Here is a 113,202-nt window from a genome sequence, read left to right as displayed (position 1 = left end):
GCCTACCGCACGCTCCTGACCGAACTGGCCGACCCCGACGCGGGCCCGCTGCTCTTCCACTGCACCGCGGGCAAGGACCGCACCGGCTGGGCCGCGACGGTCGTTCTGACGCTCCTCGGCGCGGACCAGGCGGCCCTGGAGACCGAGTACCTGTCGGTCAACCCGGCGGTACGGGAGGCCTTCGCGCCGCTCGTCGAGGGGTTCACCGCGCAGGGCGGCGACCCGGAGATCGCGCTCGCGCTGATCGGCGTACGGGCGTCGTACCTGCACGCCGCGCAGGACGAGGTGACGGTGCAGTACGGGGACTTCGAGACGTACGTGCGCGAGGGGCTCGAGGTGCCGGACGAGGCGGTGGAGCGGATCCGGAAGCGGTTGACGGCCGGGTGACGCGGGGGTGCGGAGGGCTCGGGGCGCGGGCGGCATGGGACCCCGGGGGCCCGTGGTCTCGGCGAAACCCCTGTGCCGCGTGGGCACATCCGTGCCAAGGTGACCCGATGAGCAGCGAAGACTGGGACGCACGCCTGACCGCGGCGTGGGCGAGCATCGACGACTACGACGAGTCCACCGCGGGCGACTTCCGCGCCGCCATCGACGACCTCGTCGCCGAGCTGCCGGACGGCAGCCCGGTCGGCCCGTTCGAGCGCGGCAGCGCCTTCGACTCGACCGGCCACTCGGACCGGGCCGTGCCGCTGTACCAGGAGGCCCTGAAGCTCGGCCTGTCCGGCTACCGGGGCCGCCGCGCCAAGATCCAGCTCTCCAGCTCCCTGCGCAACATCGGCCGACCCGAGGAAGGTGTGGCCCTTCTCACGCCCGAACTCGACGCGCCCTCCGACGAGTTGGACGACGCCGTGCGCGCCACGCTGGCGTTGTGCCTGTCCAGCCTGGGCCGGGACCGCGAGGGCCTGTCGCTGGCCCTCGGCGCGCTGGCGCCCCATCTGCCCCGATACCAGAGGTCGATGGCGAATTACGCCCGCCTGCTGGTCGAAGCGGAGCCGGAGCCGGTGTGACACCGTGAAGTGACCATCCGACGATTCGCTCGTTCAGCTGAACGTGCAGTCGAAGGTGCAGTCACAGGATGTCGTCCCCCGTCCCGGTCCGGTCGTCGACGTGGAGCAGGCCGAGGCCGCTCTCGTCGAGCACTACCCGCGGCTCGTCCGGCTCGCCTACCTGGTGCTCCCGCCCAGCCTCGGCCGCAACCGCCGGGTGCTCACGGCGCACTCCCTGACCCAGCGCGCCCTGCCGCGAGCCCGTGCCTCGGCCGACGCGGCGGCCGTCCCGGCGCCCCGCACCGCCGAGGGGCGCAACGGCGATCCGGGCTACGGCTTCGTACGGCTCCGGGTCCTGCGCACCGCGCTCGACGCCGGCCGCCCGCTGCGGCGCAGGGCCTGGCCCCGGCGCTCCCAACTGCCTCCGCTGCTTCCCCAGGTGTGGGGCCTGCGGCTCTTCCCGCGCTCGGGCGGGGCCGATGAACTGGCCCTGGACCAGGGGCTGTCCGCGCTCAGCGGCCCCGGCCGCGCCGCGTTCGTACTGCGCGGCCTCGAACGGCTCGACGACAGCGCCGTACGGAACATGCTGGGCGCGGCCGGTGCCGACGACCCGGACGCGGCGCTCGCCGAGGCGGACGGCGTGACCATGCCGGCAGGGAAGGACGCGCTCGCGCTCCTGGAGTCGACGGAGTTCGACCCGTGTTCGCTCCAGGCCAGGCCGCCGGACCTCATGCGGCGCAGGCAGCATGTGAAGGCCGTGATCGCGGCAGCCGCCGCGACGCTGGTGTGCGGGGCGCTGCTCGGCCTGCCGGGCGGCGGCTGGGGCCCCGAGGGGGCCGCGGCGCCCGCGTACGCACAGAACCCGGCGGGCCTGGCCGCCCTGGATCCCGGCAAGTTGACGAGGGTCCCGGCCACGGCGTGGCAGACGTCGGCCCGTACGGACTTCTCGGTGTGGCCCGCGCGTGGCTCCCTGACCGCCGACCGGCCGCTGCTGCTGCGCGCCCTCGCGGTCTGGGCGCGGCCAGGCGGCTCCGTCCAGGTCTCCGCGACACCGGGCACCCAGGCCGGCGCCCCGCCCGGACCCCCGCAGCTGCTGTACGCGGGCGAGGTCGACCAGGCCCGGATCGTGCTGTTCTACGACGGTCTTCGCATCGTGCGGTACGCGGAGCCGAAGGACGGCACGAGCGGCGCCGCGCTCGACTTCGCACGGGCGGACGGCGCCACGGGCCCGGAGGCCGGCGCCCTGGTCGTGGACCGGGCCGACGGCAACGTCCGCTATCTGACCGCGCCCTGGGTGCGGAGCGCCGCCGTGCGGAACCTGCTGAGTCCGTCGGCGGCGCCGATGCCGCTCGACCGCGCCCCCGACGGCGTGACGGCCCCCTTCGCCAGCCCCGCGCTCGCCCGCGACTGCACGTCGTGGAACGCGCTCGCCCTGCGGGACGACGCGGGCACCCGCCTCTCCACCGACCTCGGCGAGCTCGTGCCCGCGCATCTCACGGCGGGCCGTCCCGGCGCGCCGCGCGAGGCGGTCGCGGCCGACTGGCAGCACTCGGCGTGCTCCCTCACCTCCGTACGCTCGCACGGCGTGCGCACCGTCAACTCCTGGGCGTACGCGCGCCAGCGGCTCCCCGAGGGCAGCGGCGCGGCGGACTGGGCGTGCGCGCGGGCCGACACCTGGCGGGGCGGCGGAGCGCGGACGCTGGCCCTGTTCACGGCGCCCGGCGGGACGACGGCTGCGGTCGCAGCGAAGTCGGAGGGGACCCCGGCCTGCGGCAGCCGGGACCCGCTGGTCCTCGCGGGCGTGCTGTGGAAGTCGCGGGGCGGCACCTGGTACGTGGTGGCCGCCGCGAGCAGGCAGGTCACGTCGATCGCGTCGTCGGGCGGCGCCCGGGCCGCGGACAACGTCCTCGCCGCGCCCACCCGGCAGGGGGCCAGGACGAAGCTGACCGGCCGCACGGCGACGGGCCGCGAGGTGGGCGCCCTGCGCTGAACCCCCGGCGCCCCGGCGGACACCCCTTGCTGACACCTCCGTAAAGAAATCGGTGCACGAGGGGTGTACCCGCCCCCTACCCGTCAGTACATTGACGCCATGTCTAATACGCAGAGCCGGGCACCGCGGCCCGTCGCTGACGAGCGCGTCGCGCTCAAGGCACGCAGGGTCTCCTTCTCCTGGGACAGGACCCCGCTGCACTGGATCCCGGACGACCCGTTCACCACGCACACGATCAACGTGCTGCATCTCCTGCTGCCCGCCGGAGAGCGCTGGTTCGTGCACGTCTACAAGCAGGTCCTGCCGTACATCCGCGACGACCGGCTCCGCGAGGACGTGATCGGGTTCATCGGCCAGGAGGCCATGCACTCGCAGGCCCACGACGAGGTGCTGCCGCACCTCAAGGAGCAGGGGCTCGACCCGACCCCGTACACCGCGCAGGTCGACTGGTTCTTCGAGAAGCTGCTCGGCGACCGGACGCTGCCGCCGGGGCGGGCGCGCGAGTGGTGGCTGATGGAACGGGTCGCGCTCATCGCCGCGATCGAGCACTACACGGCGTTCCTCGGCGACTGGGTGCTCAACGCGGACGAGCTGGACCGCAAGGGCGCGGACCCCACGATGCTGGACCTGCTGCGCTGGCACGGCGCGGAGGAGGTCGAGCACCGCTCGGTCGCCTTCGAGCTGTTCGAGCACGTCGACGGCGGCTACCGGCGCCGGGTGCGGACCTGGGCGCTCGCGTTCTCGGCACTGATGTTCCTGTGGCAGCGCGGGGCGCGCTTCTTCATGGAGAACGACCCGACGGTGCTCGACGGCAAGGCGTCGTTCAAGGAGTTCTACCAGGGCGGTAAGCGGGGCGTCCTGCCCTCCACTGCCGCCATGGTGAAGTCCATCCCGCGCTATCTCAGCCGCTCCTACCACCCCTCCCAGGAGGGCAGCACCGCGCAGGCGGTCGCCTATCTGGCCACCTCCCCCGCCGCGACGGCGGCGGAAGCCCGGACCTCGAACGGAGCCGTCTGACCATGCCCCGCCTCCGCACCCCACGGCTGCGTACCGTCCTGCTCGTCACCGGCTCCGCCCTGCTCGCGCGCCGCGCCCTGCGCCGCCGCATCCAGGCGTCCCCGCTGTGGCCGATGCCCGCGCTCGACGAGCCGGTCTCGGGCCGTCCGCGCGCGCGTGCCCTGCGGCTCCTCGTCACGCGGCACGAGTCCGTCGCCGACGGTGTCGTCCAACTGCGCCTCGAGGGGCAGGACCTGCCCGCCTGGGAGCCGGGCGCGCATCTCGACCTCGTCCTGCCGTCGGGGCTGATCCGGCAGTACTCGCTGTGCGGCGACCCCGAGGACACCTCGTCGTACACGGTGGCGACGCGGCTCATCGAGGACGGCAGGGGCGGCTCGCGCGAGGTGCACGAGCAGCTGCAGGAGGGGTCGGAGGTCGAGGTGCGCGGCCCGCGCAACCGCTTCCCCCTCACCGCCGGCGCCCCGTCGTACGTGTTCGTCGCGGGCGGCATCGGCATCACGCCGGTCCTGCCGATGCTGCGGGCCCTCGAAGCCCGGGGCGCGGACTGGCGGCTGCTGTACGCGGGCCGCACGCGCGCGTCGATGCCGTTCCTGGAGGAGGCGGAGAAGCTCGGCGGCGAGCGGGGCAGGGTGCGCGTCGTCGCCGAGGACGAGGAGGGGCGCCCCGATCTGGCGGGCCTGCTCGCGGAGTCGGCACCGGACACCGCGGTCTACTGCTGCGGGCCGGAGGGGCTGATGGAGGCCGTGGCCGCGGCGCTTCCCGGCCACTGCGAGCTGCATCTCGAACGGTTCGCCCCGCACACGTCGGCCGACGGCAACGGGCCGTTCGAGGTCGAACTGCGGCGCACCGGCCGCACCGTCCCCGTACCGGCGGGCACTTCGGTGCTCGCGGCGGTGCGCGCCGAGGTGCCGAGTGTGTCGTACTCCTGCGAGCAGGGGTTCTGCGGGACGTGCCAACAGCGGGTCCTGGAGGGCGAGATCGACCACAGGGACGAGCTGCTCACGGACTCGGAGCGTGACGACTCGATGCTGATCTGTGTCTCCCGGGCGCGCGGGGAGCGGCTCGTGCTCGACCTGTGACCGGCTCGCGCGGACCGGCTCCGCACGGGGCCGGAATTGCTCGGTAGGGTGTTCGTATGACAACCGGGGTGCGCCGCAGGATGGGAGTCGAGGAGCGCCGGCAGCAGTTGATCGGGGTCGCACTCGAACTGTTCAGCCACCGCTCCCCCGACGACGTCTCCATCGACGAGATAGCCGCGGCCGCGGGCATTTCCCGGCCGCTGGTCTACCACTACTTCCCGGGCAAACTCAGCCTGTACGAGGCGGCGTTGACGCGCGCGGCGGAAGATCTCGGGCAGCGCTTCCTGGAGCCGCAGGAGGGTCCGCTCGGGGCCCGACTCGTCCGGGTCATGGGGCGGTTCTTCGACTTCGTGGACGAGCACGGGCCCGGCTTCTCGGCGCTGATGCGGGGCGGCCCCGCCGTCGGCTCGTCGACGACGAACGCGCTCATCGACTCGGTCCGGCAGGCCGCGTACGTCCAGATCCTCGCGCACCTCGGCGTCACCGACCCGCCGCCCCGCCTCGAGCTGGTGGTGCGCTCGTGGATCTCGCTCGCCGAGTCCACGGCGCTGATCTGGCTGGACGGGCGGTGCATCCCGCGCCGTGAGCTGGAGGCGCAGCTCGTGCACGACTTCGCGGCGCTCGCCGCGGTGAGCGCCGCGTACGACGAGGAGATGGCGGGGCTGCTGCGCCACATCCTGGCGGACGAGCCCGCCGACGGGACGTTCGGCGACCTCATCGCCCGGCTCGTCGCGCTCGCGCCCGCTCCCGCCCCTTCGGGATCCTGACTCCATGACGCCGCGGCTCACGTTCCGCAGGGCAGCCGACGGACCCGACGACCTCGCCGCGCTCGTCGCCCTGTACGACGGGGCGGCGCGCTGGATGGTGGAGCAGGGCATCGACCAGTGGCAGCCCGGCGAGAAGACCGAGGACCACTTCCGCCTCCGGATCAAGGAGGGCGAGGTCTGGTTCGCCGGCGACGCGCTTTCCGAAGGGGTCGGCGCGTACGAGCTGTGGTGGGACGACGAGCCCGCGTGGGGTGCCCGGCCGCCCGAGGCCGGCTATGTGCACCGCCTCATGGTGCGGCGCGGCGCTCCGCCCGGTACGGGCCGCGCGCTGCTCGCGCACGCCGAGGAGCGGGTCGCCGCCGCGGGCCGTGACCTGTGCCGCCTGGACTGTGTGTCGACGAACCCCCGGCTGCGGGCCTACTACGAGCGCGCGGGCTACGCGGTGGTGGGCGAGCAGCCGTTCAAGGCGGGTGCGGGCGGCAGCAAGTACGCGGTGACGCTCATGGAGAAGCGGGTCGGCTGACGCGGACGCCCGGCACGGCAGGGCTCGTCACCCTTGCCGTGCCGGGCGTCCGGCCTTCCTTCCGGTCAGCTCGTGAACACCGCCACCGTGCGTGCCGGAACCGTGAACGTTCCCGAACCGGCTTCGTACGAGGCCGACTTCACCGCGGAGTCGGCGCCCGCCGCCTGCACCGGATGCAGCCGGTACGAGGTGCCCGCCACCGCGCCGACGCGCTGCTCCTGCGTGCGCGGCGTGGCGTTGAAGACGACGACGAGGTCGCCGAGGCGCATGGTGATCACCCCGGGCGTCTCGTCCTTGCCGGAGAGCGGGAAGGACAGCTTCTCCTGCACCTGCCCGGCCGTGGCCAGGCCGAACGCCGGCTCCGTGGTGCGGATCTTCAGCAGGTCCCGGTACGCCGCCGATGTCCCTTCGATGTCCGCGCACTTCGCGGCGGGCACCGAGGTCAGCAGGGGTGTGGCGTAAGGCCACTTGTCCTTGTTGTCGGCGGCCGGGGGCAGTCCGCGCCCGAAGCCGTTGCCGTCGCGGCAGTCCCAGTGGACGGCGTTGAACCAGTCGCCGCTGTCGAAGGAGTTGCGGTCGAGGGACTTGGACCGCAGCAGGTCGGTGCCGGCCTGGGAGAGCGCGGGGCCCTGGGAGAGTGCGGCCGTCGCGAGGGCGAGGACCTGCATGCGCGAGCGGTCCGCCGGGGAGGTGGAGGCGGGCAGTTTGTAGGTGAGCGCGTCGTAGAGGGACTCGTTGTCGTGGGCGTCGGCGTAGGCGAGTGCGTCGCCCGGCGCGTCGGCGTATCCGGCGGGTGCGCCGTTGTAGTCGACGTCCGCGCCCTTGACCGTGCGGCCGTCGCTGCCGGTGAAGGTGTAGGCGGCGAGGTTCCCCGTGAGGCCGACCTTGATCAGGTCCTGGTAGTGCAGGAGGCGGGCCTTCTGCTCGGCCTCGGTGCCGTTCGCCTTCGAGGAGTTGGGGTCGGTGTAGAGGCCGGAGGCGAAGCCCTGGACGCCGGGGTCGGCGTCGAAGGGGCTGCCGCCGCGCACGGCGTCACGGGCGCGGTCGGAGAAGGTGGCGATGCCGGTGCCCGCCATGTTCTTCTGCGTGGCCTGTACGAAGCGGGCGTCGTCGGCGACCTCGCCGAAGTTCCAGCCCTCCCCGTAGAGGATGATCTTCTTGCCGTCGACGCCGTCCTTCTCGACGGTGAGCGCGTCGAGGGCCTTTCTGACGGCGAGGATGTTGGCCTTGGGATGGTGTCCCATCAGGTCGAAGCGGAAGCCGTCGACCTTGTACTCCTTGGCCCAGGTGACGATCGAGTCGACGACGAGCTTGCCCATCATCGCGTTCTCCGGGGCGGTGTTCGCGCAGCACGTGGAGGTGGCGACGGAGCCGTCGGCCAGCAGGCGCTGGTAGTAGCCGGGCACGATGCGGTCGAGCACCGACGTCTTCGCCTGGCCGCTCGCGGCGGTGTGGTTGTAGACGACGTCCATGACGACGCGCAGCCCGTCCACGTTCAGGGACTCGACCATCTGGCGGAACTCGACGGTGCGTGCGGTGCCGTCCGGGTCACTGGCGTAAGAGCCTTCGGGGACGGTGTAGTGGTACGGGTCGTAGCCCCAGTTGTAGGCGTCCTTGGCGGCGCCCTTGCCGACGCACTCCTGCTGCCGATCCGAGGCGGCACCGAAGGAGTTCAAGTCACAGTCCGGGGTGGCCTGTTCGGACTTCCTCTCGGGGATCGTGGCGATGTCGAACGCGGGCAGGAGATGCACGTACGAGGTGCCGGCCTTCGCCAGTACGCGCAGGTGCTCGCTGCCCTTGCTGTCCTTGTCGGTGAAGGCGAGGTAGGTGCCGGGGTGCTTCGCGGTGCGGTCCTCGACGGAGAAGTCGCGGATGTGGAGCTCCTGGATCTGCGCATCGCGCAGCGGCACGGCCTTCGGCTTCTTCAGGGCCGACCAGCCGGACGGGGCGAGGTTCCTCGCGTCCAGGTCGACGACGAGGCTGCGCTCCGAGTCGGCGGTGAGGGCGGTGGAGTACGGGTCGGTGACCTTGTTCGTGACGACCTTCTGGACGCTGGGCGCCCACACCTTCACGGCGTAGCGGTACTGCTTGCCCTGCCAGGAGCGCGGGCCCTTCACCGACCAGACGCCGGTCACGCCGTCGCGTCGCATGGCGACAGCGCGTCCGTCGAGGTCGAGGGCCACGGACTGGGCGGTGGGCGCCCAGACGGACAGGGTGACGCCGCTCTTGGTGAAGACGGGGCCGAGTGACGCCTTGCCGGCCTTCTGCGCGTACAGGTCGTCGAGCACTCCCGCTGTCTGTACGCCCGTCGCCGTGACGAGCGCGCCGTTGGCGATGCGCCGGGTGAGGATCAGCTGGCTCTTGAGGGCGTCGCCGACCCGGTCACGGTCGCGGGGGTCGACGGTGTAGGCGTCGTACTTCTTCAGCTGGGGGAAGCGGGCGAGCTGGGCGTCGGTGAGCCCGCCGGCGGCCTTGTTCAGCCGCAGCCACTGCCCCTCGCTGCTGAGCGCTCCGTCCTTGACGGTGATGCCGCCGTCGCGGTCGTACACGAGCTGGGCGGACAGGGCCGCCGTACCGTCAGCGGGCAGGGCGACCGTGTCGCGGTCGATCCACTGCGCCTCGGACTTCGCAAGGTCGAGGTCGGGCGCTCCGCCGGTCTGCGGCAGGACCGGACGGGGCTGTCCGGCGAGCAGCCACACCTCGTTGCCGTTGGCGGCGAGGTCGAGGGACTGGTCGGTGGGCAGGTCCTTCTCGTCTCCCTTGTGGAGGATGTAGCTCAGCGAGGTCGCGCCGTCGGCGAGCGGCACCTCGAAGGTGACGCCGTAGGCGTCCTTCTTCACGGGTTCGAGGGGCTTGGACCAGTCGGTGGGGTTCTTGGCGCCGGTCCAGGTGTGCAACCCCCAGCCGTCGTAGTCGCCGTCGGCACGCTGGTAGTGCAACACTGCCTTGGTCTTGTCCTGCGGCGGGTAGGTGCCGTCGGGGGCAGTCGTGGCCTGGCCGTCCTTGCCCTGCTCGACCCAGACCTCACCGGTCGCGCCGAGGTCGATGGTGCGCTGCGGCCCGTCGGCGGCGCCGCTCCTCTCGACGGTGTACGTGAGGCTGCCGGAGCCGGCGTCCTTGTCGAGCTTCACCCAGGCGAAGGCGCCGTAGGCGTCCCGGCCGGTGAAGTCCCCCGTTCCGGCGGGCGACTTGAGCTGCCAGCCGTCGTAGTCGCCGTCGGTCCGCTTGTAGTGGACGACGGCGTAGGCGCGGTCGACGGAGCTGGGCTTCGCGGGCGCGGGTGCCTGCCCCGCCGTCGACGCGGCGAGGTCACTGGCGGTGCGTCCGGCGCGGTCGACCACAACTGCCTTGTACCGCAGGGGTGTTCCGGCCGCCACCGTGTCAGGGATGTGCTGGGTGATCCGGTACGGCGCGTGGTCGACGGAGCCGAGGGTGTGCCAGGCGCCGTTGCCGGTCTGGGCGGCGAAGACCACGCGGTTCAGCTGCCCGCCATCGGTGTCTGCCTGGAGGTTCACGGTGCCGGTGGCCCCGGCGGCGGGCGCGTGGAGGGTGACCGCGGGCTTGGCGGCGGGGGCGGGCAGCGGCTTGGCGGCCTTGTAGACGACGGCGGAACCGGCGGGGACGGTGACGGTGACGTCCTTGCCGGAGCCGCTGGTCAGGGGCTTTTCGGCGCCGTAGATGCCGTCGAAGCGGGTGCCGGCCGAGCCGGTCGCGAAGGTGGCGTCCTGGGCCTCGGCGGCGTTGTTCAGGGCGACGACGTACTCGGTGCCGGTCTTCGGGTCCGTGCGCGAGAAGGCGTACACGGAGCCCTTGGCGTAGCGCTCGGTCTGGACGCCGTCGGCCAGGGCCGGGTTGTCCCTGCGGAGCTTTCCGAGGGCCGCGATCTCCTTGTAGAGCGGTGCGCTCGTGTCGTAGGAGTCCTCGGCGTGGGTGCGGTTCGTGCCCAGTTCGTCGTCGTCGAGGTAGTCGTCGACCTTGGAGGCGAACATGGTCTGCCGGGCGTCCTTGTCACCGCCGGAGCCGGTGAAGCCCTGCTCGTCGCCGTAGTAGACGACGGGGTTGCCGCGCGACAGGAACATCACGGCGTTGGCGAGCCGGTCGCGGCGCACGAGGTCGGCGTCGGACGCCTTCGGGTCGTCGGCCTTGAGGAAGGAACCGATGCGGCCCATGTCGTGGTTGCCGAGGAACGTGACCTGCTCGTACGCGTTCGCCCTGCCGGAGGCGTACTTGTAGTCGTCGGCGAAGACCTTGGCGAGCCGGTCGGCGGAGGCGCCCTGGGAGGCGTAGGCGCGGGCCGCGTCCTGGAAGGGGAAGTCGAGGGTCGCGTCGAGGCGGCCGCGGGTGACGTACGGGGACGTGACGTCGGTGTCGGCGGAGTACACCTCGCCGAACATGAAGAAGTCGGGCCTGCCCTGCTTCTTCGCGTACGCGTCGAGGGCGGTGGCCCACTGCGTCCAGAAGTCCAGGTCGACGTGTTTGACGGTGTCGATGCGGAACCCGTCGATGTCGAAGTCCCGCACCCACCGCTCGTAGATCTTCTCCATGCCGGAGACGACCTCGGGCCGCTCGGTCCACAGGTCGTCGAGCCCGCCGAAGTCGCCGTACTCGGCGCTCTCCCCGGCGAAGGTGGAGTCGCCCCGGTTGTGGTACATCGCCGGGTCGTTGAGCCACGCGGGCACCTTCTGCCCGGTGTTCTTCGGGGTGTACGGGAACGAGTCGGCGTCGACCTTGCGCACGCCGTCCCGGTCGTCGAAGGGGCGGCCCTGGGTGTCGAGGTAGGGGTAGGCGCCCTTGGGGCGGTAGCCGTACTCCTTCTCGGCGTAGTCGACGGTGTCGGCGGTGTGGTTGGTGATGACGTCGAAGAAGACCTTCATGCCCTTGGCGTGGGCGCGGGCGATCAGCTTCGTGAGGTCCGCGTTGGTGCCGAAGTGCGGGTCGACCTGCGTGAAGTCGGTGATCCAGTAGCCGTGGTACCCGGCGGAGGCGTCCTTGCCTTCGCCCTGGACGGGCCGGTTCTTGAAGATCGGGGCGAGCCAGATGGAGGTGGTGCCGAGGCCCTTGATGTAGTCGAGCCGCTCGGTCAGGCCCTTGAGGTCGCCGCCCTGGTAGAAGCCCTTGTCCGTGGGGTCGTAGCCGGTGGACGAGCGTGAACCGGTGAGCCCGCCGCGGTCGTTGGAGGTGTCGCCGTTCGCGAAGCGGTCCGGCATGACGAAGTAGAACTGCTCGCGGGTGAGGTCGTGCCGCGCGGGCGCGGCGGCGAGCCGGGCGTCGGACGGGGGCGCGGGCGCCCTCTCGGCGGCCGCCGCCAGGGGCAGGGCCGGGGCCAGGGCCGCGCACAGGGCGACGGCGAGGACGGCCGCTGTTCTTCGCGGCAGGGCGGGGCGTATCACGGGAACTCCTCGACGGGAGGGAGGCGGCGGGAGGGACACGGGGGACGCGCGGGTGCGCGGACAGGGCCGCCCGGCGCGAGCGGGGAGGACGCGCCGGGCAGCCGGAACGGGGGTTACGGGGAAAGGGGCGGGGTCGGGATCCGGGTCAGCAGCCGGACTTGCCGGCGTACAGGGCGAGAGCCGCGTTCGACCCGAGCGTCGCCGTGAACTGGCCCGAACTGTTCACGCTCACCGCCTTGTTGCTCTGCACATCGCAGTACGTGCCCGCGGCGAGCGACGTCTGGTAGGTGCGGGTGAGCGCGGCGGACTCGTGGTTGATCGCGACGTAGCCCTTGCCGCCGCGGCCGAAGGCGATGGCGTCGGCGCCGTTGTCCCACCAGTCGGTGACGGACTGGCCGCGGGTGGCGTTGCGGAAGGCGACCATGGACTGGATCTCGGGCCAGGCGTGCTGGCACTTCCAGCCGTCCTGCCAGCAGGCGTTCACCGTGCCGCCGTTGGGCGGCCCGGCGTCCTTGTCGGTCCATTCGTAGCCGGAGTTGATGTCCGGCGATCCGTAGGGCCAGGCCAGCATGAAGACGTTCGCCAGGGTGTAGTCGGCGCCGTCCTTGTAGTTGAGGGTGTCGCCGCCGCGCTCGGTGTCGTGGTTGTCGACGAAGACGGCGGACTGGCCGGAGGCCATATAGCCCCAGCCCTCGCCGTAGTTCTTCAGATAGGCGAGGTTCTCGTTCTGGAAGACGCGCTTGAGGTCGCGGGCGTACCGGAACTCCTGGACGTCGCCGGTGCCGGTGTACTCACTGGGCGAGACGGCTTCACCGGCGCCGTAGATCGCCTCCTGCTTCCAGTAGGCGTTCGGGTTGCTGAGCCGCGACTTGATGTTGGCGAGGTCGGCGGCGGCGATGTGCTTGGCGGCGTCGATCCGGAACCCGTCGACGCCGAGCGAGAGGAGGTCGTTCATGTACGCGGCGATGCGGCCGCGCACGTACTCCTCGCCGGTGTCGAGGTCGGCGAGGCCGACGAGCTCGCACTCCTGGACGTTGAAGCGGTCCTGGTAGTTACTGATCTGCGCGGTGCAGTTGTCCATGTCGGCGGCCGAGTAGGTGCCGGGGTAGTCGTACTTGGAGTACGCGGAGCCGCCGGTGCCGGTGCCCGATCCGGCCGCCATGTGGTTGATCACGGTGTCCGTGACGACCTTGACGCCGGCCGCGTGGCAGGTGTCGACCATGTTCTTGAAGGCAGTACGGTCCCCGAGCCTGCCCGCGATCTTGTAACTGACGGGCTGGTACGAGGTCCACCACTGGGAGCCCTGGATGTGCTCCTGGGGCGGCGAGACCTGGACGTATCCGTAGCCCGCGGGGCCGAGCCGGGCGGTGCACTCCTTCGCCACCGAGTCGAACCGCCACTCGAAGAGGACGGCGGTGACGTCCTTGGCGCCGGGCGGGGCCGCCTGGGCCGTCCCGGCGGATCCGGCGGCCCCTATGAGGGTGCCGGCCGCGAGGGCGAGAGCGGCCGCCCGCGATCTGATAGCCATGTTTCCTCCTGCACGTCGGTGTGCTGATGAGGTGTCCCTGCCAATTCGCAGGGGGCTGTGGGGGGATACTCTCCCCGGCCGCGCGGGGGCCGGGGAGAGCGGTTCAGAACGTCAGACCGTCCACCACACGGTCGTGTCGGCGGGGACCAGCGTGTGACCGTCACCGATCTCGATGTCGTCGTCGGCCGAGCTGGTGAGCAGGACCCGGCCCGACACGGTCATGCGCACCGCGGCGCCGGTCGTGTTCGCGACGCACACGAACGCCTCGCCGCCGTCGCCCGACTCCCGCCGGAAGGCGAGCACGCCCTCGGGCGCCTTCAGCCACTCGACGAAGTCACCCGCGCCGAGCGCCGGGTGCGCGCGCCGCACGGCCAGCGCCGAGCGGTACATCTCCAGGGTCGAGCCGGGCACCCCGGTCTGCGCCTCCACGCTCAGCGCGCCCCAGCCCGCGGGCTGCGGCAGCCATGAACCGCCCGCCCCGAAGCCGTACGAGGGCCCGTCGACGGTCCACGGGATCGGCACCCGGCATCCGTCGCGGAAGCCGTCCTGCCCGGCCGCACGGAAGAACGAGGGGTCCTGGCGCACCTCGTCCGGCAGGTCGACGACGTCGGGCAGGCCGAGCTCCTCGCCCTGGTAGACGTACGCGGAGCCGGGCAGCGCCAGCATCAGCAGGGTCGCGGCGCGGGCACGGCGCAGGCCGAGCGCCGGGTCCCCGGCGACGCGCTGCTGGGTACCGAGGCCGGGCGGGTTGGCGTAGCGCGTGGTGTGCCGGGTGACGTCGTGGTTGGACAGGACCCAGGTGGCGGGGGCGCCGACGGGCCGCATCGAGTCGAGGGAGCGGTCGATGATGTCGCGCAGCTCTGTCGCGTCCCAGTAGGAGGACAGGTACTGGAAATTGAAGGCCTGGTGCAGCTCGTCGGGGCGCACGTAGTTCGCGGTGCGCTCGACGGTCGGGGTCCACGCCTCGGCGACGAAGATGCGCTCGCCCGCGTACTCGTCGAGGATCAGGCGCCAGGCGCGGTAGACGTCGTGCACGCCGTCCTGGTCGAAGAACGGCATGACGTCGTTGCCGAGCAGCTTCAGTTGTTCGTGCGCGCCGAGGTCGGGCAGGCCCTCGGCCTTGACGAGGCCGTGCGCGACGTCGATGCGGAAGCCGTCGACGCCCATGTCGAGCCAGAACCGCAGGATGGAGCGGAACTCGTCGCCGACGGCGGGGTGTTCCCAGTTGAGGTCGGGCTGCTCGGGCGCGAAGAGGTGGAGGTACCACTCGCCGTCGGCGACGCGGGTCCAGGCGGGGCCGCCGAAGATGGACTCCCAGTCGTTGGGCGGCAGTTCACCGCTCGCGCCCTTGCCCGCCCGGAAGTGGTAGCGCTCGCGCAGCGGCGATCCTGGTCCTTCGGCGAGGGCCCGCTTGAACCACTCGTGCTGGTCGGACGAGTGGTTGGGCACCAGGTCGACGATGACGCGCAGGTCAAGGCCGTGCGCGTCGCGGATCACGGCGTCCGCGTCGAGGAGGGAGCCGAACATGGGGTCCACGGCACGGTAGTCGGCGACGTCGTAGCCGGCGTCCGCCTGCGGGGACGCGTAGAACGGGCTGAGCCACACCGCGTCCACGCCGAGGTCTCTGAGGTGCGGGAGCCGGGCGCGGATGCCTTCGAGGTCGCCCATGCCGTCGGCGTTGCTGTCGGCGAAGCTGCGCGGATAGACCTGGTAGATCACCGCGTCGCGCCACCAGCCGGTGGACGCCTGCGCGGGAACGGAGGTCGAGGCGGAGGCCGCGCCGGCCTGCGCCGTGTCGGCAGTGTGCTGACTCATGGTGTCCTTGCTGCGTCAGGGGTTTGCGTGCGGGCGGGCGGAGCGGCGGGGCTCAGCCCTTGGTGCCGCCCGCCGTGAGGCCGGTGACCAGGTTCCTCTGGACAAGGTAGAAGAACGCGGACACCGGAATGGCGATCAACACCGCAGTCGCCGCCATGTAGTTCCACTGCGCGTCGTGCTCGCTGACGAAGCTGCGCAGGCCCACGGCGAAGGTGTACTTCTCGTCGTCGAGCATGAACGTGGAGGCGAAGGCGACCTCGCCGAACGCGGTGATGAAGCTGTAGAACGCGGCGACCGCGAGGCCCGGCTTGGCCAGCGGGACGATCAGCCGGGCGAAGGTGCCGAACGGCGAGAGCCCGTCGATGCGGCCGGCCTCGTCGATCTCGTACGGGATGGTGTCGAAGTAGCCCTTGAGGAGCCACGCGCAGTACGGCACCGCGGTCGAGCAGTACACGAGGATGAGGCCGCCGTACGTGTCGATCAGGCCGAGGTCGCCGAGGATCTCGTACATCGGCACGATCAGGACGGCGATCGGGAACGCCTGCGTGAGCAGCAGGACCCACATCAGCTTGCGGTGGCCGGGGAAGCGCATGCGCGAGACGGCGTAGCCGGTGGTGGCGGCGAACAGGACGCCGACGACCGTCGTGCCCAGGGACACGATCAGCGTGGACTGGAGCCACTTGAAGAAGTTGGTGTGCTCCAGGACGAACGAGTAGTTCGAGAAGGTCGCCTTGTCGAGGATGCGTCCGGGGTGGAGGTAGTCGTCCTTGTCCGGGCCGAGCGACAGATAGACCAGCCAGGCGATCGGGAACAGGGCTGTCAGGCTCGCGACGCTCAGCACGCCGTGCGACAGGAACGTCGCGAGGCGGCTGCGCTCGCCGCGCCGGCGCACGCGGCGCGGGCGGACGGTGTCGGTGACCGGCTGCGCGCCGGTCGCCGGGGTGTCGACGGTCGTGGTGCTCATGGGGGCGGCTCCTGCGGCGTCAGGCGAGCTGCTCATTGCGGTTCAGCCAGCGGTAGTAGAAGGACGTGAAGACGGCGAGGAGCGACAGGAGCAGCACGCCGTACGCGGCGGACTGGGCGTAGTCGCGCGGCTGCTGGCCGAAGCCCAGGTAGTAGGCCCAGGTGACGAGGATCTGGGCGTCGGGCGCGGTGTTGCCGAACAGCAGGAAGATGACGTTGAACTGGTTGAACGTCCAGATGACGCCGAGCAGTACGACGGTGGAGCTGACCGACCGCAGGCCGGGCAGTGTGACGTTCCAGAAGCGCTGCCAGGGGCTCGCGCCGTCCATCTCCGCGGCCTCGTAGAGCACCGGGTCGATCGACTGGAGGCCGCCGAGCAGCGACACCATCATGAACGGCACGCCGCACCAGGTGTTGACCAGGATGGCGGCCGAGCGCTGGAAGAAGGTGTCCTCGAGCCACTGCGGCTGCGGCAGGTGCAGCGAGCCGAGCACGGAGTTGATGATCCCGGAGTCGGACAGCATGATCCGCCACGAGAACACGGTGACGAACGTCGGTACGGCCCACGGCAGGATGAGCAGCAGCCGGTAGAAGGTGCGCCCGCGCACCTTCTGGTTGAGCAGCATCGCGAGGCCGAGCCCGATGACGTAGTGCAGGGCGACGCAGAGCGCCGTCCACACGATCGTCCAGATGAAGTGCGACCAGAAGCGGTCGTAGGAGGTCGGGCCCCACAGGATGTCGGCGTAGTTGTCGAGCCCGATGAACTGGTACGTGGCGTCGATGTGGTTGACGCCGATCGTGCGCGCCGAGTTGAGGCTGTCGGCGTCGGTGAGCGTCAGGTAGAAGCCGCGTACCAGGGGATAGATCACGAGGACCCCGAGCACGACGACGACCGGCGCGATCATCGCGTACGCGTACCAGTGCTTCTGGTACGAGCGCCGCAGGCGCCCGAACGGGCCGGGGCGCGGCGCGCGGCCGCCGCGCGTCTTGGCGGCCGTGCTGTCGACGGCGACTGTCATGGTTCGGCACCTTCTGGGGATCGGCTGCTCAGTGCGTGCGGCGCGGCGCCGCCGGTTCCGCCCGCCCCCTCGCGGGCGGAACCGGCGGCAGCCGTCAAAGAGGGGTCACTTGCTGAAGTCGGGGACCAGCTTCACGTACGCGTTCTGCGCGTTGCCGATGCCCTTGTCCAGGGACTCCTTGCCTCCGGCGACCTTGGGCCACTCGGTGTCGAGCGGGGCCCACAGCGAGCTGTACTCGGGCAGTTCGGGGCGCGGCTGGGCGGTGGTGAGGACCTTCTGGAAGCCGGCGATGCCCGGGTCGGTGACGACCTTCGTGGTGTACGCGTCCTGGCGCGTGGGCAGCGTCGAGTTCTTGAGGGCGATCTGCTCCTGCGTGGCCGCGGAGGTCATCCACTTCACGAACTTGAGCGAGGCCTCCTGGTGGGCCTTGTCCGAGCCGGCGTAGACCGAGAGGTTGTGGCCGCCGGTGGGGGCGCCCGCCTTGCCGGTGGAGCCGGCCGGGACGGTCGCGATGCCCAGGTTCTCCTTGTCCTTGAACGCGGAGCCCTTGTAGAAGTTGGTGATCTCCCACGGGCCCTGGATGATCGCGGCGACCTTGCCGTTCACGAACGCGTCCTGGATGTGGGCGTACGCGTCGGCGGTGGCGTCGGCCTTGTGCAGGCCCTTGCCGTCGAAGAGGCCCTGCCAGGTGGTGAGGCCCTTCTTGGCCTCGGGCGAACCGATGGTGATCTTCTTCGCGGTGGCGTCGACGGTGTCGCTGCCCTCGCCGTACAGGAACGGCATCGAGTAGTAGCCCTGCGTGGAGCCCCAGTAGCCGTCGACGCCCGTCTTCGACTTGATCTTGGCCGCGTCGGCCTTCAGGTCGGCCCAGCTGGCGGGCGGCAGGTCGATGCCGGCCTTCTTGAAGAGGTCCTTGTTGTAGACGAGGGCCAGGGTGTCGGTGACCAGCGGCGTGCCGTAGGTCTTGCCGTCGAACTGGGCCTGCTTGATCAGGCTCGGCTGGAACTTGTCCTTCTCGGCGAGGGCCTCGGTGCCGTCGAGCGGCAGGAGGTAGCTCTTCTTCGCGAAGGCCGGCGTCCAGCCGACCTCGGCGCGCAGCACATCGGGGGCTCCCTTGGAGCCCGCGGCGGTGTCGAACTTGTTCTGCGCCTGGTCGAAGGGGACGTTGACGTAGTTGACCTTGATGCCGGAGTTCGCCTTCTCGAACTCTTTGACCAGGGCCTTGTACGTCGGCGCCTCGTTGGTGGCGTTGGACGTGTCCCACCACGTGATGGTGACGGGCCCAGAGGCCTTGTCACTGCCGCTGTCGCTTCCGCCGCAGGCCGTCGCCGCGAGGGCGAGGGACGCCACCAGCGCGGTGGCCGCTATGCCACGCCGCATGAGATCTCCTAGAGGGTGAAAGCCCGAAGTGGTGGGAGACGGTCCCGTCCGTACCCCTTGCCGACTCGCCGACCGCACCGTTGCCGCCGCCGGGCGACGTGAACGTAACAGCGTTGCAAGCACGGCGAAAGACCTTGCAGAAAAATATTGCAAGGAGATCCAGTCGGTTATCGGTCCGTGACCTGCACTCCGGTGCGTGCGGACACGTTGCCGGGCCTGACAGGCCATGGATGCCTTGTGCAAGAATCTGCAAGCTCTTGCTACACCGGGCCGGCGCGGGGATCATCGGAACCCCATGGGCCCCACGCGAGCCACATGCCAGTCACACGAGGGAGCGCCATGACGCAGCAGTCCGCAGCGGGCCGTTCAACTGCCCGCACGCGGCAACCGGTTGACGGTGGGCAGTCCGGCACGCGACCGGTACAGTCCCATCCCGTGACCGCGCGACTGGCCGACATCGCAGCGCAGGCGGGGGTCAGCGAGGCGACGGTCAGCCGGGTGCTCAACGGCAAGCCGGGGGTGGCCGCGGCCACCCGCCAGTCCGTGCTCGCCGCGCTCGACGTCCTCGGCTACGAGCGGCCCGTGCGGCTGCGCCAGCGCTCCGCGGGACTGGTCGGCCTGATCACGCCGGAGCTGGAGAACCCCATATTCCCGGCGCTCGCCCAGGTCATCGGCCAGGCCCTGACCCGCCAGGGCTACACGCCGGTCCTCGCCACACAGACCCCCGGCGGCTCCACCGAGGACGAGCTCACGGAAATGCTCGTCGACCGGGGCGTCTCCGGCATCATCTTCGTCTCCGGGCTGCACGCCGACACCTCGGCGGACATGCAGCGCTACGAGCAACTGCGCGCGCAGGGCGTGCCGTTCGTGCTGGTGGACGGCTTCTCGCCGAAAGTGCAGGCACCTTTCATCTCCCCGGACGACCGGGCCGCGATGAAGCTCGCCGTCACCCACCTCGTCTCGCTGGGTCATACGCGGATCGGGCTCGCCCTGGGCCCGAAGCGGTTCGTGCCGGTCCAGCGGAAGATCGAGGGCTTCGTACGCACGATGCAGGACCTCCTGCCCCTGTCCGCCGAGGAGATCGAGCGGGATCTGGTGCAGCATTCGCTGTACACGCTGGAGGGCGGGCAGGCGGCGGCCACGGCGCTCATCGACCGGGACTGCACGGCGGTCGTGTGCGCCAGCGACATGATGGCCCTCGGCGCCATAAGGGCGGCGCGGCAGCGAGGCCTCGACGTCCCGTCCGACGTCTCGGTGGTCGGCTTCGACGACTCCCCGCTGATCGCCTTCACGGACCCGCCCCTGACCACGGTGCGCAAGCCGGTACCGGCGATGGGCCAGGCCGCGGTCCGCACGCTCCTGGAGGAGATCGGCGGGACGCCGGCACCGCACAGCGAATTCGTCTTCATGCCCGAACTGGTGGTCCGCGGTTCAACCGCTTCGGCCCCTGGGGACCGTGTGCCGCGCCCCTAGGTAGCCACTCCTCCGCAGGGCGTAGAGCATGCGTGGACGACCCACCCGGGGGATGATCGAGCGGGGGGTCGGAATCTGGCAGACTCTGTCCCTATGGGTGAATCGACCGTGACGACACTGGAAGGCCGGCAGGGGCCCACCACATCACCCATGGCGGATGACCGCCGCGATGGGCGGGGACTCCTCGGCCGTATACGCGCACCGCGTCGCCCCAGGCTCTGGTTCGAGATCCTGCTGATCGCGGTGAGCTACTGGACGTACTCCCTGATCCGCAACGCCGTTCCGGAGCAGCGTTCGCAGGCTCTGAGCAACGCCGACTGGATCTGGCGGATGGAGCACCACCTCTCCATCGCCGTCGAGGAGAACGTCAACCACGCCGTGAATTCGGTGACATGGCTCATCGTCGGCATGAACTACTACTACGCGACACTGCACTTCATCGTCACGCTCGGTGTGCTCGTCTGGCTCTTCCGCTACCATCCCGGCCGCTATGCGGCGGCCCGGCTCGCGCTCTTCGCGACGACGGCGGTCGCCCTGGTCGGCTACTACCTCTACCCGCTCGCCCCGCCCCGCCTGATGAACGGCGGCCACTTCGTCGACACGGTCGCGGTCCACCACACCTGGGGCTCGATGGCGTCCGGCGACCTGAAACACATGTCGAACCAGTACGCGGCGATGCCGTCCATGCACATCGGCTGGTCCCTGTGGTGCGGCCTGACGATCTTCGCCCTGGCCTCGGCGCCGTGGGTGCGGATCCTCGGACTCCTGTACCCGGCACTGACCCTGGTCGTCATCGTCTCGACCGCGAACCACTTCTGGCTGGACGCGGTGGGCGGCATGGTGTGCCTCGCGTTCGGTTTCACGATGGCGCGGATCTGGTACGGGGCGCTCCCCCACACCATGCCGCGCCTCGTGCACGCGCCCGCCACGTCCGGGGTCACGCCCCCCGGTACGTGATGTGACCACCGACCGCCGTCAGGCGGACCGGCGCCTGCGCCACCTCGTCGGCCGGGGCCTCGACCGGGTCGAGGCCGAACGCCGTGAGGTCGGCCCGCAGACCGGGGGCGATACGCCCCGCGTCCTCACCGGCGGCGAGCGCCGCGTGTGACGTGCAGCCCTCCAGCGCCATGAGCCCTGTCAGCCCCTGCGCGGGCCCGGCGGCGCCCTCGGGGACGCGGGCCATGGACAGGACCCGGCGCACGTCGTAGTGCGCGATCGGCCAGTCCGAGCCCAGTGCGAGAACCGCGCCCGCGTCCCGCAGGTCCCGGATGCGCCAGGCGCGCGAGGCCCGGTCCGTACCGAGGCGCTTCGACCACTCGTCGCCGTGGTCGCCGCGGGTGTACGCGGTGTGCGGCGGCTGCATCGACGCGGCGACGCCGAGCGCGGCGAACCGCGGGATCGTGTCGTCGGGGACCGTCTCGATGTGCTCGATCCGGTGCACGCCCCGGCCGCTCCCGCCCAGGGACTCGACGGTGTCCAGGACGTGCCGCACGGCCGCGTCCCCGATCGCGTGGGTCGCGGTGCCGACGCCCGCCGCGTGCAGGTACCGCACCGCGTCCGCGTACGCCTTCGGGTCCGGCCAGAACGCGTCGGTGCCCTGGCCGTGACAGTCCGCGTGCTCCAGCCACGCGGTGCCGCCCTCGACGGTGCCGTCCATGAAGAACTTGACCCCGCCGACCCGCCAGTGCCGCCCGGCCTCGCGCTGGACGGCGATCAGCTCGTCCAGGCCGGCCTTGTCGACGCCCGGCATGCACCAGGGCGCGAGTCGCAGCCGCAGCGGCAGCACGGCCTCCTCCTCGACCGAGGCCAGCAGCTGCGGTACGTCGCCGTGGCCGAGGTCCATGACGTGGGCGCCGGTCAGGCCCGTGGCGGCCATGTCGGACAGCAGGGCGAGCAGCCCGGTGCGGCGCTCGGCGAACGAGGGCCTCGGCATGACGGCGAGCATCAGGTCCATCGCGGCGTGCTCGACGAGGTGCCCGGTCGGGCGGCCGTCCGCGTCGCAGACGATCTCCGCGCGCTGGACGAACTCGCGCGGCCCGGTGATCCCGGCCGCCTCGAGCGCGGCCCCGCTCGCCAGGGCGGAGTGCCCGTCGTAGAGGCGGACGAAGGCGGGAGCGCCGTCGAGTACGTCCTCGATCAGGGCGCGGTCGACGGGACGGCCGCCGAACGCGTTGTGGTCGAGCCCCCAGGCGACGACCCAGCCGTCGACGCGGGGCGCCGAGCGCAGGGCCGCCCGCAGGTCGTCCGGGTTCCGTACGCCGGACAGGTCGGTGCCGGTCGCCATCTCCAGGCCCCACACCGGGTGGCTGTGCGCGTCGACCAGGCCGGGCACGAGGGTCGCGCCGGTGAGGTCGACGCGTTCCGTGCCCGGTCCGCGCCAGTCGCGTACGACGTCCTCGGTGGCGCCGACGGCGGCGATGAGACCGTCGCGGACGGCCACGGCGGTCGCCTCGGGGTGCGCGGGGTCGAGGGTGCGGACGCGGGCGCCGGTGAGGAGGAGGTCGGCTGCGGGCATGGGGGTGAACTCCGTTCGGGGTGGGGCTGTGTTCCGTAGGGGCGGGCTCTGCGGCCTACGCGTCGGTGGACGGTTCCGCCGCGAAGCGCTCGTACACGTCCGGCTTGGTGCGGCGCAGGCGGCGGGCGAGGGCGACGCCGAGGACGAAGACGGCGGGGGCCACGGCCATGAGGACCATGTTGACGAGGGAGGACGCGCCCGTGAACAGGTCGAGGTGGGTGCAGACCAGCACGATCGCGATGCTGAGGAGCACCGTCGCCGCGATCGGCGCGACGACCGTGCGCAGCACGCCCTCCTCGTGGGTGATGCGGCGGAAGTAGAACGGCACGGCGATCGCGGCGAGCAGCTGGAGCGCCATCAGGCCGATCATGCCGGGGGTGTTCACCCACAGGAGCAGCTGCGCGTACGGGTCGGCGCCCGCGGCCCAGAAGGCGAGGACGACGGCCGCGCCGAGCACGGTCTGCGCGACGCCCGCGACGTACGGGGAACGGTGCTTGGCGTGGACCGTGCCGAAGGCCTTCGGCAGGACGCCCTCCTCGGCGAGCGCGAGCCCGTAGCGGTTGATCGCGTTGTGGAAGGCGAGGAGCGAGGCGAGGACGCTGGTGACGATGAGGATGTGCATCAGGTCGGCCGCCCAGCCGCCCACGAAGGTGGTGATGGCGGAGAAGAACAGGCCGGCCGGGTCGCTGCCTGCCGCCTCGACGACGTGGGCGTCGCCGAAGGCCTGGATGACGGTCCAGACGATGAACGCGTAGAACAGGCCGAGGAAGGCGACCGCGATGTAGGTGGCGCGGCGCACCGTGCGGCCGGGGTCGCGGGCCTCGCGGCGGTAGATGACGGTCGACTCGAAGCCGGTGAACGCGGCGAAGGCGAAGGCGAGTACGGCGGCGGTACCCGGGACGAGCACGTTGCCCGGCGCGAAGGACGCGGCGGACAGGCCGTGCGCGCCGCCCTTGAGGAGCACGCCGCCCGCGAGCAGGACGAGGATGCCGGTCTCGGCGCAGAGCAGGACGCCGAGGAGCTTGGCTCCGAAGTCGATGGACCGGAAGCCGCCGTACCAGATGAGCACGAGCCCCGCGAGGGACACGGGCAGCCAGGGGATGTCGATGCCGAAGAGGGCGTGCAGGGTGTCCTGCGTGGCGGTGCCCAGCAGGCCGTAGACGCCGATCTCCATGCCGTTGTAGCCGACCATGGCCAGCAGGGCGGCGCCGATGCCGACGGAGCGGCCGAGGCCGCGCGTGATGTACGCGTAGAAGGCGCCCGCGCTGCGGACGTGGCGGCTCATCGTGGTGAAGCCGACGGCGAAGACGGCGAGCGTCAGGCCGGCGAGGAGGTAGCCGACGGGGGCGCCGATGCCGCCGAGCGCGATGGCGAACGGGGCGACGCCTGCCATGACGGTGAGCGGGGCGGCGGCGGAGACGACGAAGAAGGCGATGTCGGCGGTGCCGAGGGTGCCGGCGCGCAGGGTGGGTTCCGCGGCGGTGGCGGTCGCGCTGTTCTGCGTCTGCGGTGAGGTTACGGGCATGGGGAAGGAAGCCCTTCTGGCGGCGGGGGACGGGGGTCCCGGAGGCGTCGCCCCGTGGCCGGGAAGCGAAACCTAAAGGCTTTCGGTTTCGGCAATGTAGCCTCCCTTTGGGCATTCGGGAAGACCTCAGATTCGGGGAGCGCACGATGGGACGGCCGAGCAAGCCGCTGCTGGACAGGGAGCGGATCACCACGACCGCGCTCGAACTCGTCGACGAGCAGGGCGACTTCAGCGTGCCGCGGATCGCCAAGCGGCTCGGGGTCCAGACGGGATCCGTGTATCACCATGTGGACGGCCGGGACGGGATCGTGGAGCTGCTGCGCGAGCGGGTCGCCGTCGCGATCGACCCGGCGACGCTCACCGGCGGCGAGCGGCCGTGGGCCGAGGCCCTCGCGGACTGGGCCCGCTCCTACCGGGCCGCCTTCGCCGCCCACCCCAAGGCGATCCCGCTGCTCACTACGTCACCCGTGCGGGCCCAGCGGGTCCTCGACCAGTACGAGCTCGCGGCCGGGCTCCTGCTCGACGCCGGGTTCGCCCTGCCGGACGTGATGCCGGTGATCATCGGCCTGGAGAACGTCGTACTGGGCTCCGCCCTGGACATGGCGGCGCCGGAGGCGATGTGGGAACTGGCCGACGAGACGGCGACGCCACGCCTGGCGGCGGCCCTGGCCGCGATGGGCGCGGGCCGCGCCGACGCGGCGTTCGAACTGGCCCTGACCGGGTTCCTCGCCCACGTGTCCGCGATGGCCGGGTGACTCTCCGGGCCTACGCCCCGTAGAAGCGCTCCTCCATCACCGCGCGCGCCCGGCGCGTCATGCGGCGGTAGTCCTCCAGCATGTCGCCGACGTGGCCGGGGTCGTAGCCCAAGTACCGTCCCACCGCCGCCAGTTCACGCCCGTCGGACGGGAACGTGTCGCCCGGGCGGCCGCGGACCAGCATGACCGCGCCGCGCACGCGGGACGCGAGGATCCACGCCTCGTCGAGGATCGCAGCCTCCTCGCCCGGGATCAGCTCCGCCGCGCATGCCGCGGCGAGCGCCTGCCGCGTACGGGTCGTGCGCAGTCCCGGCTCCGCCCACCCGTGCTGGAGCTGGAGGAGCTGGACGGTCCACTCGACGTCGGAGAGCCCGCCGCGGCCCAGCTTCGTGTGCAGCGTCGGATCGGCGCCGCGCGGCAGCCGCTCGGACTCCATGCGCGCCTTGAGCCGCCGGATCTCGCGCACGGCGTCCTCTCCGAGGCCCTCCGCGGGGAACCGCAGCGGGTCGATGAGATCGATGAAGCGCCGCCCCAGGTCCAGGTCGCCCGCGACCGGTTCGGCCCGCAGGAGTGCCTGCGACTCCCACACCAGGGACCAGCGGCGGTAGTACGCGTCATAGGACTTGAGGGTGCGCACGAGCGGCCCCGACTTGCCCTCGGGCCGCAGGTCCGCGTCGATGAGGAGCGGCGGATCCGCGCTCGGCAGGGCGAGCAGCCGCCGCATCTCGGACACGACGCGGTTCGCGGCCTTCGCCGCCTCCTGGTCGCCGACGCCCTCGCGCGGCTCGTGCACGAACAGCACGTCGGCGTCCGACCCGTAGCCGAGCTCGTGCCCGCCGAACCGCCCCATGGCGATGACGGCGAACCGGGTGGGCAGCTCGTCGCCCCACCCCTCGCGCACGACGGCCCGCAGTGTCCCGGCGAGGGTCGCGGCCGTGATGTCGGAGACCGCCCCGCCGACGCGGTCCACGAGCGCGCCCTGGTCGGCCTCGGCGGGCGTGTCCTCGGTGCCGTACGAGGCGATGATGTCGGCGGCCGACGTACGGAACAGCTCACGCCGCCGTACGCCACGGGCCGCGGCGACGGCCTGCTCGGCGCCGTCCGCGCGGCCGACCGCGGCGAGCACCTCCTGCTCCAACTGGGCGTGCCCGCGCGGTTCGAGGCCCTGCTGGTCGCCGAGCAGGGCGACGGCCTCCGGTGCGCGCATCAGCAGATCGGGGGCGAGCCGGCCGGCCGAGAGCACCCGGGCGAGGTTCTCCGCCGCCGCGCCCTCGTCCCGCAGCAGCCGCAGGTACCAGGGCGTCTTGCCGAGCGCGTCGGACACCTTGCGGAAGTTGAGCAGTCCGGCGTCCGGGTCGGCGGAGTCGGCGAACCAGCCGAGGAGCACCGGGAGCAGCGTCCGCTGGATCGCCGCCTTGCGGGTCACGCCGGAGGCCAGCGCCTCCAGATGGCGCAGCGCGGCGGTCGGGTCGTGGTAGCCGAGGGCCACGAGCCGTTCGCGCGCGGCCTCGGTGCTCAGCCTGGACTCGCCGGAGGCGAGTTGGGCCACGGCGTCGAGCAGCGGCCGGTAGAAGAGCTTCTCGTGCAGACGGCGCACAACCGAGGTGTGGCGGCGCCAGGCGCGGTGGAGTTCGGTGATCGGCTCGGTCCGCATGCCCATCGACCGACCGATGCGCCGCAGGTCCGCGTCGCCCTCGGGGACGAGGTGCGTGCGCCTCAGCTTGTAGAGCTGGATGCGGTGTTCGAGGGTGCGCAGGAAACGGTAGGCGTCGTCGAGCTGGACGGCGTCGACCCGTCCCACGTACCCGCCGTCGGCGAGTGCGGCCAGCGCGTCCAGGGTGGTGCCGCTGCGCAGCGAGAGGTCGGCCCTGCCGTGCACCAACTGCAGGAGCTGTACGGCGAATTCGACGTCCCTGAGCCCGCCGGGCCCCAGCTTCAGCTCCCGGTCGACCTCGCCGGCGGGGATGTTCTCGACGACGCGCTTGCGCATCTTCTGCACGTCGGGCACGAAGTTCTCGCGCTCGGCGGCCTGCCAGACGAGGGGCGAGAGCGTCCTGATGTACGCGTCGCCGAGTTCGAGGTCGCCGGCGACGGGCCGCGCCTTGAGCAGCGCCTGGAACTCCCAGGTCTTGGCCCACCGCTGGTAGTAGGCGAGATGCGAGGAGAGGGTCCGCACGAGGGGGCCGTTGCGTCCCTCGGGGCGCAGGTTGGCGTCGACGGGCCAGATCGTGCCCTCGACGGTCGTGTCGGAGCAGATCCGCATCATGTGCGAGGCGAGCCGGGTGGCGGCCTGGATCGCCTTGCCCTCGTCGGCGCCCTCGACGGCCTCGCCGACGAAGATGACGTCCACGTCGGACACGTAGTTGAGTTCGTGTCCGCCGCACTTGCCCATCGCGATGACGGCGAGCCTGCACAGCGCGGCGTCCCCGGGCGCGTCCGCCTCCGCCATGGCGAGGGCCGCGCGCAGGGTGGCCGTGGCCAGGTCGGCGAGTTCGGCCGCGGTCTGCGCGATGTCGGTCGTCCCGCACACGTCACGGGCGGCGATCGACAGGAGGCAGCGCCGGTAGCCGACCCGCAGGGCGTTCGGGTCGACAGCGTCCGCCAGACCCCGCTGGAACTCCACCACACCGGGGTGCAGGTCGGACGGCTCGTAGGTGACGAGGGCCTGCCAGTCCAGCGGATGCCGGGCCAGATGGTCGGCGAGCGCCTCGGACGCGCCGAGGACACCGAGGAGCCGGTCGCGCAGCGGCTTGGCCGTGATGAGCGTGTCGAGGAGCTCCCGGCGCTCGGGGTCACCGGCCTGCGCCTCGACGAGCCGGACCAGACCGAGGAGGGCCAGATCGGGGTCGGCGGTGGCGCCGAGGGCGTCGAGAAGCATCGGATCGGAGCGCACGGCCGACAGGCCCGGCACGTCCAGGAGCCGCTCGGCGGCGGAGGGATCCGTGAAACCGTGCCGCAGCAGCCGCGTGAACGTACTGCTCCTGCGCCCTTGCGGCACCGACATCGCACGGCCTCCTGTTCGATCACGCACTGGTCCAGAGCCTAAGGCTTCGCCGGTGAGTTCCGCCCGCGTGCGCGGTCTGCCCTTTGACGGGAGCATCGGGAGAGCGAGAGGCGGATCATGACGGACGCGGAGCCCCTGGCCGAGGTGGACAGCCGGTACAGCGACGCGTCGGCCACGACGCTCCCCTGGGCCGAGGCCGGGGAGAAGGTCGCCGCGGCCGAGCTGTTCCGGATCTCGACGGTACGGCCGGACGGGCGCCCCCCATGCCACACCGTTGCGCAGTCGCAGAACTCAGCCGGAAAGGGAGCACCCATGGACTGGACCCTCGAAGTGATCGTCGTGCCCGTCACGGACGTCGACCGGGCGAAGGACTTCTACGCGAAGCAACTCGGCTTCAAGGTCGACGTGGACCAGGTGGTCACGGAGGGCATCCGCATCGTGCAGCTGACGCCACCGGGCTCGCGCTGTTCGATCACCCTGACGCAGGGCCTGCCGGGCCCTCCGGGACAGCGGCCGATGGCTCCGGGGTCCCTCACGGGCCTGCAGATGTGCGTGACGGACATCGTCGCGGCGCGCGCCGAACTGGTCGAACGGGGCGTGGACGTGAGTCGGGTGCAGCACGCGGATGTCACCGGCTGGGAGGACGGGCCCGGCGAGCTGTGGAACTCGTTCATGTTCTTCACCGACCCGGACGGCAACGGATGGATCGTGCAAGAGGCGCCGGCTCCGCTCTCGGAGCGCTGAGGGTTCACCCGCCCTTCACATCTGCGTGGGGCGGGGGCATCTTGGCGTGTGCATGCTCTAGCCGCACCGCCGCCGTCTCCCCCCACCGGAGGTCTCACGTGCCTGGCAGATCATTGTTCCGACGCGGCCGCACCGCGGCGCTCGCTTCGGCCTTCGCCCTGACCGCCACCGCGGTCGCGCTCTGGTCCGGCGTGGGCGGCTCGTCCGCGCAGGCCGCGGCGGGCGTCCCCACCCCGGACCACACCGTGGTCGTGGTCTTCGAGAACCACGCCTACAACCAGGTGATCGGCTCCTCCAGCGCCCCGTACATCAACAGCCTGAAGACGAACGGCGCGAGCCTCTCGGCGTCGTACGCGCTGACGCACCCGAGCCAGCCGAACTACTTCGCGCTGTTCTCGGGCGCCACGCAGGGCATCACGGACGACAGCTGCTATACGCCGGGCTTCTCCTCGCAGCCCAACCTGGCCTCCGAGCTGATCGCCGCCGGCAAGACCTGGGGCAGCTACAACGAGGGCCTGCCGAGCCAGGGTTCGACCACCTGCTCGTCCGGCGACTACGCCCGCAAGCACAACCCGTGGTTCGGGTTCAGCAACGTTCCCACCTCCACGGCGAAGACGTTCGCGCAGTTCCCCTCGGACTACTCGACGCTCCCCCAGGTCTCCTTCGTGGTCCCCGACCTGTGCAGCGACATGCACGACTGCTCGGTGTCGACCGGTGACACCTGGCTGAAGAACAACCTGTCCGCCTACGCGAACTGGGCGAAGGCGCACAACAGCCTCCTCGTCGTCACCTTCGACGAGGACAACCGTCTGGCCGGCAACAAGATCCCGACGGTCCTCTACGGCCAGCAGGTCACCCCGGGTGCCACCTCGGCGACCACCTACAACCACTACGACGTCCTGCGCACCATCGAGGACATGCACGGCCTCCCGCACGCGGGCAACGCGGCGTCCGGCAAGGACATCACGGGCATCTGGGCGTCCTGACATGTACGTAGCGGACAGCCGCGCTGCGGCATCCGCGGAACCCGCCGCCCGGCCACCGGCCGGGCGGCGCGGCACCGCGGTCGCCCCCACGGTCCTGGCCCTCGGCTCGGTCAGCCTCATCACCGACGTCTCGTCCGAGATGGTCACGGCGGTCCTGCCGCTCTACCTCGTCGCGGGACTCGGCCTCTCGCCCCTCGGCTTCGGCCTCCTGGACGGCGTCTACAACGGCTTCTCGGCGCTGGTCCGTCTCGTCGGCGGCCACTTCGCGGACCGGGGAGGCGGCCGCCACAAGACGGTCGCCCTGTTCGGCTACGGACTCTCGGCGCTCTGCAAACCCCTGCTCCTGCTGGCCGCCACCCTCCCCACGATCGGCATGGTCCTGGCGGCCGACCGCACGGGCAAGGGCCTGCGCACGGCGCCGCGGGACGCCCTGATCTCCCTGAGCAGCACCCCGGCCACCCGCGGCAGAGCCTTCGGCGTGCACCGGGCGATGGACACGACGGGCGCCCTCCTCGGCCCCCTCGCGGCCTTCCTGATCCTGCGCGCGACGACGGACGGCTACGACGCGGTCTTCACCGTCAGCTTCTGCGTCGCGGCACTGGGCGTACTGGTCCTGCTCCTGTTCGTCCCCCGCCGGCACGAAGCCGCCCAGGAGACCGCCAACAAGACCGCCAAGGGCAGCCACCCCGCACCCCCGCGCCCCACCTTCCGGTCCGCGCTCGCGCTCCTGCGCCGCCGAGAGGTCCGGCGCACCACGGTCTGCGCCCTGCTCCTCGGCCTGGCCACGGTCAGCGACTCCTTCGTCTATCTGCTCCTCCAGCGCCGCCTGGGCGTCCCCGACCAGTGGTTCGCGCTGCTCCCCCTGGGCACGGCGGCCGCTTTCCTGCTCCTGGCCGCGCCCCTGGGCCGGCTCGCGGACCGCGTCGGCAGCTGGCGCGTGTTCCTCTGCGGCCACGCCGCGCTCCTCGCCGCGTACGGCCTGCTGCTCTCGCCGTGGCACGGCTCCGCCCTGCCGTACGCGGTCCTGGCGCTGCACGGCTGCTTCTACGCGGCGACGGACGGCGTCCTGATGGCCGCTGCCTCCACCGCCATCCCCCAGGAGCTGCGCTCGTCGGGGCTCGCCGTCGTCCAGACGGGCCAGGCGCTGGCGCGCTTCGTCTGCTCGATCGGCTTCGGCGCCGCCTGGACGGCGTGGGGCGACCGCACGGCTCTGGGCGCGGCCACGGTGGCGCTGTCGGCGGGCGCGGCGGTGGCGTACGCCTTCCGGCCCGAAGCCCCCACCCCCGCGGAGGTAGTACCCGCATGACGACACGTAACAGGCTGCTCGTCCTCGTCGCCGCGGTCGTCGCTCTGGCGGCCGTCGCGACGGCCTCCATCCTGCAGGCGGCGGCGCGCGCCGACCGCAGGAACGAGGCGCACGCGGGCGGCCCGAGGGTCACTGCGGGCCGGGTGACCCTGCCGACCGAGGCCACCGAGGCTCCCCGCCGTCTCGTCTTCCGCAACATGGCGTGGGGCCCCCACCGCGACGAGCTCACCACGGTCCCGGCGGGCCGCCCGGACGCGCCCCGCACCGCGTCGGGCGTCAAGTGCCTTCGTTTCTACGCCTCTTCGGGCACGGCCATCTGTCTGCGGGCCGAGCGGGGCGCGATGCAGGACACGTACACGGCGCGCGTCCTGGACTCGCGGCTCGAGGAGAAGGCCCGCTACGCGCTGCCGGGCATCCCGTCCCGCGCCCGCGTCTCGCCGAGCGGGCGGTACGCGGCGTGGACGGTGTTCGTGGGCGGCGACAGCTACGCGGGCACGAACTTCTCGACGCGGGCGGCGATCGTGGACACCCGCACGGGTCACCTCACGCCGACGCTCGAGGACTTCCGGGTCGTCAAGGACGGCCGGACCTACCGCGCGGCGGACATCAACTTCTGGGGCATCACGTTCGCGGCGGACGACCGCCACTTCTACGCGACGCTCGCGACGCACGGGAAGACCTACCTGGTACGGGGTGATCTGCGCACCCGCACGCTGACCACCGTCCACCAGAACGTCGAGTGCCCGTCCCTCTCCCCCGACGGCACCCGCATCGCGTACAAGAAGCGCGTGAAGGGCCTTTCGGCGGACGCCCCTTGGCGGCTGTACGTACTCGACCTGCGCACGCTCCGCGAGACGCCCCTGGCGGAGACCCGCAGCGTGGACGACCAGGCGGTCTGGAGCGACGCGCACACCCTGACGTACGCGCTGCCGGGCGACTACGGCGCGGACCTCTACACCGTCCCGGCGGACGGCACGGGAGCCCCGCACCGCCTCACCAAGGCGGCGGTGTCTCCGGCGTACCTGTGACGGGCCGCTGTCCGGAGCCGCGCACACGGGTGGCAGACGGGCCCGCGACCCTCGAGGCTGGGGCGATGGACATGACCCCAGGCGGAGGCTGGGCGGTCCAGGAATACTGCAGGCGCGCCACGCAGCCGCTGCACGAGGTGCTGCGCGAACAGCGCCAGGGCCGACCCGTCTCACGGCTCCGGGATCAGCCGCACCACCGTCACGACCAGGATCGACCCGGAGACGTAGTACCGGACGATGACGCCGCGCACGGTCGCCTCCCTGCGGTCCGCCCACCGGCCGATGGGGAGGGACCCGTGCCCGTACGGGTCGACGCCGAGGGTACGTTCCAGCTCCGCCCTGAACGGCACGGGTCCCGCCATTTTCGCGAGGGTGTCGTCGGCGGGCGGCGCGTACGAGATGCGGTGGCGGCGGCGATGACGGTGGCTCACGCGGCTCCGGCCCTCTCCGCTTCCTCGCGGGCGAGCCGGTCCATGATGGCGTCGGCGGCCGGGTCGGGCACGGACTCCAGCATCCAGTGCCGCATCACGGCGTGGATCTCGTGCACCCCGGCCGCGTTGATCTCCCGGTCGAACTCCTCGCGCCGGTGTTCCGGCAGGGCGTCGCGGATGGCGGGGATGCTGTTGGGCACCTCGACCTCGACCCCGTCGACGAGGGTCTTGAGCGGTTCGGCCATGATGCGCTCCCTTCTCGCTCACCGACCACGGTAGCGACCGGGAAGCGACGCAGGGGGCCGTACGGCAGAGGGGAGGGGACGCATCACGCGCCCCGCCCCCTCCCCGACCTCAGCCCAAGAGCAGCCTTCTCAAGTGCCTTAAGGGCACCTACGGATCTCCGTAGGTGCCCTTTGGCGTCCGACTCCGACCTTGAAGGGTCAGTGCTTCGCGGGCCGGAGCGACCTCCCTAGTGCCACCCCGGCGGGGGCGTTGCCAACGGGGATCGGGGAGCCCACGACCGCGTTGGTCCTGGTGTCGATCACCGACACGCTGTCCGAGCCGGAGTTGGCCACGTAGGCGCGACCGCGGAGGGCGTCGGTGGCCACCCAGGCGGGGCCGTAGCGGACGGGGATCGGGGAGCCGACGGCCGCCTTGGTCCTGGTGTTGATCAGCGACACGGTGTTCGAGTCGGAGTTGGTCACGTAGGCGCGGCCTCGGAGGCTGTCGACGGCCACACCGGCGGGGAGTCCGCCGACGGGGATCGGGGAGCCCACGACCGTGTTCGTGTGGGTGTCGATCACCGACACGGACTTCGAGATGCCGTTGGTCACGTAGGCGCGGCCGCGGACGCTGTCCATGGCCACCCCGAGGGGGTTGCCGACGGGGATCGAGGGCCCGACGACCTTGTTGGTCCTGGTGTTGATCACCGACACGGCGTACGAGTGGGCGTTGACCACGTAGGCGCGACCGCGGACGCCGTCGACGGCCACCCCGGCGGGGCCTTTGCCGACGTGGATCGGGGAGCCCACGACTTTTTTGGTCTTGGTGTCGATCACCGACACGCTGTCCGAGCCGGAGTTGGCCACGTAGGCGCGACCGCGGACGCCGTCGACGGCCACCCCGGCGGGGCCTTTGCCGACGTGGATCGGGGAGCCCACGACTTTTTTGGTCTTGGTGTCGATCACCGACACGGTGTCCGAGCCGGAGTTGGTCACGTAGGCGCGACCGCGGACGCCGTCGACGGCCACCCCGGCGGGGCGTTTGCCGACGTGGATCGGGGCGCCGACGACCGCGTTGGTCCTGGTGTCGATCACCGACACGGTGCCCGAGCCACCGTTGGCGACATAGAGGCGATCACTGCGCAGGTCTTTGTGCCGCGCTGCAAAGGCGTCAGGAGCCGTGGCGGACAGGAGGGCGATGGAGAATGCCGCCAGGATGACGCTCGACCGGTCGAGCCACTGGCGCCGTGCGCTACGGCGTGGGGATGCAAAAACGTCGCCTGGCAGAAGCTCAGGGAGAGTTCGGGACATTCTTCCTCCAGGCCGGTCGGCCCCTGGGGCCGTCATGATGAGTGCGACGGCTGAGCAGCAAAGAGCGTCCACGACCGTCACAGCACATCCTTTGGTCCGCCACGGTGCTCTGCCAGCCGGACTGCGCTGAACGTGGCCGCTTGCCGGGACTTCTCCCATGAGTTCAGGAACCGAGGCCGCGGCCGAAGGCAGCGGGCCGATCCCGGCCGAGCCCCTCGAAGCGTGGCAGCGAACAGTGCCGCAGGCCCGCGCGCCGCTCGGCGGTTTGGACGTCACGCAGTACGAGCAGGAGTCGTGCGACCTCTGCCACTCCGGCACCTCCCGATGCGCGTCCCTGGCCAAGCCCCGGAGCACACAGCTGAGGCCCTGGTCCGGTTACCGTCCGGTTGCCCCTGTGCCGCTCAAGTGATCCAGGAGGCCTGTCCGGTGGGCCGATCCGACGGCCCACGGCCCACAGACGGCCCAGTCCCCGACGCACGCGACGGGGCCGCCGGTCACAGACCGACGGCCCCGGATGCTCGACGCGGCGTGAAACCGCCCTGAGCTGCGCTTACAGCACCGGCAGGTTCTTCCGCAGCTCGAACGCGGTGACCTCGCTGCGGTACTCCTCCCACTCCTGCTTCTTGTTGCGGAGGAAGAAGTCGTACACGTGCTCGCCCAGCGTCTCGGCGACGAGTTCGCTGCGCTCCATGAGGGCGATCGCCTCGCCGAGGTTCTGCGGGAGCGGCTCGATGCCCATCGCGCGGCGCTCGGCGTCGGACAGGGCCCACACGTCGTCGTCGGCGCCCGGCGGGAGCTCGTAGCCCTCCTCGATGCCCTTGAGTCCGGCGGCGAGCAGCACGGCGTACGTCAGGTACGGGTTCGCGCCCGAGTCGATCGAGCGGACCTCGACGCGTGCGGAGCCGGTCTTGCCGGGCTTGTACATCGGGACGCGGATCAGGGCCGAGCGGTTGTTGTGGCCCCAGCAGATGTACGAGGGCGCCTCGCCGCCGGCGCCGGCGGTGCGGCCGCCGCCGCCCCAGATGCGCTTGTAGGAGTTGACCCACTGGTTGGTGACGGCGGAGATCTCGGCGGCGTGCTTGAGCAGGCCCGCGATGAAGGAGCGGCCGACCTTGGACAGCTGGTACTCGGAGCCGGACTCGTAGAACGCGTTGCGGTCGCCCTCGAAGAGGGACAGGTGCGTGTGCATGCCGGAGCCGGGGTGGTCGGAGAACGGCTTCGGCATGAAGGTCGCCTGCACGCCCTGCTCCAGCGCCACCTGCTTCATGACGAGGCGGAACGTCATGATGTTGTCGGCCGTGGACAGCGCGTCGGCGTACCGCAGGTCGATCTCCTGCTGGCCGGGGGCGCCCTCGTGGTGGCTGAACTCGACCGAGATGCCCATGGATTCGAGCATGGTGATCGCCTGGCGGCGGAAGTCCATGCCGACGTTCTGCGGGGTGTGGTCGAAGTAGCCGGAGTTGTCGGCCGGGGTGGGGCGGGACCCGTCGAGCGGCTTGTTCTTGAGGAGGAAGAACTCGATCTCGGGGTGCGTGTAGAAGGTGAAGCCCAGGTCCGAGGTCTTGGCCAGGGCCCGCTTCAGCACGTAGCGCGGGTCCGCGAACGACGGCGAGCCGTCGGGCATCAGGATGTCGCAGAACATCCGCGCGGTGCCCGGGGCCTCGGCGCGCCACGGCAGCACCTGGAAGGTCGACGGGTCGGGCTTGGCGATCATGTCGGACTCATACACGCGGGCGAAGCCCTCGATCGCGGAGCCGTCGAAGCCGATGCCCTCGTCGAAGGCCTGCTCCAGCTCCGCCGGGGCCACGGCCACCGACTTCAGGAAGCCGAGGACATCCGTGAACCACAGGCGGACGAACCGGATATCCCGCTCCTCGAGCGTCCGGAGCACGAATTCCTGCTGCTTGTCCATCTTCCGCTTCCACCCATCCTTGCTGGTCAGGCCGCCTGCGTCCGCGCCCTGCGGGACACCGTCGGCAGGCTCCTGAGCATCCCACCACATCACCGTTTCATGCGCGTTGCCGACCTTGATCGACTGGCCGACCCGGGCCCGAACATCGTGCGAACGGCAGATGTATACGACTCCGTGCCCATAGTGCCTGCTGGGGCCCCTAGTCCCATAGTCCCTGCCGTCCACAGCACCGGCTACACGGCATGGCAACGGCCCCCCGCTCCCCACTACGATCAGCGGACCCGTTCAGCCGTCCCGTCCCTTTCCCAGAAGGACTCACCATGGGTTCCGCCAAGAACACCGGCTCCGCGACGCGCAAGGCCCGAATAGAGGAGATGCGTCGCGCCGAGCGCTCCCGCGAGCGCCTGCGCCGCGTCCTCGTCGTCGTAGTGAGCGCCGTCGTGGTCGTGTGCCTCGCCGGATTCGGGGCGTGGGCCCTCATGAAGGGTGACGACTCGAAGGACACGGCGGACGCGAAGTCGTCGGCCGGGTCGTTCAAGACCGGCTCGGACGGCGTGAAGACCTGGACCGGGAAGCTGGACCGCAACCACGTCGCGAAGAAGGTGACGTACCCGATGACGCCGCCGGTGGGCGGGGACCACAACCAGGTCTGGATGAACTGCAACGGCGACGTCTACAAGAAGGCGATCCCGAACGAGAACGCGGTGCACGCCCTGGAGCACGGCGCGGTCTGGGTGACGTACACGGACAAGGCCGACCCGGGTGACGTGCAGAAGCTCGCGGCGAAGGTGCGCCAGACGCCGTACTCGCTGATGAGCCCGGACCAGGACCAGAAGGACCCGATCATGCTGAGCGCCTGGGGCCACCAGCGGACCGTGAAGAGCGCCACCGACCCGGACGTGGCCTCGTTCTTCTCGACGTTCGTCCAGGGCAAGCAGACCCCTGAGCCGGGTGCCGCCTGCACCAACGGCCTGTCCCAGTGAGGCGCGCGGCCTGGATCGCGCCGGCCGTGGCGGCGGTGCTCGTCGCGGGCGGGGCGGTCACGTACGCGGTCGCCGACGGGGACGACGGCGGTTCGTCGGCCGTGCGGGTGCCGGGCACCGAGTCGGCCGACGCCGGGTTCGCGCGGGACATGGCGGTCCACCATCAGCAGGCCGTCGAGATGTCGTACATCGTGCGCGACCGCACGAAGGACGAGGAGGTGCGCCGCCTCGCCTACGACATCGCGCAGACGCAGGCCAACCAGCGGGGCATGCTGCTCGGCTGGCTCGACCTGTGGGGGCTGCCGAAGGTGTCCGCGAAGCCGCCGATGTCCTGGATGGGCATGGGCGACATGCCGCCCGGGCAGGACGGCGCGCTGATGCCGGGCATGGCCACGAACTCGCAGCTCGACGAGCTCCGCAAGGCGAGTGGCAAGCGGGCCGAGGTGCTCTACCTCCAGCTGATGACCGCGCACCACAAGGGCGGCGTCCACATGGCCGAGGGGTGCGTCGAGCGCTGCGGGGTCGGGGTGGAGAAGCGGCTCGCGGCGGGCATGGTCGCCTCGCAGAAGTCGGAACTCGACCTGATGGCCGGGATGTTGAAGGACCGGTCGTAGGACAGGTCGCAGGAAGGGAAACCCCGGGAATACCTGAGGGAAACCCCCACCCCGATCACGTACCGCCCCAAATCGCCCTCGAATGGCGTTCCTTGGGCTCTTCTTGGCGCTTCCATTCCCCTTGCATGAACGGTTCGGCGCAACAGTGATCAGTTGCGTGCGCAGGTCGATCCGGTGCACGCGCATCACCGTCGCCACACGCGACGAACCACATCGCAGGGGGTTGTATGAGATCCACCCGTGCCGCGGCCCGCGCCGGGCTCAGCCTGGCAGCGACACTGCCACTGCTCGCCGGCGCGCTCGCCATCGCAGCACCCGTCGCCCAGGCCGACCCGAACCCGGGCGCCCGCGACGCACTGACCGGCACCAAGCCGCTGTGGGCCACGGCCAAGGCCGACCAGGGTGCCGCGTCGAACAGCTCCACCGTGCACGCCCGCGTCTACCTCGCGGGGCGCGACGCGGCGGGCCTCGCGGCGTACGCGAAAGCCGTGTCCGACCCGCAGTCGGCGTCGTACGGCAAGCACCTCAGCGCCAAGCAGGCCCAGGCCCGCTTCGGCGCGACCAAGGCCCAGATAGCCGAGGTCACGAAGTGGCTCGAGTCCTCGGGCCTCACCGTGACCGACGTCAGCAAGCACTACATCTCCGTCTCGGGCGAAGTCGCCGCCGCCGAGAAGGCGTTCGGCGCCCAGCTGCACAACTACGCCAAGGGCAAGCACACCTACCGCGCGCCCACGGCCGCCGCGACGGTGCCCGCGTCCCTGAACGGCGCGGTCCTCACCGTGACCGGCCTGGACAGCGCGCCGCACAAGGCGGACCACGACGAGACGCTGCCGCCGCCGGACGCCGTGTTCCACAACGCCGGCCCCTTCTCGTCGTACTACGGCTCGAAGACGGCGAGCACTCAGCCGTCCGCGTACGGCCAGAAGGCCCCGTACGCCGTGAAGGGCTACACCGGCAAGCAGCTCCGTGCCGCCTACGGCGCCGGCAAGAAGACCGGCAAGGGAGTCCGCGTCGCCATCACCGACGCGTACGCCTCGCCGACCATCGCGAAGGACGCCGCCACCTACGCCAAGCGCAACGGTGACGCGGCCTACCGCAGCGGCCAGCTGAAGCAGGTCCTGCCCGCGGACTACACCAAGACCGAGGAGTGCGGGGCGTCCGGCTGGTACGGCGAGGAGACCCTCGACGTCGAGGCCGTGCACGCCGTCGCTCCCGCGGCCGACATCACCTACGTCGGCGCCGCGTCCTGCTACGACGACGCGCTGCTCGACTCCCTCGGCAAGATCGTCGACGGTCACCTCGCCGACATCGTGTCGAACTCGTGGGGCGACATCGAGGCCAACCAGACCCCCGACCTCGCCGCCGCGTACGACCAGATCTTCCAGTACGGCGCGATCGAGGGCATCGGCTTCTACTTCTCGTCCGGCGACAACGGCGACGAGGTGGCGAACACCGGCACGAAGCAGGTCGACGTGCCCGCCAACTCGGCGTGGGTGACGTCCGTCGGCGGTACGTCGCTGGCCGTCGGCAAGGGCGACAAGTACCAGTTCGAGACCGGCTGGGGCACGCTCAAGGCCAACCTGTCGGCCGACGGCAAGAGCTGGGACGCCTTCCCCGGGGCGTACACCTCGGGTGCGGGCGGCGGCACCAGCAAGACGGTGAAGCAGCCGTTCTACCAGAGCGGTGTCGTCCCGAACTCGCTCGCACGCGCCAACGGCGGCTCGCAGAAGATGCGTACGGTGCCGGACATCTCCGCGGTGGCCGACCCGAACACCGGCTTCCTCGTCGGCCAGTCGCAGACGTTCCCCGACGGCTCGCTCAAGTACGACGAGTACCGCATCGGCGGCACGTCGCTGGCCGCGCCCGTCATCGCGGGTGTGCAGGCGCTGGTCCAGGAGGCCCGCGGCGGGCACGCGCTCGGCTTCGCCAACCCGGCGATCTACGACCGCTTCGGCTCGAAGATCTACCACGACGTGACGGACAAGCCGACCGGCCGTGACCTCGCGGTGGTCCGCGTCGACTACGCGAACGGGTTCGACTCGGCCGACGGCCTGCTGACCTCCCTGCGCAGCCTCGGCAAGGACAGCTCGCTCAAGGCGGTCCGCGGCTACGACGACGTGACGGGTGTCGGCTCGCCGGCGCCGGGCTATGTGACGTCCTTCGGCCGTCGCTGACCCACGAAAGAGCGGCGCCCGCCCCGGACATCACCGGGACGGGCGCCGCCCTCATTTCCCTTCCACGCGCTACTGCTTCACGACCCTCAGGTCGTCGCACCAGCCACTGCCCTTACCGGTGCGGGTGTAGCAGTAGAGGGTCGCCGAGGTATTGGTGGCGCCCGTGGTGAAGGTGATGCTGCCGGTGCGCCACCCGAACGCGCTGAAGGCGGGAATCCGGGTCTCGGCCCCGCCGAAGTTCTTCACTCCCACGGCGAGTTGGGTGTCGTACGCGTCGACCCGCCCCCAGCCGGAGAGCGTGTACGTGGTGTTCGGCGCGACGGTGATCTTCTGCTCGGCCGTGCTCGGGGTCCCCGAGACGCGCAGACTGGAGCCGCCCCCGTGCGGATTCGCGGTGTCGGCCGCGACGGCCCCCGAGGGCGCCCAGGGCGGGACACCCGTCTCGAACCCGGGGTTGGCGACCAGGTTGGTCCCGCCCGAACAGGCGGCGTCATCGAACGCAGAGACCTGGTGGGCGCCGATGTCGGGACGACAGGCGACGGGCGCGGGAGAGCCGAAGTAGTCCTTGCCGCCGGAGCCGGTGGTGACCTGCCCGGCGCCGCGCGCCGGGGATCCGGCCTTCAGCTTGTACCCCGCGGGATCGGCGGAGCCCGGGTCGACGAGGAGCGGGTCGGCGGTCACCTTGCCCGGGTCGGCGGGCTCGGACGCCGGGTGGTTGCCGTACATGACGTTGTTGCGCCAGGTGTGCTCGGCGGGCTTGCCGCCGTATCCGCCGGTGCCGAGGTTGTAGAAGATGTTGTTGCTCCACAAGGTGGTGGACGCCCCACCACTGCTCTCCACGACCGACGTGGTGGAACCGGCCCCCATGTAGAAGGTGTTGTTGAGGATCTGGGCGGCCGCGTCGCCGACGGCGTACAGGATGCGCGAGCCGTCGTTGACGGAGAGGTTGTAACGCGCGACGGTACCGGCCGTGTCGGCGCCGCTGCCGCAGGCCCCGCAGAGCAGCAGGAAGCCGCCCTCGTTGTCGTGGCTGTAGTTGTACTGGAAGACGGCGCCGCGGGTGCCGAAGTCGGCGTCGAAGGCCATGCCGTCGTTCATGCCCGCCGTGCGGCGCACATGGTGGACCTCGTTGTACTGGAAGACGGTCCCGTCACTGTTGATGGTCCACAGGCCCGCGTTGTTGCCGGCCGAGCGCATCCAGATGTCGTACGCCTCGTTGTGCTCGGCCAGCGCGTCCCGGGTCACGCGGACGACCATGCCGTCGCCGCCGATGTCGTGGATCTTGTTGCCGCGGAACACGACACGCGTACTCGCCGTCCACGCGGGACCGCTCGTGCACCCGTAGACGGCTCGGCAGGCCCAGCTGGACTGGGTGGTCAGGCCCTCGCGGTCGACCTTGTAGATCTCGCTGTTCTGGACGAGTACGTCATCGAAACGGGTCGGCGTCACGGTGCCGGAGACGCGGAACTGGATACCGTTGCTGCTCTTGGTGTCGCCGCCGTTGACGTCGTGGACGTAGACGTCGTCGAGGACGTAGTGGGTGCCGGTGCCGTGGTCGGCGAGCTCGACGAGGATGCCGTTGCGCTCGGCATCCGCGGCGCCCTTGTTGGTGACCTCCAGACCACGGATCTCCCACTGCTCGACGTTGAGCAGATGGACGGCGGCGTAGACGGTGCCACCGCCCTCGATCACGGGCCGAGCGCCGCCGGAACCGTAGGGGGCGACCCTGACGGGGGCGGCCGCGGAGCCCGATCCTGCGGGCTTGAGCTGACCGCGGCAGGTGGATCCGCGCTTGAAGTAGAGCCGGTCGCCGGGGCCGTAGGTGACGGCGTTGGCCGCGGCGAGGCTGTTGTAGGGGGCGGCGAGGCTGCCGTCGCCGTTCGCAGCGGCGGAACAGTCCACGTAGTGGGGGGTGCTCGCGGACTGGGAGGGGTGGGGCGGATGGCCGGGGTGCGCGGACCCGGCCGCCTGGGCGCCCGGCGGGGAGACGAGGGCGGAGGCGGCGAGCGCGAGACCGGCCGCGAGCGTGGTGCAGGCTCTTCGGAGCCCGGATGTAACCGGTGCCATTCTTGCTCCTGGGGATAGGAGAGGCGTTCGGCAAGTACCGTGCCCAGCAAGGCGGTTGAGGTCAATGCCCCTGACGGGAAACGGTTACATTCACAAGACGCACCCCCACCCCCCGGACACCCCCGCCCCACTGCCGACACCCCACTCCCGACACCCCGGCCGCCGCCCCTCAGGCGAGCCGCGAAAGATCCCCCCGCGAAAGCCGCCCGAGCAGCTCCTCACCGCGCGCGAACCGCTCGGCCTCCTCCACCGCGTACAACCCCAGCCGGCGCACCTCGCTGCCCTGCGCGCCCGCCATGTGCGGGGTGACCAGGACGTTGGGAAGGGTGAGCAACGGGTGCCCGGCAGGCAGCGGTTCGGGGTCGGTGACATCGAGAAATGCATCAAGCCGGCCCGAGGCGCACTCACGAGCGAGCGCCTCGGTGTCGACGAGCGACCCCCGAGCAGTGTTCACAACGACACCACCGTCAGCCACGAGTTTCAGCATCTCCTCCCCCAGCAACCCACGTGTCTCGGGCAGTTGAGGCGCGTGCACGCTCACGATGGAGCTGCGCCGGCAGAGCTCGGACAGCTCGACGAGCTCAACGCCGAGCGCGGCGGCATCGCCTTCACTGACGTACGGATCGGTGAGCAGGATCCGATACCCCGCATCCGAGGCGCGCAGCCCTGCCATCACGCGCCGGCCGATGCGGGAGGCGCCGATGATCCCGACGACGCGACCGTCGGCGCCCTCGCGCGCGGTGAAGCCGGGCCAGCCGCCGGAGTAGCGGGCGGCGACGGGCAGCGCCTTCTTCGCGGCGAAGGTGATCGCGGCGAGCGTGAAGGCGACGACGGGACCCGCGTTGGCGTCGGCGGCGGAGGACACGGTGATGCCGGGCCGCTCCCACAGGGCGTCCGAGACGACGGGCTTGACCGATCCGGCGGCGTGCACGACGGCGCGGAGCCGGGGCGCGTGCGCCAGAACGTCCGAGGTGAGCTGCGGGCAGCCCCAGCCGGTGATCAGCACCTCGACTCCGGAGAGGACCGCGCGGGCCTCGGGGGTGCCGAGCGGCCCGGTCAGCGGAACGGGCGCGAGGTCGGCGCACCGCCCGAGCCGTTGCCGCAGGTCCGACGGGATGACCCGGTCGAGCACCTCGGCGTCCATGGCCAGTGCCGCGATCGGTCGGTGTGCTGCCACGCGCTACCACCCTCCAGCTGCAGATCTCTAGTAACCGGTTACCTCAAGATGCCAGGAGGCTAGGCCCAACGCTGAGAGATGGTCAAGAGATCGGGGAGACAAGGGGGTTGACCCGGCGTAGTAACCGTTTTAGATTCCCGCTCACCTTGTTCCAACGACGGAGGGGTTTCCGTGCCCACGGTGGCGAAGGACAGGCCCGAGACCGAGGCGGTGAAGCCCCCCGGCACCTCGGGCAGCGGGTCAAATACGCGCAAACTCAGGCAGGACGGCTTCGGGAAACGGTTTCGGAGCAGCCGCACCTTCCTGCTGCTCATGGTCCCGGGCCTGGCCTACTTCCTGCTGTTCCACTACGGCGCCTTCGTCGGCAACGCCGTGGCGTTCAAGGAGTACGTCCCGTTCGACGGCCTCTGGGCGAGCCCTTGGGTGGGCTTCGAGAACTTCACCCGGATGTTCGGCGACGCCGACTTCTGGCACGCGACGTGGAACACCTTCTACATAGCGGTGCTCCAGCTGACGTTCTTCTTCCCCATCCCCCTGGCCATCGCCCTGCTCCTGCACAGCCTGACGTCGGACTTCCTGCGCCGCTTCGTGCAGTCGGTGGTCTATCTGCCGCACTTCCTGTCCTGGGTGATCGTGGTGGCGCTGTTCCAGCAAGTCCTGTCCGACACAGGCTTGTTGAACTCGTTCCTGGGCGACTCGGGGATCCACACGGTCGACATCATCGGCAACCCGGACGCGTACCGTCCGCTGGTGGTGGCCGAGGTGGTCTGGAAGGACGCCGGCTGGGGCACGATCATCTTCCTCGCGGCGCTGATGCAGGTCGACGAGCAGCAGTACGAGGCGGCGGCGATCGACGGCGCGGGCCCCTGGCGCCGCTTCTGGCACGTCACGCTGCCGTCCATCCGCCCGATCATCGTGCTGCTCCTGATCATGCGGCTCGGCGACATCCTGTCGGTCGGCTTCGAACAGATGCTGCTCCAGCGCCAGTCGGTGGGCCCGGAGGTGGGCGAGGTCCTGGACACCTTCGTGTTCTGGCAGGGAATCGTCGGCGGGGACACCGGATACGCGGCAGCGGCGGGCCTGTTCAAGGGCGTGGTGGGCGCGGTGCTCGTCTTCACGGCGAACCGGGTGGCGCACAAGCTGGGCGAACAGGGGATCTACAAATGACCACAACCACGCACCCCAAGACCCCCACGCGTCCGGCGTGGAAGGAAAACCCCAGACCCGCCACCCAGGCAGCCAAAGCGGTCGCGATATCAGTCGTCCTGGCCCTGGTCCTGATCCCGTTCCTGGTGATCATCTCCACGTCACTGGCCTCGAACAAAGAGGTAGTGGCCAACGGCGGCTGGGTCCTGTGGCCCACGGACCCAACCCTGCGGGCGTATCGCAACATCCTCAGCGGCGGGATAGTCACCAAGGCGCTGGGCGTAAGCATCGGCGTAACGCTGACAGGCACCCTGGCGTCCCTGGCATGCACATCATTCCTGGCCTACGCACTCAGCCGCCCAGGAGTCCTGGGAGGCAAACCGGTCCTCCTCGTCATCCTCTTCACGTTCCTCTTCCCCCCTGGCATGATCCCGGCGTTCCTCCTGGTCAAGGGCCTGGGCCTGCAGAACATGTACGCGGCCCTGATAGCCCCCGTCCTGATCAACGTCTTCAACCTGGTGGTCCTGCGGGGCTTCTTCCAGGGAATACCGGAGGAGCTGTACGAGGCGGCGCGCCTGGACGGGGCGGGCGACTGGACGGTGTTCTGGCGGATCGTGCTCCCGCTGTCCAAGGCGGCCCTCGCGGTGGTCGGCCTGTTCTACGCGGTGAGCTACTGGAACGCCTGGTTCAACGCCTCGATCTACCTGGAGTCCGACCACTGGCCGCTCTCCCAGGTCCTGCGCACCTATGTGATCGGCGGCGCGCAGATCAGCGACACGGGTCTCAGTGAGGCCGGCATGGTCTCGGCCCCGCAGACGACGCAGATGGCGGTCCTGGTGATCGCCACCGTCCCGATCCTCCTCGTCTACCCGTTCCTCCAGAAGTACTTCACCAAGGGCGTGCTCACCGGCGCCGTCAAAAGCTAGCCAGCTGCCCACCTTTCCCGAAGGGTCCACTCACGTGTCCGGTTCCTCGATGTCGCGTCGCACCCTGCTGCGTTCCATAGCCGTCGGCGGCGCCGCCCTGGCCGCCCCGTCCTTCCTCACCGCCTGTTCCACCGACTCGGGTGGCGGCGGCTCGGTCTCCAACGCGGGTAAGAAGGCGGCCGCGTGGCCGACGTACACCCCCGCCACCGGCGCGAAGCCGGACCTGGCGGCCACCGCGGAGGGCGTCCAGGCGGGCTACACCACCTACCCCGCGAAGCTGGTCAAGGCCGTCGCGGAGAAGCCCGGCACGGGCAAGGAGAAGATCAAGGTCCTCTCCATCACCTACGGCACACCCCCGAAGCCGGCGGCGCAGAACAAGCTGTGGGCGGCGATCAACGAAGCGCTGGGCGTGGACGTCGAGTTCACCGTGGTCCCGGACGCGGACTTCCGCACGAAGATGGCGACGCTGTTCGCGGGCGACGACCTGCCGGACATCATCAACATCGGCGGCGGCTACGTCCTGCCGCGCGAGGCGCAGTTCGTGAAGTCCCGCTGCGAGGACCTCACCGAGTACCTGTCGGGCGACGCGGTGAAGGACTACCCGAACCTGGCGGGCATCCCGACGTACGCCTGGCAGGGCATGGGCCGGATCTCGGGCCGGATCTTCGGAGTCCCGGTGGAGCGCCCGAAGCCGCAGGACACGATGTACTTCAACGGCCAGGCGTTCACGAAGGCGGGCTACAAGCCTGGCATGTCCGCCGACGACTTCACAGCAATGGCGAAGGAAGCAACAACAGCCAAGAAGTGGGCCCTGGGCGCCTCGTCAACCGCGTACTTCGGCTTCAAGACGCACGCCACGTGGCACGGGGCGCCGAACCAGTGGCGCATCAAGGACAACAAGGCGACGTTCTTCGCGAGCACGGACGAGTTCAAGACCACGCTCGAGTTCATGTCGAACCTGCGCAAGGCCGGCGTGTACTACCCGGAGGCGACATCCGTCTCGCAGGTGGACCTGAAGACGCAGTTCTGGAACGGCACGGTCCTCTCCATGACGGACGGCTTCCTCTCCTACCCCGGCTCGGCGCAAGGCATCAAGAACGCCTTCGACCTGGACGCACTGGTCCCCTACACCCCCAAAGACACCACACCGGGCTACCAGCAGTCGCAGGGCATCTTCGGCTACACGGTGATCAAGAAAGCATCGAAGGACCGCGTGAAGATGATGCTGCGGATCCTCGACTACCTGGCTTCGCCGTTCGGCACCGAGGAGTACGAGCTGGTCCACTTCGGCCTGGAGGGAACGCACTTCAAGCGGGACAAGGACAACAACCCGATCGCGACTCCCCTCGGCCTCGTCGAGTCGAAGGTGAACCTGCCGTTCGTGTACCTGAGCGACGCACCGCAGGTCCTGTACGCGCCGGGCTACGGGGACATCATCGAACGCCTCCACGCGTGGCAGCAGAAGGTGATCCCGATGATGGTGCCGAACGACCGCTGGGGTCTGCAGTCGGACACGTACAACAAGCAGGGCGCGACGCTCGACCAGATCATCAGCGACGGCGTGACGGCCACGGTCACCGGCCGCCGGAAGGTCTCCGACTGGGACGCCGTGTACAAGAAGTGGCTCAACCAGGGCGGACAGCAGGCGCTGGAGGAATTCGCCAAGGAGTACGAGGCGGCGCACTGAACGTATGGCATCGTCCATGATGGTCCGGGGCGGCATCGCCCGCCCCGGACAGGCGAGTTGAGGAGAGACAACAGTGGGTGAGCGGGTCACCATCCGTGATGTGGCCGCGCGCGCGGGCGTCTCGGTCGCGACTGTTTCGCGGGTCCTGGCGGGCAACTACCCGACGTCGGCGGCCTCGCGCGCCAAGGTCCAAAGAGCGGTCAAGGACCTGGACTACGTGGTCAACGCGCACGCCCGAGCCCTCGCCGGCGCCGGACGCAAGACGATCGCGGTCCTGATGTTCGACGTGGTCAGCTCGTTCTACGCGGCTGTGGCGCAGGGCGTGGAGATGGAAGCGGCCCAGCACAACAGACTCACCCTGGTCTGCTCGACGGGCGGCGACCCGGCCCGCGAACTGGCGCTGGTCCAGATGATGCGGGAACAGGCGGCGGAGGCCGTGGTCCTGGTGGGCGGGGTCATCGAGGACGACGAGTACCGCGAGCGAATGGCGCACTACGCGGAAGCACTCGCGGCGGCGGGCTCGCGCCTGGTCCTGTGCGGCAGACCGGCACCGGCACCCGACGTGCCCGCACTCGTGGTGGAGTACGACAACGGCGCGGGCGCACACGCGATAACGAGCCACCTCCTGGGCGCCGGCCACCGGAAGATCGCGATGATCGGATACCAGCCGGGCAACACCACGGGCGAGGCCCGGGTAACGGGCTACCTCAGAGCCCTGAACGACCACGGCGTCCCCCGCTCGGACGCGATCCTGCACGGCATCGGCTTCGGCCAGCACCACGGCTACGAGGCAATGCGCGACCTGCTGGACAAGTGCAACGGCAAGCCGGACTTCACGGCTGTCTTCGCGGGCGACGACCGCGTGGCAGCAGCGGCGATCCGCGCACTGGCGGAGGCGGGCCTACGGGTCCCCGAGGACATCTCGGTGGTCGGCTACAACGACGACCCGGTGGCAGCAGACATCACCCCCGGCCTCACCACGGTGCACATCCCGGCAGCGGAAATGGGCCGCACGGCCGTAAGACTGGCCCTGACAGGCACGTCCCGCCCGGGCCAGCAACGCCACCTCCTGGGCACGCACATAGTGATCAGAGACAGCGTCCGCCCCCACCGCCACTGAGCGCCGTACGAGACCTGACCGAAGACAGGTAGTCCCACCGGGCATTCGGCCGCGTACGAAACTTGGCCGGAGACAGCGAAGTCCCACCGGCCGTGAGACGCCGACGAAACGGGAGGGGACGTGGGGGCATGTGCGCGCGCAGCCACCAGCACCACGCACAGGCAATCAGCCGGCTGACGTGCACCCGTAGAACAGCGAGCACGTACATGCCCCCGCGGCCCCGCACCCAAAAACGCACCTGACGAGCCCACACCGAGCCCGCACCCAAAAACGCACCTGCCTAGCCCACACCCGAAATCGCACCGAGCCCGCACCCGACAACACAACGCCCGACGACAGCCGGCACCCGAGGACCGAGCGAGACCCACCCCCCTCCACTCCCCGGTCCGAGAGGACATCGCGTCAGTCAGACGATTAAACTGACCCCGTGCCTCAACTACGTCTCGCCCTGAATCAGATCGACTCGACCGTCGGAGATCTCGCCGGGAACGCCGAGGCGATCATCCGCTGGACCAAGCACTCCGCCGAACAGGGAGCGCACCTGGTCGCGTTCCCCGAGATGGTCCTGACCGGCTACCCGGTCGAGGACCTCGCCCTGCGCGAGTCCTTCGTCGAGGCATCCCGCCAGGGACTGACGGCCCTGGCCAGGCGCCTCGCCGACGAGGGCCACGGCGACCTCCCCGTGATCGTCGGCTATCTGGACCGCTCGGAGAAGGCCCAGCCCAAGTACGGCCAGCCCGCAGGCGCCCCCCAGAACGCCGCCGCGGTCCTGCACAACGGCCGGGTCGCCCTGACGTTCGCCAAGCACCACCTCCCGAACTACGGCGTCTTCGACGAGTTCCGCTACTTCGTGCCGGGCGACACGATGCCCGTGATCCGCGTACGCGGAATCGACGTGGCGCTCGCCATCTGCGAAGACCTCTGGCAGGACGGCGGCCGCGTCCCGGCCACCCGAAGCGCCGGCGCCGGCCTCCTGATCTCGATCAACGCGTCGCCGTACGAGCAGAACAAGGACGACACGCGCCTGGACCTGGTGCGCAAGCGCGCCCAGGAGGCGGGCTGCACGCTGGCGTACGTCGCCACCATCGGCGGCCAGGACGAGCTCGTCTTCGACGGCGACTCGATCGTGGTGGACGCCGCGGGCGAAGTGGTGGCCAGGGCACCCCAGTTCGCGGAGGGTTGCGTGGTCCTGGACCTGGACCTCCCGGCGGCGAAGCCGGAGGCTCCGACGGGGACGGTCGACGACGGCCTGCGCATCGACCACCTGACGATCTCCGAGGATCACGTCCCGGCGTACGAGCCGGAGCTGACGGGCGGCTACGCGGACCGCCTGGACGACGACGAGGAGGTCTACTCGGCGCTGGTCGTGGGCCTGCGCGCCTACGCCGCGAAGAACGGCTTCCGCTCGGTACTGATCGGCCTGTCGGGCGGCATCGACTCGGCGCTGACGGCGGCGATCGCGTGCGACGCGCTGGGCGCACAGAACGTGTACGGCATCGCGATGCCGTCGAAGTACTCCTCGGACCACTCGAAGGGCGACGCGGCGGAGCTGGCAGACCGAACGGGCCTCAACTTCCGTACGGTGCCGATCGAGCCGATGTTCGACGCATACATGGGGTCGCTGGGCCTGACGGGCCTCGCGGAGGAGAACCTCCAGTCGAGGCTGCGCGGCACGATGCTGATGGCGGTGTCCAACCAGGAGGGCCACATCGTGCTCGCGCCGGGCAACAAGTCCGAGCTGGCGGTGGGCTATTCGACGCTGTACGGCGACTCGGTCGGCGCGTACGGCCCGATCAAGGACGTGTACAAGACGTCGGTCTTCCGGCTGGCCGAGTGGCGCAACCGGGCGGCGGCGGAGCGCGGTCAGACTCCCCCGATCCCGGAGAACTCGATCACGAAGCCGCCGAGCGCGGAGCTGCGCCCGGACCAGGTGGACACGGACTCGCTGCCGGACTACCCGGTGCTGGACGCGATCCTGGAGCTGTACGTGGACCGGGACAGGGGCGCGGACGCGATCGTGGCGGCCGGGTTCGACGCGGACCTGGTGACAAGGACGCTGCGGATGGTGGACACGGCGGAGTACAAGAGGCGCCAGTACCCGCCGGGCACGAAGATCTCGGCAAAGGGGTTCGGCAAGGACCGCCGCCTGCCGATCACGAACAGGTGGCGGGAGTCGGCGTAGCAGTCACAGCCCCTGAACCCCAAGCCCAAGCCCAAGCCCCGGAGCCCACCCGTCACATCACCGACGACGAGTGGGCTCCCCCGCGTCCTGAGCCGGCGAAACGGCATCGGGCAGATGTGAGGCCACGAGGAGCCCGTGCCCCGTCGCGGCGGAAGGGGCAGCGCCCCGGGACCGACGCAGGTCGACCCCATAGGCAACCCCGGCCACCCCGATCCCGAGGACGGCGAGCGCGGCCCCGGCGACCGCAGGGGACGTAAGCCCGAACCCGGCGGCGAGGGCGAGCCCGCCGATCCAGGCGCCGCCGGCGTTGGCGAGGTTGAAGGCGGCCTGGTTGGCGGAGGAGGCGAGGGAGGGCGCGGCCGAGGCCTTCTCCATGACCATGAGCTGAAGCGGGGACCCGGTGGTGAAGGCAGCCATACCGAGCAGCACGACGGCGACCCCGGCACTCCACTCGGCCCGCATCAGCACAGGGAACAGCGCAAGCACCACAACGAGCGAGACGAGCCCTCCGAACAGAGTCCCGCGCAGGGAGCGATCGGCAAGCCGCCCACCGAGCAGATTCCCGGCGGTGGCGCCGACGCCGAACAGGGCGAGGAGCAGCGTGACGCTCGCCTCGGCGAACCCGGCGGTGCCGGTGAGCATCGGCGTGACATAGCTGTACGCGGCGAAGAGCGCGCCGAACCCGGCGACGGTGGTGCCGAGGGAGAGCCACACGGGCAGGGAGCCGAGCGCCTTGAGCTCACCGCGCAGCCCGCCGCTCTCGCCGTGGCCGTGGTCGGCGGGGACGAGGAGCAGGAGTGCGGTTATCGCGGCGAGCCCGATGGCGCTGACGGCGAGGAACGTGGCGCGCCAGCCGAGCTGCTGGCCCATGAGCGTGGCGATGGGGACGCCGATGACGTTGGCGACGGTGAGGCCGAGGAACATCAGGGACACCGAGCGGGCCTTGCGCTCGGGCGCGACGAGCGAGGTGGCCACGACGGCGCCGACGCCGAAGAAGGCGCCGTGCGGCAGCCCGCTGACGAAGCGCGCGGCCATGAGCAGGTGATAGTCGGGCGCGGCGGCGGACACGGCGTTGCCGGCGACGAAGAGCACCATGAGCCCGACGAGGACGCGTCGGCGGGGCATGCGCGCGGTGAGGGCGGCCAGGAGCGGGGCGCCGATGACGACGCCGAGGGCGTACGCGGAGACGAGGTGGCCGGCGGAGGGGATGGAGATGTGCAGATCGTCGGCGACGTTGGGCAGGAGGCCCATCATCACGAACTCGGTGGTGCCGATGCCGAAGGCGCCCACGGCGAGGGCGAGCAGGGCCAGGGGCATGAAAAGGGGACCTTCCACGGGAAGACGGGCGGGAGACGCGGGAATTCGTAAGTTTACGCGCGGAACAAACTCTCCCGTGCCAAGTATTCCGTGAGGTGAGGCCCCGGTTTCCACCGAGTCAACAACGGGTGTGGGGAGCGAACGCCGACGTCAGGACCGGGTGAGATCAACCTTCGCCGCGATCGGCAGGTGATCGCTGCCGGTCTCGGGCAGCGTCCACGATGTGACCGGCTCGACACCCTTGACCATGATCTGGTCGATACGGGCCATGGGGAACGAGGCCGGCCAGCTGAACCCGAACCCACTGCCGGCGGCACCCTGCGTGGACCGCATCTGGGACGTCACGCCGTTCAGCGCACGGTCGTTCATCGTGCCGTTGAGGTCGCCCAGCAGGATGACCTTGTCGAGCGTCTCGTCGGAGATGGCCTCGCCGAGCGCGTCGGCGGAGGTGTCGCGCTGGCTGGCGGTGAATCCGGCGTGCATCTTGACCCGGACCGACGGCAGGTGCGCGACGAACACGGCGACATCGCCCTGGGGCGTGGCGACGGTGGTGCGCATGGCGCGCGTCCAGCCGAGCTGGATGTCGACGGGCCGCGTCCCGCTCAGCGGGTACTTGCTCCACAGCCCGACGGTTCCGGCGACGGAGTGGTACGGATACGTCTTCGCGAGCGCCTTCCCGTAGACGGGAACGGCGTCGGCCGTCAGCTCCTCCAGGGCGACGACCTGCGCCCCGGAGGCGGCGATGGCGTCGGCGGTGCCGGTCGGGTCGGGGTTCTCCGCGTTGACGTTGTGCGTGGCGACGGTCAGGTCGCCGCCGCCGGCGGTCTTGTCGGTGAGGAGCCCGCCGAAGAGGTTGAGCCAGACGATGGCCGGGACCAGGACCGCGATCAGGGCCGTCGCGGATTTCCGTACGACGGCCAGGACGAGCAGGACGGGCACGAACACGCCGAGCCAGGGAAGGAAGGTCTCGGTGAGGGAGCCCAGGTTTCCGAGGGTGTTGGGGATCTGCGCGTGGAAGAGCATGACGAGCGCGACCAGAACGGCCAGTACCGCGAGGACCACCCCGCGGCGCCAGATCCCCCGGTCACCGCGCCAACCGCCGGTCAGGCGGCGCAGCGGGTCTCCGGAAGGCCGGTGCCCCGAGCCGCCGCCACCCGTTTCCGTCCTGAACCCCTGCGCCATACCGTCGTCGCCTCACTGCCCTGCCGTGCACACCGACCTCGCCCTGAAACCCTAGGGGATGATCGGCGCCCTCCTCGCCGTCCACGACGGCCGTACGGGCACGAGGACGAGCGCAGTGGCGCCCGGGGTTCCGGTTCGGCGGCACGCATGGGGCCTCTGTGACGAAACGCGCACATTCAGTCCGGTGGCCCCGCAGCTTCAGTCCTGTGGCCGCAGCCCGGCGAGTGCGCAGTCGACGATCTGCTCGGAGAGGTCGTCGGCGAGCGGCGCGTCGGGCCGGATGATCGTGCGCAGCAGCATCGGCCCGACGATGAAGTCGTTGATGAGCTCAATGTCGACGTCGGCGCGCAGCTCACCGTTCTCGACGCCGCGCCGCAGCACGTCGAACATGACGCGGCGGCGCGGCTCGATCACGGTGTCGTGGTACGCGTCCCAGAGCTTCGGCAGGCTCTTCATCTGCGCGAAGACGTTGTGCAGCAGGGCCGAGGAGCGCAGGGAGACGCCGCGCCTGCGCAGGTGCTCCAGGAGGCTGATCAGGTCGTCGCGCACCGAGGTGCCCGGCAGCTCGGGATCGGGCTCCTCCATGATGCGCAGGACCTCGACGAAGAGCTCCTCCTTGCCGGACCAGCGCCGGTAGATGGTCGCTTTGCCGACGCCGGCGGTGCGGGCGATCCGCTCGATGGACAGGTCGGTGAGCGGGACGCCGTCCTCGATCAGCTTGAGGACGCCCTCGACGATGGCCCGCTCGACGGCCTCGCTGCGCGGGCGCCCCCGCACCGCGCGCCCCGCATCCACGTCCACGACCACTCCGCCTCTCCGCCTTCCCGCAGCCTTGCGTACCGGCGATTGTCTCAGCCGGTCACTGGCCTGCCCCGACGGGTGCAGGTCAGCGACCCGCCCCGACGGTCTCCTCCGTGCTCTCCTCGGCCGGGGTCCGCGGCGGGCGCCCCGGCAGGAACAGGATGGTGACGACGGCGCTGACCAGCGCGATACCGGCCCCGCACATGGCGGTCACGTGCATGGCGTGCAGGAAGGAGTCGTTGGCCGCGCCGACCAGCGCGTCGCCGCGCGGGCCGAGCTTCGCCGCCACGCCGATGGTGGCCTCGATGGACTCGCCCGCCGTGTGCCGCAGCCCGGCGGGCAGCAGGCCGAGCTTGTCCTCGATGCCGCTGCGGTACGCGGTGGACAGCACGGAACCGAGTACGGCGATGCCCAGGGCGCCGCCGACCTGCCGGAACGTGTTGCTCAGCGCGGACGCGGAGCCCGCCTTCTCGCGCGGCAGGGCCTGCATGATGACGACGCTGGTGGGGGTCATGACGTGCGCCATGCCCATACCCATGAGGAAGAAGATGACTTCCAGGATCCAGATGGGAGTGTCCGCGTCGAGGATCGCGAACGCGGCGAGCATCGCGGCGAGAATCACCAGGCCGCCGGTCGTCGTGGCGCGCACTCCGAAGCGGTCGACGACGAGCCGGGCACGCGGCGCGAAGATCAGCTGGGCGGCGGCGAGCGGCAGCATCAGGAGGCCGGTCTGCAGCGGCGAGTAGCCGCGCACGCTCTGGGTGTAGAAGACCGAGAAGAAGGTGACGCCCATCAGCGCGAAGAAGACGAGCGCGATGGCGGCGATCGCCGCGGAGAACACCTTGTTCTTGAAGTACGTGATGTCGATCGACGGGTGGTCGCTGCGCTTCTCGTACAGGACGAAGCCGACGAGGACGACGAGTCCGGCCGCGATGGTCAGCAGGACCGCCGGGTCCGTGAAGTCGGCGAGCTGGCCGCCCTTGATGATGCCGTAGACGAGCAGGACGAGGCCGACGACGGAGAGGGCGACGCCCACCAGGTCGATACGGCCGGGCTTCGGGTCGCGGGAGTCCGGCACGAGAGCCAGCATCAGGACGACCGCGATGATCACGATCGGCACGTTGACCAGGAAGACCGAGCCCCACCAGAAGTGGTCGAGGAGCAGGCCGCCGGTGATGGGGCCGATCGCGATGGCGATGCCGACGCCGCCCGCCCAGATGCCGATGGCCTTGGGCTGCTCGTCCCGCTCGAAGACATTCATGAGGATGGCCAGCGTCGCCGGCATCACGAAGGCGGCGCCGATGCCCATGATCGCCCGGAAGATGATGAGCTGGACCGGCGAGCCGGACTCGGCGGCGAGGGCGGAGCCGAGACCGAAGACGACGAGGCCGAAGACCAGCACCTTCTTGCGCCCGAGCCGGTCACCGAGCAGACCCGCGGTGAAGAGAAGTCCGGCGAAGACCAGCGTGTAGGCGTTGATCGCCCACTCCAGCTCGCCCTGCGTGGCTCCGAGGCCCACGGGGGGCGGGGTCGAGATCGTCTTGATCGCGACGTTCAGGATGGAGTTGTCGAGCACGACTATCAGCAGGCTGAGCATCAGCACGCCGAGGATCGCCCATCGGCGGCGGTGCACAGCCTCCGGTATGCGCGGCGATTCGGGAACGGCAGGAGTGGTCATGGGACTCACCCTAGGACAGTTTCGATACGAGACCGTCTCGTATTGGAATCCTTAAGAAGACTTTACGAACCCGACGGCCGACCCGCTCACGGGGTGACCCGATCGGCGGGCACCCCCCTAGCCATTCCTCGGCACGCGGTGCCACCATGGAGGGGATCCGGGGACGCCGTAAGGGTGCCTCGAGACAACAGAAGGAGCCGTTGCGATGACGCAGCTTTCGGCTGCCCAGAACAACCCCGACAGCAGCAACAGCGGCAGCAAGGCGCTGTACGGGGGCAAGAGCAACCGGCGCATCACGGTGCGCGACATCACGCTCGCCAAGGAACGCGGCGAGAAGTGGCCCATGCTCACGGCCTACGACGCGATGACCGCGTCCGTCTTCGACGAGGCCGGCATCCCCGTCATGCTCGTCGGCGACTCCGCCGGCAACTGTCACCTCGGGTACGAGACCACCGTGCCCGTCACCCTCGACGAGATGACGATGCTCTCGGCCGCCGTCGTACGGGGCACCAAGCGCGCCCTCATCGTCGGTGACCTCCCCTTCGGCTCGTACCAGGAGGGCCCCGTACAGGCCCTGCGGTCCGCGACGCGCCTGGTCAAGGAGGCCGGGGTCGGCGCCGTGAAGCTGGAGGGCGGCGAGCGCTCGCTGGCCCAGACCGAGCTGCTCGTGCAGTCCGGCATCCCGGTCATGTCCCACCTGGGCCTCACCCCGCAGTCCGTGAACACCATGGGGTACCGCGTCCAGGGCCGCGGCGACGAGGACGCGCACCGACTGCTGCGTGACGCCAAGGCCGCCCAGGACGCCGGCGCCTTCGCCGTCGTCCTCGAACTGGTCCCGGCCGAACTGGCCGCCGAGGTCACCCGGTCCCTGAACATCCCGACCGTCGGCATCGGCGCGGGCGCCGAGTGCGACGCACAGGTCCTCGTGTGGACCGACATGCTCGGCCTCACCGGCGGCAAGATGCCGCGCTTCGTGAAGCAGTACGCGGATCTGCGCGGCGTCATGGGCGAGGCGGCGAAGGCGTTCGCACAGGACGTGGTCGGCGGAACGTTCCCCCAGGAGGAGCACTCGGTCCACTGACCCGGACCACCACCTGAACCAAAGTGGCACCACAGCGGCTCGCCGATCTTCCCCCGTCGGCGGGCTGCTGCCGTTCCGCCGCCCTTCCGTACCGCCCTACTGCCCGTCTGTCGCCGTTCTGTAGGTGCCATACACGGGGCTGTCGGCCGCCTGTCGGTGGATTGTCGGTGGCACCTGGCACCTTGTACGTCATGACGCGAATCGACAAGAAGACCTCACACAGTGACGTCGGCGGCCGGACGGCCTCCGTCACCGTGCGGGGGCTGGTCAAGCACTACGGCGAGACCAAGGCGCTGGACGGCGTGGACCTGGACGTGCACGAGGGCACGGTCATGGGCGTGCTCGGTCCGAACGGCGCCGGCAAGACCACGCTCGTCCGCTGCCTGTCCACCCTCATCACCCCCGACTCGGGCTCCGCCTTCGTCGCCGGGTACGACGTGGCGAAGCAGCCCCGGCAGCTGCGCCGCGTAATAGGCCTCACCGGCCAGTACGCCGCGGTCGACGAGAAGCTCTCCGGCCGCGAGAACCTGTACATGATCGGCCGCCTCCTCGACCTGTCCCGCAAGGAGTCCCGCTCCCGCGCCGACGCGCTCCTGGAGCGGTTCTCCCTCACCGAGGCCGCCACGCGCCCGGCGAAGACGTACTCCGGCGGCATGCGCCGCAGGCTCGACCTCGCCGCGTCGATGATCGGCAGCCCGGCCGTCCTCTACCTGGACGAGCCGACTACCGGCCTCGACCCCCGCACGCGCAACGAGGTGTGGGCCGAGGTCAGGCGCATGGTCAACGACGGCGTCACGGTGCTCCTCACCACCCAGTACATGGAGGAGGCCGAGCAGCTCGCCAACGAGCTGACGGTCATCGACCGCGGGAAGGTCATCGCGGGCGGCGCCATCGACGAGCTCAAGGCGAAGGTCGGCGGCCGCACCCTGCGCATCCGCCCGGCCGACCCGCTGGAGCTGCGCCCGCTGGCCGCCGCCCTCGACGACATGGGCCTCACGGGCCTCGCCACGTCGACCGTGGACACCGAGGCCGGCACCGTCCTGGTCCCGATCCTCAGCGACGAGCAGCTCACCGCCGTGGTCGGCGCGGTCACCGCGCGCGGCATCACGATCGGCTCGATCGCCACCGAACTGCCCAGTCTGGACGAGGTGTTCCTGTCCATCACCGGCCAGAAGGCCAGTGCCCCGCAGGACGACACCCGTACCTCCGAGCTCGAAGGGGCCGCCGTATGAGCGCCACCACGCTGACGCCTCCCCTGAATCTCGAGGCCGACTCGCGCATCTCCCTGCGCTCCCACATCCGTCACACCGGCGCGCTCGTCCGCCGCAATCTGCTGTGGATCCGCCAGGACCCGGAGTCGATGTTCGACGCGGTCCTGATGCCGATCGTCTTCACGCTCCTGTTCGTGTATGTCTTCGGCGGCTCCATCGGCCAGGCGCTCGGCGGCGGCCAGGACCAGTACGTGCAGTACGTGGTCCCGGGCATGATGGCGATGATGAGCATGAACATCGCCATGGCGGTGGGCACGGGGTTCAACCAGGACTTCCAGAACGGCATCATGGACCGGTTCCGGACCCTGCCGATCGGTCAGGGCTCGGTCCTCTTCGCCAAGATCGTGGTGGAGCTGATGCGGCTCCTCATCGCGACGACGATCATGATGATCGTCGGCCTTCTGGTGGGCTTCGACATCACGAACTGGCCCGGCCTGTTCGCCGCCGTGGGCCTCACCGCCCTCTTCGGCACGTCCATCATGTGGATCTTCCTCGTGCTCGGCGTCGTGATGAAGAGCGCCCAGGCCGTGCAGGGCATGGGCTTCCTGGTCCTGATGCCGCTGCAGTTCGGTTCGTCGATCTTCGCGCCGACGCAGTCGATGCCGGGCTGGCTCCAGGCCTTCACCGACTACAACCCGCTCTCCTCGCTCGCGGACTCCGCGCGCGGCCTGATGGTGGGCGGCCCGGTGGCGCACGACGTGTGGGTGACGGTGATCTGGTCCGCGGTCCTCACGCTCGTGATGGCTCCGATCGCGATCCACAAGTTCCGTACCAAGAACTGACGTTCACCCGGACAGGTAGTTCAACCGCGTTCGCGTCCCAGTAGGGCGGCGGCCTCGTCGAGAGACAGGTCGCCGCCTTCGGCGTACGCGGCCTCGTACGCACGGTCGCCGATGACCTCACGGATCGCGGCCTCGGCGGACGTGTGGGCGTCGCGCTCCAGGTAGGACCGCACGTGCCGGGACGGAAGCTGTCCGTCGGCGGCGCCCACGAGGCGGGCGGCGTCGCGGGCGGCGGCCGGGTCCCCGCTCAGGCTCAGGGCGCAGGCGCCGGTCACCAGATGCATGGCGGGCATGTGCGGGGCGATCACCAGGGCCAGCGGATCGGTCGCCAGCTCCAGGGCCTCGACGACGCCGGCGAGGGCTTCCTCCGCGAGGCCGTCCTCCGAGTCGAGCCAGGCCTTCATCCCGACGACGAAGCCCCGGAAGACGACGAAGCTCATCGCCTTGAACTCGTCCTGGAGGAGCCGCAGTTGCTCACGCGCCTCGGCCACACGGCCGGTGGCTCCGTACCGTCCGGCCAGGAACATGCGGGCGGCGGGCCAGGCCTCGTTCGCGTGGCGCTTGCCGGGGTCGAGGATGCCGCGCAGCAGTTCCTCGCCGCGCTCGCCGTCACCGACCTCGATGAGGGCCTGCCCGAGCCGCGCGTTCAGGATGGCCACCTGCGCCTGCGCGCCGAGGCGTTCGGCGCCCTCGATGGCGGCGGCGTAGTCCTCGGCCGCCGCGGCGTACGCGCCGCTGCGCTCATGGGCCTCGCCGCGCGCGGACAGCGCCTCGGCGACGCCCCACCGGTCGCCGAGCCGGGTGAACAGTTCGAGGGACTCGTCCGCGTCCCGGACCGCGTCGCCCGCCCAGTCGCTGCGGTTGGCGAGGATGTTGGCCCGCAGCTGGAGGGTGAGGGCGAGCTCCCAGGTGTAGCCGAGTTCGCGGCAGGTCCGCACCGTGACGTCGGCGAGGTCCCACAGCGCCTCCATGTCGCCGCTCATCATCACCGCGTAGAACCAGAGGTTGCCCGGCGGGCGGCAGGTCTGCGGGAGGCCCGGGCGGTACGCCTGCGCGATCGCGCGCAGCTTCGCGCCGCCCTCCTCGGTCTGCCAGGTCTCCATCTCCATGTCCATGTAGGCGAGACGGAGCAGGTGCACCCCGCGCCGCGCCTCCACGAGGAGTTCGGGGCCGAACGGCGGCGGGGCGTCGGTGCAGCGCTCGTAGAGCGGGGGCGCCGGGGCGGCGGGCGGGGCGAACGGGTCGGGGCCGAGCGCGGTGGCCTCGCGCGACCAGTTGCGGGCGTCGACACGCAGGTCGCGCATCTGCCAGAACCAGGCCAGCGAGAGCACCAGGGAGAGCGTCTCCTGCTCGTCCCGCGCGGCGACGGCGTGCCGCAGGGCGGTGCGCAGGTTCTCGTATTCGCGTTCCAGGCGGGCGACGGCGGCGCGCTGACCGTGACCGCGCAGCTGCGGGTCGGTGGTGCGGGCCAGTTCGCGGTAGTACGTGAGGTGCGCGCGCTCGGCGTCCGCCCGGTCACCGGCCTCGTCGAGCCGGTCACCCGCGTACTCGGCGACGGTCTCCAGGAGGCGGTAGCGCATGGCGCCGGCCTGGTCGCGGCCCTCGCCGTCGGCGCCGTCCCCGTAGTCCCCGCAATCTCCGTGGTCTCCGTGGTCTTCGTGGTCAGCCTCGCCGCCGCCCCAAGGGGCCGCCACGACAAGGGACTTGTCCACGAGCGAGCCGATCGCGTCGAGGGCGCCTGGGCCGCACACCGCCTCGGCGGCGGCGAGGTCGCAGCCGCCGCTGAAGACCGACAGCCGGCGCAGGACGGTCCGCTCCTCCTCGTCGAGGAGGTCCCAGGACCAGTCGACGACGGCCCGCAGCGTCTGCTGGCGGGGCAGGACGGTGCGGGCGCCCGAGGTGAGCAGGCGGAAGCGGTCGTCGAGGCGGTCGGCGATCTGGCGAGGCGTGAGCATGCGCAGCCGGGCGGCGGCGAGCTCGATGGCGAGGGGCAGCCCGTCGAGGCGCCGGCAGATCTCGGCCGCGGCCCGCTCGTCGTCCTCGACCCGGAACCCGGGCCGCACGGCGGCGCCCCGCTCGCCGAACAGACGCAGGGCGAAAGGCTCCGGCAGCGGCTCCACCGGGTGCAGCAACTCGCCCGGTACGCCCAGGGGTTCGCGGCTCGTGGCGAGAACCGTCACGCCGGGGCACTGGCTGAGCAGCTGCTCGGCGAGGCGGGCGGCGGCCTCGATCACGTGCTCGCAGTTGTCGAGGATCAGCAGCATGCGGCGGTGCGCGCAGTGCTCGGTGAGGCGTACGAGCGGGTCCTCGCCGTGCCGGTCGGACGCGACCCGCAGCTCCTCGGCGCCGGCGCCGCGCAGCACGGTCTCGCGGGCCCCGAGCGCCGTGACGACGGCCTCCGGGACGGCGTCCGGGTCCTCGATGGGCGCGAGCTCGGCCAGCCATACACCGTCCGGCAGATCCATGCTCTCGGCGGTCTCCTGGGACAGCCGGGTCTTTCCGGCGCCGCCAGGCCCCAGCAGCGTCACGAGCCGCACCCGCCCGAGGTCCTCACGAATCGCCCCGATGTCGCCGGCGCGCCCCACGAAGGAGGTGAGCCGGGCGCGGAGGTTGCCTGTGTGCGCGGGTGCCCTGACCGGGGTGGTGGGTCTTTCGGCGGAGGCGGTGGGCGCGGAGGCGCGCGGCGTCAGCAGGTCGGCGTGCAGTGCGCGCAGTTCCGGGCCCGGGTCCGTTCCCAGCCGCTCCGCGAGCTCGACCCGTACCCGCTCGTAGGCCGCCAGCGCCTCGGCGGTGCGGCCCGCGTCGCGCAGGGCGCGCAGCCGCAGCGCCTGGAGCGGCTCGTCGAGCGGATGCGCGTCGCACAGCGCGGTCAGTTCGGGCAGTACGGACTCGGCCCTGCCCAGCGCGAGCGAAGCGGAGAGCCGTGTGCGCCGGGATTCGAGGTGGAGCGCCTCCCAGCGGGCGGCGTCCGCCGAGCGGTCCGGCAGATCGGCCAGCGCGGGGCCGCGCCACAGGGAGAGCGCGTCGTCGAGGACGGCCACCGACTTGCCGGGGTCGCCATCGGCCAGCGCCTGTACGCCGTCCCTCACGAGCCGCTCGAAGCGGAACAGGTCGATGTCCTCGGAGGTGGCGGACAGCCGGTAGCCGCCGTCGAGCGAGTGCACCGCGTCGGCGCCGATCGCCCTGCGCAGCCGGCCCACGAGCGCCTGGAGCGCGCCGGACGCGTCCGCGGGCGGATCGGCGCCCCAGACCTCGTCGGTGAGCACCTGCGGAGGGACGGTACGGCCGGGGCGCAGCGCGAGCACGGTCAGCAGGGCACGCAGGCGCGCCCCGCCTACGGGGACGGCCGTGCCGTCGTCGCGGAGTGCCTGCGTGGAGCCGAGAATGCGGTAGCGCACCGGCCCATTGTCCCCAAACCGGCCGCCGGCCCGCGCCCGGGTTTCGGTGGGAGGGCGATCCGGGGTGTGGAGCAGATCTTTCGGCGGCGGGCAGACATCCGTCAGGGCGGGGGCAACGGGCGCGTTCTCGCCGGTGTCGCGGAACCCGCGGCCTGCCCCGGGACGTTCCCCCCACACCGCACCACCGATACGGTCAGCCCGTCGCCCCAGCACCGCACCAGGCCGCACGCACCCCGGGAGCCCTCCTCCATGACCACCGTCGCCACCCGTCGCAGCGATCGCAGGATCAGCCCCGTCTTCCTCGGTATCGCCGCCGTCACCGCCGTCGCCGGCTGGGCGGTGTGGACGGACTTCGCCGCGCAGCCCGGCATCGCCGTCTTCCTGTTCGTGACGGGCGCCTGGATCGTCTCGCTCTGTCTGCACGAGTACGCCCACGCGCGCACGGCCCTGCACAGCGGCGACATCTCCATCGGCGCGAAGGGCTATCTGACCCTGAACCCGCTCAAGTACACGCACGCCCTGCTCAGCATCGTGCTGCCCGTCATCTTCGTGATCATGGGCGGGATCGGTCTGCCCGGCGGCGCCGTCTTCATCGAGCGGGGCCGGATCCGGGGCCGCTGGCGGCACAGCCTCATCTCGGCGGCGGGCCCGCTGACCAACGTCCTGTTCGCCGTCGTGTGCACGGCGCCGTTCTGGCTGGACGCGCTGAACGGGGTGCCGGACACGTTCCGCTACGCACTCGGGTTCCTGGCCCTGCTCCAGGTGACCGCGGCGATCCTGAACTTCCTGCCGGTCCCGGGCCTGGACGGCTACGGCGTCATCGAGCCGTGGCTGTCCCAGAGCTTCCGGCGGCAGGTGGAGCCGTTCGCTCCGTTCGGGCTGCTCGCCGTGTTCGGCATCCTGTGGATCCCGGAGGTGAACCACGTGTTCTTCGACGCCATCGACGCGATTCTGCGCTCCCTCGGTGTCACCGAGTGGGACACCTACTGGGGTCAGGAGTTCTACCGCTTCTGGCAGGGCACCCCTGAGATCCCCATCGTCACGCAGTAGGCGCGACCGCCGCGTTCGCCTGCTTCTCGGCCTTGGCCCGGCGTGCGTAGTACCAGGCCATGTTCGAGGTGAGGCCCGCGAGCAGGACCCAGACGATGCCGAGCAGGCTGCCCTGCACGAAGGCGACCACGGCTGCGGCCGTCGAGAGGACGCAGACGACTAGGGCGTACAGAGCGAGGCGGGGCATGGGGGTCGGCTCCTGTCGGACGGAGAGTTGTACGCCGACCAGTGTCCCCCATGCCCTTCCGCGGCCGCACCGCGGTGACGCGCGCCGGTCAGACGTCGGTGACCCGCAGGCCCGCGTGTGCCTTGTAGCGGCGGTTCACCGAGATCAGGTTCGCGACCAGCGACTCCACCTGGTGCGCGTTGCGCAGCCGGCCCGCGAAGACTCCCCGCATGCCCGGAATGCGGCCCGCCAGCGCCTGGACGATCTCCGTGTCCGCCCGCTCCTCGCCCAGCACCATCACGTCCGTGTCGATCTCGACGATCGCCTCGTCCTGGAGGAGCACGGCCGACAGGTGGTGGAACGCCGCCGTCACCCTCGAATCCGGCAGCAGCGCCGCGGCCTGCTCCGCCGCGCTGCCCTCCTCCGGCTTCAGCGCGTACGCGCCCTTCTTGTCGAAGCCCAGCGGGTTGACGCAGTCGACCACGAGCTTGCCCGCGAGGTCCTCGCGCAGCGATTCCAGCGTCTTGCCGTGGCCCTCCCACGGCACCGCCACGATCACGATGTCGCAGCGGCGCGCACACTCCGCGTTGTCCGCGCCCTCGACGCCCAGGCCCAGCTCATCCGCTGCCGCCTGCGCGCGCTCCGCCGCGCGGGATCCGATGATCACCTTCTGGCCGGCCCTCGCCAGCCGGTAGGCGAGCCCGCGGCCCTGGTCGCCCGTGCCTCCCAGCACGCCTACCACCAGCCCCGATACGTCGGGGAGGTCCCAGGGGTCCTTCGCGGGGGCCTTCTGCACACTGTCCGTAGAGGTCATACGGTGACCTTACTCAGGCGTACGGCCCAGCAGCGCGGCGACCGGGATCCGCCTGAACGTGATCGTCTCGTACGCGCTGAAGTCTCCCGTCTCGTACAGCAACCCGACCGTCTCGGGGTCGGCCTGCACCAGGTCGGAGTAGGCCGCCGGCAGGCCGTCCACCGTGTGGACCACCCGCCATGTCACACCCTCGTCCTCGCTCGCCCGCACGCTCATCAGCGCCCTGAACCCGGGGTCCGCCGGGCCCGCGAACAGCAGCACCTCCCCCAGCCTCAGCAGACTCCCCTCCACCACCGGGCCCACCAGGCCCGCCTGCGGGCGGAATGCCTTGACCAGGCTCTCGCCGCCGTCCTCCGACGTCGCGTCCGCCCTCGTGCCCGGCGCGGGCGAGTCGTTGCGGGCGTTGAAGTACAGCCGCCCGTCCGGCAGTTCGACCGCGGTCGTCTCGTTCACATTCACATAGCCGTCCGGGTGGTCGTCCACGTAACCGAGCCGCCAGGTCCTGCCCCTGTCGTCGCTCAGCAGGCAGTGGCCTCCGTCGTACTTTCCCTCCGTGCCGGTGTCGCCTCCGGCGGGCGGGAGGGAGTGGTTGGCCGGTACCACCACTCGTCCGCTGTGTGTTTGGATCGCGTGGCCCGGGCCTGTGGCGTACCAGCGCCAATTCCCGTTCTTTGCCTGTGCTGTGATCTCCCTGGGCGACGACCAGGTCAGGCCCTCGTCGTCGCTGTGCTGCACCCAGACTCGGCGTCCGTCCTCGGGCGCGACCTCGCCCCGTCTGATCGCCGTTTCTGTTGCCCCTGCCGCGTTCCTCACGTGGACGATCAGGACCCGTCCCGTGTCCAGGACCACCGGCGCCGGGTTTCCCGCCAGGTCGTTGCCGTTCGCCGCCACCACCTGGAGCGGGTCCCAGGTCCGGCCGCCGTCCGTGGATCTCTTCAGGACCACGTCGATGTTCCCGTAGTCCACCCTCGATCCCACTCGTCCCTCGCAGAACGCGAGCAGCACGCCGGAGCGTGTCGTGACAGCTGCGGGGATCCGGAAGCTCGCGTATCCCTCGCGCCCCGCGCGGAAGGGAACAGACGTCTCAGTCAGCACCCCCCATCCCTCCCCACCCCGAGGGAATTCCCGGTGAACTCGGCCTGACGAGTTCACTGTTGAGGCAGTATGCGCAGGCATGGACGCCGTACGGGTCGCACTGCTGCGGGAAGTACTCGCCGGAACCGAGTGGCTGGGCGCCGCGCGCCGCTTCGCGGGTGCGCTGCGGGCCTCCGTCGTGCCGCACGGGGGCGGGCTGCTTCTCGTCGGCACGCCCGAGTACGAGCCGTGGCATCTCGCGGCGCATCTTGTGGACGAGGCGGCCTGGTCCGGGATGCCCGAGCTGTCGCCCACGCTCGTGCGGCACCGGGCGGGGGTCGGGGGTCCGGCCCATCTTGCGGTGGGGCTCGGGCGCATCGAGGCGGCCCGGCGGGGCGAGACTCTGCTCGTTGTGGCGCCTGGGGCGCCGGGTGAGGAGTTGCTGGAGCGGGTGCATGACGCTCGGCGGGCGGGGGCCACGGTTCTGGCCATCGACTCGGGCGACCGTGATCTGCATGCCATGGCCCACGAGGCGCTCACGCCCGGGCCCGATCTCGACCTCGATACGGCGCAGCACCTGGTCAGCGCGGCCGCGGGCGAGAATCCCGTCGGCGGCCCGGCCCGGGGGCCTCGTCGGCGCTTCCGTGATCGGCTGTCCCGTCTTGCGGACCATCTGACCTCGCCGCCGCCTGCGGGGTGGTAGGGGTGGGGGTTTGCGGTTGATGCTGGGTGGTGGGTGCTGGTGCGCCGGCGGGTGTCGGCTGTCTTCGGCCGGTGCGGGCTCGGTGGGGTTTCGGGTGCGGGCACGGTGCGGGCTCGGTGTGGGCTCGTCAGGTGCGTTTTTGGGTGCGGGGCCGCGGGGGCATGTACGTGCTCGCTGTTCTACGGGTGCACGTCAGCCGGCTGATTGCCTGTGCGTGGTGCTGGTGGCTGCGCGCGCACATGCCCCCACGTCCCCTCCCGTTTCGTCGGCGTCTCACGGCCGGTGGGACTTCGCTGTCTCCGGCCAAGTCTCGTACGCGGCCGAATGCCCGGTGGGACTACCTGTCTTCGGCCTGTCTCGTACGCGGCGACCGCCCGGTGGGACTACTTCTCCCCGTCTCCTACGCGGCGGGGGGCGTCAGGTCTTGTCGTCCTCGTCCTTGGCCGTGGCGTCGTGCCACTTGGGGTCCGTCTCCCATTCGAGGTTTCGTTCACGCGCCGTCTCCATCGCGTGTTCCGCCTCGGTGCGCGACGCGTACGGGCCGAAACGGTCCTTGTTGGGGCAGTCGGGCCCCTCCTCGACCTTCTGGTGCTCCAGGCAGTAGTACCACTCGCCGGGCTTCCCGACAGTCCGCCTCTTGAACAGGGCCATCTTCGGCTCCTCTCGCCATGACCATGGTCCCCCACAGCCGCTCGATACACTCGCTGGCATGTCTGGCCAGTCGCTGCTCGTACCAGGGGAGCTCTCTCCCACTCGTTCCGTACCCGGAAACATCCGGCGTCCCGAGTACGTGGGCAAGCCCGCGCCGACGCCGTACAAGGGGCCTGAGCTCCAGACCCCGGAGACGGTCGAGGCCATGCGCCTCGCCGGCCGGATCGCCGCGCGAGCCATGGAGGAGGCCGCCAAGGCCATCGCTCCCGGTGTGACCACGGACGAACTCGACCGCATCGCGCACGAGTACATGGTCGACCACGGCGCGTACCCGTCGACCCTCGGCTACCGCAACTTCCCGAAGTCGCTGTGCACCTCCGTCAACGAGGTCATCTGCCACGGGATCCCCGATTCCACCGTCCTGAAGGACGGCGACATCATCAACCTCGACGTGACCGCCTACATCGGCGGTGTTCACGGCGACAACAACGCCACCTACCTGGTCGGCGATGTCGACGAGGAGTCCCGGCTTCTTGTCGAGCGGACCCGTGAGTCCCTCAACCGCGCCATCAAGGCCGTCCGGCCCGGGCGTCAGATCAACATCATCGGCCGCGTCATCGAGTCGTACGCCAAGCGCTTCGGTTATGGCGTCGTGCGGGACTTCACCGGGCACGGGATCAACTCGTCGTTCCACTCCGGCCTGATCATTCCGCACTACGACAGCCCGCACGCCACCACCGTCATCCAGCCCGGGATGACCTTCACCATCGAGCCCATGCTCACGCTCGGCACCCATGAGTACGACATGTGGGACGACGGGTGGACCGTTGTGACCAAGGACCGCAAGCGGACCGCTCAGTTCGAGCACACCCTTGTCGTGACCGAAACCGGTGCGGAGATTCTTACTCTGCCCTGACGTCGTGGATTCGTCCGTAGGCCCGTTCCGTTGGTGGGGCGGGCCTTTTGCGTTGCCCTGGCGGCTGATCGGGGTAGCGTTTTTACCGACAGGACGTCGGGAACCTGGTAAGTTAGGCAAGCCTAAGTTTAGCGATCTGGAGGCCTCATGGATACGCCGTTCTCCACCCTGATCCGCACCGCCTCTCACGAGCAGCACACAGAGGCCGAGAGCACCACGTTCATGAGCGACCTTCTCGGCGGAGCCCTCGGCGTCGACGCCTACGCCCGGTACACCGAGCAACTGTGGTTCGTCTACCGGGCGTTGGAGGGGGCCGCGGGGCGACTGGAGGGGTCCGCCGTCGCCGGGCCTTTCATACAGGCCGAGCTGTTCCGGGTCTCTGCCATCGAGCGGGATCTGGCCCATCTGCGGGGGGACGGCTGGCGCGACGGCGTTTCCGCGCTGCCGGCCACTCAGGCATACGCCTCGCGCGTTGCCGAGTGCGCTCGGGAGTGGCCGGGGGGCTACGTCGCCCATCACTACACCCGGTACCTGGGGGATCTGTCCGGTGGACAGATCATCCGCGACAAGGCCGAGAAGAACTGGGGCTTCGCCCGCAAGGGTGATGGCGTGCGGTTCTATGTGTTTGAGCAGGTCCCGAACCCTGCCGCCTTCAAGCGTAGTTATCGCGCTCTGCTGGACGGTGTTCGCGTTGATGAGCTGGAGAAGCAGCGCATCGTGGCCGAGTGCAAGCGGGCGTTCGCGCTCAACACCGCCGTCTTCAAGGCCCTTGGCGAGGAATTCAGCAGCGCCGCTTGATCAGGTGAGGCGGACTCTGCCGCCTACCTCGATCAGGCCTTCCGGCTGGGGGGCCGTGAGGATCTGGGAGCCTTTGCCCTGCGTGATGTTCAGGGCTCTGTGCAGTTGCGCCGTGAGCAGTAGTGCCGCCGCCCCCGTCGCCTCGTCCTCGTCGATGCCGTCACCCCTTCCCGGGAACGCTCGGGCCCTCACCTTTCCTGCCGCCGTGTCCTCCCACGCCCAGGCGTAGACCCACTCGCCCGGCGGGGGGACTTGGAGTTCCTCCACCTCTGACGCCGAGGCGTACTCGCGCAGCGTCCGGGGCGGCGCCCACTCCGGTCGCGCCTCGATCCAGGTGAACTCGCCGTCCAGCCGCGTGCCCACCACGCCTGCGGGCGTGACCAGTTCGGGTACGTCCAGGAGCCAGGCGGTGCCGACGCAGGGATGTCCGGCGAAGGGGAGGCGCAGGGTCGGTGTGTAGATGTCGATGACGCCGCGCTCGGGGTCGTCCACGAACACCGTCTCGCTGAAGCCCAGCTTCGCCGCCAGGGCCTGTCGCTCGTGCTCGTCGGGGACGTCGCTTCCCTCTCGTACGACTCCCAGCTCGTTGCCGTGGTCGCCATGAGGGCCGCAGAAGACTCGGAGCACGTCGTAGTCCGTCACCGGGACAGTCAATCATTCGGTGGGGGGTAGCGGGTTTTTGCCTTTCGTTTGCCGTTTCACGGGTCGCCCATGGGTCGCTTGTATCCGGGGCGCGATCGGCGTCATTTCGTGAGAGCTGAATCACTGGACCCCTGGGTAGCACTGAGGTAAGCCTCGGTTAAGTTAGGTCCGCCTCACTCACTGTTCCTCACGTCTTGGAGCCCGCATGCGAGCCGTCCGACTCACTGTTGTCACCGCCGCCGCCACTGCGGCGACCCTGGCCGCCGTCACGGGCTGCACCCAGAAGAGCGACGCCAAGTCCGGTGGCGACCGCGTCGTCGAGGTCACCGCCACGGACGACAAGTGCGACGTCTCCAAGACCGAGTTCCCCGCCGGCCATGTCGAGCTCTCCATAGAGAACAAGGGCTCCAAGGTCACCGAGGTCTACGTCCTGTTCCCGGACGACCGGATCGTCAGCGAGCGCGAGAACATCGGCCCCGGAACCAAGCAGAAGCTCACCGCCGAGGTGAAGGCCGGCACGTACGAGATCGCCTGCAAGCCCGGCATGAAGGGCGACGGCATCCGGCAGAAGGTGACCGTCACCGGCGGCAAGGCCGTCAAGCGTGACGCCCGTCTGGACAAGGCCGTGGCCGCCTACCGGACCTACGCGCAGGAGCAGGCCGACGAGACGCTGCCCAAGGTCACAACGTTCACGGACGCCGTGCGCAAGGGTGACCTGAAGGCCGCGCAGGCCGCGTACGCCCCGTCCCGTATCGGCTGGGAGCGCACCGAGCCCGTCGCCGAGTCCTTCGGTGACATCGACCCGAAGGTCGACGTCCGCGCGGACGGCCTGGAGGAGGGGCAGGACCCGAAGACGGACTGGACCGGCTGGCACCGCCTGGAGAAGGCGCTGTGGCAGGACAAGAAGATCGGCTCCCGGGAGAAGGAGCTGGCGACGCAGCTCGACAAGGACCTCAAGGACTGGCAGACCCGCGTCGGCAAGGCGGACATCACGCCGACCTCCATGGCCAACGGCGCCAAGGAGCTCCTCGACGAGGTCGCCACCGGCAAGGTCACGGGCGAGGAGGAGCGCTACTCGCACACCGACCTGGTCGACTTCAAGGCCAACGTCGAGGGTGCCGAGAAGGCGTACGACCTGCTCAAGCCCGTCGCCGCGGAGAACGACGCCGCGCTGACGAAGGAGCTCGACAAGCAGTTCGCCGCCCTGGACACGCTGCTCGACAAGTACCGCAAGGACAAGACCTCCTACGAGTTCACCTCCTACGACAAGGTCGGCAAGGCGGACCGCAAGGAGCTCTCGGACGCGGTGAACGCGCTCGCGGAGCCGCTGTCCAAGCTCGCCGCCGCCGTCGTCGTCAAGTAGCCCTCCGGGTACGCAGGTAAGGGGTCAGGGATGACGGACACCACCGCCGATGTCTCGGTCGGATCGGACAACTCTCCTACGCCGTCGCGTCGTTCGCTGCTCGCGGTGGGCGGTGCCGGGCTCGCGCTCGGTGCCGCCGCCGCGGGGGGCGCCGTCGCCGTGACGCGGACCGGTGACGATCCGCAGCCGGTCGCCGACTCGGGCGGCGCCGTGTCGTTCCACGGCGCGCACCAGGCCGGAATCGCCACCGCCGTCCAGGACCGTCTGCACTTCGCGTCGTTCGACGTGAAGACCGACGACCGCGACGAGTTCGTGCAGCTCCTGAAGGACTGGACGAAGGCCGCGTCCAGGATGACCGAGGGGCACGCGGTCGGCGAGGGCGCGTACGGCGGGCTGCCCGAGGCGCCGCCGGACGACACCGGCGAGGCGCTCGGCCTCAAGCCGTCCCGGCTCACCCTCACGATCGGCTTCGGCCCGTCCCTGTTCGAGAAGTTCGGGCTTACGGACCGGCGGCCCGAGGCCCTCGTCGACCTGCCGAAGTTCCCCGGCGACAATCTCGACAAGGCCCGCAGCAACGGCGACCTGTGCATTCAGGCCTGCGCCGACGATCCGCAGATCGCCGTGCACGCCATCCGCAATCTCGCCAGGATCGGCTTCGGCAAGGTCGCCATCCGCTGGTCCCAGCTCGGCTTCGGCAAGACCTCCTCGACGACCCCGGACGCGCAGACCCCGCGCAACCTGATGGGCTTCAAGGACGGCACCCGCAACATCGCCGGCACCGAGACCGCCCGCCTGGACCAGCACGTGTGGGTCGGCGCCAAGGACACGGACGCCAACTCCGCCTGGATGACCGGGGGTTCGTACCTCGTCGCCCGGCGCATCCGCATGAACATCGAGACCTGGGACCGTACGTCTCTCCAGGAGCAGGAGGACGTCTTCGGCCGCGACAAGGGCGAGGGCGCCCCGGTCGGCAAGGCCAAGGAGCGCGACGAGCCGTTCCTGAAGGCGATGAAGCCGGACGCGCACGTGCGGCTCGCGCACCCCGACTCCAACGCGGGGGCGACCATCCTGCGCCGCGGCTACTCCTTCACCGACGGCACGGACGGTCTCGGCCGTCTGGAGGCCGGCCTGTTCTTCCTGGCCTACCAGAAGGACGTGCGCAAGGGGTTCGTCCGCGTGCAGCGGAACCTGTCGCGCAGTGACGCGCTCAACGAGTACATCCAGCACGTGGGTTCGGCCGTCTTCGCCGTCCCGCCGGGCGTCCGGGACTCGGGCGACTGGTGGGGCCGGGCGCTGTTCTCCAAGGAGGCATGAGGACACGATGTTCGGCAACTATCTGATCGGTCTGCGCGAAGGGCTCGAAGCGAGTCTCGTCGTCTGCATTCTCATCGCGTATCTGGTCAAGACGGACCGGCGTGACGCGTTGCGTCCCATCTGGATCGGCATCGCCATCGCCGTCGCCGTGGCGCTCGGCTTCGGCTTCGCGCTGACCTTCGGCTCGCAGGAGCTGACGTTCGAGGCGCAGGAGGCGCTCGGCGGCTCGTTGTCGATCGTCGCCGTGGGCCTGGTGACGTGGATGGTCTTCTGGATGCGGCGCACCGCGCGGCATCTGAAGGCCGAGCTGCACGGCAAGCTGGACGCCGCGCTGCAGATGGGTACGGCTGCGCTGGTGGCGACGGCGTTCCTCGCGGTCGGCCGTGAGGGGCTTGAGACCGCCCTGTTCGTGTGGGCTTCGGTACGCGCGTCCAACGACGGCACGCACGGGCCGCTCATCGGCGTCCTGCTGGGCCTGCTGACCGCCGTCGTCCTCGGCTGGCTGTTCTACCGGGGCGCCCTGCGGATCAACCTGGCGAAGTTCTTCACGTGGACCGGCGGCATGCTGGTGATCGTGGCGGCGGGCGTCCTCGCGTACGGCGTGCACGATCTTCAGGAGGCGCAGTTCCTGGGCGGTCTGTCCAGCAAGGCGTTCGACATCAGCGGGACGATTCCGCCGGACAGCTGGTACGGCACGCTCCTCAAGGGCGTGTTCAACTTCCAGCCCGATCCCACGGTCCTCCAAGTCGTCGTCTGGCTGCTGTACTTGGCCGTGACGCTCACGGTGTTCTTCGCGCCGTCCGGTTTCCTGTCCAGGAAGCCGGAGCCCGAGGCGCAGACGCCTGCCGAGTCCGCCAAAGCCTGATCCGGACGCTCGCGCCGCTCCCCTCCCCGATAGGGTTCGGGCCCGGGAAGGGGAAGGTGAAGAGAACCGATGAGCAAGCTCCTCCGCAGGCCTCGTGGTCTCAGGAAGCCGGTGACGGCGGTGGCCCTCGCGACTGCCGTGGCGGTCACGGCGAGCGGGTGTGTGACGGTGCACGGGGAGCGGGAGGTCCTCCCGGCGGCCACCAAGGCCGAGGCCGCCCGCGCCCTGAAGGATTTCACCGCCGCGTACAACAAGGCCGACAAGGCGTACGACGGGTCCCTCGACGAGGACCATGTGACGGGCGCGCTCGGCGCGATCGACGCGGCCAAGCTGAAGGCCGGGCACGTCAATCACCCCGACGGCAACCCGAACCACTCGGATCTGGCGCTGTCGGACGCCGAGTTCACCATCCCCAAGAAGGCGGGCTGGCCCCGCTGGTTCGTCGCGAACACCACGGCCAACCGGGGCGGCGACTTCCGGTGGATGCTGGTCTTCACCCGCGACGATGTGAACCGGCCGTGGCAGGTGTCGTATCTGACGCTCATGTCGCCCGGTGACGTCCCCGAGTTCAAGAAGGACAAGGACGGCTGGGCGCAGCCCGTGACGGCGGACGCCGCGGGGCTCGCGGTGGCGCCGCAGGACATGAGCCGCAAGTACGCGACGTATCTGAAGGACGGCGGGGACGGTTTCGCGCCGGGCCGGCACACGTCGCAGTGGCGGACCACGCGGGAGAAGAACGCGAGCCGCCCGGGTCTCGCCCGGCAGTACGTCGACGAGCCGATGACGTCGGGCGACTACACGCCGTTGGGTCTGCGGACCGCGGACGGCGGGGCGCTGGTGTTCTTCGCGACGCACCACTACGAGAAGCAGACGGCGTCCAAGGGCCTGAGCATCACGGTCGACAACGAGAACGTGAAGGCGCTCATGACGGGCGACGTCAAGCAGTCGCTGACGCTGGAGCGCATCTCGAACCAGGTCGCCGTCGACCCGGCCAAGGGCGGCGACGTCGAGATACTGACGCGGCTCGAGGGGCTTACGGGCGCCAAGGGCAGCTGACGCTCTCCGTGAGCCGCATGGCCCTCGCGCGTCAGCCGCGTGAGGGCCAGGCTGTCGTGAAGTCCCTTTCCTCGCCCACGTAGCGTGCGCAGGCGTCGGTGAGGGCTTCGAGCAGGGTGAGCGGGTCCGGCAGCGGGTGTTCGAGGCCGCGCAGCCAGTCGACGGTCAGGTCACCGGGGAGCCGGGCGGGCGGCACGGGCACGTACGAGCCGCGGCAGTGCCAGCGCAGGCCGGGGTGCTCGTCCATCGTCTCGGGGTGGCAGTCCAGCTCGCAGGGCCACCACTCGTCCTCGTCCTCGGGGGTGCCGCGGGTGGCGGTGAAGAAGAGCATGCGGTCGCCGCCGGACTCGGCGACGGGGCCCACGTCGATGCCGGCCGCGAGGAGGCGTGCGAGGGCCTCGCGGCCGGCCTCGAGCGGGACGTCGAGGACGTCGTGGACCATGCCGGTCGCGGTGATGAAGTTGGCCTGCGGCTGATGCCGGGCCCAGCGCTCGATCTGGCCGCGGTCCGTCGTGGACTGCGTCTGCCAGGCGAACGAGACGGGATGCCTGCCGGGCGTGGGACAGCCGATGCGGCTGCACGAACACCGGTAGTCGGTCGGGTACGCGGCGGGTGCGAGCGGCAGTCCCGCGTCCGCGGCGGCCAGGAGAAGGGCCTCGCGGCCGTCGTCGCCCTCGGCCTCCTTGGGGCGCCTGGCGCGCAGCCACTGGGAGATCCTGCCCTGTCCGCCGGACCGGCGGCCGAACTCCGCGCCCATCAATCCCCTCACCTCGCCGTAGTACCGAGAAGCATGTCCCATGGTCGCACCATCCTGCGCCGCGGGTGGCCACAGTCCACATCCGGGGTACCCGCGGCGATCCCGAGCGATACGAGGCGCGGAAGATAATCGGGTGTCATTACCGGCTTTACGCGGATTTGCCTGCCTACCGTGGTCGGCATGGTCACACGGACTGCGCTGACGGGCCTCGGCGGGCTCCTGGTTCTCGCCCCGCTGACCCTCTCCCCCGTCGAGTGGGGCGCCGGCCCCCTGACCGTCGACAGCCTCCCCCGCGTCGTCTACACGGCACACCGCGGCGGCGCCCTGGAAGTCCCGGAGAACAGCATGTCGGGCCTGACGGCCGCCTTTGAGCGCGGCACCGCGCAGGTACTCGACTTCGACACCCGAATGCTTCGCGACGGCACGATCGTGGTCATGCACGACCCGACCCTGGACCGCACGACGTACACGTCGGGCCCGGTGAACAGGATCGACGCCCGGCAGTGGGCGCGCGTGCGGATGCGTCCGAGGGCCTCACTGCCGGGCCACTGGCGCGCGGAGCCGCTGCCGACGGTCGCCGAGGTTCTCGACCGTCTCGGCGGCCGCACCGTGCTGATGCTGGAGGCGAAGGACCCGCGGAGCCTGGACGGGATCGCCGCGATGATCCGGCGCCGGGGCCTCACCCGGTCGGTGTTCGTGAACTCCAACGACCCGGCCGTCGCCCTGCGCGCCCACGACTTGGGCCTCACGTCACAACTGTGGCGCTCGGAGGTCCAGATGCGCACGGACCGCCCGGCGCGCTGGGCCCGGTTCGTCGACCTGCTCGACGTGGACTACAAGGCGCGCGACGCCGATCTCGTACGGGCCGTGCGGTCCGGGATCCCGCGGGTGTGGGCGCACACGGTGGACTCGCCGCGCCAGCGGGACCGCGTGCTGCGGCTCGGCTGCAACGGCGTGATCTCGGACGCGCCGGGCCTGCTGGCCCGCACCCCGTCGGCCGTGCGGGCGCGGGTCAGCGGGGGCTGAGCCCGTAGAGGGCGTACTCGACGAGGGCGTCGGCGTAGGCGTGGTCCAGGGGGCCCGTGCCCTGGAGCCAGCGCTGGGCGAGTGGGGCGGAGAACAGGTCACGGGCGATGTACGGGTCCACGTCGGCGCGGATCTGGCCGGCGTCCTGGGCGGCGCGCAGGCGGCGTACGTACAGCTCCAGCGAGGGCAGCAGGAGCCGGCCGACGAACTCCTCACCGAAGGCCGGGTTGGCGACGCCCTCGGCGGCGAGGGCGCGGGCCGGGGCGTCGTAGCGGGGGTCGAGCAGCTCGTCGACGGTGGCGCGCAGGACCACCTTGAGGTCGGTCTCGATGTCGCCGGTGTCCGGGATGCCGTCCGCCTCCGCCCAGTCGCCCGCTCCGGCCGCCTCCGCCGCCTGGACGCCGAGGTCGATGAAGGCCTCCATGAGGACCTCCGCCTTGGAGGACCACCAGCGGTAGATCGTCTGCTTGCCGACGCCCGCGCGGGCGGCGATGCCCTCGATGGTCGTCTTGGGATAGCCGATCTCGGCGACGAGGGCGAGGGCGGCGTCGTAGATCGCGCGGCGTGAGCGCTCGCTGCGGCGGTTGGAGTCGGGAGCGGTCTTCTGGGCCATGGCTCGAATGTATCAGCGAGCGAGGCGAGACGTACCGTCTCAACTCCCTTGACAAGACGATCCGTCTCATCGACAGTGGACATCGTCGGCGAGACGCACCGTCTCGTTCCGGGGGGTTCGACTCCCTCCCGGGACAGCGCCGTTCGAAGATCGAAGGGAGACCACGATGAGCCGAGGTGGATCCGGGAACATGCTGGGCGTCGGCGGCACCCGCAGCAACCTCTCCCGCAAGACCCTGCGCGGCGGCGGCCGCGACGGCCGGGTCGGCGGCGGGCTCGACCCGCAAGCACAGAAGCGGGAGTTGCTGCGCAGACTGCGGGAGGAACGCGTCGCCCGCGAGGGGTCGTGACGCGCGCGAAGGGTCGTGACGGCGTGCGGGGGGCGGCAGCGTCAAGTGCTGCACGTCGGAGCTTCCCGGCCAGGAGCTCGGGGCCTGATCCTGTCTGCCGGGTGCGGGGTATCTGTGGCTGATCGAGCAGGTCCCCGCGCCCCTGGGGACCGTGGGCACGTCAGGGGCGCCGGGAACTGCGCGAGCAGCCCACGACCACCCGCGGCCCACCCCGAACACCGAGCGGTACCCCTACGGGGCCGGAGGCCAGGCGTCGCCCCAGTCGGCGTCGCGGGCCGCCCGGTACAGCGGCCCGTGCCGCTTCGTCACCGTTTCACGGCCCAGCGCGCCCTCCGCCTCGCACAGGTCCAGGAGCACCTGGCCCTTGCGGATCTGGGGGCGGCGGGTGATCCGGGCCGCGGGGCGCTCGGGGGCGAAACGGGTCGCTGCCACGTAGCTGAACTTCTCGTCCTCGTACGCGAGCGATCCGCCCTTGACCTGGCGGTGCAGCGACGACCGGCTGACCCGGGCCGAGAAGTGGCACCAGTCGGTGCCGGGCTCGATGGGGCAGGCCGCGCTGTGGGGGCAGGGCGCGGCGACGTGGAATCCGGCGTCGATCAGGCGCCGGCGTGCCTCGATGATCCGCTCGTAGCCGTCGGGGGTGCCGGGCTCGACGACGACCACGGCCCCGTCGGGGCTCGCGGCGGCGGCCGCGGCGTCGACCACGGAGCGGCGGTCGTCCTCGGTCAGTTCCTTGAGGACGTACGAGACCGTCACGAGATCGGTGCTCTCGATGGTGAGCGCCGCTCCGATACGGGAGCGCTGCCACCGCGCGGACGTCAACCGGTCGCAGGAACCGGCCAGTTCACGTCCGAGGGCGAGCGCGGGCTCGGCCCAGTCGAGGACGGTGACCGGGCGCTCGCCGGCCCAGGTGTCGGCGACGGCCCAGACCGCGGCGCCCGTCCCGCCGCCCACGTCGACCTGGCTCCCGGGCGCCCAGCCCTCGGGCGCCGCGTCGGCGAGCGCGCCGAGCGCCGAGCGGACCGCCTCGAAGGTGGCCGGCATCCGGTACGCGGCGTAGGCGGCGACATCGGCGCGGTCCCGAAGGATCGGCGCGTCCGTCGGGGTGCTCCCCCGGTAGCTCGCGATCAGCCGTTCGACGGCGCGCGCCGCCTGCGTGGGCGGCAGCCCGTCGAGCAGGCCCGCGAGGGCCGCGCGCAGGGTGTCGGCCGGGGAGGCGGGCGAGTAAGGGGTCAGGGGGGCGTCCACCCCGTGATTCTACGGTCGCGGCGGGGGCCGCCTACGCGCCCACGGCCCGCGCGAGACGCGTCGCCGCCGAGGCGCGCGGTCCGTTCTGCGGGGGCCTGCGGCGCGGGTGGACCGTGTTCGCGAGGAGGATCAGGAACGTGTCCGTGGCGCGGTCGAGGACGAGCGACGTGCCGGTGAAGCCGCAGTGTCCGGCCGCGCCGCGGCCCGCGAGCTCGCCCATGAACCAGGGCTGGTCGAGCTGGAAGCCGAGGCCGGGCGCCGTCAGCATCAGCTCGACGTAGTCGGGGCCGAGGATGCGGGCGGTGCCGTACGAGCCGCCGTTGAGCAGAGTGCGGCACAGGACCGCGAGGTCGTACGCCGTGGAGAAGAGGCCCGCGTGACCGGCGACGCCGCCCAGCGCCCAGGCGTTCTCGTCGTGGACGATGCCGCGCACGAGGCCCCGGTCGGCCCTGGCCCAGGGGCGGCGCTGGTCCTCGGTGGCGGCGGCGCCGGGGTGCGGGCCGAAGCCCGTCGCCGTCATGCCGAGGGGCCGGGTGATGCCGTCGCGCACGAGGACGTCGAGGGGGCGCTGCGCGATGCGCTCCAGGACCTGCTGGAGCAGCAGCATGTTGAGGTCGGAGTAGAGGTAGGCGCCGGGCGGGGACGACGGGGCCTCGGTGCGCAGGGCCGTCAGGCGCGCCGCGTCGTCCGGGCAGTCGTAGAGCGGGAGTTCGGGGCGCAGGCCCGAGGTGTGGGTGAGGAGCTGGCGGATCGTGACGTCGTGCTCGGCGGCGGCGGTGAACTCGGGGACGTAGGCGCCCACCCGCGCGTCGATGCCGAGGGTGCCGCGCTCCAGCTGCTGCACGGCGGCGACGGTGGTGAAGAGCTTGGTGAGGGAGGCGAGGTCGAAGGCCGTGTCGGGGCGCATGGGTACGCGCGACGCGGGCGGGAGCTCGACGCCTCGGTCGGCCCTCTCGTCGTAGGCGAGGTACCGCGTCGCCCAGCCCGCCGCCTCGTGCGCGGCGACGACCGGGCCGCGGCCCGCGAGGACGACGGCGCCCGCGCACCAGGGGCGCGCCCCGCGGGGCAGTTCGCGCACGTCCTGGACGAGGCGGCGCAGCCCGTCGGGGTCGAGCCCGGCGCGTTCGGGGGTGCCGGGTCGCAGTCTTGGGGTACTCAGTGCTCCGCCTCCCGCGTCGGCCCGGTCCCGCGCTGCCAGGGGCGGCACAGTCCCAAGAAGCATGCGACGGCCGCCAGGGCGCAGGCCAGCTGGACGACGGCCATCGGGACGGCGGTGCCCTCGCCCGCGATGCCCACGAGCGGTGAGGCGATGGCGCCGACCAGGAAGGAGGAGGTGCCGAGGAGCGCGGAGGCGGAGCCCGCGGCGTGCGGGGTGCGCATCAGGGCGAGGGCGTTGGTGTTGGGCATGGCGAGGCCCATCGCGGACATGAGGACGAACAGTCCCGCCGCGATCGGTACGAGTCCCACGTCGCCGAAGACGCCGGTCGCCATGAGCAGGAGCGCGGCGGAGGCGAGCGCGATGACGCAGAGGCCGACGGCGAGCGCCTTGTCGAGGCTGACGCGGCCGATGAGGAGCTTGCCGTTGATCTGACCCACGGCGATCAGGCCGACGGAGTTGATGCCGAACAGGAGGCTGAAGGTCTGGGGCGAGGCGCCGTAGATCTCCTGGACCACGAACGGCGATGCGCTGATGTACGCGAACAGCGCGGCGAAGGCGAAGCCGCCCGCGATCATGTAGCCGGTGAAGACGCGGTCGGTGAGGAGGCCGCGCATGGTGCGCAGCGCCTCGGCCGTGCCGCCGCTGTGCCGCCGTTCGGGGGCGAGCGTCTCGGGCAGGCACTTCCAGACGAGGGCGGTCAGCGCGATGCCGACGGCGGTGAGGACGACGAAGATGCCGCGCCAGTCCGTGATCCGCAGGACCTGGCCGCCGATGAGGGGCGCGACGACCGGGGCGACGCCGGAGATCAGCATGAGGGTGGAGAAGAAGCGCGCCATCTCGACACCGTCGTACAGGTCGCGCACGACCGCCCGCGCGATCACGATGCCGGCGGCCCCGGCGAGGCCCTGCATCAAGCGGAAGCCGATGAGGAGCGGGGCCGTGGGGGCGAGGGCGCAGACCGCGGTGGCGACGATGTAGACGAGGAGGCCGATGAGAAGGGGGCGCCTGCGGCCCCACTTGTCGCTCATCGGGCCGACGGCGAGCTGTCCGAGCGCCATGCCGGTGAGGCAGGCGGTGAGGGTGAGCTGGGCGGTGGCGGCCGAGGTGTGCAGCGCGTCGGTGACCTCCGGCAGTGCCGGGAGGTACATGTCCATGGACAGCGGGGGTACGGCGGTGAGTCCGCCGAGTACGAGGGTGACCAGGAAGCCGGTGCGACGGCGGGCGGTGAGCGTGGGGCCCGCGACGGGTGGTGCCCCGGGTATGCGCTGCGCTTCACGCGCGGACACGTGCTGGCGGCCGTGATCCGGCATGCGGTTCCCCTCCCGGTCGTTCATTCGATTACCTATGCTCTCAGCTCAGGTGCATTGGTTGAGACCACATTTCGTGACGTGCCGGCAAGGGCAGTGGCCGGAACCTGGCAGGGGGCCTTCAGTGGTGGAACGTGAGCGTGTGCGGTGGGGCGTCCTGGCGACCGGGGGCATCGCCGCGTCCTTCACGGCGAATCTTCTCGACATGCCGGACGCGGAGGTCGTCGCCGTGGCGTCCCGCTCCGACGCCTCGGCGAAGGCGTTCGCCGAGCGGTTCGGGATCCCGCGGGCGTACGGGGACTGGTCCTCGCTCGCCGAGGACGAGGACGTGGATGTCGTGTACGTCGCGACCCCGCACTCGGCGCACCGCGCGGCCGCCGGGCTGTGCCTGGAGGCGGGCCGGGCGGTCCTGTGCGAGAAGGCGTTCACGCTGAACTCGCGCGAGGCGGAGGAGCTGGTGACGCTCGCCCGCAGCCGCGGCCTCTTCCTGATGGAGGCCATGTGGATGTACTGCCATCCGCTGATCAGGAAGCTGAAGGCGCTGGTCGACGACGGTGCGGTCGGTGAAGTCCGCACGGTGCAGGCCGACTTCGGGCTGGCTGGGCCCTTCCCTCCCGCGCACCGGCTGCGTGATCCGGCGCAGGGCGGCGGCGCGCTGCTCGATCTCGGCGTGTACCCGGTGTCTTTCGCTCACCTGATCCTCGGTGAGCCGTCGGAGGTCACTGCGAGAGCGGTGCTCTCGGACGAGGGCGTTGATCTCCGTACGGGGATGCTGCTCTCGTGGGAGAGCGGTGCTCACGCGCTGCTCAACTGCTCGATCGACGCGGGTACTCCGGTCACCGCATCGATCACTGGTTCCAAGGGCCGTATCGACATTCCGCACGGCTTCTTCTACCCGGAGCGGTTCGTGCTGCACCGCGACGGGCGGGAGCCGCAGGAGTTCACGGCGGAGGCGGGGGACGGGCCTCGCGACAGCCTCCGGCATGAGGCGGGTGAGGTGATGCACCGGTTGCGGGCCGGGGATACGGAGTCGCCGCTTGTGCCGCTTGCCGGTTCTTTGGCGGTGATGCGAACGCTCGATGCCGTGCGCTCCGTCGTGGGGGTGCGGTATCCGTCGGAGCGGTGACGCTTTCGTTGGCGGGTGACGGGCCGGTGGGGGCTTGTCGCGCAGTTCCCCGCACCCCTAGAAGCAGCTGCCCGCGCCCCTGAGAATGACTCGGGGGCGCGGGTTGGCCGGTGTGGGTTATGCCGGGCGCAAACCCTGGTCGCCCACCTCGGTCACGAACGACGCCGCCGTGGTGATCGGGGCTCCCGGCGTCGTCACCGCGGGGACCGTCTTGAAGTCGGCGCGGGCCTCGTGCTCGCCGAGCGCGACCGTCACGTAGCCGCGGCGTCCGTTGTAGAACTTCAGGTGCGGGTTGGCCTGGGTGTACGTGCCCCAGTTCGCCGGCTTGTCCGCGCCGTCCTTGCCGCTGCTGACGGACGTGGCGACGATCTCCGTGCCGAGGGTCTTCGACGACGGGTCGTCGAAGTTGTCCTTGATGTCGAAGGCGTAGCCGACGTGCACGTCGCCGGTGAGCACCATCAGGTTGTCGACGCGGGCCGCCCTGGCCCCGGCGAGGACCCGCCGGCGCGAGGCGCGGTAGCCGTCCCACGCGTCCATGGACACCTTCGCGGCCGCGTTCAGGTCGAGCTTGCGCTGCGAGAAGGTGACCTGCTGCGGGACGACGTTCCACAGGGCGTTCGAGCGGCGCCAGCCGTCGATGAGCCACCGCTCCTGTGTGGCGCCGGTGATGGTGCGCGCCGGGTCGTCCGACTCGGGACCGGGGACGTGGGACCCGTCGCCGTACGCCTGGTTGGAGCGGTACTGGCGGGTGTCGAGGATGTCGAACTGGGCCAGCTTGCCCCAGATCAGGCGCCGGTACATCTGGGCGTCGGGGCCCTGCGGGAGCTGCGGGCGGCGCAGGGGCTGGTTCTCCCAGTAGGCGCGGTACGCGGAGGCGCGGCGGAGCAGGAACTCGGCGGGCGGGCCGTCCTGCTCGTCGATGTCGTCCGCGTAGTTGTTCTCGGTCTCGTGGTCGTCCCAGGTGACGACGAAGGGGTGCGCGGCGTGCGCGGCCCGCAGGTCCGGGTCGGACTTGTAGAGCGCGTACCGCAGCCGGTAGTCCTCCAGCGTCACGGTCTCGCGGTTGAAGTGGGCGGGCAGCACGTCACCGCCCGTGTAGGCGCGGGCGCCGCCGGCGGAGTTCACGGCGTACTCGTAGAGGTAGTCGCCGAGGTGGAAGACGACGTCGACGGAGGCGTCGTCGGCGAGGTGCTTGTAGGCCGTGAAGTAGCCGTCGTGGTAGGCCTGGCAGGAGACCGCGGCGAGGGTGAGGGCCGAGGTGCGGGTGTGGGCGGAGGGCGCCGTGCGCGTCCGGCCGGTGCCGCTGACCCACTTGCCGGTGCGGAAGCGGTAGTAGTAGACGCTGCCCGGCGCGAGGTGTTCGACCTCGACGTGGACGGAGTGGTTGAACTCGGGATGCGCGGTGGCCGTGCCGCGTCTGACGACGCGCCGGAAGCGCTCGTCGTGCGCGAGCTCCCACTGGACGGCTATGCGCTCGGCGGGCAGCCCGCTGTCCGCCTCGTACGGGGACGGGGCCAGGCGCGTCCACAGCAGGACGGAGCCGGGCAGCGGGTCGCCGGACGCCACACCGAGTGTGAACGGGTCGGCGGTGATCTTCCGCGCGTCGAACTCGGCGGCGCTCGCGGTGCCCGCGGCCGGCAGGTTCGTGGCGAAGGCGAGCGCGGCGGCGGCGCCCGTGACGGTGAGAAAGCGGCGGCGGCCCAAGTGGCCCGCCGCGGCGCGCAGTTCGGCCGAGTGCCGGCTCGGATGGCGTCGTTCGGCTGTCATGTGACCCTCCCCTGACGGTTGTTGTCAGAGGAAATTGGAGTGCCGGGGGACGACCGTGACCTGTCATGCGCACGGCCGCCACATGGCGGATGAGTGATCTCCGTATGACCCCTCCTGCCGTACGCTCCGGGGCCATGAACGCTCAGAACAACGCCCCGGAACCGCACGAACCGACCGCCGTACCCAGCGCCGTCGTGACCGGCGCGGGCTCCGGCATCGGCCGGGCCGTCGCCGTCGAACTGCTCCGCGCGGGCTGGCAGGTGGCGCTCGCGGGCCGCCGCACCGAGACCCTGGACGCGACGGCGGCCCTCGCCCCCGAGGCCGCGGCCAGGTCGCTCTGCGTACGGACCGACGTCTCCAGCCCCGACGACGTGGCCGCGCTCTTCACCGCCGTACGCGACCGGTTCGGCCGCCTCGACCTGCTCTTCAACAACGCGGGCACGTTCGGGCCCGCGGTCCCGGTCGAGGACCTGGAGTACGACGCCTGGCGCCACGTCGTCGACACGAACCTCAACGGCGCGTTCCTGTGCGCGCAGGCGGCGTTCCGGCAGATGAAGGAGCAGGACCCGCAGGGTGGCCGGATCATCAACAACGGCTCCATCTCGGCGCACACGCCGCGGCCGCGCTCGACCGCGTACACGACGACGAAGCACGCACTGACCGGGCTGACGAAGTCGCTGTCCCTGGACGGACGTCCGTACCGGATCGCGTGCGGGCAGATCGACATCGGCAACGCGGCGACCGACATGACGGAGCGCATGCAGGCCGGGACCCTCCAGGCGAACGGAACACTGGCGCCGGAGCCGGTGATGGATGTCGCGGACGTGGCGCGCACGGTGCGGCACATGGCCGAGCTGCCTCTGGAGGCGAACGTGCAGTTCGCGACGGTCCTGGCGACCAACATGCCGTACATCGGGCGCGGTTGAGAGATTAATCTCCACAAACGGAATGGGACCTACCGGACTAATTCAGGGCAGCACGGCCCGTATGCTCAGCATCTCTCCATGAGAACTTCACATTCGGAGCACACTAATGCGCATACGTTCCACAGCCTCCGCCGCCCTGGCAGCCGGCGTCCTGTCGGTCTCCCTGCTCGCCGCGTCCCCCGCCTCCGCGGCCGCCCACCAGGGCGGTCTGCACCTGGGCTACATCCAGTACGACAGCCCGGGCAGCGACAGCCGGTCGAACTCCTCGCTGAACGCGGAGTGGGTGAACATCCACAACAACACCCGCTCCGCGATCCAGCTCAAGGGCTACAAGCTGAAGGACAACACCGGCTACACGTACACGTTCGGCAGCTACAACATCGGCGCCGGCAAGACCGTCAAGGTCCGCACCGGCAAGGGCACCAACGCCTCCGGCGTGCGCTACTGGGGCCGGGGCTCGTACGTCTGGAACAACACCGGCGACAAGGCCCGCCTCATCAAGCCGAACGGCTCCCAGCTCGACTCCTGCTCGTGGGGCGACGGGCCCGGCGGGATCAGCTGCCACTGAGCCATTTCCGAGGGGGAAGGCGGGCAGCCGTTCCGCGGCCCGGAGGCAGGGGGGACCTGTCGACGGGACCGCAGGAGAACCCGAGCCGCGCTGCGGCTGCCCGCGCTACGCTCCCCCGTCATGAACACCAACGCCGACGTGCTGCGATACACCGCCTTCACCACGGACCCCGAGGGCGGCAACCCCGCCGGGGTCGTGCTCGACGCACGTGCGCTCGACGACGAGCAGATGCTCGCGATCGCGGCCCGGCTCGGTTACAGCGAGACGGCGTTCCTGATCCCGGCGCCCGACGGCACCCCGGAGCCCGGCGGCGCGCAGCGCTCTTACACCGTGCGCTACTTCAGCCCCAAAGCCGAGGTCCCGTTCTGCGGGCACGCCACCGTGGCGACGGGCGTGGCGCTCGGCGAGATCCACGGGCCCGGCGACTACCTCTTCGCCACGCAGGCCGGCGAGGTGCCGGTGACGGTCACTCAGGGCACCGACGGCACCCCGCGCACGACGCTCACCAGCGTCGAGCCGCACCTCACCGACGTGGCGTCCGACGACCTGGCCGAGGCTCTCGCCGCTCTCGGCTGGCCCGCCGCCGACCTCGACCCGGCGTTCCCGCCGCGCATCGCGTACGCGGGCAACCGCCACCTCGTCCTCGCGGCCGCGACACGCGCGCGGCTCGCGGACCTCTCCTACGACTTCGCGCGCCTCGAGGCCCTGATGCACCGCCTCGATCTCACCACGGTCCAACTGGTCTGGCGCGCCTCGGAGTTCGTCTTCCACGCCCGCGACCCGTTCCCGGTCGGCGGTGTCGTGGAGGACCCGGCGACGGGGGCCGCCGCGGCCGCGTTCGGCGCGTACGCGCGCGCACTCGGACTCGTCCCCTCCGAGGCGGTCCTCACCCTCCACCAGGGCGAGGACATGGGCCGCCCGGGCGAGCTGACGGTGACACTGCGCGAGGGCGACCCGCGAGTCCGGGTGAGCGGCGCGGCGGTACGGATTACCGGCTGACCTCGGAGTTACGCCTGGCCGGTCTCGAAGCGGGTCACCTTGCCGCCCGCCACGACGAACTGCCACTTCGTCCGCATCTCGCCCCAGGCGTCGTTGCGGTAGAGGGCCGTGAGGGCGAGGCCGCCCGAGGACTCCTTCTCGATCTCCATGTGCCCGTTGGATTCGAAGATCTCGCTGCCGGTCCACTCGTCGATGTCCCGGTCGGCCCCGTCGTCGGACATCGTCGCGCCGGGCGCGAGTGCGGCCCGGAAGGCCTCCCGGTCGTGGGAGTTCACCGCGGTGACGAAGGCCCGGACGGCCGGGTCGCTGAGCTTCGTTGTCTGGATGGCCATTACGCCGTCTCCTGCCTCTCCTTCCGGCGCTGCGGTGCCGGACCCTCCGGTCGTTCGTCGCCGGTTCGGGACCCCGGCCGCGCGGGGCCCGGGCCCCCGGCCCAGACTCACACCGCGGCCCGGGCCACGCCACCCGAACGGGCCCGCGCACCGCGTGCCGGGACCGGGCCTGCCGGACCGTAGGACCATGACCTGTCACAAGCGTTGTGTGGACCGCAAAGACCTGGGACTGCTCGTGCTGCGCGTGGGCACGGGCGGTGTGCTCGCCGCGCACGGAGCTCAGAAACTGCTCGGCTGGTTCGGCGGCGGTGGCCTGCGCGCCACAACCGCCGGGATGGAGGCCATGGGCTTCGCCCCGCCGAAGGCGAGCGCCCTGGCCGCCGGTGTCGGCGAGGCGGGCGGTGGCGTCCTGCTCGCCCTGGGCCTCGCCACGCCCGTCGGCGGGGCCGCCGCCGCGGGCACGATGGCCGGCGCGGTCGCGGTGCACGCGCCCAACGGCTTCTTCGCCCAGGGCGGCGGCTACGAGTACCCGGCCTTCCTCGGCTTCGTCGCGGCCGGACTCGCGGTGACCGGCGCGGGCCGCTACTCCCTCGACCATGCGCTCGGCCACGCCCTGGACCGGCACTGGATGGTCCCGGCCGCCCTCGTGGGCAGCGCCGCGGCGGCGCTCGCGGTCGTGGCGTCGCGCAACAAGCGGGTGGGCGGGACGGGTCCGCAGGAGGATTCCATGGACAGCACCGACGAGTAGCGCGTCCGTGGCAGGCTGCGGGTATGCCCGACACCACGCGGCCCAGCGCCCGGCACGACCCCGCCCCGCCCACGTACGACAGCGTGTGGGAGACCGTCGACGGGCTGCACGCCTGGCTCGACTCGCACAACCGCCGCACCGCGGACGAGGCCCTGCTCCTGCGGGTGCTGAAGCTGTCGGAGGAGGTCGGTGAGGTCGCCCAGGCGGTCATCGGCGCGACGGGCCAGAACCCGCGCAAGGGCGAGAGCCACTCCTGGCAGGACGTCGAGTCGGAGCTCTGCGACGTGGTGGTGACGGCCCTGGTCGCCCTGCGCACACTGACCCCGGACGCCCCGGAGGTGCTCGCGGCGCATCTGCGCCGGGTGGCGGAGAGGTCGCTCACCTCATGATCGTGTGGCTGAACGGCACCTTCGGCGCCGGCAAGACCACCACGTCGAACGAGCTCGTGAAGCTCCTGCCGGACGCACGCATCTTCGACTCGGAGAACGTCGGCTACCTGCTACGGGACGTCATCGGCGACGTACCGTGCGACAACTTCCAGGAGTGGGAGCCCTGGCGGAGCCTGACCGTGGCGACCGCGCGGGACGTCCTCGGCTTCGTCGGCGGGACGCTGGTGATCCCGCAGACCGTGCTCGTCGAGGACTACTGGACACAGATCATTGACGGGCTCGCCGCGGCGGGGATCCCGGTCCACCACTTCGTCCTGCACACCGACGCGGACACCCTGACGCGGCGCATCAACGGCGACACCGAGGAGATCCGCCCGTGGCGCCTCAAGCACATCGCGTCCTACAACGACGCGCTGCCCTGGCTGTCGCGCGCGGCGACGGTCGTCGACACGACGGAGCGGGCGCCGAGCGATGTGGCGGCGCAGATCGCCGAGCGGGTGGGCCACGGCTGAAGCCCAGGGCCTGTTCGGCGGATCAGGTCGCGCACAGTCGCGTCGATCGATCGGCGCAGGCCCTAGGCTCGGCGTGGATCGCGGTCCGGACGGCCGGGATCACGGATCAGGCGGCCGGGATCAGGGATCACCGGCGCGGAAACGGGGGCCCTGGCATGGGCAGGTTCGACGGCGGCACGGTCATCGCGGTCAGCAGCAACGAGACGTACTCCTTCACGAAGCCGAACCGGGAGAGCATCACGCTGCTCGCCGGGCTCGGCGTGGACGGCGACGTGCACGCGGGCGTCACGGTCAAGCACCGCTCCCGCGTCGCGAAGGACCCGACGCAGCCGAACCTGCGGCAGGTCCACCTCATGCACGAGGAGCTGTTCGCCGAGGTCGCCGAGCAGGGCCACGACGTCGCTCCGGGCGACCTCGGGGAGAACGTCACGACAACCGGCATCGACCTGCTCGCGCTGCCCGCCGGCACGCTCCTGCACCTGGGCGAGGGCGGCGCGGTCGTCGAGGTCACGGGCCTGCGCAACCCGTGCCGGCAGATCGACCACTTCCAGGACGGGCTGCTCAAGCGGGTCGTCGGGCGCGACGAGAACGGGGCGATCGTCCGCAAGGGCGGGATCATGAGCGTGGTGCGGACCGGCGGCGTGGTACGCCCCGGCGACGCGATCCGCGTGGTCCTGCCGGCCGAACCGCACGTCGCGCTGGAAGCCGTCTGATGATGCCCGAGTCGGAGATCCCCGTCGTCGCCCCGTACGACGCGGCCTGGCCGGAGCGGGGCCGCGCGCTGTGCGCCGAGCTCGGCGCCGCGCTCGGCCCGATGGCCCTGCGGGCGGAACACATCGGCAGCACGTCGATCCCGGGGATGGCGGCGAAGCCGGTCTACGACCTCCAGGTGAGCGTCGCCGACCTGGACGAGGCGGAGGCCTCGTTCGCGGGCCCCCTCGCGGACCTCGGCTTCCGGCTCTCCCGCTACCGCCGGGACCATGTACCGGCGGGCCTGGACGACGTACCGTCGCGCTGGGCCAAGCGCTTCTGGTCCCGCCGCGGCACGGCCGCCGATCCGGTCAACCTGCACGTACGCCTCGCGGGCTCCCCCAACGAACGTCTGGCCCTGCTCTTCCGCGACTGGTTCCGCACCCACCCGGAGGCGGTCCCGGCCTACGCCCACTTCAAGTACGCCCTCGCCTCCCGGGTCTCCGACACCGGCACCTACGCCGATGTGAAGGACCCGGTGGTCGACCTGGTGGTGGCGGTCGCGGAGAAGTGGGCGGCGGAGACGGGGTGGACGCCGGAGCCGGAGGACTGAGCGGCTCGGGCGGCCTCCGGCGGGACGTGGTGCGTCGCGGGGCCGACAGGCGCACCCTGGTAATAGCAGTCCCGGAGGTGATCGCGATGTCGGCACAGACCGCTGTCGGATGGCATGTCGAGCTGGAATTCGAGGAAGACACACATCGCACGCGTGCCGCCGCGCTCGTCCGGCTCCCCGACGGGAGCGAGGTACGGGCCCATGGCTACGCCAGCCGCCACCCCTCCGACGCGAACCAGCCGCGGGTCGGCGAGGAGGTCGCGGGAGCGAGGGCGCTCAACGAGCTGGCGATGAAGATGCTGACCAAGGCCCACGACGAGATCGACGAGGCGTCGGGGCGTACGTCGCACACGTTGCGGTGAGTGAGCGGGTGAGCGCGGATCGGTGACCTGGCGGGCAGCCGAGACGGCTGTACGCCGGGCAGATCGGCATGGGCGGGTCCGTCGCCTTCCGGGTCCTCGCAGTCCCGCACTTGCCCCTGGTTCACCGGGAGTTGAGGCTCCGTACGCGCACCGGTCTTCTCTCTCGTCGCGCCACGCCTCATGATGAAACTGGTGTCCGATGACCGCTGCCCCCCAGCGGAACTCCACCGGGGCACCCGGCGCCCCGCCAACCCCCTTGTGCGGGCGCCACAGAGGCCGGCTGGGTCCCACCCGACGGGGTGGGCCGCAGTCGGCCTCTTCGCGTCCAACGACATGCGGAGGGCCGCCCACCTGGGCCCAACCGACCGCCGTGCCCGTCCTCGCGGCGGCCGGTCTGTGCCCCCTCGCCCTCTGCCCGGGGCAGACGGCCATCGCCCCGTACGACAACATCAACACCCCGCAGAAACGAGAAACCGCCCAGACCGGGGTGTTGTCCCTGGTCAGGGCGGTACGGCAGACGAGTCGGGCTGTACGCCGGGTTTTGTCGCCCGGTCGCCTCGCGGCGGCCGGGGAGACGGCCATCCATCTAGGACCGGCGTTGCCGCCGGCCTCGTGCGGTCTACCCGCGGACTCGGGCGGGCAGCCCTCGAACGTCCGCGCAGAGCCGCCTCTTCTTGCGAGGAAGCGGCTCCTTTTGACCTTGCTCCAGGTGGGGTTTACCTAGCCGCCTGAGTCACCTCAGGCGCTGGTGGTCTCTTACACCACCGTTTCACCCTTACCGAGGGCCTTGCGGTCCCCGGCGGTCTGTTTTCTGTGGCACTGTCCCGCGGGTCACCCCGGGTGGCCGTTAGCCACCACCTTGCCCTGTGGAGCCCGGACGTTCCTCGGGAAAACCCTGGTGAAAGGGTCCTCACGCGGCCGTCCGCCCGGCTCGTCTGCCGTGCCGACCATGCTACCCGGCGTGGGAGACCCCGACGGTCAGACGAATGCCGAGGTCTCTATCTCGAAGTCGAACGGGGCGGGGAGAGACACGGGTTTGCCGAACGGCAGGTGAGCGACTCGTGCGGCTCGTGCGCCATGGCCGTCATGTCACGCCCCTCCCCCGGTCGCTCGCCGGACTCGGCCATCGGGGGCTCCACCGTCCGTGAGATCGGGAGTTCTTCCCTCGATCGTGGCACATGAGCACGGGAGAAGGGGCCTACGCGGGAGCGAACTGAACCTTCGCCGCCCCGGGGTCGGCCTGCGTCAGCCGCACCCGCAGCCGCTCCCCCAGCGGCAGCGGAGCCGTACCGCCCTCGATGCGGGCGACGACCGCGGGATCGGTCAACTGAACGGTCCCGACGGCCGGTTCGTGGTCCTTCACGTCGACGACGCACGCCTCGAAGATGTCGCCGATCCGGTCCTTGAGGAGCGCCGCCTCGACGATGTCGACGCAGCCGCGCTCGACGGCGTTGGCCCGGCGCGTGCCCTCCGCCATCTCCTTCGGCAGGCCGGGCAGTGCGGCGAGCACCCACTCCGGGGGCGGGGTGCCCGCGCAGGCGGCCAGGCACAGTTCCAAGGCGTAGCGGTCGGCGAGGCGGCGCAGCGGGGCCGTGCAGTGGGCGTAGGGCGCGGCGACGGCTGCGTGGACGGTGAGGTCGGGGAGCGTGCCGCCGCTGAACACGGTGTAGCCGGCACCGCGCAGGAGCGTCGTGCACTCCTGGAGGAAGGCCGCGTGGTGCGGCTTCTTCGGGTCGAGCGAACGGACGAGCTGGGCGTACGGGACGTGGTGCGGCCAGTCGATGTGCAGGGCGCGGGCCGTGCGGCGCAGCCGGCCGACGGCGCCATCGGGGGCGGCGGGCAGGGTGCGCAGGATGCCGGTGCCCGCGGCGAGCATGAGGTCGGCGGCGGCCATGCCGGTGAGCAGGGAGATCTGGGCGTTCCAGCCGTCGGCGGGCAGGGGGGCGCGGTAGCCGAGCTCGTAGCGGCCGTCGCGTTCGGTGATCTCCTGTTCCGGGACGTTGAGGGAGATGCCGCCGCGCTCGGTCTCGAGCTGTTCGCGCAGGAGCCCGATGTCCCGCAGGAGCGCTACGGGTTCCTCGGCGGTGCCGTCGTCGACGGCCTTCTGCACGCCCTCGTAGTCGAACTTCGCGCGGCTGCGGACGGTGGCGCGGGCCACGTCGGTGGCGACGGTGCGCCCCTCGGCGTCGAGGTCGAGCGTCCACAGGACGGCGGGGCAGGTCTGGCCGGGGAGCAGGCTGGCGGCGCCCTCGCTGAGCACGGTGGGGTGCAGGGGGACCTTCTCGTCGGGGAAGTAGAGCGTGGTGACGCGGCGGTGGGCCTCGGTGTCGAGGGGGCCGCCGGGCGTGACGTACGCGGCGACGTCGGCGATGGCGTAGCGGACCCGGTAGCCGCCGCCGTCGCGGCGCGAGAGGTGCATCGCCTGGTCGAGGTCGACGGAGGTCGGCGGGTCGATCGTGAAGAAGGGGACGTCGGTGGCGTCCCTGCCGGCCGGTGCCGGCGGGTGCGGGGCCGCCGCGGCCCGCTCCGCCTCCGCGAGGGCGTCGGCCGGGAAGGCCCCGGGGACGTCCAGGGTCGTACGCAGTTCACACAGCGCGGCACGCAGCGGAGCCTCGGCTGCGCCGGTCACACGGAGATGACGGCGGGGCATGCACCGAGCGTAGGACGGGGCGGGGGTGTCGGCACCCTGTGACCGCGGTGCGCCGGAACCGCGGCACCTCATGGACGCGGCGCCCCGTGATCCGCGGCACCCGTGATCCGCGGCACCCGTGATCCGCGGCACCCGTGCTCTCCGGCACCCCACGTTCCCCGGCATCCCACAACCGCGGGCACCCCATGACCTAGGCACCCCATGATCCGCCGCGCCCCGCGTTCCCCGGCACCCCCTTCCCTTCCGTACGCTTTCGATGGGGCCGCACCCCCCGATCCGCAACACTGTCCCGAGGAGTCCGATCGTGCTCGTGCTGCTGCCGCCGTCCGAAGGCAAGGCCCCGTCGGGGCGCGGCGCCCCGTTGAAGCCTGAGTCGTTGTCCCTGCCGGGGCTCGCCGGGGCGCGGCAGGCCGTGTTCGACGAGCTCGTCGAGCTGTGTGCCGCCGACGAGGACAAGGCGCGCGAGGTGCTCGGCCTCAGCGAGGGGCTGCGCGGCGAGATCGCGAAGAACGTGGAGCTGCGCACCGCGGGCGCGCGGCCCGCCGGTGAGATCTACACGGGTGTCCTCTACGACGCGCTCGGTCTCGCCACCCTGGACGCGGCGGCGAAGCGCCGGGCGACGCGTTCGCTGCTGGTCTTCTCCGGGCTGTGGGGCGCGGTGCGGGTGAGTGACCGGATCCCTTCGTACCGCTGCTCGATGGGCGTGAAGCTGCCGGGGCTCGGGGCGCTCGGCGCACACTGGCGCAAGCCGATGGCCGAGGTGCTTCCCGAGGCGGCCGGGGACGGGCTCGTGCTCGACCTGAGGTCGTCCGCGTACACGAGTGCGTGGAAGCCGAAGGGGGAGGTCGCGGGGCGTACCGCGACGGTGCGGGTGCTGCATGCGCAGACGGATCCGGTGACCGGCGTGGAAAAGCGTTCGGTCGTGTCGCACTTCAACAAGGCGACGAAGGGCCGGATCGTGCGCACGCTCCTGGAGACCGGCACCACGCCCGCGGGCCCGGCCGAGCTGGTCGAGGCGCTGCGGGATCTCGGCCATGTGGTGGAGGCGCAGGCGCCCGCGAAGGCGGGGACGGCGTGGGCCATCGACGTCGTGGTGACCCAGATCCACTGAGCACCAACCCTCAGCGCATTGCAGCATGCGCAACGCCCTTTGCGCATGCTGCACACCGCGGGGCAGGATGGCCCCATGACTGATTCCTCCGTGCTCGATCTCGCCCCTGTCGTACCCGTCGTCGTCGTGGAGGACATCGCCGACGCCGTGCCGCTCGCGCGGGCGCTCGTCGCGGGCGGCCTACGGGCGATCGAGGTGACGCTGCGGACGCCGGCCGCGCTCGACGCGATCCGCGCCGTCGCGGACGAGGTGCCGGACGCCGTCGTCGGCGCGGGCACGGTCATCTCGCCGCAGAACGTCGCCGACTCCGTCGCGGCCGGAGCGCGCTTCCTGGTCAGCCCCGGCTGGACGGACACGCTGCTCGACGCGATGAAGAAGTCCGGCGTGCCGTTCCTGCCGGGCGTCTCCACGACGTCGGAGGTCGTGGCGCTCCTGGAGCGCGGGGTGAGCGAGATGAAGTTCTTCCCCGCACAGGCCGCGGGCGGTGTGCCGTATCTGAAGTCGCTGGCCGGTCCGCTGCCGCAGGCGCGGTTCTGCCCGACCGGCGGTGTCTCCCTCAGCTCGGCGCCCTCGTACCTGGCACTCGAGAACGTCGGCTGTGTGGGCGGCAGTTGGATGCTTCCCGCGGACGCGGTGGCGGCGAAGGACTGGGCGCGGATCGAGACGCTGGCCCGCGAAGCGGCCGGCCTCAGGTGACGCGGACCTCAGGCAGCGCGGACGTCAGCGCAGGTGCGCCGTCTCGTTGAGCAGGCGCACGCTCGCGTTGCCGTCCCCGTAGTACGCGACCGCCGACAGCGACGCCGCCGAGAGTTCCATCCGGAACAGTGACTCCGGCGGCGCGCCGAGCGCGAGCCGTACGAACGTCTTGATCGGCGTGACGTGCGTGACCAGGAGGACCGTGCGGCCCGCGTACCGCTCGACGAGCCGGTCCCGCGTCGCGGCGACCCGACGGGCGACCGCCGCGAAGCTCTCGCCGCCGCCGGTCGGTTCGGCCTTCGACGAGGCCAGCCAGGCGTTCATGTCCTCCGGGTAGCGCTCGCGGACCTCCCCGAAGGTCAGCCCTTCCCACGCCCCGAAGTCCGTCTCGCGCAGGCCCTCTTCGATGTGGACGTCGAGCCCGAGGCGGGCCGCGACGGTCCGCGCCGTCTCCTGGCACCGCTTGAGCGGCGACGAGACGATCGCCTGGACGGTGCCGCGCGCGGCGAGCGCGGCGGCGACCCGCTCGGCCTGCGAGCGCCCGGCCGCCGACAGTTCGGGGTCACTGCCGCCGGATCCGGAGAACCGCTTCTCGGGCGTGAGCGCGGTCTCGCCGTGCCGCAGGAGTACGAAGGTGGCGGGTGCCCCGAGATCGGGCGCCGCCGACCAGCCCTGGGACGCGGTGCCCGCCACGTTCCCCGCGGCCCGCGCGTCCGCGGTGCCCCGCGTCCCCGCCAGCGCGGCCCGGGCCTTGGCTGCCCCGGCCGCCGCGTCTCCGGGCGGAGCCCCCCGGTCCGCCTGGGGACGCGGCGTATCGAGTTCGGCGGTCGAGCGCGAGGCCTCCCACTGCTTGCCCCGCTTGCCCGCGTCCATCGCCTCGTTGGCGAGCCGGTCCGCGTGCTTGTTCCGCTCGCGCGGGATCCACTCGTACGTCACCTGCGACGCCGGCAGCACGGTGGCCGCCTCCGCCGCGAGGGGCCGCATGTCGGGGTGCTTGATCTTCCAGCGGCCCGACATCTGCTCGACGACGAGCTTGGAGTCCATCCGGACGTGCACCGACGCCTGCGGGTCGAGGGCGTGCGCGGCACGCAGGCCGGCGACGAGCCCCCGGTACTCGGCGACGTTGTTCGTGGCGATGCCGATGTACTCGGCGGTCTCCGCCAGGGTCTCCCCCGTCGCCGCGTCGATGACGACCGAGCCGTAGCCCGCGGGCCCCGGGTTGCCCCGGGAACCGCCGTCGGCCTCGACGATGAACTCCCGCACCACGAAGGCTCCTACAGGCCGGACTCGGACGTGCGCACCAGGATCCGGTGGCAGTTCTCGCAGCGCACCACGGAGTCGGGCGCCGCGGCCCGCACCTCGTTCAGCTCGGTGATGTTCAGCTCCAGCTGGCAGCCCTCGCAGCGGCGCTGGTAGAGGCGGGCCGCACCGACGCCGCCCTCTTTGACGCGCAGCTTGTCGTAGAGCTTCAGCAGGTCGTCGGGGACGGAGCCGGCGACGATCCCGCGCTCCTTCGTGGCCGTGGCCGTCTCGCCGTCGAACTCCTCGAAGGCGGCGTCGCGGCGGGCCGTCGCGTCGTCGATCTTGCCCTGGACGGAGGCGACCCGGCCGGTCAGCTCCTCGAAGCGCTCCTGCGCGGACTCGCGGCGCTCCATGACCTCGAGGACGACGTCCTCCAGGTCGCCCTGGCGCTTGGCGAGCGAGGCGATCTCGCGCTGGAGGTTCTCCAGGTCCTTGGGGGACGTGACGGCGCCGGAGTCCAGGCGCTGCTGGTCACGGGCGGCGCGCTGGCGGACCTGGTCGACGTCCTGCTCGGCCTTGGTCTGCTCGCGGGCGCAGTCACTCTCCTCCGTCTGCGCGGCGACGTGCAGGTCGCGCAGCTGCGTGAGGTCCTTGTTCAGCGACTCGATCTCGGCGTGCTCGGGCAGCGACTTGCGCTTGTGCGCGAGCTGCGACAGTCGTACGTCCAGGGCCTGGACGTCGAGAAGTCGGATCTGGTCGGCGGGCGCGGCGTTCAGTTGGGGGCTCCAGTTGGGATCGGTGTGGCGTTGGACGCCGCGTGGGCGGTCCAGGGATCGGTGACCGTCTTCGAGACGTGGACGCGAAGTCCCCATCCGTAGCGGTCGGAGAGCTCGTCGAGCTGGGCGGCCGCCAGCTCGCACCAGGGCTGCTCGGTGGCCCAGTGGGCGGCGTCGAGGAGCGCGAGGGGGCTCTGCTCACGTGCCTCGGACGCGGGGTGGTGGCGCAGGTCCGCGGTGAGGAACGCGTCGACGCCCGCGGCGCGCACGTCGGCGAAGAGGCTGTCGCCGGAGCCGCCGCTGACGGCGATCGTGCGGATCGTCGCGTCGAGGTCGCCCGAGACGCGGATGCCCTGCGCGGTGGCGGGCAGCCGGTCGGCGGCCAGGCCCACGAGTTCGCGCAGGGTGACGGGGTGTTCGAGTTCGCAGATCCGGCCGAGTCCGCGGCGGCCCGCGGGGTCGGTCGGGTCCGGTACGAGGGGGCCGGTGACGCGGAGGTCGAGGGCGCCCGCGAGCGCGTCGGAGACGCCCGGGTCGGCACGGTCGGCGTTGGTGTGCGCGACGTGCAGAGCGACATCGTTCTTGATCAGCGTGTGGACGACGCGGCCCTTGAAGGTGGTGGCGGCGACGGTCGTCGTGCCGCGCAGATAGAGCGGGTGGTGCGTGACCAGCAGGTCCGCGCCCAGCTTCACCGCCTCGTCGACGGTCTCCTGGACGGGGTCCACGGCGAACAGGACCCGGGAGACCTCCGCGTCGGGGTCGCCGGCGACGGTGCCGACCGCGTCCCACGACTCGGCCCGCTCGGGGGGCCACAGCTTCTCGAGCGCGGCGATGACTTCAGACAGACGGGGCACGGTGAAAGGCTACCTTCCCTCCATGCCCCGTCGGCCCTGGCGCACATTCGGCTGCGGCCGGGGGCGGTACGGGCTCACGTACCGCTACCGGCCACGGACAGTCGGCTACTTGGCGTGGTGCACGGCGGACTACTTGACGAGGTATCCGCGCAGGTCGCCGAGGACCTGGTTCGCGGCCGTGACGCCGAGCCCCAGGTACCAGGTCTCGTCCGGGACGTCCTTGGCCTGTCCGCTCTGCACGGCGCCGAGCTTCTTCCACAGCGGGTTGCCCTCGGCGGTGGCGCGGTCGGTCTTCTTCGCGTCGCCGTAGACACCGGTGAAGATCCAGTCGGCGTCGGCCTGGTCGATCTTCTCCGGGCTGACCTCGGTGGCGAGGTCCACGACCTGCTGGTTCTTGGGGCGCGGGATGCCGGCGTCGTCGAGGATCGTGCCGATGAAGGACGCCTTCGCGTAGAGGCGGATCATGCCGGGCATGTAGCGCAGCATCGTGACGGTGGGCTTCTTCTCGCCGATGTCCTCGCCGAGCTTCTCCGCCTTCTTCTCGTACGCGGCGAGGTTCGCCTTGGCCTCGGCGGTCTTGTCGAGGGCCGACGCGTTGAGGAGGTAGTTCTCCTTCCACGTGAAGCCGGGGCGGATGGAGAAGACCGTCGGGGCGATCTTGGAGAGCTGCGGGTAGAGCTTGGCGGCGCGCAGCTCGCTGCCGAGGATCAGGTCGGGGTGGAGATTGGCGATCGCCTCCAGGTTGAGGGAGTTGATCGTGCCGACGTCCTTGGGGGTGCCCGCCGCCTTCTTCAGGTAGGAGGGGACGCCGTCGTCGCCCTCGGTGGGGGCGTAGCCGACGGGCTTGACGCCGAGAGACGCGACGTTGTCGAGCTCGCCGACGTCGAGGACGACGACCCGCTTGGGCTGCGCCTTGAGCTCGGTCTTGCCCATGGCGTGCTCGATGGTGCGCGGGAACTGACCGGCCTTGGCGGTCGTGCCCATCTTCGCGGTCTGCGAGGCCGCCTTGGCGAAGTCCTCGCCGCCCTGGGCGACGGCCTTGGAGCCGCTGCCGTTGTCGGACTTGCCGGAGCCGGCGGAGGAGCCGGAGTCCGAGTTGCCCGACCCGCAGGCCGCGAGCGACAGGGCGGCGGCCACGGCGAGGGCTACGGCGACGGTGCCGCGGGTGCGAGGGCTTGATCGCAGGGCCATGGGTGTTCCAGCTCCGAACTTTCGTGGCGTCACGCCGCCTAAATATGGTTAGGCAAACCTAACATCAGGCACTTCCGGACGTGCCAGCACATCCGACCCACCCCTTTCAGGCAGATACGGACATGGCCACCCTTTGGTGTGAAGCCTGAGCCGCGAGTGCCACGGCAGCGCGTGCGAAAACTAGCTTCGGCTCGGACGAACCGGAGGTGAGTGATCCCATGACGGCCTTGGCGATCGAGCCCACGACGGACCCGGGGAGCGGACCGGGCCCGGCGCGCGGACCGGCCCCGGACAGCGGACACGATCCGGAGAACGGACAGGACCCGGACCCGGAGCCGGGCGCAGCCCCGGACCGGGAGCCCGGGCGGGCACCGCAGCGCGAGCGCGCCTCGGAGTATGGGCGTGCGCCGGACAGCGGGCCCGCCCCGGAGTACGGAGATCCGCCGGAGAACCGGCCCGCCCCGGAGTACGAAGACCCGTCGGAGAACCGGCACACCCCGGAATTCGGGCAAGCCCAGAACGCCGGTCCCCGACAGGACGGCACCCCAGGACCGGAGCACGGGCGGGCCCCGGACGCCAGCCCGGAATCGGCGACCGCGCAACCTGCGACCCCTCGCCCAGAACCGGCGAACACCCAACCCCCGACCCCCCACCCAGGACCGGCGAACACCCAACCCCCGGACAGCGCCCCGCGCCCCGCGAGCGCCCCCGACCCCGCTCCTGCCACTCCCCGCCCCGCCTGTGTCATCACGGCCGACGGGGCCTACGCCGCGCGGCTCGCGTGTGACGGTGCGTCCTGGTTTCCCGAGCGGTGGACGCTGGACGGGCCCGAGCCGTACGCGGTGCCGTTGCCGGGGAATCAGCCGGAGGAGCCCGGGACCGAGGTCGTGCCGATGGGCGACGGGCGCGTGCTCATCCGGCGCGTGGTGGACGGCCGGCACTCCTTCTCCCTGCTGTATCCGACGGGTCCGCGAACGGGCGAGGTGCCTCTCGGGGCCGTGAGCGGTGGAAAGTTGACGCTGCTTCCGCCGGCGCCGGGCGGCAGATGCGCGTACGCCATCGCCGTCGGCGAGCGGTCGACGGGTGTGTGGATGGTCGCGGGCGGGGCGTTCGGGCCCGAGTTCGTGGCCGAGGTCCCGGGGCACTGTTCGGGCGGGGTGTGGCTGGACCGCGCGGGCCGGATGCTGGCCCTGGACCGGTCCCTCGACGGGGGTCCCGTCAAGACGGTCGCGGTGGACCTGGGGCGGGGCGGCGAGGTCACGCCGCTGCTCCAGATCGCGCAGTCCAGCGCGGACCGCCTGGTGCTCGCCGATCCGGACAGTGGACTGCTCCTGATCCGTTCGGACGCGCCGTCGCCGGGCCGAGAACGCCTGGGTTGGGGCGTGCTGGGCTCGACGCTGCCGGTTCGCTTCCCGGAGTGCCTGCGTCTGGCCGACTGCATGGTGACGCCCTTCGCGATCCAGCCGGGTCAGACGCTGATGCCGGAGAGCTGTGCGGTGGCGCTGCGGATCGACGGCGCCGCGGGCACCTGGCTGGGCCTGTGGCGGCCCGCCGAGCGCCAGATGCATCACCTCGCGGCTCCGCAGGGCTGGTTGGCGGGCTCGGGCTCCTGGACACGTGACGGTGAGCTGCAACTCCCGTACGCCACCGAGTCGGTGCCCTGCGGGATCGCGCGCACGTCGGTGCCGGAACCCGTAGAGGGGGTAGCGGATGTGGGGGAACAGGTTCCGCGGACGGCCCCCGAGCCGCCCGCGGCGGCCCGTCCCGTCCCTCTGCAGCAGGCTCCTCTAGCCGGTCTCATGCGACGCGCGCCGGCCGCCGGGACACAGGCGGCACCCGCCGGTTAGACTCGCCCGGCTGTTTGAAGGATCTTGTTACGGGGTGAGTTGTTCGATGGCCGAGATGATGAACGCGGAGATGACCACGACGGAGTCCAGGGAGGCGGCGGACAGGTCCGCCGGTCCCGGCCGGCACCGTGGTGGAGTGTCCTCGCGGGACGAGAACGCGGCGCCGCACGGCCGGCACCGCAAGGTGCAGTCCGAACAGGGCTGAACGGCATGACGGAGGGGCCCGGAACCGTATGGTTCCGGGCCCCTTCGCCATGGGGTCAGGCGTGTTTGAGGCCGAGCACCTCGGCCGCGGCGAATGTCTCGTTCGGCGGCCGGTCCGCGTAGTGCGGGGTGAGCAGCGCGTCCAGCTCCTCGTAACTGAACGCGTCCTTCTCTGTGTCGAACTTGGCGGAGACCTTGGGGCGTTCGACGACGGCGACCATGCCGCCGTGCACGACGAGCAGCTGGCCGTTGACGTTCCCGGCGGCCGGGGACGCGAGGTAGCCGACGAGCGGGGCCACGTGTTCGGGGGCCAGCGGGTCGAGCTCGCCGGCGCCGGGCTCCGCGAAGCCCGCGAAGACGTCCTCGGTCATACGGGTGCGGGCGCGGGGGCAGATGACGTTGGCGGTGACGCCGTACTTGCCGAGGGCGAGGGCCGAGGAGGTCGTCAGGCCGACGATGCCGCCCTTGGCCGCGGCGTAGTTCGGCTGTCCGGCCGAGCCGGCGAGGAACGCCTCGGACGAGGTGTTGACGATGCGGCCGTAGACCGGCGCGCCCGCCGCCTTGGAGCGTGCGCGCCAGTGGACGGACGCGAAGTGGCTCGTGTTGAAGTGGCCCTTGAGGTGGACGCGGATGACCGAGTCCCACTCGTCCTCGCTCATCGAGAAGATCATGCGGTCGCGCAGGATGCCCGCGTTGTTGACGAGGATGTCGAGTTTTCCGTACGTGTCGACGGCCAACTGGACGAGAGCGCGGGCCTGTTCGTGGTCGGCGACGTCGCCGAGGTGGGAGACGGCCTGCCCGCCCGCGGCCCGGATCTCGGCGGCGACCTCCTCGGCCGGGGTGGCGTCGGCGCCGCCGGAGCCGTCGCGGCCCGGCTGTCCGAAGTCGTTCACGACGACGCTCGCGCCGAGCCGGGCGAGTTCGAGCGCCTCCGCCCGGCCGAGGCCGCGGCCCGCGCCGGTGACGATCGCGGACAGGCCCTGAAGCGGCAGTGACTCTGATGCCATCGGGGATCGGGGTCCTCTCTCAGATCTCGATGCAGGTGCGCAGCGCGGTGCCCGTCCGCATCTGGTCGAGGGCTTCGTTGATCTCGGCGAGCTGCACGCGGTGCGTGATGAGGCTCTCCAGGTCGATGCGGCCGGCCCGCCAGAGGGCGATGGCCCGCTCGTAGGAGGTCAGGACGTCGCCGCCGCCGTACATGGACGGCAGGATCTTCTTCTCGTCGAAGAACAGCTCGAACATGTTGAGCTGCAGGAAGTCGTCGAGGGCGCCCGCGCCGACGACGCACAGGGTGCCGCCGCGCCGCGTCGTCTCGTAGGCGGTACGGGCCGTGGCGGACTTGCCGACGACCTCGAAGACGTAGTCGAAGCCCTCGCCCGCGGTGATGCGCTGCTTGGCGTCCCCGAGGGCGTCGGGTGCGACGGCCTCGGTGGCGCCGAACTTGAGGGCGGCCTCGCGGCGCGACTCGACGGGGTCCACGGCGACGATCTGCGCGGCGCCCTTGAGCCGGGCGCCCTGGATCGCGGAGATGCCGACGCCGCCGCAGCCGATGACGGCGACGGACGAACCGGCGGCCACGTCCGCGGTGTTGATGGCGGCGCCGAGCCCGGTGGTGACGCCGCAGCCGATGAGGGCCGCGATGTCGAAGGGCACGTCGTCGGGGATGGGTACGGCGCAGCCCGCGTCGACGACGACCTCCTCGGTGAAGGTGCCGGTGCCCGCGAAGCCGAAGACATCTCCGCCGGGACGCTTGAAGTTGGGGGTGCCCGCGTTCATGAACCCGGCGAGGCAGAGCTGGGTCTGGCCGCGTTTGCACGCCGGACAGGCGCCGCAGGCCGGGAGCCAGCACACCAGGACGCGGTCGCCGGGCTTGACGTTCGTGACTCCGTCGCCGACGTCGAGGATCTCGCCCGCGCCCTCGTGGCCGGGGATGAAGGGGGCGGGCTGCGGCAGCACGCCGTTCATCGCGGACACGTCGGAGTGGCACAGGCCCGTGGCCCTGACCCGGATCCTCACCTTGCCGGGCCCGAAGCCCACCGCCTCGACGTCGTCGAGTACCTCGAGTTTGTCCTGGCCTATCTCGTGCAGTACGGCTGCGCGCATGGCGTGCGGCTCCTCTCCCGAAGGGTCCCGATGGGGTCAGGCGTGTTCGACGATGGTGTCGGCGAGTACGGGCGCCTCGTCCCGCTCGACGGCGGTGACCGTGACCTGGATCCGGCCCTCGGAGCGCCACATCCTGATCCGCAGCGTCTCGCCCGGGAAGACGACCCCGGTGAACCGCGTCGCGTAGGACCGCACGCGGGACACGTCGCCGTCGAGGAGCGTGTCGACGACGGCCTTGAGCGTCATGCCGTACGAGCACAGGCCGTGCAGGATGGGCCGGTCGAAGCCGGCGAGCTTGGCGAACTCCGGGTCGGCGTGCAGGGGGTTCCAGTCCCCGGAGAGCCGGTACAGGAGTGCCTGGTCCTCGCGGACGGGGCGGTCGACGGTGCGGTCGGGTTCGCCGGTGGGCGCCTCGACGCGGGCAGACGGTCCGCGGTCGCCGCCGAAGCCGCCCTCTCCGCGGACGAAGATCTGCGCGTCGCTGGTCCACAGTGGGCCGTCCGCATCGGCGACCTCGGTGCGCAGGACGAGGATGGCGGCCTTGCCCTTGTCGTAGACGGCGGCGACGCGTGAGGTGGAGGTCGCGCTGCCCTTCACGGGGATGGGGCGGTGCAGTTCGACGCTCTGGCCGCCGTGCAGGACGTGGGCGAGGTTGACCTCGATGCCGGGGGCCGCAAGGCCGCCGACGACGCCCATTCCGGCGCCTGCGACGGTGGCGAAGCTGGGCAGGACGTGCAGCCGGGACTCGAGGGTGTAGCGCAGCTCGTCGGGGTCGGTGGCGGGGGTGCCCGCGCCGAGGCCGAGGTGGTAGAGCTGGATGTCCTTGTGGTCCCAGGTGATCTCGGCGGACCGGGGTTCGGCGGCTACGGCCTTGGCGGCGTCGATCGGCATCAGACTCAAGACTCCTTGTGCGGGGAAGACCTCGGTGCGGCCGTCCGCACCGTCGGTCGCACCGAGGTCGTTGCTGGGCCGGAGGAACTCTGGTGGAGCGCCACGCGCCCGTTCTAGAACGCGTTCCAGTCCGGCGATCCCATGTATAGCCAAGACCACGACAGTTGGGAAGACTCCTGACGCCATGTCAGATTCGGTCGGCGGGCGGCCGGGCCGGACGGCCGTGACATTTGTACTGCCCGGCTCCGTACAACCGGCATCTGCCGCGCCCGGCCCCCGGCCCGTAGCGTCCTTGCCATGACGATGACAGACGGGACACCGGTGGCCGTGTCCTTCACGGGGGCGGTCAAGACATTCGGCGCGGTGCGCGCCGTCGACGGGGTCGATCTGGAGATCCGGCGCGGCGAGACCGTCGCCCTGCTCGGCCGCAACGGCGCGGGCAAGTCCTCCACGATCGCCCTCCTGCTGGGCCTCGACACCCCGGACGAGGGCACGGTCTCGCTCTTCGGCACCACACCCGAGGAGGCGGTGCGCGCCGGGCAGGTCGGTGCGATGCTCCAGGAGGGCCGCGCGGTCCCCCGGGTCACGGTCCGCGAGCTGGTCGCCTTCGTGGCGGGCCGCTACCCGGCGCCTATGCCCGTCGCCGACGCGCTCGCGCTGGCCGGCATCGAGGAGCTCGCGCAGCGGCGCGTCGACAAGCTGTCCGGCGGCCAGACCCAGCGGGTGCGGTTCGCCGTGGCCCTGGCCGGGAATCCGGCCCTGCTCGTGCTCGACGAGCCGACGGCCGCCCTCGACGTGGAGGCGCGGCACGCGTTCTGGGCGTCGATGCGGGCCTACGCGCGGCGCGGCCACACGGTGCTCTTCTCCACGCACTACCTGGAGGAGGCCGACGCGCACGCCGACCGCATCGTGGTCATCGACCACGGCAAGGTCGTCGCGGTCGGCTCCGGCGAGGAGCTGAAGCGAGCCGCGGGCGGCAGCCTCGTCTCGTTCGACCTGGCCGGGCGCGGCACGGAGGGCCTGTCGCTGCTGCCGGGCGTGACGGCCGTGGAGGTTCGGGGGGACCGGGCCAGGCTGCGTACGGACGACTCGGACGCGACGGTGATCGCGCTGGCCGGACTGAACGCGATCCGGGGTCTTGAGGTCGCCCCGGCCTCGCTCGACGACGCGTTCATGGCACTGACGAGCGGTTCGGACGGCCGTTCGGGCAGCGGTACCGACAGCGGTTCGGACAGCGGTTCGGACAGCGGTTCGGACAACCGTCCCGGCAGCGGTTCCGACACGGATCTGGAGACGGTTCGATGATCGACTACATCAGGCTCGAAGTGCGCAGGACCCTGCGCGACACCATGTTCGTGATCTTCGGTGTCGGGATGCCGGTGCTGATGTACCTGCTGTTCACCAACCTCGGTGAGAACGACCCCGAGTGGAGGACGGTCTCCATGGTCGGCATGGCCGCCTACGGCGCGGTGGGCTCGGCCCTCAACACCGGCGGCGGGGTCGCCGAGGACAAGACGATCGGATGGCTGCGGCAGCTGCGGGTCACCCCGATGACGCCGCGCCAGGTGGTGGCGGGCCGGGCCCTGACGGGGTCGGTGACGGTGCTGCCGTCGATCGCGGCGGTGCTCCTCGCGGGCGGCCTGGTCAACGGGGTGCGGCTGGACGTGTGGCAGTGGGCCGTCATCGCCCTGCTGCTGTGGCTCGGCTCGATCCCCTTCACCCTGCTCGGACTCGGCAACGGCTACCGGCTGACCGCGCAGACCACGGGTGTCGCGAACATGGTGTGCAACCTGGGACTCTCCGTACTCGGCGGCCTGTGGTTCCCGATCGCGCTCTTCCCCGGGTGGCTGCAGTCCGTGTCGTCGTACACGCCGACGAACCGGTTCGCGCAGCTCGGCACGGCCGTCGCCGACGGTCACGCGCCGTCCGCCGCCGCTGTCGCGGTGCTCGTCGCCTGGCTGCTGGCCTTCGGTTCGTACGCTGTGGTGTCGTACCGCAGGGCCGCGCGGACCGTCTGAACGGGGAGCTGGGGAACCATGTCCTGGAAGCACCGAGTCACCTGCGCGATGTTCGAGTTGCGGGACGCCCGCCTGGAGTGGAAGGCGGACCGGGACGTCTGGAAGGCGGAGTGGCGGGCCCGGGACAAGGACGCGAAGAACAGCGGGGCGCCGGAGGGCGGGCCCATGGGTCCGCCGCCGAACGGATTCGCGCTGCTGCCCTGGCTCCTGATGGGGCTCGGCGCCTTCTCGAACCTCCTCCAGGGCAAGACGGCCAACCCCTGGATCGGCGGCATCGGCCTGTTCGTCTTCAACAGCCTGTACATCTCGATCGTGTTCCAGGCCTTCGACAAGAGGCGGCGCGAGGCCCGCTACACGCTCCTGGCGCTGATCGCGATGGGCCTGCTCACCTGCGGGCTCGCGATCACCTACGGCGGCAGCTGGCTGATGTTCTTCCCGCTGCTCGGCCTGGCGACGGGCGCGGTCGTGCGGGGCCGCCGCCTCGGCCAGGTCGCCCTCGGCCTGAGCGCGCTCGCCGGGACCATCGGCGGTCTCAAGGAGGGCTGGGACGCGCTCAACATCGCGTACGGCACGTTCCTGTCCACGATGGTGACCGCCGCGATCCTCTCCCTGGCCGAGGCGGTACGTGAACTGCGCTCCGCCCGCGAGGAGTTGGCGCACCGCGCGGTGGAGCAGGAGCGGCTGCGGTTCTCCCGCGACCTGCACGACCTGCTCGGGCACACGCTCTCCGTGATCGTGGTGAAGTCGGAGGCGGCCCGCCGGCTCGCGCACCGCGACCTCGACGCGGCGCTCACGCAGGTGTCGGACATCGAGTCCGTCGGCCGGCAGGCGCTGACCGAGATCCGCGAGGCCGTCACCGGCTACCGCGAGGGCAGTCTCACCACCGAGCTCGACCGGGCCCGCTCGGCGCTCACGGCGGCCGGGATCGAGCCCGTCGTGCGCCAGTCGGGCCCGCCGCTCGCCGCGCAGACGGAGGCGCTGCTCGGCTGGGTGGTGCGGGAGGCGGTCACGAACGCGGTGCGCCACAGCGGGGCTGCCCGCTGCGAGATCTCCGTCGACGGCACCCCGGAGCGCGTGCGGCTCAGGGTCCACGACAACGGGCGCGGCGCCGCCGCCGAGCCGCCGCAGCCGGGCATCGGCGGCACGGGCCTGCGGGGCCTGACCGAGCGGCTCGGCGCGGCGGGCGGCTCCCTGGAGGCGGGCCCGGCCGCGCGCGGCTTCACGGTGACGGCGGAACTCCCGGCCCTGCCGGGCGAAGCGGAGCCGGACGCGATGCTGGAGCCCGAACGCGCAGGGTGACAGCGCTCACGAGCGCTCTACCCTGGGCCCGTGAACGAGATGCCCCGGGATCACCGGCCCGCGAAGTCCGTACGAGTACTCCTCGCCGAGGACCAGGGCATGATGCGGGGCGCTCTCGCGCTGCTGCTCGGTCTTGAGGAGGACATCGAGGTCGTCGCGCAGGTCGCGACGGGTGACGCGATCGTCGACAGGGCGCTGGAGACGCGGCCCGACGTGGCGCTCCTCGACATCGAACTGCCGGGCCGCAGCGGCCTGGACGCGGCGGCGGACCTGCGTGAGGAGTGCCCGGACTGCCGGGTCCTGATCCTGACGACGTTCGGCAGGCCGGGCTATCTGCGCCGGGCGATGGAGGCGGGCGCGGCCGGATTCCTGGTCAAGGACGGTCCGGTGGAAGACCTCGCGGAGGCGGTCCGGCGGGTCCTGCGCGGCGAGACGGTCATCGACCCGGCGCTCGCGGCGGCCGCGCTGAGCGCGGGCCCGAACCCGCTGACGGCCCGCGAGTGCGACGTCCTGAAGGCGTCGGTGGACGGTGCGACGGTCTCCGACATCGCGGGCAAGCTGCATCTGTCGGAGTCGACGGTGCGCAACTATCTCTCCTCGGCCATCGGCAAGACAGGGACCCGTAACCGCATGGAGGCGCTGCGGGAGGCGCGCCAGCAGGGGTGGCTGTGACGGCCTCCGGCGCACTCAACTCGCGGGCTGCCGGGCTTCCTTCGCGCGCGGCATCCACGTCACCAGCAGGACCACCGCCACCAGGAGGATGCCCGCACCCCACCGGAACGCGGCCGCGTACCCGTCGGTGAGGTCCTCGGGCCCGGTTCCCCCGGCGGAGTGGCCGGCCGCCACGGTGGAGAGGATCGCGAGGCCGAGCGAACCGCCCAGCGTCCGCGAGGTGTTGACGAGTCCGGACACCAGACCGGCGTCCCCGGGCGCGGCGCCCGAGGTGGCGAGCGAGGCCAGGGGCGTCATCGCGAGTCCGGCGCCCGCCATCATCACCATGCCCGGCAGCATGATCCCGGTGACGTAACCGCCGTGCGGGCCCATCGTCGACTGCCAGGTGAACCCGGCGGCCGTGATGAGGACGCCGGACACGGCGACGGCCCGGGCTCCGGCGCGGCGCATCAGGCGCGGGGCGATCTTGGATCCGGCGACGACGGCGAGCGAGCTGGGCACGAGGGCGAGGCCGGCCTCGATCGGGGTGTAGCCGAGGACGTTCTGCGCGTACAGGGTCATGAAGAACCACATCGCGAAGCTGCCCATGCCGCACACGAACATCGCCGCGTTGGCCGCCGCGACCGCACGGACCCGGAACAGGCCGAGCGGCATCAGCGGGAGCCGCGTGCGTGCCTCGACGGCGAGGAACGTCACGATCAGCGCCAGGGCGACGCCGAGCGGCACCAGGGTCGCGGCGGCGCCCCAGCCCTCGGCCTCGGTCTGCACGACCCCGTACGCGAGGGTCGCGGTGCCCGCCGTGACGAGGACAGCGCCCGGCAGGTCGAGGCGCCGCTCGCCGCCGGCCTTCGACTCCTGGATCCAGCGGGCGGCGGCCGTGAGCACCAGGGCGCCCAGGGGGACGTTGATCAGCAGCACCCAGCGCCAGTCGAGGCCCTCGGTGAGCACGCCGCCGACGAGGCCGCCGGCCGCCCCGCCGCCCGCCCCGACGGCGGTCCAGGTCGCGATGGCCCGGGCGCGGGCGGCGCCCTCCGGGACGGCGGACGTCAGGATGGTGAGCGTCGACGGGGCGAGGACCGCGGCGCCGAGTCCCTGGACGGCGCGGGCCGCGAGCAGCTGCCAGCCCTCCTGCGCGAGGCCGCCCGCGAGGGAGGCGAGCGTGAAGAGCCCGAGCCCCACGAGGAACATCCGCTTGCGCCCGAACAGGTCGCCGGCCCGCCCGCCCAGCAGCATGAACCCGGCGAACGCGATCGAGTAGGCGTTGACCACCCATTGCAGCCCGGTGGCGCTGAGCCCCAGGTCCGCGCGCATGGACGGCAGGGCGACGTTGACGACGGAGACGTCGAGGACGACGAGGAACTGTCCGGCGCAGGCGGCCGCCACGATGAGCCAGGTGGGCGGCGCGGCCTTGCGGGATATCGCGATGTCGGCAGGGGCTTCAAGCATGAGTGTCATGGTCTCAGCCCGCTGTCGGTCAGTACATCAGGATTTCGGCGCACCCGGTCCTGGTCCCCTGGGACTACGACGGGACTAGGACCTGCGCAGCATGGTCACGACGGCGGCGCCGCCCAGTCCGATGTTGTGGGCGAGGCCGACGCGGGCGTCCGCGACCTGGCGCGCGCCGGCCTCGCCCCTCAGCTGCCAGGTCAGTTCGGCCGCCTGCGCGATGCCGGTCGCGCCGAGCGGGTGGCCCTTGGAGATCAGGCCGCCGGAGGGGTTCACGACCCAGCGTCCGCCGTACGTCGTCGCACCCTCCTCGACGAGCTTGCCGGAGGCGCCCGGAGCGCACATGCCGAGCGCCTCGTAGGTGAGCAGTTCGTTGACGGAGAAGCAGTCGTGCAGCTCGATCACGTCGACGTCCTCGATGCCGAGCCCGGAGTCCTCGTAGACGCGGGTGGCGGCGGCGCGCGACATGGGCTGGCCGACGACGTCGATGCAGGAGCCGGAGGCGAAGGACTCCCCCGTGTCGGTCGTCATGGCCTGCGCGGCGATCTCCACGGCCTTGTCGCCCAGGTCGTGGAGTTCGACGAACCGCTCCGACACGACGACGGCCGCCGCCGCGCCGTCCGAGGTGGGGGAGCACTGGAGCTTGGTGAGCGGCGCGTGGATGGTCTTCGCGGCGAGGATCTCGTCGACGGTGTACGGGTCCTGGAACTGGGCGTACGGGTTGTTCACGGAGTGCCGGTGGTTCTTGGCCCCGACGGCGGCGAGCTGGGCCTCGGTCGTGCCGTACCTCTCCATGTGCTCGCGGGCCGCGTCGCCGAAGATCTGGGCGGTGGGCGGGGACATCTCGAAGCCGTGCTTCGCGGCCATGATGCCGTAGTGCCTGGCTACGGGTGACGTCTTGAAGTCGCCGCCGTCTGCTCCCCCGCCGAGCGCGCCGCGCTGCATCTTCTCGAAGCCGAGCGCCAGCACGCAGTCGTTGAGGCCGCCCTCGACGAACTGGCGGGCGAGCATCAGCGCGCTCGAACCCGTCGCGCAGTTGTTGTTGACGTTGTAGACGGGGATGCCGGTCAGGCCGAGTTCGTAGACCGCGCGCTGCCCGGCGGTCGAGGCCTGGAAGCAGTAGCCGACGGGGACCTGCTCCACGTCCTCGTAAGAGATTCCGGCGTCGTCGAGGGCCTTGGTCCCGGCCTCTTTCGCCATGTCCCAGTACTGCCAGTCGCGGCTCTCGGGCTTCTCGAACCTGGTCATCCCGACGCCGACTATGTACGCCTTGCCCATGGAAACGGCCTCCTGCCAGTATCTGACGAGTCGTCAGATACTGGCAGGAGCGGGCCGCCGAGGGAAGGGCTTCCCCGGCTTCCGGGACGGCGGGGCCTAACGGAAGGCCGCGTGACCCGTGAGCGCCTGGCCGAGCGCCAGTGTGTGCATCTCCGTCGTGCCCTCGTAAGTGAGCACGGACTCAAGGTTGTTGGCGTGGCGGATCACCGGGTACTCCAGCGAGATGCCGTTGGCGCCGAGGATCGTGCGGGCGGTGCGGCAGATCTCGATGGCCTCGCGGACGTTGTTCAGCTTGCCGAAGCTGATCTGCGCCGGGTGGACACCGGCGGGCGAGTCCTTCAGGTCGGCCAGGCGCAGCGCCGTCAGCGTCGCCTTGTGGAGCTCGAGCGCCATGTCGACGAGCTTCTGCTGCGTGAGCTGGAACGCGGCGATCGGCTTGCCGAACTGCTCGCGCTGGCCCGCGTAGTCGGCGGCCGCCTGCCAGGCCGAGCGCGCGGCGCCGGTGACGCCCCACACGATGCCGTAGCGCGCCTCGTTCAGGCAGGTCAGCGGCGCGCCCACGCCACGCGCCTCAGGGAGCCGGGCGGACGCGGGCAGGCGTACGCCGTCGAGGACCAGCTCGCTGGTCACGCTCGCCCGCAGCGACATCTTGTGCTTGATCAGCGGCGCCGAGAAGCCGGGGGTGTCGGTGGGCACGACGAAGCCGCGCACCCCGTCCTCGGTCTGCGCCCACACGACGGCGACGGCCGCGACCGAGCCGTTCGTGATCCACATCTTGCGGCCGTCGAGGATCCAGTCGTCGCCGTCACGCCGGGCGCGCGTCGTCATGGACGACGGGTCGGAGCCGTGGTCGGGTTCGGTCAGGCCGAAGCAGCCGATGGCCTCGCCCTCCGCCATGCGCGGCAGCCACTCCTGCTTCTGCTCCTCGGAGCCGAAGCGGTGGATCGCGAACATGGCCAGGGACCCCTGCACGGACACGAAGGAGCGCAGGCCCGAGTCCGTCGCCTCCAGTTCGCGGCACGCGATGCCGTAGGCGCGGGCCGACATGCCGGCGCACCCGTAGCCCTCCAGGTGCATGCCGAGCAGGCCCATCTTGCCGAATTCACGGGCAAGTTCGGGCAGGTTCGGCAGCTCGCCGGACTCGAACCACTCGGCGATGTGCGGCTCGACCTTGTCGTCGAGGTACTGGCGGACCGTGTCGCGCACGGCCCGCTCCTCGTCGGTCAGGAGCGCTTCGAGGTTCAGCGGGTCGACGGGGTCGAGGGCGGCGAACGGCATGATCAGGCTCCTTGAGGGTGGTCGAGCAGGCGGTCGATGGCGGACTCGTCGTAGCCGAGTTCGGTGAGTATGTCCCGGCTGTGCAGGCCGAGGGTGGGCGGGGCGGTGCGCACCGCCGGGCGCTCGCCGCGGAAGGTGACGGGGAAGGCGACCTGCTGGAGCGGGCCCACGTCCGGGTGGTCGACCTTCTGGACCATGCCGAGCGCCTCGGTCTGCGGGCAGTCGTAGACCTCGTCCAGGGTGCGGATCGGCGCGACGGGGACGCCGCGCGGCTTCAGCAGGGCACACCAGTTGGCCACGGTGTCGTCGACGAGGACGGACTCCAGCTTGGCGTTGAGGGCCGTGCGGTGCGTGACGCGGGACCGGTTGGTGGCGAAGCGCGGGTCGTCGGCCCACTCCGGGTGGCCGAGCGCCTCGCTCAGCTTGCGGAAGAGGCCGTCGCTGCCGACGGCGATCACGAAGTGCCCGTCGGACGCCGGGTAGGCCTGGTACGGGACGAGGCTCGGGTGGCCGGAGCCGAGGCGGGTGGGGCGCTCCCCGGTGGCGAAGTAGCCGGTCGCCCAGTTGATGTGCAGGGCGAGCTGGGACTCGTACAGGGAGGTCGTGACGTACTGGCCGTGGCCCGTGCGCTCGCGTTCGACGAGTGCCGCGTTGACGCCGATGAGGCCGAAGAGGGCGGCGCCGAGGTCGCCCATCGCGTAACCGGCCTTGACGGGCGGCCCGTCGGGTTCGCCGGTCAGGGACATCAGGCCGGCCGACGCCTGGGCCACCATGTCGTAGCCGGGCTCGTCGCGCAGCGGGCCCGTGTCGCCGAACGCGGAGATGTGCAGGATGACCAGCCGCGGGTAGCGCTCGCTGAGTTCGCGGTAGTCGAAGACGCGGGCGAGCGAGCTGCCGGGCCGGAAGTTCTCCACCATCACGTCCGCGTCGGCGAGCATGCGGTGGACGGCCTCCTGCCCCTCGGGGGACTTGAGGTCGAGGGTGACGGAGCGCTTGTTGCGGTTGGCGGCCAGGTAGTAGGTCGCGTCGGGGCCGTTGAAGGGCGGGCCCCAGGCGCGCGTCGGGTCGCCGCCGTCGGGGTGCTCGACCTTGATGACGTCGGCGCCGAGGTCGGCGAGGGACATGGTGACGTAGGGCCCGGCGAGGATCTTGGACAGGTCCACGACCTTCATACCGGCCAGCGGGGCGGCGGGGCGGGGCTGCTCAGGCATGTGCGGCGGGCTCCTTCACAGTGTTCTCCTTCGCCGGGGTCTTCTGTGCCGTGCTGGGCGCGACCAGTCCACCCTCGGCCAGTTCGGCCAGGTGGTCCAGTGCGGCGCGGGGCGGGGTGTCCGGGTCGTCGAGGAGCGCGGTGCAGGTGCGGGCGACGAGGAGGGCGCGGCCGTTGCCGGTGGTCTCCGTCTCGTGGGCGGCCTGGTCGTACAGGAGGGTCTCCATGACGGCGCGCGTGATCTCGTCGGCGTACCGGCCGATCCTCATCTCCTGCTCATCGGCCGGGAGTTCGAGGAGCGCGTCGCCCTTCTTGCGCAGCAGCTCCCAGCGGCCCCGCGTCTCCGCGCGGCCGCCGTACGTGTCGGCGAGGGTGCGATGGGCGCCCTGGCGGCGCATGCAGCGCAGCACGTCGAGCGCGATGACGTTCGAGGAGCCCTCCCAGATGGAGCCGAGGTGCGCGTCGCGCACGAGCCGGGGGTTGACCCAGTCCTCGATGTAGCCGTTGCCGCCGCGGATCTCCATGGCCTCGCCGGTGACGGTCCGGGCGCGCTTGCACAGGGTGTGCTTGGCGAGCGGGGTGAGGACGCGGACGAGCTCGCGGGCCGCCCCTCCTTCACCGTCGGCGGCTCCTTCGTCTGCGGCCGTCAGGCGGGCGGCCGCCTCCAGGACGAGCGCGAGCGCCCCCTCCGTGTCGATGATCATCGGCAGGAGCGTGGCCCGCATCAGGGGCTGCTCGAAGAGCGGCTTGCCGAAGACGTGGCGTACGCGGGTGTGGTCGACGGACTCGCGGACGGCGCGGCGCATCAGGGCGGTGGCGCGCATGGCGTTGGACAGTCGGGAGACGTTGAGCATCTCGGCCATCTGCCGGAATCCGTTGGTGAGTTGGCCGACGGGGGTCGCGTAGGCCTCTTCGAGGGTGACCTCGCCGCTCGCGATGGACTTCGAGCCGAGCTTGTCCTTCAGACGGTCGATGCGGATCGCGTTGCGGGTGCCGTCGGGGCGCAGCCGCGGGACGAGGAACATGCCGAGGCCGCGGGTGCCCTCGCCCTGGCCCGGGACGCGGGCGAGGGTGAGGATCACGTCGGCGCCCGGGTTGGACGCGAACCACTTCTTGCCGGTCAGCGTCCAGTGCGTGCCCTGGTCGGTGGCGACGGTCTCCGTCAGGCCGACGTCCGTGCCGCCCTGCTTCTCCGTCATGAACATCGCGCCGGTGGCCCGCAGTTCGGGGTCGGTGGAGGAGAGCGCGGCGATCTCGTCCGCGTACCGCTCGGGGTCGAACAGGCGCAGGATGCGGGCGGCCGAGTCCGTCATGGACAGCGGGCAGGCCATGCCGAACTCGGACTGCACATAGAGGTAGGACAGGGCGTACTTGACGGTGTGCGGGACCTTGGACGGCCAGCCGTGGACGCCGGGGCGGTGCGACATCGCGGCGAGCCCGAACTCCTCGTAGGCGATGGCGGCGGCGCGGTCGTGGGCCGGGTGGTACTCGATCTCGTCGACGCGTTCGCCGCCGGGCGCGTACTGGACCAGGCGGGGCGGGTTGGCGTCGGCGAGTGCGGCCTGCCGGTCGAGGTCACCGGCCGCGAGCGCGCCGAGTTCGGTCAGGAGCGGCTCGACGCGGGCCCGGTCGTCGGCGGACAGGACACGGTCGAGGAAGGGGCGCAGCGCGGGGTCGCGGTCGGCGTAGTTCATCGGGGGATCACTCCGGGTCAGGCGTGGGAGGCGGTGCGGGTGGTGACGGCGGCCGGCTCCGGCGCGGCGGCGGTACGGGCGAGCAGCGGCAGGACACCGGCGAGGGTCACGAGGGTGTAGCCGAGGCCGAGCGCGACGACGGGCCAGATGGAGCCGGTGGCGTTGAGCAGGTACTGGGAGACGATCGGCGCCGTCCCGGCGAACAGCGTCGTGCACAGCTGGTACGAGAGGGACATGCCGGTGTAGCGGACCTCGACGGGGAAGACCCGGGCGAGGATGCCGGCGAGCGCCGCGTAGTACATGGCGTGCGGGAAGGTGGCGAGGCCCATGCCGAGGACGGCCAGCCAGAAGTTGCCGGTCCCGACGAGGACGAACATCAGCGGCAGCACGACGAATTCGGGCAGCAGCATCCACAACACGGCTTTGCGTACGGGCCACTTGCTCGCGAGGACCGCGCCGAAGGGCTGCACGACGACCTGGACGACCAGCGCGAGCGAGATGACGGTCAGGAACGACGTGCGGTCGAAACCGAGGTCGGAGGTGGCCCAGGACAGGGCGAAGGTCGTCTTGACGTAGGTGATC

General features: G+C 71.2%; 100 protein-coding genes and 1 other RNA gene (2 of these 101 running past the window's edge). 53 read left to right on the top strand and 48 right to left on the bottom strand.

The genetic code is table 11. The annotated features are described in order from the left end of the window. From CG723_RS05560 to CG723_RS05530, 7 genes are all read left to right on the top strand, one after another. Positions 1-387, top strand: partial view of a tyrosine-protein phosphatase gene (locus CG723_RS05560; RefSeq protein WP_100592098.1) — the 3' end only. Its footprint begins 414 nt before the window's first position; only the last 387 of its 801 coding nucleotides appear in the window; the start codon falls outside the window, past its left edge; its stop codon occupies positions 385-387. Positions 388-494: 107 nt separating this feature from the next. After that, positions 495-1,007, top strand: coding sequence for a tetratricopeptide repeat protein (locus CG723_RS05555; protein ID WP_100592097.1), 513 nt, complete (start codon positions 495-497; stop codon positions 1,005-1,007). 55 nt (positions 1,008-1,062) lie between these two features. Beyond that, a complete protein-coding gene (locus tag CG723_RS05550; protein WP_100592580.1) occupies positions 1,063-2,976 on the top strand; it encodes a hypothetical protein in 1,914 nt (637 codons plus the stop codon). 99 nt (positions 2,977-3,075) lie between these two features. Further along, complete coding sequence (locus tag CG723_RS05545; protein WP_100592096.1) at positions 3,076-3,993, top strand: metal-dependent hydrolase; 918 nt, start codon at positions 3,076-3,078, stop codon at positions 3,991-3,993. Between the two features lie 2 nt (positions 3,994-3,995). Further along, complete coding sequence (locus tag CG723_RS05540; protein ID WP_100592095.1) at positions 3,996-5,072, top strand: PDR/VanB family oxidoreductase; 1,077 nt, start codon at positions 3,996-3,998, stop codon at positions 5,070-5,072. A 56-nt stretch (positions 5,073-5,128) separates the two neighbouring features. Continuing rightward, the gene (locus CG723_RS05535; protein WP_100592094.1) at positions 5,129-5,839 is read left to right on the top strand and encodes a TetR/AcrR family transcriptional regulator; all 711 of its coding nucleotides are present in this window, start codon (positions 5,129-5,131) and stop codon (positions 5,837-5,839) included. A 4-nt stretch (positions 5,840-5,843) separates the two neighbouring features. Next, positions 5,844-6,362: a GNAT family N-acetyltransferase gene (locus CG723_RS05530; protein ID WP_100592093.1), complete on the top strand. Its 519-nt coding sequence runs from the start codon at positions 5,844-5,846 to the stop codon at positions 6,360-6,362. Positions 6,363-6,427: 65 nt separating this feature from the next. Here the strand turns inward: CG723_RS05530 and pulA are convergent, their stop codons facing one another. The 6 genes from pulA to CG723_RS05500 all read right to left on the bottom strand — a co-directional run bounded on the left by pulA (position 6,428) and on the right by CG723_RS05500 (position 18,457). Next, entirely contained in the window at positions 6,428-11,752 is a 5,325-nt protein-coding gene (pulA, locus tag CG723_RS05525; protein ID WP_100592092.1) for a pullulanase-type alpha-1,6-glucosidase, read from the bottom strand. A gap of 145 nt (positions 11,753-11,897) precedes the next feature. Further along, on the bottom strand, positions 11,898-13,280 hold the full coding sequence (locus CG723_RS05520) for an alpha-amylase (RefSeq protein WP_100592091.1): 1,383 nt from the start codon (positions 13,278-13,280) through the stop codon (positions 11,898-11,900). A gap of 111 nt (positions 13,281-13,391) precedes the next feature. Further along, positions 13,392-15,095 (bottom strand): glycoside hydrolase family 13 protein, encoded by a 1,704-nt coding sequence (locus CG723_RS05515; protein ID WP_100592090.1) that lies wholly within the window; start codon positions 15,093-15,095, stop codon positions 13,392-13,394. A 52-nt stretch (positions 15,096-15,147) separates the two neighbouring features. After that, on the bottom strand, positions 15,148-16,059 hold the full coding sequence (locus tag CG723_RS05510; RefSeq protein WP_100592089.1) for a sugar ABC transporter permease: 912 nt from the start codon (positions 16,057-16,059) through the stop codon (positions 15,148-15,150). A gap of 19 nt (positions 16,060-16,078) precedes the next feature. After that, on the bottom strand, positions 16,079-17,077 hold the full coding sequence (locus CG723_RS05505) for a carbohydrate ABC transporter permease (RefSeq protein ID WP_100592088.1): 999 nt from the start codon (positions 17,075-17,077) through the stop codon (positions 16,079-16,081). Positions 17,078-17,182: 105 nt separating this feature from the next. Continuing rightward, on the bottom strand, positions 17,183-18,457 hold the full coding sequence (locus CG723_RS05500) for an extracellular solute-binding protein (RefSeq protein WP_100592087.1): 1,275 nt from the start codon (positions 18,455-18,457) through the stop codon (positions 17,183-17,185). A 435-nt stretch (positions 18,458-18,892) separates the two neighbouring features. On the opposite strand from CG723_RS05500, the gene CG723_RS05495 reads away from it, so the two are divergent. Both CG723_RS05495 and CG723_RS05490 read left to right on the top strand, forming a co-directional pair. Further along, positions 18,893-19,930 carry a LacI family DNA-binding transcriptional regulator gene (locus CG723_RS05495; protein ID WP_267893685.1) on the top strand — a complete coding sequence of 346 codons (1,038 nt, stop codon included), beginning with the start codon at positions 18,893-18,895 and terminating at the stop codon, positions 19,928-19,930. 93 nt (positions 19,931-20,023) lie between these two features. After that, positions 20,024-20,887 carry a phosphatase PAP2 family protein gene (locus CG723_RS05490; protein WP_100592085.1) on the top strand — a complete coding sequence of 288 codons (864 nt, stop codon included), beginning with the start codon at positions 20,024-20,026 and terminating at the stop codon, positions 20,885-20,887. Here CG723_RS05490 and CG723_RS05485 read toward each other — a convergent pair. Beyond that, complete coding sequence (locus CG723_RS05485; protein WP_100592084.1) at positions 20,868-22,445, bottom strand: amidohydrolase; 1,578 nt, start codon at positions 22,443-22,445, stop codon at positions 20,868-20,870. The genes CG723_RS05490 and CG723_RS05485 overlap by 20 nt on opposite strands. Positions 22,446-22,500: 55 nt before the next feature. Beyond that, positions 22,501-23,970: an APC family permease gene (locus tag CG723_RS05480; RefSeq protein ID WP_100592083.1), complete on the bottom strand. Its 1,470-nt coding sequence runs from the start codon at positions 23,968-23,970 to the stop codon at positions 22,501-22,503. 146 nt (positions 23,971-24,116) lie between these two features. Between CG723_RS05480 and CG723_RS05475 the strand changes: the two genes are divergently transcribed. Continuing rightward, on the top strand, positions 24,117-24,725 hold the full coding sequence (locus tag CG723_RS05475) for a TetR/AcrR family transcriptional regulator (RefSeq protein WP_100592082.1): 609 nt from the start codon (positions 24,117-24,119) through the stop codon (positions 24,723-24,725). Positions 24,726-24,735: 10 nt separating this feature from the next. On the opposite strand, the gene CG723_RS05470 is transcribed toward CG723_RS05475, so the two are convergent. After that, positions 24,736-27,729 (bottom strand): bifunctional [glutamine synthetase] adenylyltransferase/[glutamine synthetase]-adenylyl-L-tyrosine phosphorylase, encoded by a 2,994-nt coding sequence (locus CG723_RS05470; RefSeq protein WP_100592081.1) that lies wholly within the window; start codon positions 27,727-27,729, stop codon positions 24,736-24,738. 312 nt (positions 27,730-28,041) lie between these two features. On the opposite strand from CG723_RS05470, the gene CG723_RS05465 reads away from it, so the two are divergent. The 4 genes from CG723_RS05465 to CG723_RS05450 all read left to right on the top strand — a co-directional run bounded on the left by CG723_RS05465 (position 28,042) and on the right by CG723_RS05450 (position 31,793). Next, the gene (locus CG723_RS05465; protein ID WP_100592579.1) at positions 28,042-28,473 is read left to right on the top strand and encodes a VOC family protein; all 432 of its coding nucleotides are present in this window, start codon (positions 28,042-28,044) and stop codon (positions 28,471-28,473) included. 98 nt (positions 28,474-28,571) lie between these two features. Beyond that, entirely contained in the window at positions 28,572-29,459 is an 888-nt protein-coding gene (locus tag CG723_RS05460; protein ID WP_100592080.1) for an alkaline phosphatase family protein, read from the top strand. Between the two features lies 1 nt (position 29,460). Beyond that, entirely contained in the window at positions 29,461-30,765 is a 1,305-nt protein-coding gene (locus CG723_RS05455) for an MFS transporter (RefSeq protein WP_100592079.1), read from the top strand. Further along, on the top strand, positions 30,762-31,793 hold the full coding sequence (locus CG723_RS05450) for a TolB family protein (RefSeq protein WP_100592078.1): 1,032 nt from the start codon (positions 30,762-30,764) through the stop codon (positions 31,791-31,793). Before CG723_RS05455 ends, CG723_RS05450 begins: the two co-directional genes overlap by 4 nt. 170 nt (positions 31,794-31,963) lie before the next feature. Here CG723_RS05450 and CG723_RS05445 read toward each other — a convergent pair whose 3' ends face one another. The 5 genes from CG723_RS05445 to glnA all read right to left on the bottom strand — a co-directional run bounded on the left by CG723_RS05445 (position 31,964) and on the right by glnA (position 35,671). Next, complete coding sequence (locus tag CG723_RS05445) at positions 31,964-32,155, bottom strand: hypothetical protein (protein WP_100592578.1); 192 nt, start codon at positions 32,153-32,155, stop codon at positions 31,964-31,966. Between the two features lie 65 nt (positions 32,156-32,220). Then, entirely contained in the window at positions 32,221-32,469 is a 249-nt protein-coding gene (locus CG723_RS05440; protein WP_100592077.1) for a hypothetical protein, read from the bottom strand. A gap of 198 nt (positions 32,470-32,667) precedes the next feature. Further along, a complete protein-coding gene (locus CG723_RS05435; RefSeq protein ID WP_267893684.1) occupies positions 32,668-33,759 on the bottom strand; it encodes a YncE family protein in 1,092 nt (363 codons plus the stop codon). Positions 33,760-33,922: 163 nt separating this feature from the next. Then, a complete protein-coding gene (locus tag CG723_RS47325) occupies positions 33,923-34,069 on the bottom strand; it encodes a hypothetical protein (protein WP_234374158.1) in 147 nt (48 codons plus the stop codon). Positions 34,070-34,309: 240 nt separating this feature from the next. Beyond that, on the bottom strand, positions 34,310-35,671 hold the full coding sequence (glnA, locus tag CG723_RS05430; protein ID WP_100592577.1) for a type I glutamate--ammonia ligase: 1,362 nt from the start codon (positions 35,669-35,671) through the stop codon (positions 34,310-34,312). 320 nt (positions 35,672-35,991) lie between these two features. Between glnA and CG723_RS05425 the strand changes: the two genes are divergently transcribed. The 3 genes from CG723_RS05425 (at position 35,992) to CG723_RS05415 (ending at position 39,442) form a co-directional block, all read left to right on the top strand. Beyond that, positions 35,992-36,654, top strand: coding sequence for a DUF3105 domain-containing protein (locus CG723_RS05425; RefSeq protein ID WP_100592075.1), 663 nt, complete (start codon positions 35,992-35,994; stop codon positions 36,652-36,654). Next, complete coding sequence (locus CG723_RS05420) at positions 36,651-37,268, top strand: DUF305 domain-containing protein (RefSeq protein WP_100592074.1); 618 nt, start codon at positions 36,651-36,653, stop codon at positions 37,266-37,268. The genes CG723_RS05425 and CG723_RS05420 overlap by 4 nt, the downstream gene beginning before the upstream one ends. Positions 37,269-37,495: 227 nt before the next feature. Next, positions 37,496-39,442, top strand: a complete 1,947-nt coding sequence (locus CG723_RS05415) for a S53 family peptidase (protein WP_100592073.1) — start codon at positions 37,496-37,498, stop codon at positions 39,440-39,442. Between the two features lie 69 nt (positions 39,443-39,511). On the opposite strand, the gene CG723_RS05410 is transcribed toward CG723_RS05415, so the two are convergent. Both CG723_RS05410 and CG723_RS05405 read right to left on the bottom strand, forming a co-directional pair. Next, positions 39,512-41,509: a carbohydrate binding domain-containing protein gene (locus CG723_RS05410; protein WP_100592072.1), complete on the bottom strand. Its 1,998-nt coding sequence runs from the start codon at positions 41,507-41,509 to the stop codon at positions 39,512-39,514. 169 nt (positions 41,510-41,678) lie between these two features. Then, positions 41,679-42,653, bottom strand: a complete 975-nt coding sequence (locus tag CG723_RS05405; RefSeq protein ID WP_100592576.1) for a hydroxyacid dehydrogenase — start codon at positions 42,651-42,653, stop codon at positions 41,679-41,681. Between the two features lie 345 nt (positions 42,654-42,998). Between CG723_RS05405 and CG723_RS05400 the strand changes: the two genes are divergently transcribed. The 5 genes from CG723_RS05400 (at position 42,999) to CG723_RS05380 (ending at position 49,747) form a co-directional block, all read left to right on the top strand. Then, positions 42,999-43,853 (top strand): ABC transporter permease, encoded by an 855-nt coding sequence (locus tag CG723_RS05400; protein WP_100592575.1) that lies wholly within the window; start codon positions 42,999-43,001, stop codon positions 43,851-43,853. Then, the gene (locus CG723_RS05395; RefSeq protein ID WP_100592071.1) at positions 43,850-44,758 is read left to right on the top strand and encodes a carbohydrate ABC transporter permease; all 909 of its coding nucleotides are present in this window, start codon (positions 43,850-43,852) and stop codon (positions 44,756-44,758) included. The genes CG723_RS05400 and CG723_RS05395 overlap by 4 nt, the downstream gene beginning before the upstream one ends. A 49-nt stretch (positions 44,759-44,807) precedes the next feature. Then, positions 44,808-46,445: a sugar ABC transporter substrate-binding protein gene (locus CG723_RS05390; RefSeq protein WP_100592070.1), complete on the top strand. Its 1,638-nt coding sequence runs from the start codon at positions 44,808-44,810 to the stop codon at positions 46,443-46,445. A 73-nt stretch (positions 46,446-46,518) separates the two neighbouring features. Then, positions 46,519-47,565, top strand: coding sequence for a LacI family DNA-binding transcriptional regulator (locus CG723_RS05385; RefSeq protein ID WP_100592069.1), 1,047 nt, complete (start codon positions 46,519-46,521; stop codon positions 47,563-47,565). A 427-nt stretch (positions 47,566-47,992) separates the two neighbouring features. After that, the gene (locus tag CG723_RS05380) at positions 47,993-49,747 is read left to right on the top strand and encodes an NAD+ synthase (protein WP_100592068.1); all 1,755 of its coding nucleotides are present in this window, start codon (positions 47,993-47,995) and stop codon (positions 49,745-49,747) included. A 57-nt stretch (positions 49,748-49,804) separates the two neighbouring features. Here CG723_RS05380 and CG723_RS05375 read toward each other — a convergent pair whose 3' ends face one another. The 4 genes from CG723_RS05375 to CG723_RS05360 all read right to left on the bottom strand — a co-directional run bounded on the left by CG723_RS05375 (position 49,805) and on the right by CG723_RS05360 (position 54,725). After that, a complete protein-coding gene (locus tag CG723_RS05375) occupies positions 49,805-51,064 on the bottom strand; it encodes an MFS transporter (RefSeq protein WP_100592067.1) in 1,260 nt (419 codons plus the stop codon). Between the two features lie 150 nt (positions 51,065-51,214). Continuing rightward, positions 51,215-52,246: an endonuclease/exonuclease/phosphatase family protein gene (locus CG723_RS05370; RefSeq protein ID WP_100592066.1), complete on the bottom strand. Its 1,032-nt coding sequence runs from the start codon at positions 52,244-52,246 to the stop codon at positions 51,215-51,217. Between the two features lie 198 nt (positions 52,247-52,444). After that, positions 52,445-53,053, bottom strand: a complete 609-nt coding sequence (locus CG723_RS05365; RefSeq protein WP_100592065.1) for a TetR/AcrR family transcriptional regulator — start codon at positions 53,051-53,053, stop codon at positions 52,445-52,447. A gap of 79 nt (positions 53,054-53,132) precedes the next feature. Next, the gene (locus CG723_RS05360) at positions 53,133-54,725 is read right to left on the bottom strand and encodes an MFS transporter (protein ID WP_100592064.1); all 1,593 of its coding nucleotides are present in this window, start codon (positions 54,723-54,725) and stop codon (positions 53,133-53,135) included. Between the two features lie 205 nt (positions 54,726-54,930). Between CG723_RS05360 and panB the strand changes: the two genes are divergently transcribed. From panB to CG723_RS05345, 3 genes are all read left to right on the top strand, one after another. Then, entirely contained in the window at positions 54,931-55,806 is an 876-nt protein-coding gene (gene panB / locus CG723_RS05355) for a 3-methyl-2-oxobutanoate hydroxymethyltransferase (RefSeq protein WP_100592063.1), read from the top strand. 191 nt (positions 55,807-55,997) lie between these two features. After that, on the top strand, positions 55,998-57,038 hold the full coding sequence (locus CG723_RS05350) for an ATP-binding cassette domain-containing protein (RefSeq protein ID WP_100592062.1): 1,041 nt from the start codon (positions 55,998-56,000) through the stop codon (positions 57,036-57,038). Next, the gene (locus CG723_RS05345) at positions 57,035-57,859 is read left to right on the top strand and encodes an ABC transporter permease (protein WP_100592061.1); all 825 of its coding nucleotides are present in this window, start codon (positions 57,035-57,037) and stop codon (positions 57,857-57,859) included. Before CG723_RS05350 ends, CG723_RS05345 begins: the two co-directional genes overlap by 4 nt. Positions 57,860-57,879: 20 nt before the next feature. Here CG723_RS05345 and CG723_RS05340 read toward each other — a convergent pair whose 3' ends face one another. Next, a complete protein-coding gene (locus CG723_RS05340) occupies positions 57,880-61,257 on the bottom strand; it encodes a BTAD domain-containing putative transcriptional regulator (protein ID WP_100592060.1) in 3,378 nt (1,125 codons plus the stop codon). 249 nt (positions 61,258-61,506) lie between these two features. On the opposite strand from CG723_RS05340, the gene CG723_RS05335 reads away from it, so the two are divergent. Continuing rightward, positions 61,507-62,307, top strand: a complete 801-nt coding sequence (locus CG723_RS05335; RefSeq protein ID WP_100592059.1) for a site-2 protease family protein — start codon at positions 61,507-61,509, stop codon at positions 62,305-62,307. Here CG723_RS05335 and CG723_RS05330 read toward each other — a convergent pair. The 3 genes from CG723_RS05330 to CG723_RS05320 all read right to left on the bottom strand — a co-directional run bounded on the left by CG723_RS05330 (position 62,297) and on the right by CG723_RS05320 (position 64,379). Next, the gene (locus CG723_RS05330; RefSeq protein WP_100592058.1) at positions 62,297-62,494 is read right to left on the bottom strand and encodes a hypothetical protein; all 198 of its coding nucleotides are present in this window, start codon (positions 62,492-62,494) and stop codon (positions 62,297-62,299) included. The two genes, CG723_RS05335 and CG723_RS05330, sit on opposite strands and share 11 nt — an antisense overlap. A gap of 88 nt (positions 62,495-62,582) precedes the next feature. After that, complete coding sequence (npdG, locus tag CG723_RS05325; RefSeq protein ID WP_100592057.1) at positions 62,583-63,287, bottom strand: NADPH-dependent F420 reductase; 705 nt, start codon at positions 63,285-63,287, stop codon at positions 62,583-62,585. Between the two features lie 9 nt (positions 63,288-63,296). Next, positions 63,297-64,379: a sialidase family protein gene (locus tag CG723_RS05320; protein ID WP_199841689.1), complete on the bottom strand. Its 1,083-nt coding sequence runs from the start codon at positions 64,377-64,379 to the stop codon at positions 63,297-63,299. Between the two features lie 82 nt (positions 64,380-64,461). On the opposite strand from CG723_RS05320, the gene CG723_RS05315 reads away from it, so the two are divergent. After that, complete coding sequence (locus tag CG723_RS05315) at positions 64,462-65,064, top strand: hypothetical protein (protein ID WP_100592055.1); 603 nt, start codon at positions 64,462-64,464, stop codon at positions 65,062-65,064. A gap of 417 nt (positions 65,065-65,481) precedes the next feature. On the opposite strand, the gene CG723_RS05310 is transcribed toward CG723_RS05315, so the two are convergent. Continuing rightward, on the bottom strand, positions 65,482-65,715 hold the full coding sequence (locus tag CG723_RS05310; RefSeq protein WP_100592054.1) for a hypothetical protein: 234 nt from the start codon (positions 65,713-65,715) through the stop codon (positions 65,482-65,484). Positions 65,716-65,773: 58 nt separating this feature from the next. Between CG723_RS05310 and map the strand changes: the two genes are divergently transcribed. Then, positions 65,774-66,631, top strand: a complete 858-nt coding sequence (map, locus tag CG723_RS05305) for a type I methionyl aminopeptidase (RefSeq protein ID WP_100592053.1) — start codon at positions 65,774-65,776, stop codon at positions 66,629-66,631. Between the two features lie 147 nt (positions 66,632-66,778). Beyond that, entirely contained in the window at positions 66,779-67,429 is a 651-nt protein-coding gene (locus CG723_RS05300; RefSeq protein ID WP_100592052.1) for a biliverdin-producing heme oxygenase, read from the top strand. Here the strand turns inward: CG723_RS05300 and CG723_RS05295 are convergent, their stop codons facing one another. Continuing rightward, on the bottom strand, positions 67,430-68,071 hold the full coding sequence (locus CG723_RS05295) for a PhzF family phenazine biosynthesis protein (protein WP_100592051.1): 642 nt from the start codon (positions 68,069-68,071) through the stop codon (positions 67,430-67,432). Between the two features lie 205 nt (positions 68,072-68,276). On the opposite strand from CG723_RS05295, the gene efeO reads away from it, so the two are divergent. The 4 genes from efeO (at position 68,277) to CG723_RS05275 (ending at position 72,669) form a co-directional block, all read left to right on the top strand. Continuing rightward, positions 68,277-69,434, top strand: coding sequence for an iron uptake system protein EfeO (efeO, locus tag CG723_RS05290; protein ID WP_100592050.1), 1,158 nt, complete (start codon positions 68,277-68,279; stop codon positions 69,432-69,434). 30 nt (positions 69,435-69,464) lie between these two features. After that, positions 69,465-70,748 (top strand): iron uptake transporter deferrochelatase/peroxidase subunit, encoded by a 1,284-nt coding sequence (efeB, locus tag CG723_RS05285; RefSeq protein WP_100592049.1) that lies wholly within the window; start codon positions 69,465-69,467, stop codon positions 70,746-70,748. A gap of 7 nt (positions 70,749-70,755) precedes the next feature. Beyond that, on the top strand, positions 70,756-71,613 hold the full coding sequence (gene efeU / locus CG723_RS05280; protein WP_100592048.1) for an iron uptake transporter permease EfeU: 858 nt from the start codon (positions 70,756-70,758) through the stop codon (positions 71,611-71,613). A gap of 69 nt (positions 71,614-71,682) precedes the next feature. After that, positions 71,683-72,669 (top strand): hypothetical protein, encoded by a 987-nt coding sequence (locus CG723_RS05275; protein ID WP_199841663.1) that lies wholly within the window; start codon positions 71,683-71,685, stop codon positions 72,667-72,669. Positions 72,670-72,700: 31 nt separating this feature from the next. On the opposite strand, the gene CG723_RS05270 is transcribed toward CG723_RS05275, so the two are convergent. Next, positions 72,701-73,426, bottom strand: a complete 726-nt coding sequence (locus CG723_RS05270; protein WP_100592046.1) for a bifunctional DNA primase/polymerase — start codon at positions 73,424-73,426, stop codon at positions 72,701-72,703. A 180-nt stretch (positions 73,427-73,606) separates the two neighbouring features. On the opposite strand from CG723_RS05270, the gene CG723_RS05265 reads away from it, so the two are divergent. Continuing rightward, positions 73,607-74,452, top strand: a complete 846-nt coding sequence (locus CG723_RS05265) for a glycerophosphodiester phosphodiesterase (RefSeq protein WP_100592574.1) — start codon at positions 73,607-73,609, stop codon at positions 74,450-74,452. On the opposite strand, the gene CG723_RS05260 is transcribed toward CG723_RS05265, so the two are convergent. After that, complete coding sequence (locus CG723_RS05260) at positions 74,439-75,065, bottom strand: TetR/AcrR family transcriptional regulator (protein ID WP_100592045.1); 627 nt, start codon at positions 75,063-75,065, stop codon at positions 74,439-74,441. The genes CG723_RS05265 and CG723_RS05260 overlap by 14 nt on opposite strands. 166 nt (positions 75,066-75,231) lie before the next feature. Between CG723_RS05260 and CG723_RS05255 the strand changes: the two genes are divergently transcribed. After that, positions 75,232-75,414 carry a DUF6243 family protein gene (locus CG723_RS05255; RefSeq protein WP_100592044.1) on the top strand — a complete coding sequence of 61 codons (183 nt, stop codon included), beginning with the start codon at positions 75,232-75,234 and terminating at the stop codon, positions 75,412-75,414. Positions 75,415-75,645: 231 nt separating this feature from the next. Here the strand turns inward: CG723_RS05255 and CG723_RS05250 are convergent, their stop codons facing one another. From CG723_RS05250 to CG723_RS05240, 3 genes are read right to left on the bottom strand one after another with little or no spacing between them, the layout of a single operon-like run. Beyond that, on the bottom strand, positions 75,646-76,662 hold the full coding sequence (locus CG723_RS05250) for a small ribosomal subunit Rsm22 family protein (RefSeq protein ID WP_100592043.1): 1,017 nt from the start codon (positions 76,660-76,662) through the stop codon (positions 75,646-75,648). 31 nt (positions 76,663-76,693) lie between these two features. Further along, the gene (locus CG723_RS05245; RefSeq protein ID WP_199841662.1) at positions 76,694-77,884 is read right to left on the bottom strand and encodes a serine hydrolase domain-containing protein; all 1,191 of its coding nucleotides are present in this window, start codon (positions 77,882-77,884) and stop codon (positions 76,694-76,696) included. Beyond that, on the bottom strand, positions 77,818-79,131 hold the full coding sequence (locus tag CG723_RS05240; protein WP_234374157.1) for a multidrug effflux MFS transporter: 1,314 nt from the start codon (positions 79,129-79,131) through the stop codon (positions 77,818-77,820). Before CG723_RS05240 ends, CG723_RS05245 begins: the two co-directional genes overlap by 67 nt. A 124-nt stretch (positions 79,132-79,255) precedes the next feature. Between CG723_RS05240 and CG723_RS05235 the strand changes: the two genes are divergently transcribed. Beyond that, a complete protein-coding gene (locus CG723_RS05235; protein ID WP_234374156.1) occupies positions 79,256-80,254 on the top strand; it encodes a Gfo/Idh/MocA family protein in 999 nt (332 codons plus the stop codon). Between the two features lie 117 nt (positions 80,255-80,371). Here the strand turns inward: CG723_RS05235 and CG723_RS05230 are convergent, their stop codons facing one another. Next, complete coding sequence (locus tag CG723_RS05230; protein WP_100592040.1) at positions 80,372-82,021, bottom strand: alkaline phosphatase D family protein; 1,650 nt, start codon at positions 82,019-82,021, stop codon at positions 80,372-80,374. A gap of 134 nt (positions 82,022-82,155) precedes the next feature. Here CG723_RS05230 and CG723_RS05225 point away from each other — a divergent pair, with 134 nt between their 5' ends. The 3 genes from CG723_RS05225 (at position 82,156) to CG723_RS05215 (ending at position 84,514) form a co-directional block, all read left to right on the top strand. Then, on the top strand, positions 82,156-82,947 hold the full coding sequence (locus CG723_RS05225) for an SDR family oxidoreductase (protein ID WP_100592572.1): 792 nt from the start codon (positions 82,156-82,158) through the stop codon (positions 82,945-82,947). A 106-nt stretch (positions 82,948-83,053) separates the two neighbouring features. Beyond that, positions 83,054-83,515, top strand: a complete 462-nt coding sequence (locus tag CG723_RS05220; RefSeq protein WP_100592039.1) for a lamin tail domain-containing protein — start codon at positions 83,054-83,056, stop codon at positions 83,513-83,515. A gap of 120 nt (positions 83,516-83,635) precedes the next feature. Continuing rightward, a complete protein-coding gene (locus tag CG723_RS05215) occupies positions 83,636-84,514 on the top strand; it encodes a PhzF family phenazine biosynthesis protein (protein WP_100592038.1) in 879 nt (292 codons plus the stop codon). Positions 84,515-84,522: 8 nt separating this feature from the next. Here CG723_RS05215 and CG723_RS05210 read toward each other — a convergent pair whose 3' ends face one another. Continuing rightward, the gene (locus CG723_RS05210; protein ID WP_100592037.1) at positions 84,523-84,846 is read right to left on the bottom strand and encodes a hypothetical protein; all 324 of its coding nucleotides are present in this window, start codon (positions 84,844-84,846) and stop codon (positions 84,523-84,525) included. Between the two features lie 187 nt (positions 84,847-85,033). Here CG723_RS05210 and CG723_RS05205 point away from each other — a divergent pair, with 187 nt between their 5' ends. The 6 genes from CG723_RS05205 (at position 85,034) to CG723_RS05180 (ending at position 88,160) form a co-directional block, all read left to right on the top strand. After that, on the top strand, positions 85,034-85,594 hold the full coding sequence (locus CG723_RS05205) for a DoxX family protein (protein WP_100592036.1): 561 nt from the start codon (positions 85,034-85,036) through the stop codon (positions 85,592-85,594). 23 nt (positions 85,595-85,617) lie between these two features. Then, positions 85,618-85,983 (top strand): MazG-like family protein, encoded by a 366-nt coding sequence (locus tag CG723_RS05200; protein ID WP_100592035.1) that lies wholly within the window; start codon positions 85,618-85,620, stop codon positions 85,981-85,983. Further along, positions 85,980-86,495, top strand: a complete 516-nt coding sequence (locus tag CG723_RS05195; protein ID WP_100592034.1) for an AAA family ATPase — start codon at positions 85,980-85,982, stop codon at positions 86,493-86,495. Before CG723_RS05200 ends, CG723_RS05195 begins: the two co-directional genes overlap by 4 nt. Positions 86,496-86,650: 155 nt before the next feature. Further along, entirely contained in the window at positions 86,651-87,208 is a 558-nt protein-coding gene (locus CG723_RS05190; protein ID WP_100592033.1) for an MOSC domain-containing protein, read from the top strand. Beyond that, positions 87,208-87,798 (top strand): GrpB family protein, encoded by a 591-nt coding sequence (locus CG723_RS05185; RefSeq protein WP_234374155.1) that lies wholly within the window; start codon positions 87,208-87,210, stop codon positions 87,796-87,798. The genes CG723_RS05190 and CG723_RS05185 overlap by 1 nt, the downstream gene beginning before the upstream one ends. An 86-nt stretch (positions 87,799-87,884) precedes the next feature. Next, positions 87,885-88,160 (top strand): DUF1876 domain-containing protein, encoded by a 276-nt coding sequence (locus tag CG723_RS05180; protein ID WP_100592570.1) that lies wholly within the window; start codon positions 87,885-87,887, stop codon positions 88,158-88,160. A gap of 514 nt (positions 88,161-88,674) precedes the next feature. On the opposite strand, the gene rnpB is transcribed toward CG723_RS05180, so the two are convergent. Both rnpB and CG723_RS05170 read right to left on the bottom strand, forming a co-directional pair. Then, positions 88,675-89,094, bottom strand: an RNA gene (rnpB, locus tag CG723_RS05175) — RNase P RNA component class A. Between the two features lie 264 nt (positions 89,095-89,358). Beyond that, entirely contained in the window at positions 89,359-90,810 is a 1,452-nt protein-coding gene (locus tag CG723_RS05170) for an RNB domain-containing ribonuclease (protein ID WP_100592032.1), read from the bottom strand. Positions 90,811-91,114: 304 nt separating this feature from the next. Between CG723_RS05170 and yaaA the strand changes: the two genes are divergently transcribed. Together yaaA and eda are read left to right on the top strand one after the other, a co-directional pair. Further along, entirely contained in the window at positions 91,115-91,921 is an 807-nt protein-coding gene (yaaA, locus tag CG723_RS05165) for a peroxide stress protein YaaA (protein ID WP_100592031.1), read from the top strand. Between the two features lie 75 nt (positions 91,922-91,996). After that, complete coding sequence (eda, locus tag CG723_RS05160) at positions 91,997-92,617, top strand: bifunctional 4-hydroxy-2-oxoglutarate aldolase/2-dehydro-3-deoxy-phosphogluconate aldolase (protein WP_100592030.1); 621 nt, start codon at positions 91,997-91,999, stop codon at positions 92,615-92,617. A gap of 24 nt (positions 92,618-92,641) precedes the next feature. Here eda and CG723_RS05155 read toward each other — a convergent pair whose 3' ends face one another. The 4 genes from CG723_RS05155 to CG723_RS05140 all read right to left on the bottom strand — a co-directional run bounded on the left by CG723_RS05155 (position 92,642) and on the right by CG723_RS05140 (position 96,680). Next, on the bottom strand, positions 92,642-93,880 hold the full coding sequence (locus CG723_RS05155) for a bifunctional RNase H/acid phosphatase (RefSeq protein WP_100592029.1): 1,239 nt from the start codon (positions 93,878-93,880) through the stop codon (positions 92,642-92,644). 11 nt (positions 93,881-93,891) lie between these two features. After that, positions 93,892-94,635: a zinc ribbon domain-containing protein gene (locus CG723_RS05150; protein WP_199841688.1), complete on the bottom strand. Its 744-nt coding sequence runs from the start codon at positions 94,633-94,635 to the stop codon at positions 93,892-93,894. Then, positions 94,632-95,489, bottom strand: coding sequence for a Nif3-like dinuclear metal center hexameric protein (locus CG723_RS05145; RefSeq protein WP_100592027.1), 858 nt, complete (start codon positions 95,487-95,489; stop codon positions 94,632-94,634). The genes CG723_RS05150 and CG723_RS05145 overlap by 4 nt, the downstream gene beginning before the upstream one ends. Before the next feature lie 129 nt (positions 95,490-95,618). After that, positions 95,619-96,680, bottom strand: coding sequence for an ABC transporter substrate-binding protein (locus tag CG723_RS05140; RefSeq protein ID WP_100592026.1), 1,062 nt, complete (start codon positions 96,678-96,680; stop codon positions 95,619-95,621). Positions 96,681-96,898: 218 nt separating this feature from the next. Between CG723_RS05140 and CG723_RS05135 the strand changes: the two genes are divergently transcribed. Both CG723_RS05135 and CG723_RS46055 read left to right on the top strand, forming a co-directional pair. Beyond that, positions 96,899-98,527, top strand: a complete 1,629-nt coding sequence (locus CG723_RS05135) for a hypothetical protein (protein WP_234374154.1) — start codon at positions 96,899-96,901, stop codon at positions 98,525-98,527. A 46-nt stretch (positions 98,528-98,573) separates the two neighbouring features. Beyond that, the gene (locus CG723_RS46055) at positions 98,574-98,732 is read left to right on the top strand and encodes a hypothetical protein (RefSeq protein WP_159032388.1); all 159 of its coding nucleotides are present in this window, start codon (positions 98,574-98,576) and stop codon (positions 98,730-98,732) included. 55 nt (positions 98,733-98,787) lie between these two features. Here the strand turns inward: CG723_RS46055 and CG723_RS05130 are convergent, their stop codons facing one another. The 3 genes from CG723_RS05130 to CG723_RS05120 are packed head-to-tail and all read right to left on the bottom strand — an operon-like array spanning position 98,788 to position 101,725. Next, entirely contained in the window at positions 98,788-99,738 is a 951-nt protein-coding gene (locus CG723_RS05130; RefSeq protein WP_100592025.1) for a 3-oxoacyl-ACP reductase, read from the bottom strand. 19 nt (positions 99,739-99,757) lie between these two features. Then, complete coding sequence (locus CG723_RS05125; RefSeq protein WP_100592024.1) at positions 99,758-100,834, bottom strand: Zn-dependent alcohol dehydrogenase; 1,077 nt, start codon at positions 100,832-100,834, stop codon at positions 99,758-99,760. 36 nt (positions 100,835-100,870) lie between these two features. Beyond that, the gene (locus CG723_RS05120) at positions 100,871-101,725 is read right to left on the bottom strand and encodes a MaoC/PaaZ C-terminal domain-containing protein (protein ID WP_100592023.1); all 855 of its coding nucleotides are present in this window, start codon (positions 101,723-101,725) and stop codon (positions 100,871-100,873) included. A gap of 297 nt (positions 101,726-102,022) precedes the next feature. On the opposite strand from CG723_RS05120, the gene CG723_RS05115 reads away from it, so the two are divergent. Genes CG723_RS05115 through CG723_RS05100 form a run of 4 tightly spaced genes read left to right on the top strand, consistent with a single transcriptional unit; the run spans position 102,023 to position 105,714 of the window. Continuing rightward, entirely contained in the window at positions 102,023-103,030 is a 1,008-nt protein-coding gene (locus CG723_RS05115; RefSeq protein WP_100592022.1) for an ABC transporter ATP-binding protein, read from the top strand. Next, a complete protein-coding gene (locus CG723_RS05110; RefSeq protein WP_100592021.1) occupies positions 103,027-103,743 on the top strand; it encodes an ABC transporter permease in 717 nt (238 codons plus the stop codon). The genes CG723_RS05115 and CG723_RS05110 overlap by 4 nt, the downstream gene beginning before the upstream one ends. An 18-nt stretch (positions 103,744-103,761) precedes the next feature. After that, positions 103,762-105,042 (top strand): sensor histidine kinase, encoded by a 1,281-nt coding sequence (locus CG723_RS05105; protein ID WP_100592020.1) that lies wholly within the window; start codon positions 103,762-103,764, stop codon positions 105,040-105,042. A gap of 39 nt (positions 105,043-105,081) precedes the next feature. Next, the gene (locus CG723_RS05100; protein ID WP_100592569.1) at positions 105,082-105,714 is read left to right on the top strand and encodes a response regulator transcription factor; all 633 of its coding nucleotides are present in this window, start codon (positions 105,082-105,084) and stop codon (positions 105,712-105,714) included. 15 nt (positions 105,715-105,729) lie between these two features. Here the strand turns inward: CG723_RS05100 and CG723_RS05095 are convergent, their stop codons facing one another. The 6 genes from CG723_RS05095 to CG723_RS05070 form a co-directional block, all read right to left on the bottom strand. After that, entirely contained in the window at positions 105,730-107,169 is a 1,440-nt protein-coding gene (locus CG723_RS05095; RefSeq protein WP_100592019.1) for an MFS transporter, read from the bottom strand. Between the two features lie 75 nt (positions 107,170-107,244). Beyond that, a complete protein-coding gene (locus CG723_RS05090) occupies positions 107,245-108,438 on the bottom strand; it encodes a lipid-transfer protein (protein WP_100592018.1) in 1,194 nt (397 codons plus the stop codon). A gap of 96 nt (positions 108,439-108,534) precedes the next feature. Further along, positions 108,535-109,716, bottom strand: coding sequence for an acyl-CoA dehydrogenase family protein (locus tag CG723_RS05085; protein ID WP_100592017.1), 1,182 nt, complete (start codon positions 109,714-109,716; stop codon positions 108,535-108,537). A 2-nt stretch (positions 109,717-109,718) separates the two neighbouring features. Beyond that, positions 109,719-110,927 (bottom strand): CaiB/BaiF CoA transferase family protein, encoded by a 1,209-nt coding sequence (locus CG723_RS05080; RefSeq protein WP_100592016.1) that lies wholly within the window; start codon positions 110,925-110,927, stop codon positions 109,719-109,721. Next, positions 110,920-112,620 carry an acyl-CoA dehydrogenase family protein gene (locus CG723_RS05075; protein ID WP_100592015.1) on the bottom strand — a complete coding sequence of 567 codons (1,701 nt, stop codon included), beginning with the start codon at positions 112,618-112,620 and terminating at the stop codon, positions 110,920-110,922. Before CG723_RS05075 ends, CG723_RS05080 begins: the two co-directional genes overlap by 8 nt. A 17-nt stretch (positions 112,621-112,637) precedes the next feature. Next, positions 112,638-113,202: the final stretch of an MFS transporter gene (locus CG723_RS05070; RefSeq protein ID WP_100592014.1), read on the bottom strand. It continues 776 nt past the right edge of the window; 565 of the gene's 1,341 nt are visible here — the last part of the coding sequence; the start codon falls outside the window, past its right edge; it ends in the stop codon at positions 112,638-112,640.

The organism is Streptomyces sp. CB01635 (assembly GCF_002803065.1).
Taxonomy (GTDB): Bacteria; Actinomycetota; Actinomycetes; order Streptomycetales; family Streptomycetaceae; genus Streptomyces.
The sequence above is the reverse complement of the archived record's forward strand: the minus strand, read 5'-3'. Positions and strand labels throughout refer to the sequence as shown.

Excerpts from the sequence above, each read along its gene's own strand:
- CG723_RS05555 (WP_100592097.1), top strand. The coding sequence starts at position 495 with ATGAGCAGCGAAGACTGGGACGCACGCCTGACCGCGGCGTGGGCGAGC.
- CG723_RS05545 (WP_100592096.1), top strand. The coding sequence starts at position 3,076 with ATGTCTAATACGCAGAGCCGGGCACCGCGGCCCGTCGCTGACGAGCGC.
- CG723_RS05540 (WP_100592095.1), top strand. The coding sequence starts at position 3,996 with ATGCCCCGCCTCCGCACCCCACGGCTGCGTACCGTCCTGCTCGTCACC.
- CG723_RS05535 (WP_100592094.1), top strand. The coding sequence starts at position 5,129 with ATGACAACCGGGGTGCGCCGCAGGATGGGAGTCGAGGAGCGCCGGCAG.
- CG723_RS05530 (WP_100592093.1), top strand. The coding sequence starts at position 5,844 with ATGACGCCGCGGCTCACGTTCCGCAGGGCAGCCGACGGACCCGACGAC.
- CG723_RS05520 (WP_100592091.1), bottom strand. The coding sequence starts at position 13,280 with ATGGCTATCAGATCGCGGGCGGCCGCTCTCGCCCTCGCGGCCGGCACC.
- CG723_RS05515 (WP_100592090.1), bottom strand. The coding sequence starts at position 15,095 with ATGAGTCAGCACACTGCCGACACGGCGCAGGCCGGCGCGGCCTCCGCC.
- CG723_RS05510 (WP_100592089.1), bottom strand. The coding sequence starts at position 16,059 with ATGAGCACCACGACCGTCGACACCCCGGCGACCGGCGCGCAGCCGGTC.
- CG723_RS05505 (WP_100592088.1), bottom strand. The coding sequence starts at position 17,077 with ATGACAGTCGCCGTCGACAGCACGGCCGCCAAGACGCGCGGCGGCCGC.
- CG723_RS05500 (WP_100592087.1), bottom strand. The coding sequence starts at position 18,457 with ATGCGGCGTGGCATAGCGGCCACCGCGCTGGTGGCGTCCCTCGCCCTC.
- CG723_RS05490 (WP_100592085.1), top strand. The coding sequence starts at position 20,024 with ATGGGTGAATCGACCGTGACGACACTGGAAGGCCGGCAGGGGCCCACC.
- CG723_RS05485 (WP_100592084.1), bottom strand. The coding sequence starts at position 22,445 with ATGCCCGCAGCCGACCTCCTCCTCACCGGCGCCCGCGTCCGCACCCTC.
- CG723_RS05480 (WP_100592083.1), bottom strand. The coding sequence starts at position 23,970 with ATGCCCGTAACCTCACCGCAGACGCAGAACAGCGCGACCGCCACCGCC.
- CG723_RS05475 (WP_100592082.1), top strand. The coding sequence starts at position 24,117 with ATGGGACGGCCGAGCAAGCCGCTGCTGGACAGGGAGCGGATCACCACG.
- CG723_RS05470 (WP_100592081.1), bottom strand. The coding sequence starts at position 27,729 with ATGTCGGTGCCGCAAGGGCGCAGGAGCAGTACGTTCACGCGGCTGCTG.
- CG723_RS05465 (WP_100592579.1), top strand. The coding sequence starts at position 28,042 with ATGGACTGGACCCTCGAAGTGATCGTCGTGCCCGTCACGGACGTCGAC.
- CG723_RS05455 (WP_100592079.1), top strand. The coding sequence starts at position 29,461 with ATGTACGTAGCGGACAGCCGCGCTGCGGCATCCGCGGAACCCGCCGCC.
- CG723_RS05450 (WP_100592078.1), top strand. The coding sequence starts at position 30,762 with ATGACGACACGTAACAGGCTGCTCGTCCTCGTCGCCGCGGTCGTCGCT.
- CG723_RS05445 (WP_100592578.1), bottom strand. The coding sequence starts at position 32,155 with ATGGCGGGACCCGTGCCGTTCAGGGCGGAGCTGGAACGTACCCTCGGC.
- CG723_RS05440 (WP_100592077.1), bottom strand. The coding sequence starts at position 32,469 with ATGGCCGAACCGCTCAAGACCCTCGTCGACGGGGTCGAGGTCGAGGTG.
- CG723_RS05435 (WP_267893684.1), bottom strand. The coding sequence starts at position 33,759 with ATGTCCCGAACTCTCCCTGAGCTTCTGCCAGGCGACGTTTTTGCATCC.
- glnA (WP_100592577.1), bottom strand. The coding sequence starts at position 35,671 with ATGGACAAGCAGCAGGAATTCGTGCTCCGGACGCTCGAGGAGCGGGAT.
- CG723_RS05425 (WP_100592075.1), top strand. The coding sequence starts at position 35,992 with ATGGGTTCCGCCAAGAACACCGGCTCCGCGACGCGCAAGGCCCGAATA.
- CG723_RS05415 (WP_100592073.1), top strand. The coding sequence starts at position 37,496 with ATGAGATCCACCCGTGCCGCGGCCCGCGCCGGGCTCAGCCTGGCAGCG.
- CG723_RS05410 (WP_100592072.1), bottom strand. The coding sequence starts at position 41,509 with ATGGCACCGGTTACATCCGGGCTCCGAAGAGCCTGCACCACGCTCGCG.
- CG723_RS05405 (WP_100592576.1), bottom strand. The coding sequence starts at position 42,653 with ATGGACGCCGAGGTGCTCGACCGGGTCATCCCGTCGGACCTGCGGCAA.
- CG723_RS05400 (WP_100592575.1), top strand. The coding sequence starts at position 42,999 with ATGGTCCCGGGCCTGGCCTACTTCCTGCTGTTCCACTACGGCGCCTTC.
- CG723_RS05395 (WP_100592071.1), top strand. The coding sequence starts at position 43,850 with ATGACCACAACCACGCACCCCAAGACCCCCACGCGTCCGGCGTGGAAG.
- CG723_RS05390 (WP_100592070.1), top strand. The coding sequence starts at position 44,808 with ATGTCGCGTCGCACCCTGCTGCGTTCCATAGCCGTCGGCGGCGCCGCC.
- CG723_RS05375 (WP_100592067.1), bottom strand. The coding sequence starts at position 51,064 with ATGCCCCTGGCCCTGCTCGCCCTCGCCGTGGGCGCCTTCGGCATCGGC.
- CG723_RS05370 (WP_100592066.1), bottom strand. The coding sequence starts at position 52,246 with ATGGCGCAGGGGTTCAGGACGGAAACGGGTGGCGGCGGCTCGGGGCAC.
- CG723_RS05360 (WP_100592064.1), bottom strand. The coding sequence starts at position 54,725 with ATGACCACTCCTGCCGTTCCCGAATCGCCGCGCATACCGGAGGCTGTG.
- panB (WP_100592063.1), top strand. The coding sequence starts at position 54,931 with ATGACGCAGCTTTCGGCTGCCCAGAACAACCCCGACAGCAGCAACAGC.
- CG723_RS05350 (WP_100592062.1), top strand. The coding sequence starts at position 55,998 with ATGACGCGAATCGACAAGAAGACCTCACACAGTGACGTCGGCGGCCGG.
- CG723_RS05345 (WP_100592061.1), top strand. The coding sequence starts at position 57,035 with ATGAGCGCCACCACGCTGACGCCTCCCCTGAATCTCGAGGCCGACTCG.
- CG723_RS05335 (WP_100592059.1), top strand. The coding sequence starts at position 61,507 with ATGACCACCGTCGCCACCCGTCGCAGCGATCGCAGGATCAGCCCCGTC.
- CG723_RS05330 (WP_100592058.1), bottom strand. The coding sequence starts at position 62,494 with ATGCCCCGCCTCGCTCTGTACGCCCTAGTCGTCTGCGTCCTCTCGACG.
- npdG (WP_100592057.1), bottom strand. The coding sequence starts at position 63,287 with ATGACCTCTACGGACAGTGTGCAGAAGGCCCCCGCGAAGGACCCCTGG.
- CG723_RS05315 (WP_100592055.1), top strand. The coding sequence starts at position 64,462 with ATGGACGCCGTACGGGTCGCACTGCTGCGGGAAGTACTCGCCGGAACC.
- CG723_RS05310 (WP_100592054.1), bottom strand. The coding sequence starts at position 65,715 with ATGGCCCTGTTCAAGAGGCGGACTGTCGGGAAGCCCGGCGAGTGGTAC.
- map (WP_100592053.1), top strand. The coding sequence starts at position 65,774 with ATGTCTGGCCAGTCGCTGCTCGTACCAGGGGAGCTCTCTCCCACTCGT.
- CG723_RS05300 (WP_100592052.1), top strand. The coding sequence starts at position 66,779 with ATGGATACGCCGTTCTCCACCCTGATCCGCACCGCCTCTCACGAGCAG.
- efeO (WP_100592050.1), top strand. The coding sequence starts at position 68,277 with ATGCGAGCCGTCCGACTCACTGTTGTCACCGCCGCCGCCACTGCGGCG.
- efeB (WP_100592049.1), top strand. The coding sequence starts at position 69,465 with ATGACGGACACCACCGCCGATGTCTCGGTCGGATCGGACAACTCTCCT.
- efeU (WP_100592048.1), top strand. The coding sequence starts at position 70,756 with ATGTTCGGCAACTATCTGATCGGTCTGCGCGAAGGGCTCGAAGCGAGT.
- CG723_RS05275 (WP_199841663.1), top strand. The coding sequence starts at position 71,683 with ATGAGCAAGCTCCTCCGCAGGCCTCGTGGTCTCAGGAAGCCGGTGACG.
- CG723_RS05270 (WP_100592046.1), bottom strand. The coding sequence starts at position 73,426 with ATGGGCGCGGAGTTCGGCCGCCGGTCCGGCGGACAGGGCAGGATCTCC.
- CG723_RS05265 (WP_100592574.1), top strand. The coding sequence starts at position 73,607 with ATGGTCACACGGACTGCGCTGACGGGCCTCGGCGGGCTCCTGGTTCTC.
- CG723_RS05260 (WP_100592045.1), bottom strand. The coding sequence starts at position 75,065 with ATGGCCCAGAAGACCGCTCCCGACTCCAACCGCCGCAGCGAGCGCTCA.
- CG723_RS05255 (WP_100592044.1), top strand. The coding sequence starts at position 75,232 with ATGAGCCGAGGTGGATCCGGGAACATGCTGGGCGTCGGCGGCACCCGC.
- CG723_RS05245 (WP_199841662.1), bottom strand. The coding sequence starts at position 77,884 with ATGCTTCTTGGGACTGTGCCGCCCCTGGCAGCGCGGGACCGGGCCGAC.
- CG723_RS05240 (WP_234374157.1), bottom strand. The coding sequence starts at position 79,131 with ATGCCGGATCACGGCCGCCAGCACGTGTCCGCGCGTGAAGCGCAGCGC.
- CG723_RS05230 (WP_100592040.1), bottom strand. The coding sequence starts at position 82,021 with ATGACAGCCGAACGACGCCATCCGAGCCGGCACTCGGCCGAACTGCGC.
- CG723_RS05225 (WP_100592572.1), top strand. The coding sequence starts at position 82,156 with ATGAACGCTCAGAACAACGCCCCGGAACCGCACGAACCGACCGCCGTA.
- CG723_RS05220 (WP_100592039.1), top strand. The coding sequence starts at position 83,054 with ATGCGCATACGTTCCACAGCCTCCGCCGCCCTGGCAGCCGGCGTCCTG.
- CG723_RS05215 (WP_100592038.1), top strand. The coding sequence starts at position 83,636 with ATGAACACCAACGCCGACGTGCTGCGATACACCGCCTTCACCACGGAC.
- CG723_RS05210 (WP_100592037.1), bottom strand. The coding sequence starts at position 84,846 with ATGGCCATCCAGACAACGAAGCTCAGCGACCCGGCCGTCCGGGCCTTC.
- CG723_RS05205 (WP_100592036.1), top strand. The coding sequence starts at position 85,034 with ATGACCTGTCACAAGCGTTGTGTGGACCGCAAAGACCTGGGACTGCTC.
- CG723_RS05200 (WP_100592035.1), top strand. The coding sequence starts at position 85,618 with ATGCCCGACACCACGCGGCCCAGCGCCCGGCACGACCCCGCCCCGCCC.
- CG723_RS05195 (WP_100592034.1), top strand. The coding sequence starts at position 85,980 with ATGATCGTGTGGCTGAACGGCACCTTCGGCGCCGGCAAGACCACCACG.
- CG723_RS05190 (WP_100592033.1), top strand. The coding sequence starts at position 86,651 with ATGGGCAGGTTCGACGGCGGCACGGTCATCGCGGTCAGCAGCAACGAG.
- CG723_RS05185 (WP_234374155.1), top strand. The coding sequence starts at position 87,208 with ATGATGCCCGAGTCGGAGATCCCCGTCGTCGCCCCGTACGACGCGGCC.
- CG723_RS05180 (WP_100592570.1), top strand. The coding sequence starts at position 87,885 with ATGTCGGCACAGACCGCTGTCGGATGGCATGTCGAGCTGGAATTCGAG.
- CG723_RS05170 (WP_100592032.1), bottom strand. The coding sequence starts at position 90,810 with ATGCCCCGCCGTCATCTCCGTGTGACCGGCGCAGCCGAGGCTCCGCTG.
- eda (WP_100592030.1), top strand. The coding sequence starts at position 91,997 with ATGACTGATTCCTCCGTGCTCGATCTCGCCCCTGTCGTACCCGTCGTC.
- CG723_RS05140 (WP_100592026.1), bottom strand. The coding sequence starts at position 96,680 with ATGGCCCTGCGATCAAGCCCTCGCACCCGCGGCACCGTCGCCGTAGCC.
- CG723_RS05135 (WP_234374154.1), top strand. The coding sequence starts at position 96,899 with ATGACGGCCTTGGCGATCGAGCCCACGACGGACCCGGGGAGCGGACCG.
- CG723_RS46055 (WP_159032388.1), top strand. The coding sequence starts at position 98,574 with ATGGCCGAGATGATGAACGCGGAGATGACCACGACGGAGTCCAGGGAG.
- CG723_RS05130 (WP_100592025.1), bottom strand. The coding sequence starts at position 99,738 with ATGGCATCAGAGTCACTGCCGCTTCAGGGCCTGTCCGCGATCGTCACC.
- CG723_RS05125 (WP_100592024.1), bottom strand. The coding sequence starts at position 100,834 with ATGCGCGCAGCCGTACTGCACGAGATAGGCCAGGACAAACTCGAGGTA.
- CG723_RS05120 (WP_100592023.1), bottom strand. The coding sequence starts at position 101,725 with ATGCCGATCGACGCCGCCAAGGCCGTAGCCGCCGAACCCCGGTCCGCC.
- CG723_RS05115 (WP_100592022.1), top strand. The coding sequence starts at position 102,023 with ATGACGATGACAGACGGGACACCGGTGGCCGTGTCCTTCACGGGGGCG.
- CG723_RS05110 (WP_100592021.1), top strand. The coding sequence starts at position 103,027 with ATGATCGACTACATCAGGCTCGAAGTGCGCAGGACCCTGCGCGACACC.
- CG723_RS05105 (WP_100592020.1), top strand. The coding sequence starts at position 103,762 with ATGTCCTGGAAGCACCGAGTCACCTGCGCGATGTTCGAGTTGCGGGAC.
- CG723_RS05100 (WP_100592569.1), top strand. The coding sequence starts at position 105,082 with ATGCCCCGGGATCACCGGCCCGCGAAGTCCGTACGAGTACTCCTCGCC.
- CG723_RS05095 (WP_100592019.1), bottom strand. The coding sequence starts at position 107,169 with ATGACACTCATGCTTGAAGCCCCTGCCGACATCGCGATATCCCGCAAG.
- CG723_RS05090 (WP_100592018.1), bottom strand. The coding sequence starts at position 108,438 with ATGGGCAAGGCGTACATAGTCGGCGTCGGGATGACCAGGTTCGAGAAG.
- CG723_RS05085 (WP_100592017.1), bottom strand. The coding sequence starts at position 109,716 with ATGCCGTTCGCCGCCCTCGACCCCGTCGACCCGCTGAACCTCGAAGCG.
- CG723_RS05080 (WP_100592016.1), bottom strand. The coding sequence starts at position 110,927 with ATGCCTGAGCAGCCCCGCCCCGCCGCCCCGCTGGCCGGTATGAAGGTC.
- CG723_RS05075 (WP_100592015.1), bottom strand. The coding sequence starts at position 112,620 with ATGAACTACGCCGACCGCGACCCCGCGCTGCGCCCCTTCCTCGACCGT.